94 protein-coding genes and 1 pseudogene (2 of these 95 running past the window's edge) are annotated in these 115343 nt (G+C 38.3%); 50 read left to right on the forward strand and 45 right to left on the reverse strand.

Annotated features, from left to right (window positions below; translation table 11 throughout):
• Positions 1-314, reverse strand: partial view of a TetR/AcrR family transcriptional regulator gene (locus GAB14E_RS21240; protein ID WP_033080363.1) — the 5' portion only. It extends 256 nt beyond the left edge of the window; the window shows 314 of its 570 coding nt (coding positions 1-314); the start codon lies at positions 312-314; its stop codon lies beyond the left edge, outside the window.
• Between the two features lie 129 nt (positions 315-443).
• Here GAB14E_RS21240 and GAB14E_RS21235 point away from each other — a divergent pair, with 129 nt between their 5' ends.
• Entirely contained in the window at positions 444-1100 is a 657-nt protein-coding gene (locus GAB14E_RS21235) for a glutathione S-transferase family protein (protein ID WP_033080364.1), read from the forward strand.
• A gap of 63 nt (positions 1101-1163) precedes the next feature.
• Here the strand turns inward: GAB14E_RS21235 and hemB are convergent, their stop codons facing one another.
• From hemB to ftsY, 12 genes are all read right to left on the reverse strand, one after another.
• Positions 1164-2210: a porphobilinogen synthase gene (gene hemB, locus GAB14E_RS21230; RefSeq protein WP_033080365.1), complete on the reverse strand. Its 1047-nt coding sequence runs from the start codon at positions 2208-2210 to the stop codon at positions 1164-1166.
• Between the two features lie 14 nt (positions 2211-2224).
• A complete protein-coding gene (locus tag GAB14E_RS21225; RefSeq protein WP_231561956.1) occupies positions 2225-3106 on the reverse strand; it encodes a GGDEF domain-containing protein in 882 nt (293 codons plus the stop codon).
• Positions 3107-3934, reverse strand: a complete 828-nt coding sequence (locus GAB14E_RS21220) for a TatD family hydrolase (RefSeq protein ID WP_231561957.1) — start codon at positions 3932-3934, stop codon at positions 3107-3109.
• A gap of 12 nt (positions 3935-3946) precedes the next feature.
• Positions 3947-4441: a hypothetical protein gene (locus tag GAB14E_RS21215; RefSeq protein ID WP_033080367.1), complete on the reverse strand. Its 495-nt coding sequence runs from the start codon at positions 4439-4441 to the stop codon at positions 3947-3949.
• On the reverse strand, positions 4441-5202 hold the full coding sequence (gene tatC / locus GAB14E_RS21210; RefSeq protein WP_033080368.1) for a twin-arginine translocase subunit TatC: 762 nt from the start codon (positions 5200-5202) through the stop codon (positions 4441-4443). The genes GAB14E_RS21215 and tatC overlap by 1 nt, the downstream gene beginning before the upstream one ends.
• The gene (gene tatB / locus GAB14E_RS24375; RefSeq protein WP_081967661.1) at positions 5199-5699 is read right to left on the reverse strand and encodes a Sec-independent protein translocase protein TatB; all 501 of its coding nucleotides are present in this window, start codon (positions 5697-5699) and stop codon (positions 5199-5201) included. The genes tatC and tatB overlap by 4 nt, the downstream gene beginning before the upstream one ends.
• 3 nt (positions 5700-5702) lie before the next feature.
• On the reverse strand, positions 5703-5972 hold the full coding sequence (tatA, locus tag GAB14E_RS21205; protein ID WP_033080369.1) for a twin-arginine translocase TatA/TatE family subunit: 270 nt from the start codon (positions 5970-5972) through the stop codon (positions 5703-5705).
• 269 nt (positions 5973-6241) lie between these two features.
• Entirely contained in the window at positions 6242-8701 is a 2460-nt protein-coding gene (locus GAB14E_RS21200) for a TonB-dependent receptor plug domain-containing protein (protein WP_033080370.1), read from the reverse strand.
• A 327-nt stretch (positions 8702-9028) separates the two neighbouring features.
• Positions 9029-9886, reverse strand: coding sequence for an RNA polymerase sigma factor RpoH (rpoH, locus tag GAB14E_RS21195; RefSeq protein WP_033080371.1), 858 nt, complete (start codon positions 9884-9886; stop codon positions 9029-9031).
• Between the two features lie 234 nt (positions 9887-10120).
• Positions 10121-11095 (reverse strand): permease-like cell division protein FtsX, encoded by a 975-nt coding sequence (gene ftsX / locus GAB14E_RS21190; protein WP_033080372.1) that lies wholly within the window; start codon positions 11093-11095, stop codon positions 10121-10123.
• On the reverse strand, positions 11088-11786 hold the full coding sequence (gene ftsE / locus GAB14E_RS21185; RefSeq protein ID WP_033080373.1) for a cell division ATP-binding protein FtsE: 699 nt from the start codon (positions 11784-11786) through the stop codon (positions 11088-11090). The genes ftsX and ftsE overlap by 8 nt, the downstream gene beginning before the upstream one ends.
• A 60-nt stretch (positions 11787-11846) precedes the next feature.
• The gene (ftsY, locus tag GAB14E_RS21180) at positions 11847-13283 is read right to left on the reverse strand and encodes a signal recognition particle-docking protein FtsY (RefSeq protein WP_414734047.1); all 1437 of its coding nucleotides are present in this window, start codon (positions 13281-13283) and stop codon (positions 11847-11849) included.
• Between the two features lie 137 nt (positions 13284-13420).
• On the opposite strand from ftsY, the gene rsmD reads away from it, so the two are divergent.
• Positions 13421-14059 (forward strand): 16S rRNA (guanine(966)-N(2))-methyltransferase RsmD, encoded by a 639-nt coding sequence (gene rsmD / locus GAB14E_RS21175; RefSeq protein ID WP_052093380.1) that lies wholly within the window; start codon positions 13421-13423, stop codon positions 14057-14059.
• Between the two features lie 28 nt (positions 14060-14087).
• A complete protein-coding gene (locus tag GAB14E_RS21170; protein ID WP_033080375.1) occupies positions 14088-14648 on the forward strand; it encodes a methylated-DNA--[protein]-cysteine S-methyltransferase in 561 nt (186 codons plus the stop codon).
• Between the two features lie 332 nt (positions 14649-14980).
• Here the strand turns inward: GAB14E_RS21170 and GAB14E_RS21165 are convergent, their stop codons facing one another.
• The 4 genes from GAB14E_RS21165 to GAB14E_RS21150 all read right to left on the reverse strand — a co-directional run bounded on the left by GAB14E_RS21165 (position 14981) and on the right by GAB14E_RS21150 (position 19848).
• Complete coding sequence (locus GAB14E_RS21165) at positions 14981-16573, reverse strand: serine hydrolase (protein WP_033080376.1); 1593 nt, start codon at positions 16571-16573, stop codon at positions 14981-14983.
• A 91-nt stretch (positions 16574-16664) separates the two neighbouring features.
• Positions 16665-17321, reverse strand: coding sequence for a YjaG family protein (locus GAB14E_RS21160; protein ID WP_033080377.1), 657 nt, complete (start codon positions 17319-17321; stop codon positions 16665-16667).
• A 107-nt stretch (positions 17322-17428) separates the two neighbouring features.
• Positions 17429-18934 carry a coiled-coil domain-containing protein gene (locus GAB14E_RS21155; protein WP_156115636.1) on the reverse strand — a complete coding sequence of 502 codons (1506 nt, stop codon included), beginning with the start codon at positions 18932-18934 and terminating at the stop codon, positions 17429-17431.
• Positions 18935-19068: 134 nt separating this feature from the next.
• A complete protein-coding gene (locus GAB14E_RS21150; RefSeq protein WP_033080379.1) occupies positions 19069-19848 on the reverse strand; it encodes a SapC family protein in 780 nt (259 codons plus the stop codon).
• Positions 19849-20095: 247 nt separating this feature from the next.
• Between GAB14E_RS21150 and GAB14E_RS21145 the strand changes: the two genes are divergently transcribed.
• From GAB14E_RS21145 to GAB14E_RS21135, 3 genes are all read left to right on the forward strand, one after another.
• On the forward strand, positions 20096-20338 hold the full coding sequence (locus tag GAB14E_RS21145; RefSeq protein ID WP_231561958.1) for a hypothetical protein: 243 nt from the start codon (positions 20096-20098) through the stop codon (positions 20336-20338).
• Positions 20339-20592: 254 nt separating this feature from the next.
• Complete coding sequence (locus GAB14E_RS21140; RefSeq protein WP_033080380.1) at positions 20593-21489, forward strand: LysR family transcriptional regulator; 897 nt, start codon at positions 20593-20595, stop codon at positions 21487-21489.
• A 127-nt stretch (positions 21490-21616) separates the two neighbouring features.
• A complete protein-coding gene (locus GAB14E_RS21135; protein WP_033080381.1) occupies positions 21617-23044 on the forward strand; it encodes an aspartate ammonia-lyase in 1428 nt (475 codons plus the stop codon).
• Between the two features lie 39 nt (positions 23045-23083).
• Here the strand turns inward: GAB14E_RS21135 and GAB14E_RS0122410 are convergent, their stop codons facing one another.
• On the reverse strand, positions 23084-23452 hold the full coding sequence (locus GAB14E_RS0122410; protein WP_197061132.1) for a type 1 glutamine amidotransferase family protein: 369 nt from the start codon (positions 23450-23452) through the stop codon (positions 23084-23086).
• A gap of 145 nt (positions 23453-23597) precedes the next feature.
• Positions 23598-24365, reverse strand: coding sequence for an SDR family NAD(P)-dependent oxidoreductase (locus GAB14E_RS21130; protein WP_033080382.1), 768 nt, complete (start codon positions 24363-24365; stop codon positions 23598-23600).
• Between the two features lie 307 nt (positions 24366-24672).
• Between GAB14E_RS21130 and GAB14E_RS21125 the strand changes: the two genes are divergently transcribed.
• From GAB14E_RS21125 to GAB14E_RS21055, 15 genes are all read left to right on the forward strand, one after another.
• On the forward strand, positions 24673-25212 hold the full coding sequence (locus GAB14E_RS21125) for a TetR/AcrR family transcriptional regulator (RefSeq protein WP_033080383.1): 540 nt from the start codon (positions 24673-24675) through the stop codon (positions 25210-25212).
• Positions 25213-25506: 294 nt separating this feature from the next.
• On the forward strand, positions 25507-26256 hold the full coding sequence (locus GAB14E_RS21120; RefSeq protein ID WP_033080384.1) for a CPBP family glutamic-type intramembrane protease: 750 nt from the start codon (positions 25507-25509) through the stop codon (positions 26254-26256).
• A 521-nt stretch (positions 26257-26777) separates the two neighbouring features.
• Positions 26778-29933, forward strand: coding sequence for a glycosyl hydrolase family 18 protein (locus GAB14E_RS21115; protein ID WP_033080385.1), 3156 nt, complete (start codon positions 26778-26780; stop codon positions 29931-29933).
• An 88-nt stretch (positions 29934-30021) separates the two neighbouring features.
• The gene (locus GAB14E_RS21110; RefSeq protein WP_033080386.1) at positions 30022-31614 is read left to right on the forward strand and encodes a lytic polysaccharide monooxygenase; all 1593 of its coding nucleotides are present in this window, start codon (positions 30022-30024) and stop codon (positions 31612-31614) included.
• A gap of 91 nt (positions 31615-31705) precedes the next feature.
• Entirely contained in the window at positions 31706-34324 is a 2619-nt protein-coding gene (locus tag GAB14E_RS21105) for a glycosyl hydrolase family 18 protein (protein WP_033080387.1), read from the forward strand.
• A gap of 418 nt (positions 34325-34742) precedes the next feature.
• Entirely contained in the window at positions 34743-35453 is a 711-nt protein-coding gene (locus GAB14E_RS21100; protein ID WP_033080388.1) for a 4'-phosphopantetheinyl transferase family protein, read from the forward strand.
• Positions 35454-35615: 162 nt separating this feature from the next.
• Entirely contained in the window at positions 35616-37256 is a 1641-nt protein-coding gene (locus tag GAB14E_RS21095) for a cyclic peptide export ABC transporter (protein WP_033080389.1), read from the forward strand.
• Between the two features lie 87 nt (positions 37257-37343).
• Complete coding sequence (locus tag GAB14E_RS21090) at positions 37344-37865, forward strand: sigma-70 family RNA polymerase sigma factor (RefSeq protein WP_197061133.1); 522 nt, start codon at positions 37344-37346, stop codon at positions 37863-37865.
• 136 nt (positions 37866-38001) lie between these two features.
• Positions 38002-38205 carry a hypothetical protein gene (locus GAB14E_RS21085; protein WP_033080391.1) on the forward strand — a complete coding sequence of 68 codons (204 nt, stop codon included), beginning with the start codon at positions 38002-38004 and terminating at the stop codon, positions 38203-38205.
• A 365-nt stretch (positions 38206-38570) separates the two neighbouring features.
• Positions 38571-38810 (forward strand): MbtH family protein, encoded by a 240-nt coding sequence (locus GAB14E_RS21080; protein WP_033080392.1) that lies wholly within the window; start codon positions 38571-38573, stop codon positions 38808-38810.
• 2 nt (positions 38811-38812) lie between these two features.
• On the forward strand, positions 38813-39586 hold the full coding sequence (locus tag GAB14E_RS21075) for a thioesterase II family protein (RefSeq protein ID WP_197061134.1): 774 nt from the start codon (positions 38813-38815) through the stop codon (positions 39584-39586).
• Positions 39587-39632: 46 nt separating this feature from the next.
• Positions 39633-44948, forward strand: coding sequence for a non-ribosomal peptide synthetase (locus tag GAB14E_RS21070; protein WP_052093386.1), 5316 nt, complete (start codon positions 39633-39635; stop codon positions 44946-44948).
• A gap of 1 nt (position 44949) precedes the next feature.
• The gene (locus GAB14E_RS21065; protein WP_033080393.1) at positions 44950-49437 is read left to right on the forward strand and encodes a type I polyketide synthase; all 4488 of its coding nucleotides are present in this window, start codon (positions 44950-44952) and stop codon (positions 49435-49437) included.
• A gap of 1 nt (position 49438) precedes the next feature.
• Complete coding sequence (locus GAB14E_RS21060) at positions 49439-52759, forward strand: non-ribosomal peptide synthetase (RefSeq protein WP_033080394.1); 3321 nt, start codon at positions 49439-49441, stop codon at positions 52757-52759.
• Entirely contained in the window at positions 52756-60066 is a 7311-nt protein-coding gene (locus GAB14E_RS21055) for a non-ribosomal peptide synthetase (RefSeq protein WP_033080395.1), read from the forward strand. Before GAB14E_RS21060 ends, GAB14E_RS21055 begins: the two co-directional genes overlap by 4 nt.
• Positions 60067-60222: 156 nt before the next feature.
• Here GAB14E_RS21055 and GAB14E_RS21050 read toward each other — a convergent pair whose 3' ends face one another.
• The 3 genes from GAB14E_RS21050 to GAB14E_RS25225 form a co-directional block, all read right to left on the reverse strand.
• Positions 60223-62394: a TonB-dependent siderophore receptor gene (locus tag GAB14E_RS21050; RefSeq protein ID WP_033080396.1), complete on the reverse strand. Its 2172-nt coding sequence runs from the start codon at positions 62392-62394 to the stop codon at positions 60223-60225.
• A gap of 97 nt (positions 62395-62491) precedes the next feature.
• Positions 62492-63805, reverse strand: a complete 1314-nt coding sequence (locus tag GAB14E_RS21045) for a lysine N(6)-hydroxylase/L-ornithine N(5)-oxygenase family protein (protein WP_033080397.1) — start codon at positions 63803-63805, stop codon at positions 62492-62494.
• A gap of 162 nt (positions 63806-63967) precedes the next feature.
• Entirely contained in the window at positions 63968-64222 is a 255-nt protein-coding gene (locus tag GAB14E_RS25225; RefSeq protein WP_081967663.1) for a hypothetical protein, read from the reverse strand.
• Positions 64223-64363: 141 nt separating this feature from the next.
• On the opposite strand from GAB14E_RS25225, the gene GAB14E_RS21040 reads away from it, so the two are divergent.
• Positions 64364-65203 carry a formyl transferase gene (locus GAB14E_RS21040; protein WP_033080398.1) on the forward strand — a complete coding sequence of 280 codons (840 nt, stop codon included), beginning with the start codon at positions 64364-64366 and terminating at the stop codon, positions 65201-65203.
• Positions 65204-65244: 41 nt separating this feature from the next.
• Here GAB14E_RS21040 and GAB14E_RS21035 read toward each other — a convergent pair whose 3' ends face one another.
• Genes GAB14E_RS21035 through GAB14E_RS23820 form a run of 3 tightly spaced genes read right to left on the reverse strand, consistent with a single transcriptional unit; the run spans position 65245 to position 67123 of the window.
• The gene (locus GAB14E_RS21035; protein WP_052093388.1) at positions 65245-65655 is read right to left on the reverse strand and encodes an ExbD/TolR family protein; all 411 of its coding nucleotides are present in this window, start codon (positions 65653-65655) and stop codon (positions 65245-65247) included.
• Entirely contained in the window at positions 65655-66404 is a 750-nt protein-coding gene (locus tag GAB14E_RS21030; protein WP_052093389.1) for a MotA/TolQ/ExbB proton channel family protein, read from the reverse strand. Before GAB14E_RS21030 ends, GAB14E_RS21035 begins: the two co-directional genes overlap by 1 nt.
• A gap of 20 nt (positions 66405-66424) precedes the next feature.
• Entirely contained in the window at positions 66425-67123 is a 699-nt protein-coding gene (locus GAB14E_RS23820; RefSeq protein ID WP_197061135.1) for an energy transducer TonB, read from the reverse strand.
• Positions 67124-67462: 339 nt separating this feature from the next.
• Between GAB14E_RS23820 and dapE the strand changes: the two genes are divergently transcribed.
• Positions 67463-68743 carry a succinyl-diaminopimelate desuccinylase gene (dapE, locus tag GAB14E_RS21025; RefSeq protein ID WP_052093391.1) on the forward strand — a complete coding sequence of 427 codons (1281 nt, stop codon included), beginning with the start codon at positions 67463-67465 and terminating at the stop codon, positions 68741-68743.
• 228 nt (positions 68744-68971) lie between these two features.
• Positions 68972-70249, forward strand: coding sequence for a leucine-rich repeat-containing protein kinase family protein (locus GAB14E_RS21020; RefSeq protein ID WP_033080399.1), 1278 nt, complete (start codon positions 68972-68974; stop codon positions 70247-70249).
• Positions 70250-70477: 228 nt separating this feature from the next.
• On the opposite strand, the gene GAB14E_RS21015 is transcribed toward GAB14E_RS21020, so the two are convergent.
• The 6 genes from GAB14E_RS21015 to GAB14E_RS20990 all read right to left on the reverse strand — a co-directional run bounded on the left by GAB14E_RS21015 (position 70478) and on the right by GAB14E_RS20990 (position 76030).
• Positions 70478-72481 (reverse strand): methyl-accepting chemotaxis protein, encoded by a 2004-nt coding sequence (locus tag GAB14E_RS21015; protein WP_033080400.1) that lies wholly within the window; start codon positions 72479-72481, stop codon positions 70478-70480.
• Positions 72482-72683: 202 nt separating this feature from the next.
• Positions 72684-73844 (reverse strand): FAD-dependent monooxygenase, encoded by a 1161-nt coding sequence (locus tag GAB14E_RS21010; protein WP_033080401.1) that lies wholly within the window; start codon positions 73842-73844, stop codon positions 72684-72686.
• A gap of 74 nt (positions 73845-73918) precedes the next feature.
• On the reverse strand, positions 73919-74326 hold the full coding sequence (locus tag GAB14E_RS21005) for a MarR family winged helix-turn-helix transcriptional regulator (RefSeq protein WP_197061136.1): 408 nt from the start codon (positions 74324-74326) through the stop codon (positions 73919-73921).
• A gap of 202 nt (positions 74327-74528) precedes the next feature.
• Positions 74529-74747 carry a tautomerase family protein gene (locus GAB14E_RS21000; RefSeq protein WP_033080402.1) on the reverse strand — a complete coding sequence of 73 codons (219 nt, stop codon included), beginning with the start codon at positions 74745-74747 and terminating at the stop codon, positions 74529-74531.
• A 268-nt stretch (positions 74748-75015) separates the two neighbouring features.
• Positions 75016-75408, reverse strand: a complete 393-nt coding sequence (locus GAB14E_RS20995; RefSeq protein WP_033080403.1) for a nuclear transport factor 2 family protein — start codon at positions 75406-75408, stop codon at positions 75016-75018.
• A gap of 13 nt (positions 75409-75421) precedes the next feature.
• Positions 75422-76030, reverse strand: a complete 609-nt coding sequence (locus GAB14E_RS20990) for a glutathione S-transferase family protein (protein WP_033080404.1) — start codon at positions 76028-76030, stop codon at positions 75422-75424.
• A gap of 221 nt (positions 76031-76251) precedes the next feature.
• Here GAB14E_RS20990 and GAB14E_RS20985 point away from each other — a divergent pair, with 221 nt between their 5' ends.
• The gene (locus GAB14E_RS20985) at positions 76252-77139 is read left to right on the forward strand and encodes a LysR family transcriptional regulator (protein WP_033080405.1); all 888 of its coding nucleotides are present in this window, start codon (positions 76252-76254) and stop codon (positions 77137-77139) included.
• A gap of 25 nt (positions 77140-77164) precedes the next feature.
• Here GAB14E_RS20985 and GAB14E_RS20980 read toward each other — a convergent pair whose 3' ends face one another.
• Positions 77165-78049 (reverse strand): alpha/beta fold hydrolase, encoded by an 885-nt coding sequence (locus GAB14E_RS20980; protein WP_033080406.1) that lies wholly within the window; start codon positions 78047-78049, stop codon positions 77165-77167.
• A gap of 350 nt (positions 78050-78399) precedes the next feature.
• On the opposite strand from GAB14E_RS20980, the gene GAB14E_RS20975 reads away from it, so the two are divergent.
• A complete protein-coding gene (locus tag GAB14E_RS20975) occupies positions 78400-79635 on the forward strand; it encodes a hypothetical protein (RefSeq protein ID WP_033080407.1) in 1236 nt (411 codons plus the stop codon).
• A gap of 106 nt (positions 79636-79741) precedes the next feature.
• Here the strand turns inward: GAB14E_RS20975 and GAB14E_RS20970 are convergent, their stop codons facing one another.
• Positions 79742-83146 carry a PKD domain-containing protein gene (locus GAB14E_RS20970; protein ID WP_033080408.1) on the reverse strand — a complete coding sequence of 1135 codons (3405 nt, stop codon included), beginning with the start codon at positions 83144-83146 and terminating at the stop codon, positions 79742-79744.
• 608 nt (positions 83147-83754) lie between these two features.
• Here GAB14E_RS20970 and GAB14E_RS20965 point away from each other — a divergent pair.
• From GAB14E_RS20965 to GAB14E_RS24385, 5 genes are read left to right on the forward strand one after another with little or no spacing between them, the layout of a single operon-like run.
• Positions 83755-84315 carry a hypothetical protein gene (locus GAB14E_RS20965; RefSeq protein ID WP_033080573.1) on the forward strand — a complete coding sequence of 187 codons (561 nt, stop codon included), beginning with the start codon at positions 83755-83757 and terminating at the stop codon, positions 84313-84315.
• A complete protein-coding gene (locus tag GAB14E_RS20960) occupies positions 84316-85425 on the forward strand; it encodes a beta-ketoacyl-ACP synthase III (protein ID WP_033080409.1) in 1110 nt (369 codons plus the stop codon).
• Positions 85426-85430: 5 nt separating this feature from the next.
• On the forward strand, positions 85431-86114 hold the full coding sequence (locus GAB14E_RS20955) for a hypothetical protein (protein WP_033080410.1): 684 nt from the start codon (positions 85431-85433) through the stop codon (positions 86112-86114).
• Complete coding sequence (locus tag GAB14E_RS20950; protein ID WP_033080411.1) at positions 86107-86949, forward strand: DUF6999 family protein; 843 nt, start codon at positions 86107-86109, stop codon at positions 86947-86949. Before GAB14E_RS20955 ends, GAB14E_RS20950 begins: the two co-directional genes overlap by 8 nt.
• Complete coding sequence (locus GAB14E_RS24385) at positions 86933-87595, forward strand: START domain-containing protein (protein WP_081967666.1); 663 nt, start codon at positions 86933-86935, stop codon at positions 87593-87595. The genes GAB14E_RS20950 and GAB14E_RS24385 overlap by 17 nt, the downstream gene beginning before the upstream one ends.
• A 225-nt stretch (positions 87596-87820) precedes the next feature.
• On the opposite strand, the gene GAB14E_RS0122425 is transcribed toward GAB14E_RS24385, so the two are convergent.
• Positions 87821-88756, reverse strand: a complete 936-nt coding sequence (locus GAB14E_RS0122425) for a hypothetical protein (RefSeq protein ID WP_052093394.1) — start codon at positions 88754-88756, stop codon at positions 87821-87823.
• A 418-nt stretch (positions 88757-89174) separates the two neighbouring features.
• On the opposite strand from GAB14E_RS0122425, the gene GAB14E_RS23830 reads away from it, so the two are divergent.
• Positions 89175-91457, forward strand: a complete 2283-nt coding sequence (locus tag GAB14E_RS23830; RefSeq protein ID WP_052093395.1) for a GEVED domain-containing protein — start codon at positions 89175-89177, stop codon at positions 91455-91457.
• A gap of 759 nt (positions 91458-92216) precedes the next feature.
• Here GAB14E_RS23830 and GAB14E_RS25045 read toward each other — a convergent pair.
• The 4 genes from GAB14E_RS25045 to tnpB all read right to left on the reverse strand — a co-directional run bounded on the left by GAB14E_RS25045 (position 92217) and on the right by tnpB (position 92986).
• Complete coding sequence (locus tag GAB14E_RS25045) at positions 92217-92336, reverse strand: IS66 family transposase (protein ID WP_197061138.1); 120 nt, start codon at positions 92334-92336, stop codon at positions 92217-92219.
• Positions 92326-92475, reverse strand: coding sequence for an IS66 family transposase (locus GAB14E_RS25050; protein ID WP_081967668.1), 150 nt, complete (start codon positions 92473-92475; stop codon positions 92326-92328). The genes GAB14E_RS25045 and GAB14E_RS25050 overlap by 11 nt, the downstream gene beginning before the upstream one ends.
• 83 nt (positions 92476-92558) lie before the next feature.
• Entirely contained in the window at positions 92559-92687 is a 129-nt protein-coding gene (locus GAB14E_RS25435) for a hypothetical protein (protein ID WP_269429088.1), read from the reverse strand.
• Positions 92684-92986 (reverse strand): IS66 family insertion sequence element accessory protein TnpB, encoded by a 303-nt coding sequence (gene tnpB, locus GAB14E_RS25640; protein ID WP_081967669.1) that lies wholly within the window; start codon positions 92984-92986, stop codon positions 92684-92686. Before tnpB ends, GAB14E_RS25435 begins: the two co-directional genes overlap by 4 nt.
• Before the next feature lie 358 nt (positions 92987-93344).
• Between tnpB and GAB14E_RS20945 the strand changes: the two genes are divergently transcribed.
• The 7 genes from GAB14E_RS20945 to GAB14E_RS20920 all read left to right on the forward strand — a co-directional run bounded on the left by GAB14E_RS20945 (position 93345) and on the right by GAB14E_RS20920 (position 99393).
• A complete protein-coding gene (locus GAB14E_RS20945) occupies positions 93345-94193 on the forward strand; it encodes an SDR family NAD(P)-dependent oxidoreductase (RefSeq protein ID WP_052093396.1) in 849 nt (282 codons plus the stop codon).
• Between the two features lie 8 nt (positions 94194-94201).
• A complete protein-coding gene (locus GAB14E_RS20940; RefSeq protein ID WP_052093397.1) occupies positions 94202-94543 on the forward strand; it encodes a putative quinol monooxygenase in 342 nt (113 codons plus the stop codon).
• A complete protein-coding gene (locus GAB14E_RS20935; protein WP_033080412.1) occupies positions 94533-94940 on the forward strand; it encodes an ester cyclase in 408 nt (135 codons plus the stop codon). Before GAB14E_RS20940 ends, GAB14E_RS20935 begins: the two co-directional genes overlap by 11 nt.
• Complete coding sequence (locus GAB14E_RS23835; RefSeq protein ID WP_052093398.1) at positions 94937-95620, forward strand: cupin domain-containing protein; 684 nt, start codon at positions 94937-94939, stop codon at positions 95618-95620. Before GAB14E_RS20935 ends, GAB14E_RS23835 begins: the two co-directional genes overlap by 4 nt.
• 115 nt (positions 95621-95735) lie before the next feature.
• Positions 95736-97040 carry a 3-dehydroquinate synthase II domain-containing protein gene (locus GAB14E_RS20930; protein ID WP_081967670.1) on the forward strand — a complete coding sequence of 435 codons (1305 nt, stop codon included), beginning with the start codon at positions 95736-95738 and terminating at the stop codon, positions 97038-97040.
• 21 nt (positions 97041-97061) lie between these two features.
• Positions 97062-97895 carry a class I fructose-bisphosphate aldolase gene (locus GAB14E_RS20925; protein ID WP_052093399.1) on the forward strand — a complete coding sequence of 278 codons (834 nt, stop codon included), beginning with the start codon at positions 97062-97064 and terminating at the stop codon, positions 97893-97895.
• Positions 97896-98067: 172 nt separating this feature from the next.
• Entirely contained in the window at positions 98068-99393 is a 1326-nt protein-coding gene (locus GAB14E_RS20920) for an amino acid kinase family protein (RefSeq protein WP_033080582.1), read from the forward strand.
• A gap of 64 nt (positions 99394-99457) precedes the next feature.
• Here GAB14E_RS20920 and GAB14E_RS20915 read toward each other — a convergent pair whose 3' ends face one another.
• Entirely contained in the window at positions 99458-100360 is a 903-nt protein-coding gene (locus tag GAB14E_RS20915; RefSeq protein WP_033080413.1) for a LysR family transcriptional regulator, read from the reverse strand.
• Between the two features lie 140 nt (positions 100361-100500).
• Here GAB14E_RS20915 and GAB14E_RS20910 point away from each other — a divergent pair, with 140 nt between their 5' ends.
• The 5 genes from GAB14E_RS20910 to ribA all read left to right on the forward strand — a co-directional run bounded on the left by GAB14E_RS20910 (position 100501) and on the right by ribA (position 105416).
• Positions 100501-101109, forward strand: coding sequence for an FMN-dependent NADH-azoreductase (locus tag GAB14E_RS20910; protein ID WP_033080414.1), 609 nt, complete (start codon positions 100501-100503; stop codon positions 101107-101109).
• Positions 101110-101292: 183 nt separating this feature from the next.
• The gene (locus GAB14E_RS20905) at positions 101293-102531 is read left to right on the forward strand and encodes an FAD-dependent monooxygenase (protein WP_033080415.1); all 1239 of its coding nucleotides are present in this window, start codon (positions 101293-101295) and stop codon (positions 102529-102531) included.
• Positions 102532-102660: 129 nt separating this feature from the next.
• Positions 102661-103383: a pirin family protein gene (locus GAB14E_RS20900; protein WP_033080416.1), complete on the forward strand. Its 723-nt coding sequence runs from the start codon at positions 102661-102663 to the stop codon at positions 103381-103383.
• A gap of 90 nt (positions 103384-103473) precedes the next feature.
• The gene (locus GAB14E_RS20895; protein WP_052093400.1) at positions 103474-104397 is read left to right on the forward strand and encodes a glutathione S-transferase family protein; all 924 of its coding nucleotides are present in this window, start codon (positions 103474-103476) and stop codon (positions 104395-104397) included.
• A 341-nt stretch (positions 104398-104738) separates the two neighbouring features.
• The gene (gene ribA / locus GAB14E_RS0122440) at positions 104739-105416 is read left to right on the forward strand and encodes a GTP cyclohydrolase II (protein WP_081967681.1); all 678 of its coding nucleotides are present in this window, start codon (positions 104739-104741) and stop codon (positions 105414-105416) included.
• 611 nt (positions 105417-106027) lie between these two features.
• Here ribA and GAB14E_RS20890 read toward each other — a convergent pair.
• On the reverse strand, positions 106028-107212 hold the full coding sequence (locus GAB14E_RS20890) for a BaiN/RdsA family NAD(P)/FAD-dependent oxidoreductase (RefSeq protein ID WP_033080417.1): 1185 nt from the start codon (positions 107210-107212) through the stop codon (positions 106028-106030).
• 328 nt (positions 107213-107540) lie between these two features.
• Here GAB14E_RS20890 and GAB14E_RS20885 point away from each other — a divergent pair, with 328 nt between their 5' ends.
• On the forward strand, positions 107541-109070 hold the full coding sequence (locus tag GAB14E_RS20885) for a hypothetical protein (protein WP_033080418.1): 1530 nt from the start codon (positions 107541-107543) through the stop codon (positions 109068-109070).
• 5 nt (positions 109071-109075) lie between these two features.
• Complete coding sequence (locus GAB14E_RS20880) at positions 109076-109405, forward strand: winged helix-turn-helix domain-containing protein (protein ID WP_052093401.1); 330 nt, start codon at positions 109076-109078, stop codon at positions 109403-109405.
• Positions 109406-109518: 113 nt separating this feature from the next.
• Here the strand turns inward: GAB14E_RS20880 and ftnA are convergent, their stop codons facing one another.
• Both ftnA and GAB14E_RS20870 read right to left on the reverse strand, forming a co-directional pair.
• Positions 109519-110046 carry a non-heme ferritin gene (gene ftnA, locus GAB14E_RS20875; RefSeq protein ID WP_033080419.1) on the reverse strand — a complete coding sequence of 176 codons (528 nt, stop codon included), beginning with the start codon at positions 110044-110046 and terminating at the stop codon, positions 109519-109521.
• A gap of 246 nt (positions 110047-110292) precedes the next feature.
• Positions 110293-110538: pseudogene (locus GAB14E_RS20870) on the reverse strand (redoxin family protein); the annotation flags it as partial.
• A gap of 92 nt (positions 110539-110630) precedes the next feature.
• Between GAB14E_RS20870 and GAB14E_RS20865 the strand changes: the two are divergent.
• Positions 110631-112304 (forward strand): recombinase family protein, encoded by a 1674-nt coding sequence (locus tag GAB14E_RS20865; protein ID WP_033080420.1) that lies wholly within the window; start codon positions 110631-110633, stop codon positions 112302-112304.
• A 42-nt stretch (positions 112305-112346) separates the two neighbouring features.
• Here the strand turns inward: GAB14E_RS20865 and GAB14E_RS20860 are convergent, their stop codons facing one another.
• From GAB14E_RS20860 to GAB14E_RS20855, 3 genes are all read right to left on the reverse strand, one after another.
• Positions 112347-112562, reverse strand: coding sequence for a hypothetical protein (locus tag GAB14E_RS20860; RefSeq protein ID WP_033080421.1), 216 nt, complete (start codon positions 112560-112562; stop codon positions 112347-112349).
• 340 nt (positions 112563-112902) lie between these two features.
• Complete coding sequence (locus GAB14E_RS23840; RefSeq protein ID WP_052093402.1) at positions 112903-113637, reverse strand: hypothetical protein; 735 nt, start codon at positions 113635-113637, stop codon at positions 112903-112905.
• Between the two features lie 90 nt (positions 113638-113727).
• Positions 113728-114288: a recombinase family protein gene (locus GAB14E_RS20855; RefSeq protein WP_033080422.1), complete on the reverse strand. Its 561-nt coding sequence runs from the start codon at positions 114286-114288 to the stop codon at positions 113728-113730.
• A 534-nt stretch (positions 114289-114822) separates the two neighbouring features.
• Here GAB14E_RS20855 and GAB14E_RS20850 point away from each other — a divergent pair.
• The 3 genes in view from GAB14E_RS20850 to GAB14E_RS20845 are tightly spaced (each overlapping or abutting the next) and all read left to right on the forward strand, a layout consistent with a single transcriptional unit that may run on beyond the window.
• Positions 114823-115011, forward strand: coding sequence for a hypothetical protein (locus GAB14E_RS20850; protein WP_033080423.1), 189 nt, complete (start codon positions 114823-114825; stop codon positions 115009-115011).
• Positions 115004-115159, forward strand: coding sequence for a hypothetical protein (locus GAB14E_RS24680; RefSeq protein ID WP_156115637.1), 156 nt, complete (start codon positions 115004-115006; stop codon positions 115157-115159). The genes GAB14E_RS20850 and GAB14E_RS24680 overlap by 8 nt, the downstream gene beginning before the upstream one ends.
• On the forward strand, positions 115143-115343 hold the start of the coding sequence (locus tag GAB14E_RS20845; protein WP_033080424.1) for a hypothetical protein. The gene runs 732 nt beyond the window's last position; only the first 201 of its 933 coding nucleotides appear in the window; it begins with the start codon at positions 115143-115145; the stop codon falls past the right edge of the window. Before GAB14E_RS24680 ends, GAB14E_RS20845 begins: the two co-directional genes overlap by 17 nt.

Consider the following 115343-nt stretch of genomic DNA (forward strand, 5'->3'; position numbering starts at 1 on the left):
GCTAACGGACATGGCTGCTTATAGTTATTATCCCTATGCTCACTACTCAAATAATATCGAGCAAAGTTGTTCATATCTTGCGGGAAATTTACTGGCTTTCGCTGATAAGCCACCTTTGCTGCTTTAGTGATTGCTTGTGCGTATAAGTCACTTTTAGAACTAAAGTGGCTATAAAATGCGCCTCTAGTAAGTTCAGCATTTTTCATCACTTGATCTATCGATATTTTTTCAAAACCATGATGAGTAAAAAGCATCGCCGCACTTTCTAATATTCTATCTTTTGACTGCTCTTTATGAGTTTCTTGCCAGGCCATTGAAAAAATTCACTATGTCATTTAATAATCAACATAGTATTTCATATTTTTAAAATATGTTCTTGAACATATTTTAATTATGGTTAGATTAATAGCCTAACAAGTAGTTTTATAAACAAGGAAAATTTTATGATAGCTAACCCTGTACACATTTACGGCCCAAGTTTTTCAAATTTTGTTCGTACAGTCATGCTCATATGCGAAGAAAAACAACTTACTTACACAGTTGGCTTTGAGGTGGCAGGCCATGAAATTCCCTTTAAGGGCGAAAAGCACCTCAACTGGCACCCCTTTGGTAAAGTTCCGGTATTACTTGTTACTCAGCAAGCAGCAGAGTTAGCGATTCCCGAAACTGCCAGCATTTGTCGTTATCTTGATGGAAATAACGACTTACAGCCTAGTAATAACTTAGAATATGTTCTACACGATGCACTGTGTGCATTAATATCAATCGATATTGATAAAGTGCTGGTACGTGAGTATCTGCTGGAATTTGCTTTTCCCAAAGGCAAAGATAATAGTGTTCGTTTTGATGTAGTTAAAAGTGTTCAAGCTAAAGTTGCTACAACATTAGCTATTATTGAAAAGAAGTTAGCTGAAAAAAATGCCTTAACCTGCAAGCAATTTACCATTGCTGATGCGTTATTAGCACCTATGTTGCACTATATTTCTTGCTTACCTGCTGGTTATAACTTACTAACAGATTATCCTAAGATAGAAAAATATTTAGCTGATTTGATGACAAGATCATCATGCAAAAAAGTTCTAACTAGCAATAGGTTATAATCATTTCGACAAATAAAAAATGCGACCTAAGTCGCATTTTATTTTTAGCTAATAACAAGAAACTTATGCGTCTTCTTTCAGCCAACGAGCAACTTGTTTGGCAAAATAAGTTAAAATACCATCAGCTCCTGCGCGTTTAAATGCTAATAAACCTTCCATCACACAAGGTTTCTCCGCTAACCAACCATTTTGTATTGCGGCCATATGCATGGCATATTCACCACTGACTTGATAGGCATAAGTTGGTACTTGGAAGGTATCTTTTACTCGGCGCACTATATCTAAATAAGGCATACCGGGTTTTACCATGACCATATCAGCACCTTCGGCAATGTCTTGAGCCACTTCGTGTAATGCCTCGTTGCTATTAGCAGGGTCCATTTGATATGTATGTTTATTGCCACCTTTAATATTACTGGCTGAGCCAACAGCATCACGAAATGGTCCGTAATAATTAGAAGCATACTTTGCTGAGTAAGCTAGAATTTTAGTATTAACAAAACCATTTTCTTCTAATACTTGCCTGATTGCGCCGACACGACCATCCATCATGTCTGAGGGTGCGACAATATCAGCTCCCGCTTGTGCGTGTGATAAAGCTTGCTTAGTCAAAATATCTTTAGTGACATCATTTAACACGTAACCCGTTGTACCTGCTTTATTGTCATCTCTTTCGCTTAAAATACCATCTTGGCCATGTGTAGTGAAAGGGTCAAGAGCAACATCTGTAATTACCGCTAACTGCGGGAAATTAGCTTTAAGGGCTCGTACTGCGCGTTGAGCCAAGCCGTCTGGGTTATAGGCTTCTTCAGCCATGAGTGATTTTTTATCACTTGGAGTTACTGGGAAAAGTGCAATAGCAGGAATACCTAAATCAACCAACTCTTGCGCTTCTTCTAATAAAAGATCAATACTTTTACGCTCAACCCCCGGCATAGAAGTTATAGCTTCGCGCTGATTCTCACCTTCAAGTACAAAAACAGGGTAGATAAGATCATTAACCGTTAACTGTGATTCGGCCATTAAACGACGAGTATGATCATCAACGCGCATACGGCGCATGCGACGAGCAGGATATTGGCCAAAAGCCGAATTACCACTGTAAGACATAAGCATTCCTAAAATTATTCTGTTAATATATATTGTTGTGTTTGGTTTCTACCATGGTGTTTAGCCTGGTATAGCGCTTTGTCAGCACCAGAGAAAATTTGCTCAGGACCGATATCGGCCTCTTGTTGGTAGGTACAAATACCACAACTAATGGTTAGCGCTATTTCGATTTCTTGAAAGCTGAAAGCTTGCTCAGTAATTTGCAAACGTAACTGCTCAGCGACCAATAGTGCCCCTTCAACATCAGTATTTGGTAAGATTAAGCAAAACTCTTCACCACCATAACGAAATGCTTTATCGGCGCTACGCTTTAAACTTTGTTTCATAAATTTAGCCAACCAAATAAGGCATTGATCCCCCGCGAGATGGCCATAGTTATCATTCACTGATTTAAAGTGGTCAATATCGATAACCACTAAACTTAATGGAGTAAGGTTGCGACGACTACGGCGGTACTCGGCTAATATTTTTTGATCGTAAAATCGGCGATTATGCAGCCCGGTGAGTTCATCCAGGACATTCTTTCGTTCGAGCTCTTGATTAGCACTCTCTAACTCTTGCAAAGCAATATTTAATTCAAGTGTGCGCTCTTGCACTCGCTCTTCTAACAAGTCTTGACTATCTTGCTGCTCTTTAGCCAAGGTCTGCATTGCTTGCTCAGCCACTGTACTGTTGTTTTGTGCCAATTTGAGCCGTAATGACATTTGCTGATATTTATTTCGGCCATGGCGAGTTAAAAATAAAGCAACTAAAGAAGCCACTATGATACCTAAGAAAAAACCCATGCCAATGCATAAGTGCTCAGTATCCTCTGCTGTCATCGCCCTACTCACAGGAGGATATAACATCAATAAAGATGCATAACCTGTGGCTTTAGAGATAACATATTGTTTCATTTAAGGTAATTCTTTTTTTGTTGTAAAATCGAACAATTTTTCGCTATTAAGGCTAGTTTGCCAAGCAATCACGTCTTGGTCAAGACCTGTAATACTGGCAATTTCTTTCACAATAAAAGGTAAATAACTTGGTTCGTTACGGCTACTCTTAGGTTTTGGACGAATCGTCCTAGGCGTTAAATAAGGTGCATCAGTTTCAATCAATAAACGATTTAAAGGAATTAAACTGACGATATCACGAAGGGTTTGACCACGGCGCTCATCACAAAGCCAACCAGTGATACCAATATACATATCAGCCGCTAAACACTGTTTTAGTTCATCTTTTGTACCGGTAAAACAGTGAGCAATCATTGCTGGAATTTTATCGATTTGAGGAAATAATATATCAAACCAAGGCTCAAAAGCATCTCTTTGATGTAAGAACAATGGCATATTCAGCTCTGCAGCTAAGTTAACTTGCTCGCTAAACACCTTTCTTTGTTGGGCTGGAGCTGAGAAATTTCGATTAAAATCCAAACCACACTCACCAATAGCTTTAACTTGGGACTGCCTGGCCAGTTGTTTGAGTTGCTCTATATAGTCAATTGATACATGGTCAGCATCATGAGGGTGCACACCTGCCGTACTATATAAAAAATTAGGAAAATCTGTTTGGTATTGTTGACACAGCCTTAACGCTTTCTGGCTTTCTTCAACATTAGTACCAGTGATCAATAAACCACTCAGTGCTGCTGATTTTGCACGAATAATAACGTCTTCTCGATCCTTATCGAAACGTTTATTGGTTAAGTTAACACCAATATCTATCAAAGTACCTTTCTTCAATTCAGCCTCGCTCTATTTAAGCCTTTTTACTTTAATACGCTTATTAGTATTTTCTTTTTGCATATACACTGAGCCAAGCGCGCCTTTAGTTAAGATAACGCGGTTTCCTTGCTTTAATTTGATTCTACTGGCATCTTGTTGCTGCCATCTTTGACCATTTTCAAAGGTTATTTTCCATTGACCACGCACTGATTTTGTTAATTTACTGATAACGAGGGTAATGCTGTTTATTTCTTTGGCGAGATCCTCTTTACTCTTTTGCACATGATCTTTAGCAAAGTCATCAATCTGCTCTTCAGTTAATGATGATGGTGCATCCGCAATATTTTCTGTTACGCCTCGACTATCAGTAAGTTTATCAAAACAATTCAACCTAGCCTGACTATCACTTATTTTACTACAAGTTTGCACTTTACTAACCAGCTCGCTTTCTTCAGCAACCACTGGTTGAACCAATAATATTGTACTAACTGCAACGCAAGTTGTTAATTTTTTAATAAATTTCATTACTTATTCTTCTCTACTTTAATAGTTTCGTCTTCATCTTCTTTATGGTAAAAAGAAGCAATAATAATACCCAGCTCAAACAATAACAGCATTGGCACAGCAAGCATTGTTTGTGAAATAATATCGGGTGGTGTTAATAACATACCAACAATAAAAGCCCCGACCACAACATACGCGCGCTTTTCTCTTAAGCTATCAGGTGTCGTCATGCCCGTCCAACACATTAATATAATCGCAATAGGGATCTCAAACGCAGCGCCAAATGCAAAAAACAGCTTTAAAATGAAATCAAGATAACTGCTAATATCTGTCGCAATAACAACACCTTCTGGAGCTACCGAAGTAAAGAAAGCAAAAATCACAGGAAAAACTAAAAAATACGCAAAAGCAATACCACTATAAAACAATATTGTTGAGCCAAACATTAACGGAACAATTAAACGTTTTTCATTTTGGTATAATCCTGGCGCAACAAATGACCAGATTTGGTACAAAACAAATGGCATGGCGATAAATAGTGACAAGACTAAGGTTAGCTTAAAGGGAGCAAAAAATGGTGAGGCAACATCAGTTGCTATCATTTGCGAACCTTCCGGCATAGTAGCTAACAAAGGTTGAGCAACAAACTGGTATATATCTTGGGCAAAGTATACAAAGCAACAAAAGACAATTAACACCCCTAAAACAGAGCGTAATAAACGGTCTCGTAGCTCTAATAGGTGATCAAATAAACTAGCACTAGATGTGGGATTCGTATTCATAGTTGGGGTTTATCACTTGCTGCGTTTTCTGCCTTTACTGCTTGCTTAACTGATAGTTTAGCTGACTGTTCAGTTGAACTGGTTGTTTGTACATCCGCTGTTTCAATATTCGTTACATTATGGTCTTCATCTTCAAGGGCCTTACTATTAACTGATGAAGCTAATGAGGAAGAAATCATTGAATCTAAAGGCTGAGTATTCACTTTTTTAAAGGGTTCAGTGACTGAAGCCGCAGCCTCTTGCAGGGTTTTTAATGATTCAGCAACTTCTGGACTCAAGTTTTGTAAATTAGCTTGCTCAGCTTTCTTTAAGTTGGCATGCAATTCATGAACTCGTAACTCTTCGGTAAGCTCTGCCTTAACAGTATCACTAAACTTACGTGCACCGGTCATCCAACCACGAACCGTGCGTATAGCTACAGGTAATCGCTCAGGACCCAAAATAACTAAGCCCATAATTGCAATAAGGATTAATTCCCAAAAGCCAACATCAAACATAAATTAGGCCTGATCGGTTTCTTTAGTCTTACTGGTAGATTTACTGGTTTCTTCAGTTACAGTACTAGAGTTATCAGCTAAGCTTTCTGAAGTTTTTTCAGCACTGGTCTTTTCTACATTAGATTTTTGCTCTTTGTCATCACCAATAGCACTTTTGAAACCTTTAACCGCTGAGCCTAAATCACCACCTAAGTTACGTAGTTTTTTAGTACCAAACAATAACACTACAATCACGGCAATAATTACTAACTGCCAAATTCCGATTCCGCCCATAATGATTAACTCCTGATATTTAATGCTAACACGACTAAACAATACGCTAGCTCATGCTTTTGTGTAAACATTATATACCTAATTAATACTGGGAAACGAGTAAAAGCGATAAATGAATGAGTAAATGATGAGCTAAAACAACATTTATTTTGTGGGTAAGTAATTTTCACTAAAATGAGGGGATCAAAAAAGGCGACTATAAAGCCGCCTTGAATTTGAGTTACTGTGTATTGACTAGCGATGCTAGCAATACCGGTAATTATTTCATATTAGAATTTATATGAGGTATTAACAAAGAAAGTACGACCAACAACATCGTAGATGTTTGGTACTGTATTCATGTCATTCCCATCTGGCACTTCTTCAGGTTCAGTATCAAATAAGTTTTTGATACCACCCGTTACTTGCCATGCATCATTGATGTGGTAAGCCGTAGAAATATTGTGATAAATCACATTATCAGTAGTGTAACCATCACCTTCCATACCTTGAATGTAGTTTGCTGTGTAAAGCAAGCTCAAGTCTTCAGTAAGTTCAGTATTAATAGTTAAGTTAGACTTTAATTGTGAATAACCACCCATGTTGCCATCGATAGTACCTTCGTAGCTAATATCGTTTTCTTCAAACTCAATTAAATAAGTGGTATCAAGTGTTACTTTAAAGATGCTTGCCGAGTAGCTAACATTCCAGTCAACACCAGAAGTGTTCTGTTGGCCAATGTTAGTAAGGCTAGACGTCATGTTCGATAAGTCACCATCAGGCGTGATCTTAATAGTCTCACAAGCAGCAAGATCATCTTTGAAACACTTATTCATCTCATCTTGTACGTTAACACGACTAATAGCATTAGTAATATCAAATGACCAGTAATCAACGGTAGTTGAAAGGCCTTCCATTACTTCCCATACCACACCAGCAGTAAATGATTCACTTTCTTCTGGTTGTAAATCTGGATCACCTACGTAGTTTACTTTGATTTGAGCATCTTGTTCTCTTTCCCACGGGTCACTTAAGTAATCGAAAGAACCTGAGTTACCACTGTATAATTCACTTACACTTGGCGCTCTAAAACCTGTTGCTGCAACCGCTCTAAACATTAAACCATCAGTAATGGTATAAGTAGCACCTAACTTCCAAGTAGCTGCTCCACCAAAAGTAGAGTAATTATCGTAACGAGTTGCCGCTTCTACGGTAAATGAATCTGTTACTGGTACTGATACTTCACCATAAATAGATTGTACTGAATAGTTACCTTCAGTTGGGTCTTGTTGTGCAGCTGTGCTTTCACCGGCTTGGGTGATAAGATCTGGTGTGTAGTAGCCACTTTCAAAACGGCTTTCAACACCAATAGCATAACCAATATCAGACTCACTGATACCACTATACCCTGCAGCTAAAGTAAATTGCTCATTACCACCTTCATTTTGTTCGGTGTACATGATGCCTTCACTCGCTAAAAAGTCAGTATTCATCGGATCGCCGCTGAACCAATCATCTTGATGATCGTAGATACTTTGTTCCATATTTCCGGCATGAATCGAGTTACCAACACTGTCTTTTGAGTCATTACGGCCATAAGTCGCTGACATATCCCACTGAGAGTCATTACTTAGATAGCCAGTTAGACCAACAGAAGCACGATAAGTATCAGTTTCTTGCCCATAAATGCGTGGGCCAGCATCAGTCATTCGACGTCTATAATTTAACGTATCAATTGGGTTGCCGTCTTCATCAACCTTATCAAACTGGTCATTATATTTGTCATCAAGCTGACTTCTGTCTAAGTCGATGTTTGCTGGCTGTGGCGCCATTTGTTGATTAGACTCACGACGCGTGTACATAAGATCAATACTTAACTCAGTATCATCAGCAATCTCACTGTTAAAACTAGAAAATAGACTTAATAACTCATTCGGTGTTTGGGCGTAACTATCATCGGTATAATCATAAGTTTCATCATTTTTGACAAAATTCCCATTTTCATCAAGAACCTTGCCACCTAACGTTCCGCCAGGAATAAATGATGATTCACCTGGTGGTACAAAATCACGATCCGATTGAATGATCTCGCCACGATTTGAGTATTGAGCGCCTAAAACTAAGTTACCACCGGCTACTTCACTACCGTGTAAAATGCTGAAACCACCACTTTCGCCATCACCTTTGTCGGTAATACTGCCATCGGCAGTTACTTCAGTTCCTTCAAAGTCTTTTTTGGTGATGATGTTAACTACACCAGCAATAGCATCTGAACCATAAACTGCAGAAGCTCCATCTTTCAAGATTTCAATAGTTTGAATCATTGACACAGGAATAGTGTTTAAATCTACTGAAGAGTCTGCACCAGTACCTGATGCAACCATACGGCGACCATTCATTAGCACTAAAGTACGCTGGGTTCCCATACCACGTAAGTTAACTGTTGCTGAGCCACCTGAGCCATTGTTAGAAGTAGAACCTAAGCTCATACCTGCTGCAGCGGGTTGCATTGATAATATTTCTTGTACTGAGGTGTAACCACTCTTAGCAATAAAATCTGCTGAAATAACAGTTACTGGGCTAGCTGTTTCAATATCTGTTCTGTTAATGCGAGAACCGGTTACGGCAATACGTTCAACTTCTTCTGCGCCTTCTTGGGCAATTGCTTGTACTGTAGTCATTGATGTTGCGGCTAGGGCAATCATTACTGCGCGAGTAACTACATTCTTTCTGGCTGTTCTTAGGCTCATTACTTCTACCTTTTTATCGTTAGTTTATTTGTAACTGATGTATATCAATTGACATTTATACTGCGCGATTTATTTGAAGAAGTTCGTTCTAAAGTGTTGTAATTTAGTTAAGTTTGATACAAAGATGTGTCTTTGTGCGGCAATAGTGTTATCACCTGTGACCGACATGGTCGTTTTTTAACTAGCTACTAGCTCAATTGACAATTATTAGCGTTCAGCTGCTTATTTTTTTGTAAGTATCTATGTGATTAAATCAAGTTAAGTAAAGTTGCAGGCATAAAAAAACCGACAGAAGTCGGTTTTTTAAAAATATTTTTTTAACTAAGGTTAATCAAATATCATAGTATTTTTTAGCTTAAACAGGGCATTTTTTTCTAGCTGCCTAACTCGCTCAGCTGAAATTTGGTACTTATTGGCAAGTTCCTGTAAGGTTGTTTTATCTTCGGTTAACCAACGAGTTTTTATAATATCTTGACTGCGCTCATCAAGAGTTACCAATGCTGTTGATAGTTTATGATTAGCATGGTTATCCCAATTATCATTTTCAACTTCAACCGCTAAATCTGATTGCTTGTCTTCAAGATATTGTGCAGGTGAAAAACTACCAGCACCAATATTATCATCATCGTCTTTTGATAATTCAAATGCTTGGTCATGGCTGCTCATACGAGACTCCATTTCCATAACATCTTTAGTTGTTACACCTAGGCTTTCTGCTACGGTATTAACTTCTTCAGTACTGAACCAGCCTAAACGTTTTTTATTTTTACGAAGATTAAAAAATAATTTACGTTGCGCTTTAGTCGTGGCAACTTTTACAATGCGCCAGTTTTTAAGGACAAACTCATGAATTTCAGCTTTGATCCAATGCACAGCAAAAGAAACTAAACGTACACCCACTTCCGGGTTAAAACGTTTAACAGCCTTCATTAAACCGACATTACCTTCTTGCACCAAATCAGCATGAGGTAAACCATAACCTGAATAACCTTTAGCTACATGAATAACAAAACGTAAGTGCGACATAATAAGCTCTTGTGCCGCTTGTAAATCATTGTCGTTATAAAGGCGAGTAGCCAGATCATGCTCTTTTTCAGCCGTTAGCATTGGAATGTTATACGCGGATTGCATATATGCTTCGATACTACCGCTTTTGGGTAAGGTAAGTTGCATTGTTTGACTCATAAAAATATCTCCATTCTCTTCTTTAATTCGCCCGCGATAATAACATAAATAGACACTCTTTGCGATAGCGAGGATATGAACATAGCCTAATAGAAAGGGCAACACAAGATGATCTTTCAAATTGTGTATTAATTAAATGTGACAGTTTATGTATAGCGCTATTTTTCAGTATTAACGAGCTAAATAAACAACCGAATAAACAAGGAGATAAGTTATCAGTCTGGTCTTTAGTTGCTAATCAGCATTAGGCTCTATTGCTTTAATATGTTGGCTTACCGAGATATAACTCCCCACTAAAGCAAGTAGAATAGCAAAGGCAATGAGCATTAATGCTTCACTGCCGGCTAAGCCTTGCAATTGGAAGTTACTTTGGTAGAGCTCAGTTAAATCACTTATCGCGTAACCTAAGTACCAGGCAAGTAATGTCACCGCGATACAAGAAAGTATGCCACCAAAAACACCATACCAAATACCTGAATATAAAAAAGGGCGTTGAATAAAACTGTCTGTTGCGCCAACCAACTTCATAATTGCGATGGCATCTTTTTCATTTAATATCGCTAACCGAATGGTATTGCCAACAATAAGCACGACAGATAAACACAATAATAGCGCCACACCGAGAACAATATCTTCAATTAAACGCGCCATGGCTTCTAATCGAGTAAGCCACTCTAAATCAAGTTTTCCTTGTTCAACTTCACGTTCTTTACTTAACTTTGCTAATAGAGCATTCGCCGCTTGTGCTTGGCTAGCTCTTTGAGTTGGGGTTACCAGTAATGTTGCTGGCAATGGGTTTTTATCTAGGTATTCAAGTGACTGGCCAAAGCCCGATAATATTTTAAATTCTTTTAATGCTTGCTTGGCTGAGATATAGCGAACTTCTGCAACATCATTATAAAGGCTGATACGCTTTACTAGGTTTTGAGCACTCTTTTCACTGGTCGATAGTCTTAGAAATAGAGTGATTTGTGAAGCACTATCCCATTGTTCACTCACTTCTTCAGCATTTTTAACAAAAAGATGTAAGGTTGCTGGTAAAGCCAAGCTAATACCTAAAACAAAAATAGTCATCACGGTAGTAAAAGGTGTACGCCACAAATTACCTAAACTACCCACCGCTTGCTGCACATGTCGTATCGGTAAAGTTAAAATACGCGTGACTAAACTTGAGCGCGCTTTTAAGCCACTACTATGAATATCACTCATCAGTTGCCCCCTGTGCTTGCAGACCATCGACAATACCATCATTAATCATAGTACCCTCTTTGAGAGTCAGGGTACGGTATTTCATGCGCGCAATTAAACCTAAATCATGGGTAGCAATTAATACGGTAACACCGGCGGCATTAAATTCTTCAAATAAACGAATAATATCTAAGGATAACTTAGGATCTAAGTTACCTGTAGGCTCATCGGCAAGTAGAATTGGCGGTTTGTTAACAATAGCGCGAGCAATGCCGACTCGCTGTTGTTCACCACCAGAAAGCATATGCGGGTAACATTTTAACTTAGCACTTAAGTGCACTTTATCTAACGCCGTGGCTACACGTTTTTTGATCTCTTTATGACTGACACCTTCAATAATTAAAGGTAACGCGACATTATCAAAAACGGTTCGGTCTTTAAGTAAGTTATGGCTTTGGAAAATCATACCTATACCCCGACGAACATAAGGTACTTGCTTGTATTGAATATCAGAAAGTTCGGTATGATTTACTTGTATGCTGCCTGAGCTGGGTTTTTCCATTAAAGAGATTAATTTTAACAAGGTACTTTTACCTGCACCTGAATGGCCCGTTAAAAATGCCATTTCACCGCTTTCTAGACTAAAACTCACTTGTTTTAATGCCAGAAAACCGCCTGGGTAGGTTTTATTTACCTTATTGAAATTAATCATATTATTTTTATATTTTGCCGTTGTTATTCATCTAACTTAGCACATTTACCTAATTTAATGCTAATTGCTAAATATAGCTTCAATAAAATCATCACCATCAAATGGCCTTAAATCGTCTATGCCTTCACCAACACCTAAATATCTAATAGGTATGGTGTGTTTATCTGCAATGGCAAAAACAACACCACCTTTAGCGGTACCATCTAACTTAGTGATGGTTAAGCCCGTTAGTCCGACAGCTTCATCAAACAACTTAGTTTGGCTTAACGCATTTTGGCCAGTACCCGCATCAAGGGTTAGCATTACTTCATGGGGAGCATTTACATCGAGCTTTTTCATTACCCGCACGACTTTTTTCAACTCTTCCATTAAATGGGCTTTATTTTGTAGACGTCCTGCGGTATCAGCAATAATAACATCAACATTACGTGCTTTGGCTGCACTAATGGCATCAAAAATAACCGAGGCACTATCGGCACCGGTATGCTGCGCAATAACTGGAATGTTATTACGCTCACCCCAAACTTGTAATTGCTCAACAGCGGCGGCTCTAAAAGTATCACCCGCTGCTAGTATCACTGATTTACCCTGTGCTTGAAATTGCTTAGCTAATTTACCTATAGTAGTGGTTTTACCCACGCCGTTTACACCAACCATCAGCATCACAAAAGGACCTTCGCCTTCAGGGATAACCAGTGGTTGACTAACGCCTTCAATAATTTTCTTTAACTCGGCTTTAAGTAAGTCATATAAAGCGGAGGCATCTTTTAACTGTTTACGACTAGCACTTTTTGTTAATGAATCGATAATTTTCATGGTGGTTTCAACACCGACATCTGCTAGCAGTAAATGGGTTTCTAACTCTTCAAACAAATCATCGTCTATTTGTTTACCGCGAAACAAATCAACTAAACCGCCACCTAAGTTTTGTCTAGTTTTGCTGAGACCTTGTTTTAGTCGGGCAAAGAAACCCAACTTGCCTTCGTCTTTTACCTCAACCACTGCGCTTTGTTCGCTGACTTCTGCTTCAGCTACATTTGGTTCAGCCGCAAGCGACTCAAATTCTAGAGGCTCTTCTGCTACAGGTTCAGCTATGACTTCTGGCGCTAACTCAACCTTTTCAACTTTAATAGCTTCATCTTGTTCTGCAGCTTCCATTTCAGCTAATAAATTCGCTTCTGGACTTTGTTCAAGCTCACTACTAGTTGCAACTTCAGTTGATAACTCAGCAGTAGGTGTAATTTCTTCTGCTACAGGTTCAACTCTTGGCTCAACAATCTCATCGGAGGCATCTTCAGTTTCATTAACAACAGGCTTCTCAACTTGCTGCTCTGACACTGGTTCTGATGTTGACTGCTCAACTTGAATTACCGATTCAGCAGTAATCTGCTCTTGCTCATCTATTGAAAGGGTCTCTTGATCACTTTTTTCAACGCTTGGTTGTTCTGCTTTTTTGCCAAAACCTAACCAAGACAGCATACCTTTTTTCTTCGACACGTTTTGCTACCTAAATATATTACAGTATAAATTTATTTGGAAAAATACTAAGCAAATTAATTTGCCACTTGGTATAAGAGCCAAACAAGGATAAAATTGGCGCTATATTAGCACTTATTAGCAAAATTGTCAGTGATATGAAACAAGCAAAACAGCAAACAAATAAAAAGCCATTTATAGGAAGAGGTCAAGGGAAAAGCACTGGCCAAATTCGTATTATTTCCGGTAAACATAAAGGCCGTAAATTACCCGTATTAATGGCTGAGGGTTTAAGGCCAACCACCGATAGGGTTAAAGAAACCGTTTTTAACTGGCTTATGCCATACATTAACCAAGCAAATTGCTTAGACTGCTTTGCTGGCTCAGGTAGCTTAGGCTTTGAAGCATTCTCACGTGGGGCAGCTCAAGTAACCTTAGTGGAACTAAATAGAGCAGCAGCGAAACAGTTACAAGCAAATAAAGAACTGCTGAATGCTGATAATGTCACGGTTATTCACAATGATGCGCTTTCATTCCTTAAAGAAGGCTTCCCAAAGCAAGATTCTGCAGAAAATGTCCATAGTCCTTTAGATTTAATATTCCTCGACCCTCCTTTTAGAAAGCAACTGGTAGAGCAAGCAGCACAATTATTAAATGACTATGGCTTAGCTGAAGATGCACTCATTTATGTTGAAATGGAAGCGGAAAGCACACAAGTGATCCCGATGAATTGGCAATTACTAAAAGAAAAAGTCACTGGTCAGGTGATCTATCAGCTTTACCAATATCAAAGTTAATTAGCCGTTTATCGACAGGGTCATTACTATGTTTATCGACTATCTCGATACCCCGTTGGGGTTATTTGAATTTATGGCAACTGAGCAAGGTATTTGCCAAGCAATTTTTTGTGGCGAAAAGCTTAATGATGAGCTTTTTGGCAATGAGAAACCTGAAAGCAAAACTAATGCTATTACCAAGCTCTGCAAACAACAACTAACTGAGTATTTCTCGGGTAGTCGTCAGATTTTTACCGTGCCATTAGATCCACAAGGCACACCTTTTCAACATTCTGTATGGCACTGCCTTAGTCAAATCCCCTTTGGTGAGCTCAAATCATATGGCGACATAGCTAAAATACTTAACAAACCCAAGGCTGCTCAGGCTGTTGGTGGCGCTAATGGCAGAAATCCTATTACCTTAATTGTACCTTGTCATCGCGTTATTGGTGGTGATGGTTCATTAACTGGTTACGCTGGAGGTATCGAAAGAAAATTATGGTTGTTAAATCATGAAGGGGCCAAGATAAAGCTATCTGATGAATACACCCAGCTAGATATCAAAAATGTCATACATCAACGACAAGCGAAAACAAAATTTCTACGTTAATACTCGCTACTTATCGACATAATCTCAACATTGAAAACAAAAAAGGAGTACATCACAGTACTCCTTTTTTATTGATTGGCTGAATACTCAGCTATTTAACCTGAACTCTGGATAAGCAGTATTTGCTCAATATTCCCCTTCATCCAATTCTCAGCGTTAAAACGTCGATAAATAACCCGTTATTCATAAACGTTTTGCCTTGATAATCGGATAAATTAAAGCATTGATAGAGTATATTGCTATTTAATTCAGCACTTTAAATTTTTAATTACCATAAGTTGTTTTTTTTACTTAAACATCAAGTACTCATTATCCAGAGTTCAGGTTATTTATTACTTTGGCACTAACTTTAAGTCATGAAAATCAAAACTAAAATCAGTTGCCCGGGATACTGCTTTCATAGTGACGTAGTTAATACCACCGTCTTCGTTTAAATTAAAGTTAACAAAAGCATCCGCTTCGAGCGTTCTATCATGCCAACGAACAATAAAAGTATTATGTTGGTAGTGCTCGAGTGTACCTTTTAATGCAGCAGTGTTGGCAAATTGCATATGCAGCTTATTATTTTTAAAACTGATGTCTATTTCGCCATACCAATTATCAACATAGGTGTCGGCGTAATCACGTAATGCTAACGAATGTGCTGAGTTTTTCTGTACCGAGTCAGCCATTTTAGCTAAGCGTTTTTGTTCTTTAGCTTTACTTTTTTGCTGCTTTTTGTGATAAAAATCGACCCAGTCCTTTTCAGGCAACTCAAGATATTCATTTAGAATTTGTAGATAAATAGCATTAAATGCATAACCTGATTGCTGATTGGTTAAAATCACCATAGCGAGATCGACTTCTGGCACTAATACCACTTTTGAGACCATACCGAGAATACCACCGCTATGATGAATTAACTTCACCCCATGATAATCTTTCATAAACCAGCCTAGACCATAAGCAGCAAAGTGCGTTTTATCTTGCCGAGTCGCTTTATCCGAAACAGACAATAAAGTACGCGGTTGCCACATTGCTCTACTTTGCTTAGCTGAAAACAACCGAGGTGCCTTGTCATCGGCACTATCTTCATCAAGTATGTCACCATATGCACCTTTGTTAAGCTGAGCCAATAACCAAAAGCTCATATCATTAACACTAGAAGCAACAGAACCCGCTGATGAAAATTTCTCTAAGAAATCCCCACCCACTACGTTTAATTTTCCATCAAGTGGTACATGTGCTCTAGCGACATTTATATTTTTCTTGTCAATCAATGAAAAAGTAGCTCGAGTATTATTCATACCTAAAGGGCTAAAAATACGCTGTTGAATAACTTCAGTCCAAGGTTGGCCAGTAATACGAGTAATCACTTCACCAGCAATAATATACATTAAGTTATCGTAAGCAAATTCACTACGAAAACTAGATACTTCGGGTAAATTCCTTAAACCTTTAAGAATATCAGCATTTGTTAAACTCGTGTGCGGCCAAATCATCAAATCTCCGGCCCCCAGACCTAAACCTGAATTATGAGCCAATAAATCAATAATAGTGAACTCACGGGTGACGTAGGCATCGGGCATTTGAAATTCAGGTATAATATCAATAACTTTAGTCTGCCAAGTTAATTTACCTTCATCAACCAAGTTAGCTAATAAAGCTGCGGTCATGGCCTTAGTATTAGAAGCAATGCCAAACAAGGTATCTGTAGTGACTTTCGCTGGTTTTCCCTGTTCAATAATACCAAAACCTTTACTCATCACCACCTTGTTATCTTTGACAATGGCTATAGCAACACCAGGCACTTGAAAGGTATTCATCGCCTTGGCAATGGCTTGTTCAATATTAGCATTTTTTTCAGTAATGCTATTCGCGTGTGCTGGTGCAACAAATGACACAAGCAAGATCATTGCAGACACTGTATAACTAAATAACTTCATATTAGCTTCCTGTATTAAGGTTGTTAATTTTATTTGAGGCTTTATTTGATAGTTTGACTTGGCATAGCTTTGACTTTGCCACAGTTAACCATTAAGCGATCTCTATGCCTAAATTAGATAAACCTTCAGATAAGCTCATCTGCTTAGCTAACTTACAAGTACGTTTATCGGCGGCGGCAAATTTTAGAAAATCGAACAACTCATTTTGGGTGTCGTTTTCCCATTGCATGAGTGGATGTTCACTCATTTGTTCAGTAGTGATAACAAGCGTTTCTAATGCCGCGACGTCATCAGGTTCAACAACATCTTCGGCTTCTTGAAGTAACAGCAACTCAACATAATAACTGACACTATTATGAGATAGACGACTGATACTTTGAATATCGTCAATATCAATTTCTGCTGCTTTTTGTTTCTTCGATGGCTTAACTTGCATTAATTGCCATAAAGCCGAAAAAGCCATACAGGCATCAAGTGCAGGAAAGACACCAAAAGAGTCAAACGCTTCAGGATCAGGAGTTTCAGCTTCTAATTTGAGTAATTGGGCATCACTATTAATTTTTACCGTATTACTGTTATCAAGCCATTGCCAAATAATGTCGAGTTGATTACGTAATACTTTAGCATTACCAAAATCAGCGGCTTCACTAAACATCTGATAATTAGGTAACATACGCTCAAGAAGCGCTGCAGAAAAAGCAATTTGATGCCAATGACTTAACTTGGCAAAAGGAAGGTGGATAGCCACTTAGATAAATACTCAGTTGCGATAATTAACTGGATTATACCCAAGCTTACTCAAAATGCGAATAAGCTTGGTTGTATGGCTATTTACTTGTATAGATATCAGGACAATTAGTTAGCTAATTGCTTTTGAGCATATTCAAATTTCAAACGATATTCAGTCAACTTGTGCTCTAACTCATTAATTTGCTCAGTAAATTTAGTTTCTTGCTCACTATTATTACCAATGAGAACATGATTTTCATCACGTAAAAACTTAATAGTTTCTCTCACTTTACTATTTTCAATTTCTTGTTTTTCACGATTACTATTAAAACGTTGCAGGACGTTTTCTTGTCCGTCTTGAGCAACTTTAACTTGCTCATTTAACACAGCGACTTCTTGCTGATACAGTTTTATATCATTTTGCTCTGTTTCAACTTGCTTAGTAAGTTTTTCTTTGTTTTTCTCTAATTCAATAATTGTTTGCTGTGCTGTCACTTGTAACTGCTTGGCTTGCGCATTTTCCTCATTGATTACCTTGAACTCATCAAGCCGAGCTTGTTTTTCACTCGCGGCTTGCTCATCAAGTTTGCCAAGCATCGCTAAATGCTCTTGATTTTTTTGCTCTGTTTGCTCTGCTAACTTAACAACTTCTGCCTGATGCTCTTGGCTTTTTTGCTCAGCTGCATCAGCTAATTTCTCAATTTGTGCCTGATGCTCTTGGTTTATCTGCTCAGCTTGCTCTGCTAACTTAGCAATTTCTGCTTGATGGTCTTGGCTTGCTTGTACTGCTTGTTTTGTTTTATCTTGTTCAGTATCAATCGTTTTTTGCGAGCCACTTAATTGCTGTTGCAATTCAGCTTTACTGTCTTGTTCTTGTTTAATCTGCTCTGTTAGTAAATTTATTTTTTGCTGTAAAACTGCAGTAGCTTTGTCACTACTTTGCAATGCTTCTGCTTTAGCATGGCTGATTTCATTCTTAGCATGTTGCAGCTTTTCAGCAAAAGCATCAATTTCTTGCTGGGCCGAGGCTGTTACTTCTTTTTTAGCTTCATTAAGTGAATCGATTTGCTGAGCGCTAGCAGACTCCGCTTGCTCTTTAGATAAGGTTAACTGGTTAGTTAAGTTATGTTCTTGCTCTGTTAACACCATAATACGGCCATTTAAGCCATCGATCTCATGGGTTTTATCATTGAGCTTTTGTTCTGTTTCGAGTAATTTTTCTTCTAATTTATTATCACTACTCTGCTTTTCGTCATGCTGCAATGTTTTCTGCTGCTTTAAGCTTGATACTTGTTTCTCTAAGGCTTCAATAGTTTCAGTATAATTAATGGTATTTTGAGTAAGTTCTACTTGAAAGTTTTGCTTATTAAGCTCGACATCTGCTTTCTTGTCAGCAATGGTTTGCTTTAATTGGCTCACTTCATTAGCTAAACTTTGCTCTTTTTCAGAGGCATTTTCACTTTGTTGTCCAGAATTTTGGCTAATTTGAGCGTTAACAGCAGCAGTTATCAAACTAGTTAATTTATCTTCAACTTGAATGTAAACATCACTTGCTAAGCTTTGTATCTGTTCTTCAATGTCCTTAGAAAGTTTACTCTTATCGACCATATTATTCTCGTTATTATAAATCACTACAGCCTGTAAATTACCACAGGTGTACCAACACAGGAATATCAAAAGTAACTTTTTTTAACTAAATGTAACAAAAAAGAGGCCTAAGCCTCTTTTATTTCAACAATTTCAGGCTATTCGGCCAAAAGATTATTTTAGCTCTCAGCAACTTCTGCTGGTGCTTCTTGCTTGTTTAGTGGTGCAATTTGAACACCAGCAATTTGATTGTTCCCAGTATCGTTACGAAGTTGCACTAAACGATTAAGCTGACCTAGAGAACCTAACATGGCATAAATTGGTACAAATAGACCACGTTTGTGGAAATCTAAGACTTTATCATCAGCTAACAGTTTAACTTTGTCTTCATTAACAGTAAAAAGGCCTGTAAGCTTTTTCTTTTCGCCATTAGCTAAGTTAATATCTAACTCTAGCTCATGAAGTAAGTCATTTTCTTCTAATTCTTTAATAAAGTTCTCAGTCATTTTTTCACTTTCATATAAACGACCAAGAGATTTTTGTACGTTAACTAACAATTCAGATTCTTTACCTTCTGCGTCAAAAAACGGCACTTCTTTATCTACACCTACCAGTTCGCTTTCAATATCAACACAAGCTGTTAAGGTATTTTCTTTCTCTGGATCAATACCTAAAGCAAAAGGTGCCATGCCAGCACTTTGAGGTAAAGACAAACCAGTCCATTTTTTATCTTTATAGAATAAATTCTCACCTGATTCTAGACCTAACATAGCAACACTACGGTAGCGTGGAGAGTCTGGATTTTTAACTAAAACCACAGGAAAGCTAGCTGATGCTTGAGCAAATTCAGTTGCTGTTACTGAAACAATATGTTGATTGGCGATATGGGTAAGTTCGCGCTTGCTAGCAAGTTTAAGGTGTTCGTGCTGTTCTTTTCTGATTGGTTCAAATTTAGCCATGATTTTATCTCTTGTAAATGCTTCTAATGAGCAGGTTCTTTTTATAATATTGTAATTGAACTTTATGTAATACCAGCTCGGTATGACAAGCATGAAATTACTGCGTTGTTATAAGTTATGGAGACACTTAATTAGCTTTCAATGCTAAACTTAATATTATTTGCTAAATTATCTAAAAAATAGAATTATGCTTCGTAAGACGTTTACTTTTTTCATTTTGCTATTGCTCTCTATAAGTGTATTAGCTATGCCTAGAATCACCGTAAAACATCAACGTAATATCAACGGTTTTGCAGAAGTACAAGTCAGTAATGCCACCATGAAGAATTTAATTTGTCATGTTGCCATCGATGGACATAAGATTCTATTTCGACTCAAAGCAATTGAGGCGTCGAAGTGGTACACAGCCACCGACATCCGCTTTAACCATACCCACTTTAGTGTTTGGTGTGATTATTTAAAACTACACCCTCAGTATCAAAAACCTTAATACGTTCACTTTTAAGTAATGATTACCAATCCGCATAAGAAAATTAACACTTAGCGATAATTTAAAGGCAAGAATCATTTATTAGTCTTTTTTACCTATTCACCTTATGTAGTGCATGATAAAAATAGTATTTATTACGATAAATTAGCTATTATGACTTTTGGAAATACTAGCTTTAACTTTCTATTTGAAGTTACTTAAAAACCTAATCGCTAATGATAATGCAAGTAGAAAGCCCAAATGAATAATAAAACATGAATATAGACACTAAGTGGCTTAAAGATTTTGTCGTTTTAGCGCAAACCCGTAATTTTTCCAAAGCATCGGACTTAAGGCATGTCAGCCAACCCGCTTTTAGCCGTAGAATTAAAGCGCTGGAAAGTAAGCTTAATTGTAAGCTGGTTAATCGTTTACATCAGCCACTACAACTAACCGTATCTGGTGAAATTTTTTTAAATCGCGCCGAAAACTTACTTACCGAGCTCGACTTACTCAGTGAAGAATTACAACAACAAACCTTGCGCACGCCATTAGTATTTTCAGCAACACATACATTATCTATTGGTGTTTTTCCTTCCATTGTTGAACACATTAATAAATTGCCCTTTACCGTAGATACTCAGCTTAAAATTGCTGATGCTGACGACTGCACCAACTTGCTAAAACAAAAGCATTGCGACTATTTACTCGCCTTTAGTGATCCCTTACTTGATGCCTTTCACAACGATTCTATTTTATTGGCTAATGTGAAATTATTACCCGTTTGTAAGGCAAACGAACAAGGTGAGCCTATCTATCAATTATCGCAGCCAAAAAGTAGCGTCCCCTACTTAGCTTATCAAGAGAATATTTATCTCGATCGAGTTGTTAGCAGCTTACTTAAAAATAAAAGGCAGCAAGTCAATTTTAACAAAATGCTGATGTCGCCTATGGCAGATAGTTTAAAAATGATGGCCTTAAAAGGTTTGGGGGTTGCTTGGATCCCTGAATTTAGTTTAGCGACCGAATTGGCTACTCAGCAATTAGTCATTGCTGGGGGCAAACAATGGCAGCCAGAATTATCATTAAGGTTATATCGCGCTAAAAAAATGCATAACCAGCATTCTTTTCAAGAAAAAATCTGGCAACATTTTCAGGAGCTAAACTTATAATCACCTATAAATAAAAGCCTAACAAAACCTTATGCACAACTTGCATAACTAGTCATTCAAATAGGCATTGGTAATTACCCTTAGCAATTATTACCTTAGCGCCATTACTCACTTACCCGTAAAAACAATGTCAACCAGTATCACAGCACTCAACAAAAACAACACTTATCGGTTAGAAATAGACCTACTCGGCACCATGGAAATTCAAAAAGATTGCTACCATGGTATTCAAACCCAGCGCGCAGTAAATAACTTTAAACTATCGGGAAAAAAGTTAACTGACTACCCAGAATTAATTAATGCTTTGGCGTATGTAAAATCGGCTTGTGCCACTGCCAACTTACAACAAAAGTCTTTAGACACAGTCAAAGCCAGTGCCATCATTAAAGCAGCAGAATATGTGCATACAGGGCAGTTTAACAAAAGCTTCGCTATCGATATGATCCAAGGTGGTGCGGGTACTTCAAGCAATATGAATATCAACGAAGTATTAGCAAATATTGGCCTAGAATTGCTTGGCCATGAAAAGGGCCAGTACCAATATTTACATCCCAATACCGATGTAAACATGTCGCAATCAACCAATGATGTTTATCCAAGCTCAGTGCGCTTGGCAGTATTGCTTAAGCAAGCATCATTATTAACCGCTGTTGAACAACTCGTGGCAAGTTTTACTCAAAAGTCGAAACAGTTTTCTGGCATTTTAAAATTAGCAAGAACTCAGCTACAAGATGCTGTGCCTATGACGCTAGGACAAGAATTTAAAAGTTTTGCCTCAACCTTACGAGAAGACATCAAGTTAATTAAAAACACCAGTAAATTATTAACTGAAATTAACTTAGGTGGTACGGCGGTAGGTACAGGCATTAACACTCAAAAAGGTTATGGCAGCATAGCTATTGAGAAGTTATCAGAGCTAACCAGCATTAAATTTACTGAAGCAGAAGATTTAATTGAAGCCAGTTCTGATATGGGCGCTTTTGTTATTTATTCAGCGACGTTAAAACGCTTAGCCTTAAAATTATCTAAAATTGCTAATGATCTTCGATTATTAAGCATGGGACCAAGAGCAGGGTTAAGCGAAATTAGTTTACCTGCTCGCCAACCGGGCAGCTCAATAATGCCAGGAAAAATTAATCCAGTAATCCCTGAAGCGGTTAGCCAATGTGCCTATCAAGTAGTGGGTAACGATATGGCGATAACCATGGCTGCTGAAGCAGGACAATTACAATTAAATGCCATGGAGCCTTTAATTGCGGTGAATTTACTTGATTCACAAAATCTATTAACTAATGCTGTTAATATGTTTAACTTTTTATGTATCAGCGGCATTGAGGCCAATGAAAGTCGCTGTAAAGAGCTTCTCGATAATAGCTTAGGCTTAGCCACGGCACTTAATCCTTATTTAGGTTATGAAACCTCAACTAAGATCGCCAAAGAAGCACTTAATAGTGGTGCGTCAATCATCACTTTAATTAAAGAACAAAATTTATTAACCGATGAGCAACTAGCTGATATATTACAAGCCGAAAAAATGACGCAACCTAGCGCTTAAAAACATGCCTTAAGCAGAAGCTATCGGTCGTTCTTTAGGTCAACCGATAGCTAAAAGCTGAAATAAGATTTGATTGCTTTTATTCAATAATAAGTAGCTCGCGCCATTGTCTTTAAGCATGTCTTTCAGTGAAAATAAAAGATGACGAGAAAGGTCAAGTTCATCATCTTCTGAGTTCATAAAACCAGTTACGGTTAATCCTTTTACTAAGGATTCACCATTAAGTTTCTTCGCATCACGAAGGATAGCTGGAGCATGACATACCATTGCAATTTGCTTACCCGCATTGTAGAAATCTTCTATCATTTTAATGGTATGTGAATCACTCGCTAATTCCCATTGCACTCTCAGGTGACATAACGATAAGCACTCTTTTAGCTCCATCAGCATTAGCATAAGCATTAGCATAAGCATTTGTTGCTAAAGTGAATACACTTATGATGACCAAGAAAAGACTTAATGATGTTTTGACTAAATATTTCATAATTTTATTCCTAATGTTAAGTTAAAGGTGGCTTTATTGTTAACGCCACCCGTTAGATTCGCTCGCAAATTAGTTGAGACCAGCCATAACTCCACCATCAACATCAAGTACAGTGCCAGTGATCCAACTTGCCTTTTCTGATAATAAAAACTCAATAGAATCGGCAACATCTGGTGGTGAGCCAATACGACCGACAGGATGTAAATCGGTAAAACCTTGTAGTGCACCTGCAATTTCGTCTTTAGGAATGAAAGATTTATAAATGTCAGACAGCACTACGGCTGGTGCTACGGCATTGGCTCTAATACCAAATTCCCCTAGTTCAATAGCCAAGTTTTTAGTTAATGCATGAAGCGCCGCTTTTTGCATTGAATACGCTGATGATGGCGTCGCTTTTACCGCTTGATGAGCCCACATCGAACCTATATTTACAATTGAACCACTTGTGTGTATTTGCATGTTCTTGGCAACGGCTTGAGTAATGAAGAAAAACGATTTGTTGATGTCCATTTGAGCGTTATAGTCTTGCTCAGAGTGTTCAACAAAGCTTATTGGTTTAAAGAAACCAGCCGCATTAACCAAATATTTAATATGTCGTGATTCGGATTCTATTTGACTAATAAAACGCTTAACCTGAGCAGAATCATACAAATCTACCTGGGCCGTTTCGACGATCCCACCCGTTTCCAACTCTAATTCTTTTTTTGCCGCGGCTAAGTTAGCTGGGTCATGAGACAAAATCATTACGGTTGTGCCTTGATTAAGTAGGCGTTTTGCCGTTTCTTTACCCATACCAGATGAGCCACCAACAATTAACGCTATAGATGTGTTTGACATTTTCATTCTCCAATAAGTAAATTAAATCAACCTACCTAGTGATAGGTAGTGGACTCATAATAAAGACCAACACAAACCCTTGTCAAGAACTATCTACTGATAGGTAGCTTAACTTTGTAATATCAATACTGAATTGGTCAAAATAATTTGCAGTAAACGTAACTTTAATAGGCTATCCAGGGACTATTTTTTAATTTAAACAAATATTAAATAATTTAAATTTCCGAATATCGCTAGAGGTCATTGTTAAATGTTGTCAATACTTACCTACTGATAGATAATAAAGGTAATATTAGGAGTATTGATTATGTCTAAAAAAGAAGAATTATTAAAAGCAGCAGAACTAAAGGTACGTTCGGGTGGGTATAATAATTTTAGTTTTCGTGAGCTGGCGACTGAAGTGGGCATTAAAAGTGCAAGCGTTCATTATCATTTTCCGACTAAGAGCGATCTCGGTGCCGCTCTTGCTCATCAATACACTGAAGAATTCTTGAAAGCATTAGGAGATCCTGATGAATTGTACGCCGCTGGTAAAAATCCAATCGATGTCTACATCAATCTATTTCGAAAGGCCTTGGTGAAGGACAAGAAAATGTGCTTGTGTGGACTATTAGGGGCAGAATCTGACAGTTTACCTGATAAAGTGCTCATTGAAACTAAGCTTTTTTTTGAACGTAATATAGCTTGGTTAACACAAGCTCATACTGTTATTGCACCCGATAATAAAGAGGCAGCTAAGAGAAATGCGATTAAAACTATTGCAATATTAGAAGGCGTTATGTTGATCAGTAAAACACTGGACGATAATCAGATTTTTGAAGAAGCTATATTAGGTTTAGGTAATTAATCGACTATAGAACTACGCCAAATTTGTAGCTTAAGCTGAAAATATTTCAAAACAATAATGATAAAAAACGGACTATTCTGGTCGGTTTTTCGACTAGGAAAATGCTTTTTCGTGGTAGAACAGCTCAGCTAGACGACAGTGAACTGTCATATTTTTCATGAAATTAATACTGGATATTGTTGCTAGTTTCTATCTTTATTTAACTTATATCCCAACGACGGCTACTAGATAGCACTCTCATGTTATGCTCAAGTAAATAAAAATAAGCAACTTATATAGAGCCGTCCATATTACATGGTTGATTTACTAATCCCTGTCAGTGCTTATATCACCATTATTGCTGTGCTGTGTTTTGCTTTATCACACCTAAAGCTGATTAAAATTAAACTTAACTGGTCGCTAGCAAGTATAGCCTTATTTATAGGTTATTGGTTCGCACCCAGTATTAACGCCGATCTTCTTCCCCTAGACCGCTTATTTTCCAGCCTAGCTTGGCCTTGGGCTGATAAACTTTCCATGATTTTATTCAGTCTATTTGTCTTATTGCTATTATCGCTACTTAAGAAAAACTTTATGCTAGCCGATGCTGGTTTTACTTTTAAGCAAGCACCACACTCAGTAATTCCTGCCATAAAGATGCTCTTGCTACTGTTAGCATGTAGATTTGTCTTTTCTAGCTTATTTGGCGGTGACGATGGTTCAACCGATCCTGAGGAGCTTTTCTTTTTAGCGATCATGCTTGGACTAGATAAAGAACTGCTTTATCGAGGAGTATTACTCTATGTAATGTCTCAAGCTATTAGCTCTGCTAATTACCTTATTTACGGAGCAAAAATTAATATTGCTGGAGTTTTATTGGTGCTACTTTTTGCTTTGGTTAATGGCTTAATTTGGCAAAATTCATATTGGAATATTTTTTATATCAGTATCATATTTTCAAGTGTTTATGGCTTGGCGTTACTATGGTTACGAGAAAAAACAGATAGTTTACTGTTACCCATAATTGCGCATAACTCCACAGTATTTTTAGGTCAGTTACTTTAACTAACTTTCTATCTGTAGAGTTAACTCCGCCAGTATAAATTCAACTTACACTGCAGTAATATTCTTTACAAAAGTACACTTTAATAACTTACTCATTTAATGTTAATCAAACAACAATTAGTGTAAAAGCTCCAATAAATATCCACTAAACGTTTAATTTTATTCAAATTTTCAAGCCATTCAGACAAAACACAAACCTTTACATATATCAATTAAATATATCTTATAGCAAATAGGGTGATAGGTGTTTTTTCAACCGCAGAGCCTTATTCAGCAACAGGCTGTAAAAAATTAACAAAGCATTAACACCGCAGACAAAGTCTAAATTTGGTTGAAATCTTATCTATTTACTGTCGCTAACAGAAATAATTTAAATCATTGATTTTAAAGGTTAAATAACGGCTAAATATTGAGCGGTTTATTTTTGTATGCAAATGACGACAGATTGACCTTTGTTTTTTATGTGTTAGCTTTAAAAGGCGTAACCACTGCAATGTTAAAAAAATGTAAAAGGAATTAATATGAAAAATGTAATACTAATAAAAAATGCCTTCAAATTAGGGGCAATATCTGTAGCTTTACTCAGTAACACTGTTTACGCGACTACATACGACTGTACTGATTTACCTCAATGGCAAACAGGTCAAGTATCTGTTGCCGGTCAAATGGTTCAAACAGCTGAACAAGCCTTTAAATCGAACTGGTGGAACAAAACCAACCCAGTTACTCATTCAGGCCAATGGCAAGAATGGCAAAACCTCGGCACCTGTGATGATAGCATCACGGATAACATTCCACCTACGGTGGCTATCATCTCACCTGCAAAAAATAGTTCTTTCACTGAAAATGACAGCGTTGTCTTTTCTGTAGGTGCTGCCGATGAAGATGGTAGCGTGGAAAAAGTTGAGCTGTATTTAGATGATGTAAAGTTAACTATGTTAACCAACTCACCCTATGAAATCACTTGGTCTGCAGCCTTAGGAAACCATAAGGTAAAAGCCATAGCTTTTGATGATAAAGGCGCACAAACAAGCAGTGAAAGTATTACCTTAACCGTAACTGCAAAAGATACACCACCAGTAAATAAAGCGCCCACAGCAATACTTATGGCGAGCTTACCTAGCAAAATTATAATTGGTGATGCAATTACCTTTGAATATTCAGGTACTGATATCGATGGGCAAGTCACAAAATTATCATTACTTGAAAATGATGTGGTAATACATACTATTAATGCTACTTCTGGCAGTTTTGTCTGGACAGCAACAACTTTAGGCCAGCAAGCTTTTACGGTTGAAGCAACCGATGACAAAGGTGCAACATCTTTAAGTAATGCAATTAACTTTGCCGTAGTTACTGACGGACAAACGGGTAACGATGCTGATGCTTGTCGACCTGAAGGTTTATACCAAACACCAGGCGTAAACACACCATACTGTACGATTTACGATCAAGATGGTCGTGAGTTGATGGGCGCAGATCACCCGCGTCGTGTTATTGGTTATTTCACCAGTTGGCGTAACGGAGCAAACGAGCAGCCAAGTTATTTAGTTAATGATATTCCCTGGGACAAGGTCACCCATATCAACTACGCTTTTGCTCATGTAGACACTAATCATAAAGTATCAATTGGCGATCCTAATTCACCAAACAACCCTGCTACCAATATGGAATGGCCAGGTATCGTAGGTGCTGAACTTGATCCTAGCTTGCCATACAAGGGTCACTTCAATCTGCTTAATAAATATAAAAAATTGCACCCTAAGGTGAAAACATTGGTTTCTGTGGGTGGTTGGGCAGAAACAGGTGGTCACTTTGATGACACCGGCCGAGTCGCTGATGGTGGTTTTTACACTCTAACCACTAATGCTGATGGCAGTGTAAATCAAGCAGGTATTTCGGCGTTCAGCGCCAGCGCAGTTGAGTTTATTGAAAAATACGGTTTTGATGGTATTGATATAGATTACGAGTATCCGTCATCAATGGCTGACTCTGGTCATCCAGACGATTTTGTTTTTTCAAATGCTCGTCGAGCACACCTCAATGCTTCCTATCAAGTATTAATGAAATCACTACGTGAAAGCCTTGATATAGCAGGAGAGATTGCAGGTAAACATTATTTACTTACTATCGCATCACCCTCTTCAGGTTACTTATTACGTGGTATGGAAACCTTCCAAGCTACACAATATCTTGATTACGTAAATATCATGTCTTACGACTTGCACGGTGCATGGAATTCACACGTAGGTCACAATGCCTCGCTCTTTGATACCGGTTTAGATTCTGAGCTGGCTGCATGGGACGTTTATGGCACCAAAGAGTTTGAAGGCATTGGTTATTTAAATACCGACTGGGCGGTTAAGTATTTCCGCGGAGGATTATCAGCTGGTCGTATCAATATTGGCATTCCTTATTACACTCGTGGTTTTAAAGATGTTACTGGTGGCACTAATGGTTTATGGGGCCAAGCGGCTCTCCCTGATCAAGAAAATTGTCCAAAAGGTACTGGTAAAGGCGATAAAAACAACTGTGGTAATGGCGCTATCGGTATAGATAACCTTTGGCATGATACTGAGAATGATCGCGAAGTCCCTGCTGGCTCAAATCCACTATGGCATGTCAAAAACTTAGAAAAAGGCATTATTGGTAGTTACTCAGCTGCTTACGGCCTTGATCCGGTAAATGATGCTAGTGATAAATTAACGGGCACTTATACCCGTCATTATGACAGCGCTGCCATTGCACCTTGGTTATGGAATGACAGTAAAAAAGTCTTTATCTCTACCGAAGATGAAGAGTCGATGGCAACTAAGGTTGATTACGTGATTAATAACGGCTTAGGCGGTGTAATGTTCTGGGAACTTGCTGGTGATTTTGCTTATGACGCAGTCAAAGGTGAGTATTTTATGGGCTCAACCATGACCTCTATTGCTTATGATAAATTTAATCAAAGTGGTACTTCATATGGTATTGATAAAGGTAACAAGACTTTTGTTAAGCCTGCAGAAATGGTTGATGTTAGCTTTATCGCTAAAGACTTCCCAGCGGGAGATGATAACTACCCTATCAGTCCAACTTTTGCCTTTACTAACAACTCAGCCATTGATTTTTCAGGCGCTAAAATATCATTTGATGTACCGGTATCAACCTCAGCAATATTCAAGTCGAACTGGAATGCGACCAAGAAACTCAAAATGGCTATAGATCACAACGCCTCAAATAGCGCCGGCAATAATATTGGTGGTTTTGAAAATGATTTCCATCGTTTTTCAATCACCTTAACCAATGAATGGGGCGGCGTAACAGAGTCATTTAATCCAGGTCAAACGGTGAATGCTCAAGTGATGTATTACATGCCAATTAGTGGTCCGGTTAACTTCACTATTGAGAAAGACGGAAAAGTATTTGCCTTCAAAGCTGAATACCCAAATTTACCGGAAGCAACTTCTGGTGGTGGCGGTGATGGCGGCGGCGGAAACGACACAACATGTGACGGTATTGATGTTGCTACCTTATCTGTTTATCCAGAGTTCCCTCAAAAAGATTGGCAAGGTAATTCTAGCCATGCAAATCAAGGCGATATGGTTGTGCACAATAATGCTGTTTTCAAAGCTAAGTGGTGGAGCAACTCAGAGCCTGGCGGTAGCGACTGGGATAGTGTCTGTAATTTATAACGCCTGATAAATCTTTTATAAACTAAACCGTTAATTTAACAAAATAAGCAGCGATAAATACTTCGGTATTTATCGCTAGGAGAAAGCTATGTCTAAAAATCATCTAAAAGTTACTTCAATCGCTATGGGTTTAGCACTAACCAGTGTTTTATCTACCATCAGTACGCAAGTTTCTGCCCATGGCTATATGTTCAGTCCAATGGCTCGCCAAGCAATTTGTGAACTACAGCAAGGTTATTGGTGGCCGGAAGATGGTTCAAATATCCCCAATGCCGCATGTCGTGCCGCATACTTAAGCTCTGGTCACTTTCAATTTGTACAACTGCATGAATTTGCAATAAACACCCGCGACTTTACTAATTTAGTTGCCGTAAAAGCCAATATACCCGACGGCACTTTGTGTGCAGGTGGTGATGACAAGAAAAAAGGTATGAACCTGCCCTCACCTCACTGGCAGCGTAGTGAAGTAGTCCCTAATACTAATGGTGACATCAATATAAAATTTCTGGCGACCACACCACATAATCCAAGCTTTTGGCAGTTTTATTTAAGTAATGCAAGTTATGACGGCGACACGATGCCATTGACTTGGTCAGATATTACTTTGGTGCAGTCACACGCAAATATCGATTTTATCAAAGATGCTGATGACAGACGCTTTTATCAAATGGAAGTCAACATTCCTGCGGATAGAGTGGGCGACGCTATTTTATATAGCCGTTGGCAGCGTGATGACGTGGCAGGAGAAGGGTTTTATAACTGTAGTGATATTTCCATAGTACGAGATAACGTTCAGCCTGACACCTGGTTTGACGCTGGCTTCTTCTTAAAACAGGGGCAAACAGCAAACGTTGGAGAAACCGTTAGTTTGCGGTTATTCGATGCTACAGGCCAGGAGTTAATAAACCAACAGCTCGCGATAACTGAGTTAAATCAAGCAACTTGGCCAAGTGATTTTGCGCAATCGTTAAATCTAGGTTACAGCCACCTACTCAATATTGGCGTAGAAAATTCCCAGGGTGATATCACTTTTGATTCAACAAACCTACTCAGTAATGTCACCTATGTCGCCGATAAAGAGTATACGTTTGTGCTTTCTGTCCAAGCAGTACCAGTAAATACTGCGCCGATAGTCCATGATATCGACAATATTGTTATCACCGAATCTGCTACTGAATCTATTCATGTGCATGCCTTTGATGATGAGCAAACTAATTTATCCTTCACTTGGCAAATACCCAATGAGATCTCTTACACAGGAGATGATGCCAATATCACGATTACCGCTCCTATGGTTGAAGCAGATACTGACTTCAACCTTAGTGTTGCTGTGTCAGACGGTATGTTAACTACCAGCAAGAGCTTTACTGTCACGGTGAAAAATAGTGTGGTAGACCCTACCGTCCCATTATGGAACAGCACTACCGCTTATTCGGCTAACGATAAAGTTAGCTATGAAAACAAGGTTTATTCAGCCAAATGGTGGAACAAAAACCAAGCGCCGGATAACAGTAATGCTTGGCAACTCGAATCCCCTAACGATGGCGGCACGGCAATTTGGCATGCTCAGAATGAGTATTCTCAAGGCGCAGTTGTAAGTTATCAACAAGTTAATTATCAAGCTAAATGGTGGACTAAAGGTGAACAACCTGATGTCAGTAATGTTTGGCAAAAACTTTAAAGCGTTAAGAGAACCAAAAATAAGAATACTTACACAACAATGCTGAACATGCCATTGGTATCAAACAGCAATATTATAATAAGAGGACATTATGAACAAAAAACTACTCACCATGTGCGCAATAAGTGCTGCACTATCATCACAACACGCTGCTGCAGCACCTGCTGCACCCAGCATTGATTGGACTCCGCAAAACTACTCTTTTGTAGAAGTAAATCTAGAAGGCCAAGGCTCTTATAAAGATATAGTTAAAGCCAAAGAGCAAGTTAATATCTCTATTAAATGGAACTCTTGGAGCGGCTCTGGTGGCGATAATTACAAAGTATATTTCGATAATACTATGGTAAATGCAGGCACTTTTGGTGCTGGTACCAAAAGCGGCGTAATTAACTTTCCTTATGATCAATCTGGTCGTCATCAAATGACTATCGAATTGTGTGAAGGCACTGTATGTGCAACCAGCGCACAAAAAGAAATAGTCATTGCTGATACCGATGGTGGTCATTTAGCGCCACTTGCAATGAATATAGATCCAAATAATGGCACTTATCCAACACAAATTGATAATGTGGTGGGTGCTTATTTTGTTGAATGGGGCATTTACGGCCGTGGCTACGATGTCAGCCAAATACCAGCCGATAACTTAACCCATTTATTATACGGTTTCATTCCAATTTGTGGCGCTAATGAGTCACTTAAAGAGATTGAGAATGGCAATAGCTGGCGTGCGTTAGAAAAAGCCTGTGCTGGCTCAGCCGATTATGAAGTCGTTATTCATGATCCGTGGGCAGCAGTCCAAAAAGCCTTGCCGGGGATTGATTCAAACGATCCTATACGTGGTACTTACGCGCAGTTAATGGCGTTAAAACAACGTAACCCTGATTTAAAAATATTACCTTCTGTTGGTGGCTGGACTTTATCAGACCCTTTCTACGGTTTTACTCAAAAAGCTAATCGTGATGTCTTTGTCGCTTCCATGAAGAAATTCTTAAAAACATGGAAATTCTACGACGGCGTTGATATTGACTGGGAATTTCCAGGAGGCAGTGGCGCTTCACCAACATTAGGTGACCCAATTAACGATGGCCCAGCTTATGTTGCTTTAATGCAAGAGTTGCGCACTATGTTAAATGAGCTAGAAGCAGAAACAGGCCGTGAATATCAGCTTACTTCAGCTATTGGCTCAGGTTATGACAAAATTGAAGATGTAGATTATGCTGCAGCGGCACAATTTATGGACTACATTTTCGCCATGACTTATGACTTCTTTGGTGGTTGGAACAACGTTACTGGTCATCAAACTGGTTTAAATTGTGGTAGCCATATAAGTGTTGATGAATGTAATGGCACTGGCTTAGATGATAACGGTGAACCACGTAAAGGTCCTGCTTATACCATCACTAATGCGATAGATTTATTATTAGCTCAAGGCGTAGCTGCTAAAAAGATTGTTGTTGGTACAGCAATGTATGGTCGTGGTTGGGAAGGTGTTTCACCAGATAATACCACTATTTTAGACAATCCAATGACAGCTGATGGTACCGGTAAATTGACTGGTTCTACTGCCCAAGGAGTTTGGGAAGCAGGTATTATTGATTACAAAGGCCTTGATCAACATATGGTTGGCGCTGCTGGTACTGGTGTTAATGGTTTTGAAGTTGGCTATGATGAAATGGCTGATGCTGCTTATGTTTGGAATAAACAATCAGGCACATTAGTAACTTACGATAGCCCTCGCTCTGTTATGGCTAAAGGCCAATATGTTAAAGCCAGTGGTTTAGGTGGTTTATTTGCTTGGGAAATTGATGCTGATAATGGTGATATCCTTAATGCAATGCACGAAGGTTTAGGTGGTAGTGTTGGTCCAATTAACAAAAAACCTGTTATCTCTTTAGCAAATAATTTTTCTGTCGATTCCGCACAAATGATCACTATATCGGCAAGCGCTACGGATGCTGATAATGATGCACTAACCTATAGCTGGACCATTGATAGTGCCTTAACAACGGGCGTAACTAATGCCGCTGCTGTTGATATTACCGCAAGTACCGTGACAATAAATACGAACTATGTATTAACGCTAACCGTATCAGACGGTAAAGCAAGTGTTAGTAAATCTACAACATTAACTGTCGTTGCGCCAAGTACGGGTAATACCGCTCCTGTTGTTAACGTTATTAGTGATGTAACGGTAGAAGAAGCAATGCAAGTGAACATCGCAGTTTCTGCAAGCGATGTTGATAACGACGCACTAACTTACACTTGGCAAGTACCTGCAGGTTTAACCATTACAGGCTCAGGTGCCAATGTAAGCTTAACTGCTGGGGATGTTACTGCTGATACAAATTATACAGTGAGTGTAAATGTTAGTGATGGCTCTGCCGTTACCTCACAAAGCTTCACTGTAACAGTAACTAACAAAACTACTGGCGGAACGGGTACTTGGGACAGCAGCAAAATCTATAATACTGGCGATACTGTTGTTTATAACGAAGTAACTTACAAAGCCAATTGGTGGACTAAAGGTGAACAGCCAGATCAAAGTGGCGCATGGTCGGAAGTAATTCCTGATGATGGTCAAGTGAGGGCATGGCGTGCAGATTTAGTTTACAACGGCGGAGATAAAGTATCGCATAATAACGAAACTTATACCGCCAGTTGGTGGACTAAAGGTGAAGAACCTGGTGTTGCTGGTGTTTGGAAGAAATAACAATAACTTAAACATGAATTAAAATAAATTAAGTTAACTTCTTACACTTTTGCACCTAGTCTCAGCAATGATTCTAGGTGCTTTTTTATGAGTGTTTATCAAACAATAATGTGTTTAGCCTGTTTAGTTAATCTCTGAGACACAAGCTGTTTAATTGCTTCAATAATTGCGCATTAAATCGATAAAAAATATTGTTATTTACATCAGCTGACTGATAGCAGGTCCAAGTATTATCATTGCCGATAAAACACGTTCATGACACAACTCAGTTAGTATTGTATTAAGATGCAGTTGATGAGGTTTATTCAAATATTTATTAAGTGAACATACTCAAATATTTTAAATATTTTCAAGACCAAAGTGGAAAAGTCCATTTTGCGGTATAGTGGACTTTTAAGATTAAGATGTAGGCTGCAACATGTTAAGTTATTCAATTCCCTCTTATATTCAGAATATTTATGAAAAGAAAATCCCTGGATTCCCAGGTATTTGTTACCAGTGTGATTTTTGTACGAACGGCTACTCAGATTCAAATACAAAACATCTTCTTGATGAGAGCCTTCATGAATCACTCACTCACGCGGTGGCTAAACGTAAATCTGAATTTGTTGCTGGTAGATATTTAGCACGAAAAGCCTTAATAACATTAGGTTCTAGCAAAGCAACTGTGGGAGTTGGGGCAAATAGAGAACCAATATGGCCAGATTATTTTTTAGGTTCATTGAGCCACACTAGTGATTTTGCCATCTGTGCTGTGGCAAATAAAAAAGATGTAGATAGAATTGGTATAGATGCGGAAAATATTCTTAACCAAAAAGTAGCCAAAGATATTGTTAAAAATATACTTATCGAATCTGAATACAAACTTGTAGGCACATATAACAACCCCGATCCCGTCATGTTAACACTTATTTTTTCCGCTAAAGAAAGCCTTTTTAAAGCATTGTATCCGGAGGTGAAGCATTATTTTGATTTTGACACTGCGAAGATGAAAGAAATAAATTTTACAACCCGTCAATTTACACTTGAATTAGTCCAGATGCTAGGGCCTAACTTACCTATAGGTACTCGTTTTTATGGTACATTTGAGTTTAGTGCCGAAAGAGTATTTACAGTGATTACTTGTTGAAAATTAGTCAATACCATTTACCGAGAATATAACCTACTTTTAACCTTTCTCAACAGCCTAGTGCAATATCTAATATTAATTTTTAACTAAATTTATATAAACAACCTCTAATCTACTTCGTCTTATTACTATCAATAACATAGAATTTTAACAGGGGTAAGTGTGTTACGGTATTTAATTCACCAATCGCGCTGGTTATTAACGGCTGCCATATTAACAAGTGCAATTTGCGGAATTTGTGTAGTTTTATTACTCGCACAAATTAATCAGGTACTCAATGCAAGCTCAGTTCAAGCCAGTAATTATATTGTGCCATTTTCTGGTTTAGTGCTGGCTGTATTAGTGTTTCAGGTAATTTCATCCACTTTATTTGAGCGATTAAGTCAACAGGCACATGCAGTATTGCGTCGTCATATTTCAAAAAAAGTACTTCATGCTGATTATCGGTTATTAGAAGAAGTGGGTGGTGCTCGGGTACAATCAGCTTTATCAGAGCATTGTTTAAAAGTTGCAGAATTTTTTGTCCGTTTACCTGTGATAGTAGTAAATGGCATTATTGTGACTGGTTGTATGGTCTATATCGCTTGGTTATCGGGAGAAATATTTCTAATTGCGCTCTTGGTACTCGGCTTGGGATCTATGGGTTATCATCAGGTTCATTTAAAAGCGATAAAGTACCTAAATCGCGCGGCTCAAGAACAAGATAGTTTGTTTGGTCATTTTCGAGCCTTAGTTGATGGCGCTAAAGAATTACGTTTACATGCAAGCAAACGTCAACGTTTCGAGGAAAACGTGCTTGGTGAATCGATAGAGGAAGTTCGCAAGCAACGCACTGTCGGTATGTCGGTTTTTGTTATTTCTACCGCCTGGGGCAGCTTTTTAATTTATGCTTTTATTGGTTTAGTATTATTTGCATTGGTGAATGACTCGCCTGATCGGAATCAGCTCCTAACCAGTTTTGTGTTAGTTTTTATTTATATGATTGCGCCTTTGGAAAACCTGTTGAAAGCATTACCTGCAGCTAATATTGCAAAAGCAGCAGCGATAAGGATTGAAGCCGTAGTCGAAGATTTATCGAATGGATCAGATCCGACACTTACACCACTTAAATCACAAAAATTTCAACGTTTAGAGCTTAAGGCTGTCACTCATCAGTTTTATCATGAAGCATCAGATGATTTTTTTACTTTAGGCCCAGTTAACTTGAGCTTTCAACCTGGCGAGATTGTTTTCTTAGTTGGCGGTAATGGCAGTGGAAAAACAACTTTAGCAAAACTTTTAGTTGGATTATATCAAAGTAATAGTGGCGATATATTGTTAAATGGCCAAGCTGTCGGTACCGGAAACATTGATACTTACCGACAATGTTTTTCAGCCATTTTTTCTGACTTTTATTTATTTGAGCAATTGTTAGATATTCCTTCTGATGAGCTCGATATTACAGCTAATCAACTACTGACTAAATTACAGTTGAATCACAAAGTCCATGTCACTCAAGGCGCCTTCTCTACTCGGGCTTTATCACAGGGACAACGTAAGCGTTTGGCTATGGTGGTTGCCCATTTAGAGCAACGGCCATTTTTGGTCTTTGATGAGTGGGCTGCCGATCAGGATCCTATATTTAAAGATGTTTTTTATCGACAAATGCTGCCAGAGTTTAAAGCTCAGGGAAAAACAGTATTAGTGATTTCTCATGACGATAAGTATTTTGATTGTGCTGATCGATTATTAAGAATGGAGCATGGTCAATTATCAGAAAAAACGGTATCAGCTAAACAAAATAAAGTTAATGTTGTAGCATAAACCCAAGTCAAATGATAACAATTATCATTTGACTTTATACTTAGCAAGTGGGAACCTAGTCGCCTTTAGTATTTCGAAGGAATGGGAATGAAAGAATGTCTGGCCACGGTTGATCTTGCAGCAGTTTTTGTGGCTAATCGTCAGCAATTAAACGCAATAGCAAGAAAGATTGTTGGAATGGAACATATTGCAGAAGATGTTTTGCAAGACGCATATATTCGATTGGTAAAAGGGGCCTGTGCGCGAAAAGTAGATAAACCATTTAGCTACTGTTGCCAAGTTGTACGTAACATTGCTATCGACTATTGTCGTAAAAAGAAAGTTGAAGCAGGCTACCGTGAATTTAACAATCAGGAGGTGGCGATTACCTGTGCCTCTTCTGGTTTGAATATTGAAAACGGCATGGCTGAGTCTCAACTCTTAGATGCAGTTATCAAAGTGATTGCACACTTACCTGAACGGACAAGAAGAGTATTTGAGTTACACCGATTTGATGGTTTAACACAACGTCAAATTGCTGAACAACTAGGATGTTCGGCGGCATTAGTGAATATTATGATTAAAGAAGCAATGGCTACAATATCGAACTGTCGAACGCTTTATGAATGAACACTATGATGCCATTTTGAAGTATTGGTTTTAGGGATAAACAGATATTCCGGCGTGGCTATAGGATATTTTGTTTTACCTCGCGTTATGGTAGTCTGCCTAAAATCGATAATGATTGAAATAAGCAAGGGATGTTATGACAGCAGCTGATAAAGATAAAATATGGGAAACTGCATGGCAATGGGCTCAATACCCTGTTCATGATACACCTATTGAGCATCAAGACATACAGCGTCTTAATGCTTGGCTTAATGCAGACTTGTTACACCGGCAAGCTTACGATAAAGCGACTCACCTTTGGCTTATGACTGGATTTGCACCGCCTACTGCTACTATTTAGTATGAGCTCTATAAGATAAAAGTATCACAGTAACTTCCCCACATTTCTTTGTGATACTCTTCCTTATCCATTATTTCTTATCTCTACAGCCATTGAATATATGGTCGTTATTTAGTCCTATTTATCAAAGACTGCCAATACTTTCCCTTTAATCGGTTTTATTAATACCAGTTTACTTCTAGCCTTTTCGCGCTCGTTTCTAACCAATGTGCATAAATATCCGTATTACATTAAACAATTCTCATTTACTTTCGTCTGTTAAAGATAAATCCCACTTGTAAGGTAGCGCAGCATAGAGCTGTGTTATGACCTTGAATGTATCAGCAGAGATTAAGCTATCCCGGCTTATTTAATAAGGAGATATTATGTCAACAAGCTGTTTTGATCGCGAAGATCAAATATTTATTGTCTTAGTAAATCAAGAAAAACAATATTCTATTTGGCCACAATGGAAAGAAATTCCAGGTGGCTGGCAAGCAGTGCCAGAGGTGCAAGGCGATAAAGCGACAGTGCAAACATATATCAATAAACATTGGACCGATATGCGCCCTGAATCTTTACGACAATGGATGGCCGAACAAGCAGAAAAAGTGGAGCAGTTCTAATCGTGCTGGCCCAAGCATCAATTAATCTGCTGTGCTTACCCTGTGCAGGAGCAAGTGCTTCTATGTATCTACGTTGGAGTAGGTTTTTACCAAATTGGGTCAATATAGTACCTGTAGAGTTACCCGGTAGAGGCACACGTTTAAATGAGACGGCACTGGAAGATTTTGATGCTTTAGTTCAAAGCATACTTGATGATTATCAGGGCTATATGCAACAGCCATTTGCTATTTTTGGCCATAGCATGGGGGCCTTACTGGCTTATGGTATTTGCCAAGTACTGGCCGCAAAAAACAGTATATCTAAACAACTCGCTTTACCCCAAATATTGCTGTTATCTGCATGCCCATCACCTGATAAATTTGATCCAAGTCGCTTTCCTGATACTCATGACCGCGATGCTTTAATCGCTAATCTACGTCAACAGGGTGGGAGTGCCGAAGCCTTATTTGATTACCCTGAACTTTTAGACATGACCCTTAATATATTGGCTGCGGATTATCGATTGTTACAAGGGTTTCAGTATAAAAAAACTTCCCCTTTACCTCTTTTTATGCAAGTACTAAGCGGAAAAAGTGATGATATTAGTTTAGATAATCTTTCGACTTGGCAGCAACATAGCGCTAAAAAGATAATTTTTCATGAGTTTATTGGTGGACATTTTTATATTCAAGATCAGCAATCTCTTGTTTTAAAACGTATTACCCAAGCGTTACAGAATCACGTTCCCACTAATAACCACTGCTTACAAGGTCACTCCGAAATAGCCCTCACATAGAGCTTATGTGAAAGCCATAATGGGTCAACAATAGGTAGAATTTACAATGACAGAGACGTCTACACAGACAAGCTTACCTTTATCTAGTGCTCGAGCACTCAATATAGTGACTAGAGTACAACAGCTAGCCCTCCACCAACCTGAAGATATCGCTTTGGTCGTGGTGAGTGAACAGCAAGGACAATTAAGTGAACTTAGTTTAACTTATCAAGATCTCAATACCCGTAGTCGAAATCTGGCTGCTTATTTACAAGCTAATAGTCAGTTGGGCGATCGTGTTTTATTAATGTTCGATAATAATGAGCATTATGTCGTCAGTTTTTTAGCTTGTTTGTATGCTGGGTTAATTGCTGTGCCTCTATTTGTACCTGAGTCAGCCCGCTCGCAGCACTTAGCACGTGTCGTTGGTATTGGCGTTAATGCGCAGGCTAATTTGATACTAGCGAAAAGCGAAGATCATGGACTTGTTAATTTAGCGATGGAAAACATGGTTAAACAAGGCGCGCAGACTTGTCAATTGTTGAACATTGATACTAGAGATTTTGAGCAAAATGATGATTGGCAAAGTTATGCCCCAAAATCAGATGATATTGCATTTTTACAATATACCTCAGGTTCTACTGCTGATCCAAAAGGCGTTATGGTTAGTCATGGTAATTTAATGGCTAATGAGGTAGCGATTACAGAAGGTTTTAATAGCACACAGGGAGATGTCATTGTCTCTTGGTTACCGCTATATCATGACATGGGACTGATTGGCAGCTTATTGCAACCTTTATATTTAGGTGCAAAATGTGTATTGATGTCACCACGATTTTTTCTCGAAAAACCTATTCGTTGGCTAGCCGCTATTGCTCGACATCGGGCAACAGTAAGTGGTGGCCCAGATTTTAGTTACCGATTGTGTGTTGAGCGTATTAAAGCCAATGTATTGGCCGAATTAGATTTATCTTGTTGGCAAGTGGCTTTTAGCGGTGCTGAACCTGTTCGTCATGACACTTTAACTGCTTTTATTGATCATATGGCGACAACTGGTTTTAATAGCGCGGCCATAGTTCCCTGTTACGGCTTAGCGGAAGCTACATTATTTATAACCTGCGGTCAGCGTTTTTCAGGATTATTAGTTCAAGATTTTGACAATAAAGCCTTAGCAAAAGGGCAAGTAGAATTTGTTAAGCAAGGCGGCACTAAACAAGTGGCATGCGGTTATACGGTGAGCGCTCATGAGCTTAAAATTGTTGACCCAAACAGCCTCGACACGCTAAATAATGGTCAAGTCGGCGAAATATGGGCCAGTGGTCCAAGTATTGCACAAGGATATTGGCAAAATGCAAAAGCGACTGATGCGACTTTTGTTGAACAAGACAATAAACGCTGGTTACGTACTGGAGATTTAGGTGCTTCAGTTGCCCAACAGTTATATATCGTTGGTCGAGCCAAAGATCTCATTATCAACCGGGGCCGAAATTTATACCCACAAGACCTAGAGAAGTGCATTGAAAGTCAATTTGAATATGCTCGTAAAGGTCGAGTGGCAGCTTTTTCTGTCGAAGGTTTAGAGGGGGAAGGCATTGGTATTGCACTTGAACTTGCTCGGCGGGTACAAAAACAAATCAGCCCACAAGTAATTGTTGATCGCCTTGCTATCATTCTCTCCGAACTTTGTGGTGACACCGTCAGTGTTGTCATTATGATGCAACCCGGTTCTTTACCAAAAACGTCAAGTGGCAAACTGCAACGCAGGGCCTGTCATACCATTTGGCAAAACCAAGCAGAAGAAGCTTATGCCATTTATGCTCATGGAAAAATGCTGCGTGGTCAATCGTTGATAGCTGAACGTTCAACGTTAATATTGTCGAAAACAGAAGAAAAATTAGCTGATATATGGAGCAAACTCTTACCAAATAACAGTGGTTTTGGTAAAAGATCGCATTTTTTAGCCTGTGGTGGTAACTCGATAAAAGCAACACAACTATTGGGCAAAATACAGCAAGAGTGGCAGATAACAATACCCTTGCGACAATTGTTTGAGCTCCCTCTACTTACTGACCAAGCTATGACGATTGAGCAGGCTGTAAACAGTGAGCGAACTTTAGTAAAACAAGTATTGATCCCTCATAATAATTTTATCGCAGAGCAAGCGGTAGTTATGTCACATGCTCAAGCAAGGCAATGGTTCATTTGGCAAATAGATCCACAAAACAGTGCTTATAATATTGGTGCATGCCTAGACTTAAACAGTAAAGTAAGTGCTGAGCATTTACAAACAGCATTGAACTTGTTGGTGGTCAGGCACCCGGTATTACGCACCCGCTTTTCGGTCGATAATATTGGGCAGCCCATTCAAATATTACAGACTCAAGGGCAATGGCCATTAAAGGTTGTGGATTTAAGCTTCTTAGAGGGAGATTTACAACAAAAAGCATTAACGAGTCAAAGCAAAGATTTTAGTCAGCAATCATTTGATCTAAGTACGGGGCCGTTGGTACGTGCCGTTTTATTCAAGCTAGGTGACGCAGGTCAAAAACTAATGTTAGTGATGCACCATATTATTTCTGATGGTGCTTCGATGCAAATAATTTTCGACGAGCTTGCAAAACATTATCAAGCAGAGTACAGCGGCCAGCCAGTTATTTTACCAGAGCAGAAAATCACCTATGCAGACTATGCTGTATGGCAAAGAGAGTATTTAGCATCAGGTGAGACCGCACGACAATTGGCTTGGTGGACTAAACAGTTGGGTCAAGAGCAACCTATTTTGCAATTAACCACAGATTTCCCCAGAACGGCCAGCAATCAATATGAAGGGGCTCATCACCGTATAGAGTTACCGATGAATCTCGTTCAGCAATTACGTCAGCAAGGTGCAAATCAACAAGCCAGTTTATTTATGATCATGCTGGCAAATTTTAACGCTTTATTGTACCGCCATAGTGGTCAAACAGATCTTCGTGTTGGTATTCCCATAGCTAATCGCCATTGGCCACAAACAGAACCTTTATTAGGCTTTTTTGCCAATACGCAAGTGATCCCTAGCCAAGTTAACGGACAGATGTCATTAACTGATTTAGTAGAGCAAATAAAAAAAATCACTTTAGGTGCGCAAGAACATCAAGATCTACCCTTTGAATATTTAGTTGAAGCAATGCAAATAAAGCGTAGTGCCGATACGCATCCTTTGTTCCAGGTGATGTTTAGTCATTCTCAACACGATAGTAGTTGTTGGCACGACTTACTTGCATCTTCTTCTCAAAACACTTGGCAAACAATTGATGTTGCTGCGCAATTTGAGCTAACACTTGAAAGCTATGAGCTAGAAAATGATCAAATTGTTCTTGAATTTGTCTATGCTAAAACACTCTTTTCTCCCGAAACAATCGAGCGTATGGCCGGGCATTATGTAACGTTATTACAGGCTTTTGCCGAACTGCCAAATCAACACATAGAACAAGTTAAATTACTTGGCCATGATGAATATAGCCAATTAACTAAATGGGGTGCAGGAGCCATTTTTACGGGTAAAACTCCAACAGTACACGCGTTGTTTGAACAACAAGTAGAACAACAGCCGCAAGCAACGGCTTTAATCTTTGCTCAACAAACGATGACATATGCTGAGCTTAATCAAGCCGCCAACCGATTAGCCTATTATTTATTGCAACAAAACATTCAGCCAGAAGATCGGGTTGGTATGGCATTAGAACGTGGTTTCGAGATGATTGTTGCTTTACTTGCCATTTGGAAAGCAGGGGCGGCTTATGTACCGTTAGATCCCGCTTATCCAAAAGATCGTTTAACCTACATGATTGCCGATAGCGGTGTGCAATTTGTGCTGACTCAACAAGCATTACAGGTGAATTTACCCGATTCAAGTGTGCCGCTATTGAATGTTGAACAATTGAATTTAACGCAGCTGCCAAATCATAACCCCAACGTTCTATTACATGATCAACATTTGGCTTACGTGATTTATACCTCAGGTTCAACAGGTCGACCAAAAGGTGTTGCTGTTACACATGGACCATTGTCGATGCATATTCAAACTATTAGTGAGGTTTATGGCATTGATGAAAAGCACCGTGAACTGCAGTTTTTCTCGATTAATTTTGATGCTGCTGGTGAACAATGGATGACACCACTAGCTGCTGGCGGCTCTATTGTGTTGGCAAGAAAAGAGCAATTGGCTGTCGATAATGTTGCCAGTTTAATTACCCAGCACCAAGTAACATCGTTACATTTGCCACCAGCCTATTTACGCTTGTTAACACCATTATTAAACAGTTATCAGCAAATTCGCATTTGTATCGTTGGTGGTGAGGCATTTAATAGAGCTGATTACCACGATGCTCATCGTGCTTTTTCTGCTCCGCGTATAGTTAATGCTTATGGTCCAACAGAAACAATTATTACACCAACTGCTTGGCTTAGTTTAGCCGATACCAATACTAACGTTGAACAAGTACCGATTGGCCGACCGGTTGGTGATCGTCAAGTGCACGTACTTGATGGCGATTTGAATCCCGTTCCGCAAGGAGCTAGTGGTGAATTATATATTGGTGGACTAGGCATTGCTCGTGGCTATTTGGCTCGTCCTGATCTGACCGCCGATCGTTTTATTGCCGATTTATTTGCTAATAACGGCGGACGTTTGTATCGCACCGGCGATTTAGTGCGCTGGAATGTTCAAGGACAATTAGACTATCTAGGTCGAATTGACCACCAAGTGAAGATCCGTGGTCTACGCATTGAGCTTGGTGAAATAGAAACTCAACTCATGACGCAAGTTAACGTAAAAGAAGCGGTTGTATTAGCAAAAGAAAGTAGTACAGGACCACGTTTAGTCGCTTATGTGGGCGGTGACGATATTTCAGCACTCACCTTAAAACAAGCGTTATCACAGCATTTGCCCGATTATATGGTGCCAAGTGTCATTACCGTGCTTACGCAATTACCTGTGACTACTAATGGTAAAATAGATCGCCAGAATTTACCTGAGCCTCAATGGAACAGCAGCAATAATTACCAAGCACCAATCAGTACTATTGGTCAAAAAGTCACTAACATTTGGGCGCAGGTATTAGGCATTGAACGTGTTGGCATGAAGGATAATTTCTTTGATTTAGGTGGTCATTCGCTGTTACTCGGTCAAATGCAACAACAACTAGAAGCTGAATTTGAAGTCAAACTTACTATGCTGGATTTGTTTAATATGACCAGTGTCAGTGCGATGACAAACTATTTTGAACAACTGCAAAGCGGTCAGACGACATCGATTAACCGCGATATACAAAAGGCATCTCAACGCGGTAAGCGTCAACGCCAAACCTTCTTGAAAAAAACTCGGACAAGGGTGGAAAGCTAACATGAATACAGAAACTACAGAATTATCCTCAGAGACTGATATTGCCATTGTCGGCTTGTCGGGCCGTTTTCCTGGCGCTGAAAATGTTGATGTTTTTTGGCAGAATTTAAAAAATGGCGTCGAATCCATTGAGCAATATAATGAAGAAACCTTACGAGATATGGGCGTGTCGGAAGATAAAATTTCTGACCCAGATTTTGTAGCTTGTGGTGCTTTATTGCCTGATCAAGACAAATTTGATGCAGCTTTTTTTGGTTACTCGCCCCGTGAAGCCGAAGAGTTAGATCCACAACAACGTTTATTTTTAGAAACTGCTTGGCAAGCAATGGAAAGTGCTGGTTATCACGGTGATGCTTGTGATTTCCCCATTGGTGTATATGGCGGTTGTGGTGTAAATACTTATTTAATTACCAACCTTATGCAAAGTGGCCGTTTTAACGATCTAGGTAATATTTCATCACTACAAGCATTAATGAATGGTAATAACAAAGACGCTATGACCATGACTTTAGCTTATAAACTCAATTTAAAAGGCCCTGCTGTTACCATACAAACGGCTTGTTCAACGTCATTATCTGCGATTCATATGGCTTGTCGTAGTTTATTGAATCATGAGGCTGATATGACTCTTGCAGGCGGGGCTTGGTTAAACTTATTGCATGAAGGCGGTTATGTTTATCAACCTGGCGCTATCTTGTCGCCAGATGGTCATTGCCGTCCATTTGATGAGCAGGCTCAAGGCACTATCATCGGTTCAGGTTCAGGTGTGGTAGCATTAAAACGATTAGAAGATGCCATTGCTGACGGTGATACCGTTTATGCGGTAATCAAAGGTTCTGCGATGAACAATGATGGTAATACTAAAGCCGGTTACACAGCGCCAAGTGTTGATGGTCAAGCTGAAGTGATTGCTGCGGCGCAGGAAATGGCGGATACACCACCAGAAACTATCAGTTATATTGAAGCCCATGGTACGGGCACTGTATTAGGGGATCCTATTGAAATTGCTGCATTAACGCGAGCTTTTCGTTTAGGCACCGACAAAAATCAATATTGTGCTGTAGGTTCAGTAAAAAGTAATGTCGGTCATTTAGATGCTGCCGCAGGCGTAACCGGGCTGATAAAAACAGTATTATCGTTAAAAAATGGCATCATTCCAGCGAGCTTGCACTATAAAAAGGCTAACTCGGAGATAGATTTTGATAATAGTCCATTTTATGTTGCTAATAAGACTATGCCTTGGACTAATGAAAATGGGCCACGCCGTGCAGGTGTTAGTTCATTTGGTATTGGTGGTACTAACGTACATGTTATTTTAGAAGAAGCTCCCAAACAACCAAACATTGCACCTCAGCGTAACTGGCAGATATTGCCATTATCAGCAAAGACCTCAAGCGCATTAACTAATCAACAAGCTAACTTGGCTGAATGGTTAGAGAAAATGCCTGCTGAACAATGGCAAAATGCAGCTTATACCTTACAGGTTGGCCGTAAAGGTTTTAATCATCGTAGTTTTGTCGTTGCTCAAAACTCTAACCAGGCCAAAGGCGCATTAATCGCTGACGCTAGCCCATTACGTGTTCAGAGCCATTCGATGGTTGATAGTAATCGTCCTGTTGTTTTCATGTTCCCAGGTCAAGGCTCACAACATATCAATATGGCACAAAGCTTATACGGTAGTGAAGCGGTCTTTAAAGCTGAATTTGATCGTTGTCGCCAAGGTTTTCAACCGCACTTAGACCTTGATATTGCTGAACTTATTTTTGTTGATGATAATCAAGCGGAAAATGCCGCCGAACAGTTAAAACAAACTGCGCTCACTCAGCCAGTATTGTTTGCCGTTGAATATGCGCTCGCTAAACAATGGCAAGCGTGGGGGATAAAACCTAATGCGATGATCGGCCACAGCATTGGAGAATATGTCGCGGCTTGTTTAGCCGGTGTTTTTAGTTTTGCAGACACATTAAAAATCGTTGCCCAACGGGGCTTATTAATACAGGCTCAACCAAGTGGCAGCATGTTATCGGTTGCTTTATCAGAAAAAAAATTAGTCGCTTACCTACAATCTGGTTGTGAATTAGCTTCAGTAAATGGCCCCGAAAATTGTGTTATCTCTGGTACGGATTCAGCGATTTCCGCAGCAGAAGCCACGTTGACAGCCGCAGGAATTGCGGTACAGCGTTTACATGTATCTCATGCTTTTCATTCATCTTTAGTGGCCGAAGCGGGTAATGGTTTGGCCGCTTTAATTGCAGATTTACCACGGAAAACGCCGAATATACCATTTATTTCCAATGTTACTGGTACCTGGATTACGGATCAGCAAGCGACCGATCCTGAATATTGGTCAGCACATTTGACACAAACTGTGCGATTCCATCAAGGTTTACGTACCTTAGTTGCAACGCAAAACTTTGTTTTATTAGAAGTTGGACCAAATAATGTATTAAGTCAATTAGCAGGCCGGGATCCAAAAGTTAAAGAGCAGGCAAGCGTAGTAACATCACTACCGCATGTTCGTAAAAATACAGAAGAAGCTCAGCATGTTACTACTACTCTAGGTCGTTTATGGTTAGAAGGTGTCAATATTGATTGGACAAGTTTATATACTGAGGCACCTCGTCGTATTGCTTTACCAACCTATCCATTTGAGCGCAAACGCTTTTGGGTAGAGGCTCAGCCAGAAGCGTTCAACACTTTACAAAATAACAACCTCGGTATTGTTGCCAAGCCTCTAGAAAATTGGTTTTACATGCCATCGTTTAAACGTTGCCTCTCTAGCCCTATTGAAAATCCAAGTTTAGGCGGGACTTTATTGTTTATCGATGACCATGATATTAGTCAAACATTGATCAATAAACTGACTAACGATGCGGAATTTTTAGTTTGTCTGCGTTTGGGAGATGCTTTCAAGCAAACCTCAGAAAATGAATTTATTGTCCGTGCTACTGATGGCGAAGATTATCAGCAAGTATTAAGTACAGTGAATAAAACCCATGGTTCAGTTACTCAGATTTTTCATACTTGGAGTTTGTCAGTTTCAAATACAACAAGCTTCGAACAAACGCAAGAGCGAGGGCTATTAAGTGTATTAACCTTAGTACAAGCGCTAGAAACTATTCAAATAGGAAAAAATGTTCAGTTATCTTTGATAACAAAAGGGATGTTGGATGTGTCAGGTCATGATGATGTACTCCCCCAACAAACCACTTTACTAGGTGCCTGTAAGGTTATTCCACAAGAGTTTCCAAATATTCATTGTCGTTTAATTGATTTTGGTACTCATTTTAATGCCACTTGGTTAGATTGGTTAGTGACAGACATCGCTGCAGACGATGACTTAGTATTGGCTTATCGCCATCATAATCGTTGGCAGTTAACTTATGAAGCTTTAGCAAAACCAGTACAAGATAAAGCCGTATATCGGCAAAAAGGGGTTTATCTGATCACTGGAGGCTTAGGTGGTATAGGTTCAGTTGTTGCTGAACATTTAGCAACTACAGTGCAAGCAAAATTAGTACTCTTAGGACGTAATAGCCCTAATGAAAAACAACAAACCTGGCTAACAAAGCTCGAAGGACTGGGAGCTGAAGTGATGTTCTGCCAAGCAGATGTCGCTAATAAAAATCAAATCCAACAAATTATTAGCGAAGCACTGGCAAGGTTTGGTGAAATAAATGGTGTTATTCATGCCGCTGGTAATGGTGCTACCAATTTGATCAGCGCTACAGATCGCAACTTTGTTGATGACATGTTTGCAGCTAAAGTAAGCGGTACTCAATTGTTACTGGAGTCATTGGCAAACCAACAACTTGATTTTATCGTTTTATGTTCTTCGTTAGCAAGTATTGCGGGTGGTTTAGCAAAAGGCGCTTATGCTGCAGCAAATGCCTACCTTGATGGTATTGCACAGCGCTATGCGCAGCAGAATAATTTTCCTGTTATTGCCGTCAATTGGGATAGTTGGCGTGAAGTCGGTATGGCAGCCAATATGGAAATGCCTGATAACGTTGGTATCACTCCAACCCAAGGGCTTGAAGTAATGCAACGTATTCTTTCTGCTCCGGTGGTACCGCAAATACTAATTTCTACTGTTGATTTGCACACCCGAATACAAGCAACCAAAGGCAATATACTGGTGGCTGATTTAGCGATGCCAATTGCAGAACCACGTTCAGAGGAATATGCACGACCAGATATTTCCACTCCTTACATTGCCCCAGAAGATGAATTGCAACAAGGTATCGCCGAAGTTTGGACTGGTATGTTAGGTATTAAAGAAGTAGGCATTCATGACAACTTATTCGAATTAGGCGGTGATTCGTTAATGGGTGTACAAATGTTATCAAAAGTACGTAGCTTATATGAGGTAGATCTACCGCCAGCGTCCTTTTTTAAAGAGCCAACCGTATTAGGTTTAGCGCAATTAGTAACAACGTTGTTAATTCAGCAATTAGAGCAAGAAGTGAATACACAGGAGCTGGCTTAATATGTCGAACAATGAATTGTTAGCCGCTCGCAAGGGCAACTTGTCGCTGACCGAAAAAAAAGCCTTGTTAGGTAGGCTTAAAAGTAAATCAACTAACGCCATATCAGCGCCAGTAATAACCCGTTTAGGGCGTACTCATGCGCCCTTATCTGCGGCCCAACAACGACTATGGTTTGAGTGGTTGTTAAATCCTGAAAATACTGCTTACCATTTGGGCGGGGGTATTGTGTTAAAAGGTGAATTGGAAGGGAATGCTTTAGCGCAAAGTTTACAACATTTAGTACAACGACACCAAGCGCTGCGAAGCCAATTTGTTGAAGCTGAAAATTGCTTTCCAGAACAGCGCATACTACCTGATATGCTCATACCTCTAGAGAAAATAACGCAAGATGAGTTAATTAATACAACAAAATATAAAGGACTCAACCAAGCACAATTGCAACAAAGATTGTTAGCTGATTTTTCGCAAACGGGTTTTGATCTACGCAACGGACCTTTATTACGTGTGCAATGGATCTCGTTTAATGAGCATGAACATTTATTATTAGTTGTTATGCATCATATCATCAGTGATGCCTGGTCTAAAAACCTCATTATTCAAGACTTTGTTGGGTTTTATCAATTATTAATCAAGGGTGAAATACCACAGCATAAAGAGCATGCTTTACAATATACCGACTTTGCGCAATGGCAAACTGACTGGTTACAATCAGCAGCAAAAGAGGTGCAGCAACAATGGAAATTTTGGCAACAAGAATTAACGGGACAATTACCGTTTATAAACTTAGGAAAAACACTCACAAATGGTACTAAACCAGCGAAGGGTGCTATTTTATTAGATAACTTACCTACCACTTTTGCTACCAAGATAAAGCAATTAGCCCGTAGTCAAGGTCTGACAATTTTTACAGTATTATTAACCGCTTATCAGGCACTATTACATCGTATCACTGGCTTGGAAGCTTTGCTGACAGCTATTCCTGTCGCAAATAGAAATCATTATGGTACACATGATGTCGTCGGTTTTTTTGTCAATGTCCAGTTACTGCATTTGGAAGTATCTGGGGCGGATACCCTAGCAAAATTATTACAACGTTGTAGTGATAAAACATTAGCGATACAGGCTAATCAAGATATTCCTATTGATGCACTAATGAAGCGCTTTCAAGAAAATTTTCAAAGCAGCGCAGGTTATCAAGTGATGTTTAATCACCTCAAAGAAAATAATGAACAGCTACAGCAATTATCTGGGCTAGCACTCACTGAATATATAACGTTAACTCAAGGTGTAATGTGTGATTTAGCGTTAGATACCACTGAATTAGACAATGGCGCGATAAAATTGCAATGGAGTTATGACGAAAACCGCTTAACGCAAGAGCAGGTGGCGCGTTTTAATCAACAGTATCAAGCCGTATTGCTACAGCTTGTAACACAAGCTGAAACGCCTATTCGCGCTATACCCTTGTTAACGGTTAATGAGCAGCAACAGTTATTGAACTGGGGACAAGGGGCTAATAGTGAACAGCCAATATTGTTGCACCAATGTTTTAGCCAGCAAGCGCTAAAAACACCAATGGCAAAAGCATTGAAAATAGCAGATCAGAGCTTGAATTATCAGCAATTAAACGCACAAGTTAATCGTTTAGCTCATTATTTATTAGCGCAAGGTATTGGCCTCGAAAGCCGGGTAGCGATCATGCTTGAACGTAGTTTTGATATGGTTATTGCTATGCTAGCAACATTGAAGGTAGGAGCTGCCTACGTACCATTTGACCCCACTTACCCGAAGCAGCGATTGGACTTTATGTGGCAGCATAGCGATTGTGAACTTTTATGCAGTCATCAAACATTAGTTAATCACATACCTAGCAGTGCTCAGGCAAAGACTATTTACTTAGAAGCGCTCGATACTCATTTATACAGCAGTGATGAGCCAGCAGTGACCGTACGGCCAGATAATTTGGCTTACATTATTTATACCTCAGGTTCAACTGGCCAACCTAAAGGTGTTGCCTGTAATCATTTAGGAGTAGCTAACCGTATAGCTTGGAGCCAAGCTAATTATCCAATTTCATCAGAAGATCGTATATTACAAAAAACATCATTTGGTTTTGATGTTTCTATTTGGGAATTTTTCTGGCCATTAATACAAGGCGCTGAGCTAATTTTAGCAGCACCAGAGCAGCATAAAGATCCTCAACAAATTCAGGCCTTAATTGAACAGGAGCAAATAACGGTTGTACATTTTGTACCTTCAATGCTGCAAGCTTTTTTATTGTCTGCTGACGTGGCGAGTTGTACCAGTTTACGTGATATTTTTACCAGTGGTGAAGCCTTAGCCAAAGAAACTCAAAACCAATTGCTGGCTACATTACCTCAGGTTGGTTTACGAAATTTATATGGACCCACTGAAGCCGCCATTGATGTGACTTACTGGAATTGTCAACCAGACAGCGACAGACAAGTTCCCATTGGCGCGCCTATTGCTGGAGTTCAGGCGTATGTTGTTGATGGCGACCTCAATTTAGTTGCGCCAGGAAGATCAGGCGAATTGTTGCTAGGTGGCCACTGTTTAGCACGAGGTTATTTAGGACGCGCCGATCTAACTGCCGAGCGTTTTATCGCCAGTCCATTTACCCATTCGGGGCAGCGTTTATATCGAACCGGTGATCTAGTTTCTTGGACTGAAGATGGCCAAATTGACTACCTTGGACGTATAGATCAACAAATTAAAATTCGCGGTTTTCGTATTGAACTGGGTGAGATTGAAGTGCAATTATTAGCGCAAACTAATGTTCAAGAAGCTGCGGTTTTAGCTAAAGCTGCTGTTGGCGGTGATAAATTGGTTGCTTATGTGGTTGGTGAAAATGTCGATGAACAAATATTACAACAAACATTAGCTGCAGTATTACCTGATTATATGCTACCTAGTTTAATTATAACCTTACCGGCAATGCCGTTAACGACTAATGGTAAATTGGACCGGAAAGCTTTACCAGCACCACAATGGCATTCAGCGGTTAATTTTATTGCGCCAGAAGGTGAAATAGAAAACCAGCTAGCTGATATTTGGCAACAGGTACTGCAAGTAGATCAAATTGGTCGTGGCGATAATTTCTTTTCACTAGGCGGTCATTCTTTATTAGCAGTCACTGCATTAAGCCAAATACAACAACAATGGTTAGTAGAATTGACCATTCGTGATTTATTTCAAAAACAAACTCTACAGGCGTTAGCTCAATTTATTGGTGAACAAATAAGCCCAAATAATGAGGAGTCCTTGTTGGATCTTGAAGATTTTATGGAGACTTTGGTATGAGCCAACAAGTAATTCAACGTATTGCTGAAAAGTTTCATCAACTGCCATCCTCGAAACAACAGCTGGTTTATCAAAAAATTCGCCAAGATGGTTTATCTGTTCGTCAGTTTCCCGTCTTAGCCAATAGTGCAAAAATAGCCAATTATCGAGCGTTATCTTATGCACAACAACGACAATGGTTTTTATGGCATTTAGATCCTGATAGCTCGGCTTATCATATTTCTGGCGGTTTACTATTGGAAGGTCAATTGGATACCCTTGCATTACAGCAAGTATTTAACACGTTAATCGACCGTCATGAAACATTGCGTACCTATTTTGAACAGGATGATGACGGCCAAATACAGCAAGTTGTACGTCAGCAAATGCCGTTCAAAGTACAACATGTAGATTTACAAAATTCGAATGAGAAACAACAAGATAAAGCGCTCTCAACACTTACAAAAACGCCATTCGATTTATGGCAAGGGCCTCTGATTCGAGTGGGTTTATTACAATTAGCAAAACAGAAATATCAGCTAATTTTAGTCTTACACCATATTATTACTGATGGTGTTTCTTTACAAATACTAGTTGATGAATTTGTTACTTGTTATAAAGCAATACTGGCTGGCGAAAGCAACAATTTATCTGAATTACCTATTCAATACCTAGATTATGCTTTATGGCAACATCATTGGTTAAGTGCTGGAGAGCAAGCACGTCAGTTAAGTTATTGGTGTCAACAGTTAGGCGATGACCATCCTGTTTTACGTTTACAAAATGAACCACTAAAACCTAATTCACAACCTTCAATGGCAGCCTATTATCATTGGTCATTACCGGATGAATTAAGTCAACAAATAGGGTTATTTGCCCAACAGCAACAAGCATCTCATTTTATGGTGCTATTAGCAGCATTTCAGGTGTTATTACATCGTCATTCGGGTTTACAGGATATTCGTGTCGGCACGCCCGTTGCTAATAGAACCCGTTCAGAATTGGCTGACGTGGTGGGATTATTTGTTAATACTCAGATATTGCGCACTCAGTTTGACAGTCATATGTCATTAGGTGATGTTTTAGCGCAAGTGAAGGCGGCAGCATTAGGGGCACAAGAGCATCAAGATTTGCCTTTTGAGCAACTAGTTGAAGCTTTGCAACCTGATCGTAGCGTTTATAATCATCCTTTATTCCAAGTGATGCTAAATTACCAATATAGTGATCGTTCGCAGTTAACGGTTTTACCTAATTTAACCGTCACAGAACAAGATACAGGGGCACAAAACGCACAATTTGAATTGATATTAGATGTTCAGGAGAGCACTGCTGGTGAATATCAGTTAACGTTTACTTACGCCCAAGAGGCTCTAGATGACGTTTATGTCAAACGTATAGCGGCTCACTTGCAGTTAGTTTTGCAGACAATGGTAGAAAATTCTGATGCAATCATTGACGATATCGCCTTGCTTGATCAAGAAGAATTGGCTCAATTACGAACTTGGGGAGTGAATACTGAACAGGAAGATATCACGCCTGTCCATATAAAATTTGAACAACAGACCTTATTACAACCTAGCTCAGTTGCAGTGGTTTTTGCTGATCAACACTTAAGTTATGAGCAGTTAAATCAACAAGCCAATCAGTTAGCGCATTATTTGTTTGCACAAGGCATTAATACCGAAAGTAGAATAGGTGTAGCGCTGGAACGGAGCCTGGAAACTGCAGTGGTTTTATTAGCAATATTAAAAGCAGGCGCGCTATTTGTTCCGCTGGACACTAATTACCCAGCAGAACGTTTAAATTTTATTATAGAAAATAGTGATCTAAGCTTATTGATCAGTCATGTTCAAGCAAGAGCTAGTTTGCCTGAATCATCAATACCGATATTGTGGCTTGATGATTGTGAACTCAGCCATCATGCAACGCAAAACCTTAATTTAAGTTGCCACCCAGAACAACTAGCTTATGTTATTTACACCTCAGGCTCTACGGGCCGTCCTAAAGGCGCTGCTATTAGCCACCAAGCGTTAAGTAATTGTATGGCGTGGATGCAGCGACAATATCAACCAACGCGTGAAGATGCGGTATTACACAAAGCCGCATTTGGCTTTGATGTTTCTTGTTGGGAGTTGTTTTTTCCATTAAGTGAAGGCATTAAGTTGGTGATTGCCAAGCCTGATGATCACAGAGATCCCGAGCTGATTATTCAGTTAATGCAACAAGAACAAGTGACAATAACTAATTTTCCTCCTGCTATGCAACAAGCATTTTTGGAGCAAGCAAATATAGCTAAAGGTCGAGGTTTACGACAAATCATGTGTGGTGGCGAAGCTGTACCCGCAGAGTTAAAGCAGCAAACTTATTCATTATTACCCAAGGTAACAATGAATAACTTATATGGCCCTACAGAAACAACCATTCATGTTACCCATTGGCCTTGTGCAAATGATGAAAGGACCTTGTTACCTATTGGTCAACCTATTTCTGCAACCCGAACATATGTGCTTGATGTGGGATTAAATCCAGTACCACAAGGAGTTTCGGGTGAACTTTATATTGCTGGCTTAGCTTTGGCACGCGGTTATTTAGCTCGGCCTGATTTAACCGCAGATCGTTTTGTTGCAGATTCTTTAGCCGCTGATGGCAGTCGAATGTATCGTACGGGTGATCTAGTACGTTGGAATACAGAAGGATTATTAGAGTATTTAGGTCGAATTGATGATCAAGTACAAATTCGCGGTTTCCGTATTGAATTAGGTGAAATAGAAGCACAACTACACCGTTTAGATAATGTTCAAGAAGCAGTAGTAATGTCTAAAATGTCACCCGTAGGTGAGCAGTTAGTTGCTTATCTCGTTGGCAATATTATCGATACAGATACACTTGCCCTGCAATTAGCTAAAACATTACCTGATTACATGGTGCCCAGTGTTTTTAACGTGTTAACTGCAATGCCACTTAGCCCAAATGGTAAAGTTAACCGCAAGGTGTTACCTGAGCCGCAATGGCAACAACAAGAAGCGTATGTAGCACCGCAAGGGGAAGTTGAACTTAAACTTGCCCTTTGGTGGCGTGAAATGTTGAACGTGGCACAAGTTGGTCGTAACGATAACTTCTTTTCATTAGGCGGGCATTCGTTATTAGCTATTCAATTATTAGATAAAATTCGTCAAGCCGGTTGGCAAGTTCAAGTTAAAACATTGTTTAGCCAGCCAGTGCTAAAAAATTTCGCAACTGTTATTCAATGTACACCAGATGATAATAAATGGAATGTTCCCGCTAATGGGATTCCTGATAACTGTACAAAAATAACTCCGGAAATGTTGCCTTTGGTTACTTTAACTTCGGCGAATATTGACCTATTATGCGAAAAAACACCTGATGGTGTTAACAATATTCAAGATGTTTATCCGTTAACACCATTACAAGAAGGTATTTTATTTCATCACCTGTTGCAGCAAAAAGGTGACGCTTATATTACCAAGAATTTGATGCGTTTTACCGACAGGAATACATTAGAGTGCTTTATTGCTGATTTAAATAAGGTTATTGCCCGTCACGATATTCTTCGTACGGCAGTGCTTTGGCAAGGTTTGCCAGAGCCATTACAAATTGTGCAACGCCAAGCTAGTTTAGTCTTAAATTGGCAGCAATATCCTCTTCACAGTAAACATGAAAACCCTGGCGCTTGGTTAACCGCTTTTGTTAGCCCTGATCAATATCGAATTGATATTCAGCAAGCTCCCTTATTACGTGCTATTGCCATACAGGAGCCAGGACAAAAAAGTTGCTGGTTGCAGTTACCAAGTCATCATTTGATCATGGATCACACCAGCTTGGAGATTCTAGTCACTGAAATCCAGCAGATCCAAGCAGGTCAGCTAGCCAATTTGCCAACACCTGTGCCATTTCGTAACTTTGTTGCTATTGCCCAACAAGGAAGAACAGCAGCAGAGCATCAAAACTTTTTTAGTGAATTACTCGCCGATGTTACTGTGCCAACGGCGCCATTTAACTTGTTAAATATTCAAGGTAATGGCGCTAATATCGATAAAGCGGAGTGGTCATTGCCCGCGGATATCACAACGCAGATCCGTCAATTAGCGATTGACCATGAAGTCAGTGCCGCTGCTATTTTTCACTTGGCCTGGGCATTAGTATTAAGCAAATTAACAGGCAACGAAAATCCGGTTTTTGGCACTGTTTTATTTGGCCGGATGCATGCGGGCGAAAATTCACAACACGCTGTTGGTATGTTTATTAATACTTTACCAATACGTTTTCGTTTAGCCGATATCGACTTAACAACGGGTTTAATACAAGCCCATCAGGTTTTAACTGGCTTGTTAGATCATGACACAGCGAGTTTGACTTTGGCTCAAGGTTGTAGCGGAGTAGCGAAAGGCACACCTTTATTTTCTACCTTGTTTAATTATCGTTATTCTCCTCCTATCCCAGAAGAGCAACAAAGAGTATGGCCTGGTGTAGAGGTATTTGGCAGTGAAGAGCAAACAAATTACCCTATAGGCATGTCGATAGACGATCAAGGTACAGGCTTTAATTTAGTTGCACAATCCGTAGCGGGTATTTCGCCCACACAATTATGCACTTACCTTCACCAAGCATTATGCTCGTTACTCAACACTGCCACTGACAATCAAGTTAAGCGCTTATCTGATGTCAATATATTAAGTGATGAACAATGGAAAACTCAACAAAGTTGGAGCCTGAATAAGCAAACAGAAAAACACACGCCTGTGCATGTGCAATTCGCTGTTCATGCTCAAGCACAGCCCGCAGCGGAAGCATTATCATTTGCTGGCAAGACTATGACCTATCAGGCGTTAAATCAACAAGCGAACCGTTTAGCTCATTACTTAATCGCACAAGGAATCGGCGCTGAAAGCCGAGTGGCTGTTGTTATGGCACGTAGCCATGAAATGATCATTAGTTTATTGGCGATCATGAAAACTGGAGCCTTGTATGTGCCGCTTGATATTGATTATCCAGCAGATCGTTTGGCATATATTGTGGAAAATAGTCAAGTAAATTTACTATTGAGTCATCAAACAGCGATAGGAAAAGTACCTGAAACAACAGTACCCTGCGATATTTGGGAAAAGCTGAATTTGCTTGATTACCCAAATACAGACCCAGCTTTGAACTACCATCCAGAGCAATTAGCTTATGCTATTTACACTTCAGGCTCTACGGGACGCCCTAAAGGTGCAGCTATTAGCCATCGTTCTTTAGCTAACTGTATGGCATGGATGCAAAAGCGTTACAAGTTGACTAGAGAAGACGTGGTATTACATAAAGCCCCGTTCGGTTTTGATGTTTCATGTTGGGAGATTTTTTGGCCGTTGAGTGAAGGTATTAAATTAGTTGTCGCTCAGCCTGGCGATCATAAAGATCCAGATCGCTTGATCAGCTTAATTCAGCAAGAAGCCATTACAACTTTAAATTTTGTACCGGCAATGCAACAGGCTTTCTTAGATCAGGTCGACATCAGACAAAGAACAAGTTTAAAGCATATTATGGTTGGCGGGGAAGCAATGCCACCTGAATTAAAAAGGCGTACTTTTGAATTATTACCTGATGCAACCATGTATAATTTATATGGTCCGACAGAAGCAACAATACATGTAACCCATTGGACCTGTGAAAATGATGAGCGCACTCTGGTACCCATAGGTGCGCCAATTTCTGATACGAGTACTTATGTCTTGGACGAATACCTCAACTTAGTACCACCTGGCATAAGTGGTGAATTATACTTAGGTGGTGTTGGCTTAGCGCGCGGTTATTTGCAAAGACCAGATTTAACTGCTGATCGCTTTGTTGCCAATCCATTTGATAAAAATGGTAGCCGTTTATATCGTACTGGTGACTTAGTACGTTGGAATAATGAAGGATTATTAGAATACTTAGGACGTTTAGACCATCAAATTAAAATTAGAGGTCTACGAGTCGAACTTGGTGAAATTGAAGCTCAATTATGTACTTTACCTGAGGTTCAAGAAGCGGTGGTTGTGGCAAAAACAAGCCCTAATGGTAATAAGTTAGCCGCTTTTGTCGTTGGTCAGGCATTAGATGTTGCTGCGCTGAAGGTAAAACTCAGCTTGATGTTACCTGACTATATGATACCAAGTGCTTTTATAGTGTTAGCAGATTTGCCATTGAGTGCCAATGGTAAGGTAGACCGCAAAGCGTTGCCCGCGATTGAATGGCAAGATGAAAGCTTGTTTTTTGCTCCGCAGGGTGGCACAGAAAAAGCGTTGGCTAACATCTGGAAACAAGTACTAGGCATTGATAAAATAAGCCGCAAGGCGAATTTTTTTGAAATAGGTGGTGATTCTATTTCCTGTTTAAAAGTGGTCAGTTTGGCACGAGAACAAAACTACGCGATAGCAGTAAAACAGGTTTTCGAGTATCCGGTCTTATATGAATTAGCGTCCCAACTGGCAGTAACTGATGAGTTCACAGTTAACAAGCTTGATAATGCCATCGTTCGTTTAAATCAGGAAAACACAATACAGCCACCCGTGTTTTGTTTACATGATGGCTTTGGAAAGGTATGGGATTATAGCGCGTTAGCCTTATCACTAAATGGCCAACGTACAGTGTATGGTTTACCCTTTAATCGCACACAGTTATCAGGCGATGCCGCTGATTTAATTGCTTTGGTGCAGCAGCATTTAACCAATATTCGTGCTATACAACCGACAGGCCCCTATTATTTATGTGGTTGGTCATTTGGTGCAACACTAGCGCATTGGTTAGCGGCAGAATTGCAACAGCAGGGGCAGGAAGTAGCCCAGGTGGTATTGCTTGACCCTTATGTCCCCCCTCAAGTTGGTGAAAATCACGATGCCAATTTACAAGTTCAGCTACACACTTTCTTTAGTTTGTTACTAGAAACAAGCAGTTTGCAGGTATTAGCTAATGATCCTATTTTAACTAAGCATATGTTGAAATTAAAATATTCAAGTGACATCACGCTAGGTATTGAGCAGTTAATGCAAATAGTAATCGCACATGCTTCTACGACTTTTATGCATGGTTATCAACATATTAATGCGGTCGAGTTATTCCAACTCTTTGCCGGTTTTCAGCCATTATTTCTAAGCGCAATAAACCTGAAAAAGCTGCCTAGAGTAGAGGCTCCAACACAAATATTCTGGACTGAAAAGCGACCACAAAGTCATCATGCGTGGTGGTATGAGTGGCTAGCCAATGAACAGTTAGAGAGCAAGATATTGCAGACCGATCACTTCAAAATTGTACGAGCACCAGAAGTTTTAGCTGAATTTATTAAGGAATAAAAAAAGACGAATATTTTGTTCAATAATAACTGAGCGAGAAATTGTTATTTAACGATTTCTCGTGTTGAAAAATGAAGGTCAACAGACCCTGATATTTTTATTGGCAATAAAAAAGGGCCTAATGATAGGCCCTTTTTAAACGGATATTAGCAATGCCTACCACTGATAAGTGGCGGTTAATGTTACTTTACGGCGACTACCATAACTACAATTCCTATCGTTACAGGTAGCGATGACTAACTTGTCAGTTAAATTACGAGCATTCAGTGCCAGTGCCCACTGGCCGAATTCATAGTTGAGCATAGCATCAAGCAAGGTATAACCCTCAACATCTATTGGTGCTTTTTCGCCAGTACCTTGATTACTGCCGGTATAACGAGCGCCACCACCTAGCGTTAAACCATTATCAAACTGATAATCTGCCCATAAGCTTAGCTGATGCTCGGAAACCGCTTTGTCTTGTTTACCAATATCATCAAGATTACCGCTACTGGTTACTTCAGCTTTTGGCAACCAGCTATAACTTGCCGTAAGATTCAAGCTTTCAATAGGTTTAACGATAGCTTCAAACTCAAAACCTTGCACATTGACTTCACCAGTTTGTTTAAATCCCGGAATATCGTCCCACACCCATTGAGTAAAGTCTTCCCGCGTAATATCAAATACAGCGGCACTATAGCTGGCAACGTGATCTTCTGGTTGATAACGAACACCGACTTCGTATTGACGCCCTTCTTCAGGTGAAAAAGGGCGTTGTGTTGATGGATCAACCGTGGTGGTTGGTGCGAAAGACTCCGAATAGCTGAAATAAGGGGCTAGACCATTATCAGCTAAATAAACTAAACCAAATTTACCAGTAAAGGCATCATCTGTTTGATCTGAAGCTTGTATACCGTCTGGAGTAAAAGTTTTCACTTCAGCACTATCGTAACGACCAGCAAGGTTTACTATCCAGCGTTTGGTTAATTTAATTTGATCTTGCAGGTAAAATCCCAGCTGAACAAGTTTAGTAACACCGGCAATGTTTGGTTCTGGTTGAACGACTGTAGCGCCGTAACTAGGATTGAATAAGTCTAAATCAGCGAGCTGTCCGCCATATTTGGCACTAACATTAATATCTGTTTTCTGGTAATCGATACCAAACAAAAGAGTGTGTTTAATCGTGCCTGTTTCAATCTTACCAATTACTCGAGTATCGAGGTTAGTGCTGTTAACTTTTTCCATACTAGAAAGTGGGGTGCGGGCTAGATAGCGAAAATTTTCAGGGGCATCAGCATCGATATCATTTTTTTGCGCCCATTTTCCCCAAATAACCCCATAATCTAAATCAGATTGAGAATATCGACCATGTTGTTGGACTTGCCATTGGTCATTTACCTGATATTCACCTTGATAACCGATCATCCATTGTTCTTGGTCATAGCGGTTAAAATCAGGCTCTCCAATCAAAGTAGAAACTGGTATTTTTCCATTAGGGTTTGATAACAAGGTGCCTTCTACAGGATATGAATGCCATGCTGAACCGGCATCAATATTTAAATATTGGCCATAAACAGTAAGCTTGCCTGCATCGTTTGGTTGCCAAGTAAAGGAGGGAGCTACATACTGCCGGTCATTTTTTAAAGATTCTGTCGATAGTTCTGCGTCTTTTATTAGCCCAGTCAGACGATACAAATATTCACTTTTATCATCTATTGGACCGGATAGATCAAAAGCTAATTGCTTATGTTGATCGTTGCCCAGCTGCAGTTGAATTTCATTTTGAGTATATGATGTTGGCATTTTACTCACTAAATTAACGACTCCACCAGGACCATTTTGTCCATATAACACAGATGCTGGGCCGCGCATAACTTCTATCCGTTCAAGGCTATAGTTATCAACTTGCCATAGACCCCAATTACCACTATTACGCATTTGTAAGCCGTCAAGATAAAAACCAGGTGCATAAGCATCAAATCCACGAATGTATAACCAATCGTATTGCGGTAAATCACCCCATGGTGAGGTATTTACACCTGCAGTATAAGCTAACGCTTCAGTCACTCGAGTGGCCCCAATAGCTTCAATACGGTCTGCGGTAACAATAGCTATAGACTGAGGGATTTCAATAAGCGGTGTATCTGTTTTCGTTCCGGTAGCACTGCGACGGGCAAGGTATCCTTCGACAGGACCTTTGCCCGTTTCCTGATCCGCATCAGCATTTACTGCTACCCCAGGGAGTTGCTTTGGAGACTCGCTGGCGTTAGTTGCTGCAATGAACATCAAAGAAGCCGCAATCGGGGTTATGGTCCACAGCTTAAAGGGGACAACAAGGTTATGTTTCATGTCTACTTAAGATCCTTAGTAAAATAAATAGTAGTTTTTATATGAAAAAATTCCGACGCCCCTTGTATAAGAAGCATCGGAATTTTTATCGAATTAATTACGTTACTTTTTCAATTTTTTTTGAGTTCTCAGAATTGATCGAGTAATTGATATTTGATTTATTTAGTCGCTGGCCTATTTCTTGACTACGAACCGCTAAAAGAGAAAGTAAGGTATCGCTCAATCCATGACTTTGCTCACAAGCACCCTGTAAAACAATTTTAGGTTGAAAATTGTCATTCGTCTTAATGCAATAGTCTCTATCGACTTCAAAATCACCTAAATATGATGCTAAAGGCCTTAATAGCTTTTTGTAGTGATCACGTTCATAGCCCGTAGCTAAAACAACCGCATCATAGGTACGGATATATTGCTCGCCAGTCCTTCGGTTTTTTACTTTCAAATGAACGCCTTGCTGATCTGAGACAACAGTTTCAATATCAGTGCTTGGTACGAAATTATGACGTTCATCTTTACGAACCTTTTGCTGGTAAAAGACATCGTAAATTTCTTCAATCAAAGGAAGATCAGGACAAGCATAATTAGTTTGACGATATTCACGTACTAAACTTTCTCGTTCGGCTTTGTTTTTTGAGAACACATAATCAGTAAATTCAGCATTAAAAATTTCATTTACAAATGGGCTATCATCAGAAGGTTTTATTGAATTAGCTCGCATAATAAAGTCAACTTCATATCCCTCTGGCCGGCCATGTAAATTTCTAAAAATCTCAGCAGCACTTTGCCCTGCACCAATGACGGCAATTTTTTTCGCTTCACGGTTAAGTTCAATCTTTTGTAAATATTGATTCGAATGAAAAACTCGACTTTCACCTGCAAGGTGGCGAAACTGCTCAGGAATATAAGCACTCCCCCCCACGCTCATCACTAGATTATTGGCTTCCCGTTGGAAAGTTTGCCCAGAAGCATCACGCGAGAACACCCGTAAAGCCACCACTTGTTGGTTTGCGATAATAGGTTGTACATCAAATATTTCTTCTCCATAACGGGTTTGTTGGTCAAAGTGAGAAGCTGCCCATGTTAAATAGTCATTAAATTCATGACGGCTGGGGTAAAAAGTTTGCAAATTAATAAAATCAGCTAACCGATTGTGCTGATGTAAATAGTTAATAAAGGTGAAATCACTTTTGGGGTTATGCAATGTTGCCAAATCTTTCATAAACGATATTTGCATATGGGTATTGTCCATCATCATATGCTTATGCCAAGAAAACTCGGGTTGTTTCTCGATAAATAATGCGCTATTACCTAGCTTATCCATGCCCCCTTCTTTAAGCGCAATGGCTAAAGCAATATTGGATGGACCAAAACCAACACCAATGAATGAATGTCGGGGAGTAGTTTTTTGCATGATTTTTTCCTCACAATTACGGCGAGTAAGTAATTGATGTAGGGGTTAACCTCTGGACTTACTCACTCAGGATATTTATCTTGTTAACCCTAATAGACGAATCTAAATAAGATTTGTTTACCTTATTTATTGATTAATGAAATGAGTTTTTTTTGAACAGTATTAATTAAGGGCTGTTGATCTTTCGAGATTACTTTTGCAGCGAATTGTTGGGGGCTTATACAAGACTGAGGCTTTGTCATGTGGTTGTTCAGGACAATATGCTCCTGCATTGTCTAACAAGCTACATCCGTGTAGCGTCACATAAAAAGACGATAACGCAGTAAAAATGCCCAACAAACGCTGTCCGAAGGATTCGGCTAAAAACGTTTTATTCTTTGTTAAGTCGTATTTGCTTAGAATGACTAGGCTACACACTACTCGCCGCGACTAAAACGCTTTACTCCCTTTAAGGAAACCGAATGAAATTCAACCCTGAAAGATCAATAGTCCCTAAACATAAAAGAATAAATTACGTCTCTACTAACACGTAAATTAATGATAATAATGAGTAGGGAAATGGTTAAAAAGAAACTAGTTTATGTTTGGTCGTTACGAAATGCGGCGGCTGATCAAGCAGGGCAAATGATCGATTACAAAGGCGAGCAACGCTACATGAAGTCGGTATTGGAATATTTAGTTATGCAGCTAAACAACACAGATTTAGGAGATTTGTATACGTTGGAAGCGGTGATTTTTGACGATGATCTCAGCTTAACGGCAGACGCCAATAAATTAAAGGATTATGGTATTAATCGTCAACAAGCAAAAAAAGAAAGCTGGCTGTATCCCGAACGCTTAGAAGTACAGGGGCGTTTGCTTGATGATTTGTTAATTAACGTGCCTTCCACATATCGTCAATGGCCAATAGGCCATGCTGAAAGGGCGGCAGGTAAAGATAGGTTTGAACAAAAATTACAAACTCAATTTGACCACTTGCAAGCCGATGTTGTGATGCTTGATGGTCTACTGGTGATATTAAATAATCTTGCAGATGAAGCTAATCCGTACTTTAACAAAATTGCTAATATTCACCCAGGTATTACTTGTGCTGAATCGCCCTTTCAACGCCGTGGTGCGATGGCGACATTAGATGCTTTATATGGTGCTAAAGGACAACGAGTTACTAATTGGCAGACAATGGCAACAGAGCCTGCTGAGATCAAAAGAAAAACAGGAGCCTCGTTTCACTTTATTGACAAGGGTATTGATTCAGGTCCCGTTATTATCGATGTTTTAAATACAGAGATTACTGCTGAAGATACCATTTTAGAATTACGTTGGAATAATTTTCATTCGAGCTTATTTCCAGCCATGCGCGAGGGATTATCGGTACTAGCACAAAAAGAAAATAAATAATGGAAGCAAAATGGCGTTTTAAAAAACGCCATTTTAAGTTATTAAAGCACTGTTGTTACAAAACCTAACGATTCGACACCTGATTTTTGTGCTAATGCCATCACTTTTACCACGTGCTCATAAGGTACTTCAGCGTCACCTTGTAGTTGAATTTTCGGTTGCGGATCTTGTAATACTATATCAGCGAAAATGTTCGTCAATTCTTCCCTTGAAACTATTTGTTGCTGCCAAAGTAATTGTCCTTGCTTGGTGATAACTAAACTTAAACTTGTCGGAGAACTGGGTGTTGTTTTATCTGCTACTTTTGGCAATTCAACTGCTACTGTTTGTGTTAATACGGGGACAGTAATAATAAAAATAATTAATAATACGAGCATGACATCAACTAAAGGTGTCATGTTTATTTCTGACATCATTTCTTGCTCGTCATCAAACTCTCCACCAAACATCATTATCGACTCACCTCATTGGTATTTAAGACTGTGGATTCTGATTTTTTTACCTGTTTTTTCCCATTCGTTTTTGTTGGCGCAGAGCCGATAACCATAAAAGCATGTAACTCATGTGCAAAATGATTGAGTCTGTTGATGACCCGTTTATTACCTCGTGTGAGTGCGTTATAGCCAAGTACCGCAGGAATAGCGACAGCAAGACCAAAAGCGGTCATGATCAACGCTTCACCTACAGGGCCAGCAACTTTATCAATACCGGCTTGGCCTGATGCGCCAATGGCAACTAAAGCATGATAAATCCCCCAAACAGTACCTAATAATCCTATAAAAGGTGCCGTCGAGCCAACTGATGCCAGTATGGCTAAACCTTGTTGTAAATTAGTTTTACTATCTTCAATTGATGTACGTAAACAGGTAGTAATCCATTCCGACAAGGGCAGACTACCGTGCAAATCTGCTTTATATTGCGCGTGATGCTTTTTCGCATCTAAACCTTCATTAACTAACTTACTAAATGGGGTTTGTACTGTGCCCGTCGCATACAAAAGTTTCAAACCACTGTTGATGTCTTGACTATGCCAGAACTCCATTGAGCCTTTTAAAGGGCGATTAAGTAAATATAGCTTACGTGCTTTTAATAAAATGACACACCAAGAAGCAATAGACATCATTAATAATGAGATAGCAACCGCTTTGATCACAGCATCACTTTGTGACCACATGGCAGCAATTCCGTAAGAGTTTTCCATAGTATTTCCTATTAAATGGGTTATGTTTTTGAGTGATTCAATGAAAAATGCACGGGCTGTATATACCAATATTCAATTGATTTACCGTTTTGTTGAGCGGGTTGATAACGCCAATATTTCACTGTTGCTTTTGCAGTTTGATCTAAGCGTGTGAAGCCACTTGATGCTTTCAGACGCATTTCACCTACTGAACCATTTGGTAAGATAAGAATTTCTAGCAACACCGTACCTTCTTCATGTAATCGACGAGACAAGCGAGGATAAATTGGGTTCGGGTTACTAAGTGCGTTGGCGTCGTTCAAATGGGGAAGTACGAGGGTACTAACCCCTTTATCATCCTGAGCAACAGGCTGTGGCTCGACGGTTGACTGTGTTGCCACTACTGACTGTGGCTCTAAGATTGACTGAGTTGCTGCTACTGGCGGTGGCTCTACTATTGATTGAGTTGCTGCTACTGGCGGTGGCTCTACTATTGACTGAGTTGCTGCTACTGGCGGTGGCTCTACTATTGACTGAGTTGCTGCTACTGGCTTAATTTTTTCTATAAGTGGTAGCGTTTTATTTTCTTCAACTTTTTTTGATGAAGTAATCAGATTGCCTCGAAGGCTAGGTTGATAAATTTGTTGATTGGCTTTAATTGAGCCTTGGTTAAAACTAAAAAGTATCACCCCATGAAAGAATGCTACGAGAAAGCAAATGAATAAATTAGTTCTAGACACAGTTGAAAATTCACTAAGTTGTAGAGTAATTTGTATTGGGAATAGGTACATTTATACCACACAAATACAAATATGAATGATTATCATAATCATTATATTTTGTTAATACAAGCTATCCAATTATTTTGAAGATTAAATAAGGAATATAAGATCTGTATAGTGAAAATTGTTTATTTAAATGAGCTGATTTATTAAATTAATTTGCATTCAATTCGTCTAGGACTATATGTGAAAAATATTAGCGATACATAACATAACGATCCTCAAGCACCTTAGGGGTTGAAATACTAAAGTCGCGTATAGCTAAATTTATATTAGCAATTTGAAAGAGTGATAAAAGTGATCGATAACAGCCATGTTAAACATATTGAAATAGAACAACTAGCTATTTATTTAGCAAAAAAGCTAGTCAGTTACCCATCTATTACGCCAGATGATGCTGGTAGTTTTGATTTTTTATACAACTATTTAACTTCTTTAGGTTTTAATTGCCGAGAAGTCACTCAACAAGGTGTAAGAAATTTAATTGCCACGCAATACTTTGGGGAAGGTGAAACGTTTGCTTTTGCTGGCCACCTTGATGTTGTTCCGACAGGTCCAGAGCACTTATGGCGATGCTCGCCTTTTTCTGGCGAAATTATAGATGAATGTCTTTATGGTCGGGGGATTGCTGATATGAAAGGAGCAATAGCTTGTTTCATCGCTGCCATTGAAAGTTTATTAACTCGTTGTTCACGTGGCACATTAATGTTGCTGATCACCTGTGATGAAGAGGGTGAAGCTGAGTATGGTACGGCATCGCTCATGCAATATTTACGCAGTAAGGAGCCTGAAAAAATCCCTGATTATTGCTTAGTAGGAGAACCTTCTTGTAAAACAACGTTAGGCGATACAATAAAAATTGGTCGACGGGGAGCGCTTTCAGGTCATATTCGAGTGCTCGGCCGTCAGGGTCATGTGGCTTACCCTGACAACTGTGAAAATGCAGCACATTATGCTGTTACCATTGCTGATAAATTACTTACTATAAATTGGGATAAAGGTACGAAACAAATGCCAGGTACTAGCTTGCAAATTACTCAATTAAGCAGTGGTGAATTTGTTGATAATATTGTGCCCGGAATAACAGATATTCATTTTAATATTCGTTACAGCAGCTTATACAGTGAGCAACATTTAAAAACGATTATCGATGAGACATTACAACTACCGCATATAAATATAGAAATAGATTGGCAAAGACCGTGTGAACCATATTTTAATTCAGCTACTGATTTTGTTGGCATTGTTAGTCGTGCGATATTAAAGACTGTTGGTATTATACCAATGCTTACCACAGATGGTGGCACGTCAGATGGTCGTTTCATTGCCTCTGATAAAACTCAAGTAATTGAATTTGGTGTGAAAAATGAAACGATACATCAAGTAAATGAACATGTCCCCCTAACTGACTTGTATAATTTGACACAGATATACCAAGTAACCATTGCTGCTTTTTGTTGCCAAGACAGTAATCACACCTCAACAATTAATAAAAAAAATATCAGCCGAAACTTACAGGACATAGAAAATGCATCTCAACAACTTGATGAAGTTTTAGAATGTATTGAATACTCCTGATTAAATAATATCGCCTAAGGGGGCAATAAGAATCAGTTTAAACGGATAATAAAAAGATTCATATGCCTATATAAATCCGTTGTAAAGAAGTAACTACAGAAATTACCTGCCAGTACTTAACTATCAAGGGTAAGAGAATAATAGAAGAAAGCGCATTTATAGACTGAAATCCTCGAGTAATTTAAGTACACTAACGCCGTTTTTCATCACATCAACGGACAATTAAATTTGCATACTCTAGCTCAGCTTCAATCTGGCGAACTTCGCGGTATTAGTCAGTTAAAACTATCTGAAAATTTAACTGAATTTCCACTAGAAATTTTAACTTTAGCTGACACGCTAGAAGTACTAGATTTATCTCATAATGCTTTATCTTCATTACCTGAAGAATTAGCGCAGCTGAGTAAACTTAAGATAATTTTTGCGTCACAAAATAACTTTGCACAATTGCCTGAAGTCTTAGGGAAAATGCCTAAGTTAGAAATGGTTGGCTTTAAATCAAACCAAATAAAAAAAGTTGCTGAACAGTCACTTCCAATACGATTACGTTGGTTAATTTTAACGGATAATCAAATTGAAACTTTGCCAGACTCATTAGGTGAACGACCTAGGCTACAAAAGCTAGCCCTAGCGGGTAACCAATTAAGCGAATTACCGCACACATTAGCTCGAGCACATAACTTGGAATTGATACGGATTTCAGCAAATAACTTAACAGAGTGTCCTGAGCAGCTATTAAACTTGCCAAAATTAGCTTGGCTGGCCTTTGCTGGCAACCCCTTTTCTAAAGTGAAAGTGGATACTGAAAACAAGGTCAAGTCTGTACCTGAACTATCTTCTACAGATTACACCTTAGAAAATGTCCTTGGCCAAGGCGCCTCTGGTGTTATTTATAAAGCGCATTGGCACAGTAAAACTAGAGCTGAACAGTCACAATTTCCAGATAACATAGCAGTAAAAGTATTCAAAGGAGAAGTGACCAGTGATGGTTATCCAGAAGATGAGTTACAAGCCTGTTTACAAGTAGGTAACCACCCAAATTTAGTCCAATCTTTAGCGCAAGTGAAAGAAGAGTTAAACCCCGGAGGTAAGTACCTGGCGCTGATCATGAATTTGATCCCTGAAACTTACAAAAACCTTGGTCTGCCGCCTTGTTTTAAAAGCTGTACCCGCGATACTTTCCCACAAGGTTTTACCTTACCAATCTCTCTTATCTCTAAAATAGTTCATCAAATGCAAGATGTATTTAGCCACATGCATAATAGTCGAGTCTGTCACGGTGACTTATACGCCCATAACACCTTATTTGATGCCCAAGGCAATATCATTTTTGGCGATTTTGGCGCTGCCACTAGCTATCAAATGTTAACGCCGGCACAGCAAGAAAAAGTGCAGACCATTGAACAAAGAGCACTAAATCATTTTATTGATGATTTATTGAGTGTTTGTGATCAGCAAGATAGAAGCAGTGAAGGGTTTAAGCTGTTGAAAAAGATAAGCAATTAGTAGCGAAAGCATTGTCACTGCCAGTGCAGACTGTACTTTCGCCAGACACTAATTAACTTTATACTTTTTAAGATAGATTATTCAAACGCGCTAATTATAGCGGCGTTAACCGTTTGGTATTACTTGTGAGAATAGATAAAACTAAACTAATAACAAAGAAAAAGCGTGCAGAGTAAGCTCTACACGCTTTTTTATTTCAGTTAAAATAACTCAATAAAATTTAAGTGATTACACTTTGAATTGATTAACTACAGTGGTCAGATTTTCAGAGTAAGTTTGCAGACCTTGCAAGCCATCACTCATTTCTGCTGCCCCTTGCACAGTATCTTCAGTCAAAGCTCTGACATTTTCGATATTTTTTGAGACCTCTTCAGCAACAGTTGATTGCTGGGTAACCGATTGTGCAATTTCTTGGGTTTGGTGCTGAATATTAGTAATAACACTGGTGATTTCAGTTAACACCCCTTGCACTTGTTCAGTAAGTTCTACACTAGACTGAGCTTCTGTTCGGCTACTTTCCATCACGGTTACTGCTTTTGATGCTGTGGTTTGCAGTTTATCAATGATTTTTTCGATACTCGCTGTTGATTCTTGTGTACGCGAGGCTAATGTTCTTACCTCGTCAGCTACAACAGCAAAACCTCGCCCTTGCTCACCAGCTCGTGCCGCTTCAATCGCCGCGTTTAATGCTAATAAATTAGTTTGCTCAGCAATGCCGCGAATCACATTCAAAACTTCACCAATACTCTGGCTATCTTCCTTGAGTTTATTAACAACAATTGCTGCTGCACTAACATTTTCAGCAAGCTGAGTGATACCCGTAGTAGCTTGATTAACCACAGATGCACCTTGAGCAACTTGAGTCTCGGCATTAGTGGCCAGCTCTTGTGATAGGTTAGCATTATAAGAAATTTCACTACTGTTTTGCGCTAATTCATTAGCCGAAGTAGCAACCATATCAATTTCCTGCTTTTGCTGCTCAATAATGTCGATAGTTTGCCTACTGATAGTTGAGGCAATATTGGTTGATTGCTCCACTTCTGCCGTGATCACTACGGTTTCTTTCACTAAGCCCTGAATTTTATCGATAAAAGTATTGAATTCTTTTACTAATTGGCCAATTTCATCATTTTTAAGCGGCTCAATACGCTTAGTCAAATCACCATCACCTTCTGCGATATCATGCATGGTTTGTTGTAACCGGGTAATACGTTTGGTCAGTGGTAAAATCATCACATAAACCACTAAGGCTATTAAACCGATAATGATAAAAACAATAAAGCTTGATGACCAAAACGCTTGAGTAACGGGCTCAGAAATAAGTTTTTCTGGCACCATAAAGCCTAACTTCCAATTCATTTTAGGTAAATCACTGCTTACCTGATTAAAGACGACTTTAAATTGTTCACCTTGCCATTCAACACTGCCGATACCTGAAGCACTCGTTAACGCCAGACTCTGTAGCTGAGTAAAACCAGATGCATCAGAAAACTTAGCATCTATATCTTGCATTAAATCACCCGGCGAAAAGCTAGCATTAAAACCAGGAAAAAATACCAACTTACCGGTATCTGTCATTAAAAATGCTTCACCTTCACCTTGGTATTTAATTTTAGAAAGCAGATCCTTACCTATGGTAGAGATCAAAATATCAATGCCACCAATACCAAGTAGTTTGCCGTTAGGTAGGTAATAAGGACCTGTTACTGTCGCTGAAATAGAACCATCATTATTATCAACAGCAGGGTCAGTCACATACATTTGTCCCTGATTTAGACCTGTTGTCCACCAAGGGCGCTGATTAGTGTAATAATCTGCATCAGTATAACGACCATTTAAGTCAAAATATTCATGGGTATTTTCACTACCAAAAAACACGCTTTTAATGGCGGAATCTTTGCTTGAGAAAAAATTAAAATATTCGGTCACTTGTTGATACTGTTTATCGTTATCAATATCCGAAAGCCTTTTGCTATAGCTAGAAAACCAGTCGATAACTTGTGGGCTAGCAAAAACACTGTGCACTATTTGCCCTTTCGCTTCAAAAAAACCACGTACTTCTGCCGATTGCAATTTCACGATATCTTCAATTGATCTGGTGATTTGTGTTCGGGTGTTGTCACTGACATTAGAAAGAACGAAGAATGAAGTGATGATAAGTAAAAGCGCAACTGCGCCTGAGATGCCAGCAACTAACTGACGCATAATAGAACCATTTATAAAATTAAACATGAATTTCCTACTGCTTGATTGGTGTGAAACAAGTTTTAGCTTTCATTATTTGCAATCAAAACGTAAATTTTGATAATACAAAAACTTTATCATGGCTCGAATGAAATGGCTATCCACCATAAAAATGTAATAATATTGAATATAGATATGTTAAAACTGTGTTATAAAAATCGGACTAATTAAGTGATCCATTTGTTATTACTTAGAGCAAACCACTGCCCCAGATTTTTGCCATTCCCATAACTAAATTTTGATAATTGTTAGCTTTAGCGTCTAAGTTTCTTTGCTGACAAAATTCAGCATCTCTATTAAAAATAGCAGCCGCTAACTGTCGTCCTCCCATGGTTATGCCAGTAGTTTTATCCAGTCTTAGTTGAGTGAAATGGTCAAATGCCAGTGAAATATTCTCTGCATGTGCTTTTAAGCTATTAGCTAAGTGCCAAGCATCTTCCAGTGCCTGACAAGCTCCCTGCCCAGAAGTTGGTAATGCTGCGTGTGCCGCATCACCAATTAATAATGCATTATTTTTATGCCAATTTTTAATGGGATTATGATCATGAATATAGAGTTTATTAATAGAAGAAATTGGCGTGTTATTAATAATGTTGGCAATAGGAGTTGGCCAATGATTGAAAATGGCAGTTAATTCGTCTTTATAGTTTGTTGAATTTCTGTCACCAATCTTTTCTTCGACAATACCTCCAGCCCAATAGGCTTTATGACTTGAAACGGGTACTATGCCAAAACGCTCTCCTACCCCCCAGTAATCGGCAACTGAAATATCGTTAAATATTTTATCACTACTTTCAAAAACACCAATCCAATTAATAAAACCTTGATAAACTGGTAGGTTATCAGCATTAACATAGTTGCGTGTAATTGAATTCATACGTCCGTCTGCGCCAATAACAATATCAGGCTGAATACTTTTTCCATTATCAAAACTAACAGTTACTCGACCGGTATCACTGTCTGATAAAGCAATAACCTTATGCTGATAATGAATGTTGATATGCAATTCAAGCAGACGCTGCGTGAGTATCTGCATTAGATCTTTACGAATAATTGAATAGCTAACATACCCCATCAACTCATTAAGTTTATTAATATCAAGCGAACCAAGCTGCTGCCCATCTTGGTTGAAGCGATTCATATTATTCAATCTGCCAGAAACTTGCATTACCGCAGTTAACACACCAAACTGCTCTAAAACAAACGAAGCGTTAGGCCAACAAACAATCCCTGCACCAATACCTAATACTGTTGAGTGCCTTTCATAAACCTCCACGTCGAAGCCGGCTAACTTTAGAGCAATGGCCGAACTTAGCCCGCCAATACCAGCACCTAATATGGCTATTTTCATTATTTACTCCTTTCGAAACACTCAGAAAAACAAACCATGAAGTTAGAATCCATGGACTATATATGGATAAATATTTATGACCTGATCTTGCTAATCAATTTAGCTAATAGTTCAAGCTCATCATCCTGTAACTTACCCACAGCGGACAGCCCTTGATCCATTAATTTTTTCCCCGCACACATTGATTCAATCCCCAACTTGGTAATCTTAATGTGCACTAAACGTTGGTCTTCTTGGTTTCTTACCTTGATGATCAACTGCTTACCCATCAGTTTGTTTAATAACCGAGAAACATTAGACATTGGGTCAAACATTTGGGCTTTGATTTCATTTACTGTCGCTTGTTTATTTTCAGATAACGCTACAATAGATAGCACCTTTAATTGTTGTGCCGTTAAATCTAAGGGCTCTAACTGACGAGACACTTCGCTATTTAGCCATTGGGCAGTTTTTAAAAATGAAATCGCTATATTTGTATGCATGTCAACCTCTGGGCAGCATTTGTTAAAACTTGACACAAAACTATAGTCCATGGACTATTATGTCAAGGTATTAGTATTGCGCTTTCTCTACATATTAAAATATGTACTTAAAATTGGAGCTAACAGGATGATAATTCAGTGAGCAGCCAGTACCTTAAAACCTACACTGTTAGTAATCTCATCTTTGATTAGTTCAGCATAATTATTTCGTTCCGGAATTTAATGCTTGGTTACGCAACTCGGTAACTTGGTCAAAGCCAATGCCCCAGTTGTCGGTATTCACTTCATCAATAACGACAAATGTTGTGGCTGGATTTTTATCTAACACATCAACCATTAGCTGAGTACAGCCTTTGATAATGGCTTGTTTTTGTTCTTTGCTTACACCTTCGTCGGTAATTTTTACATTAATATACGGCATGATTTTTCCTTTGTGTGTTTCTCATTAATGACTTAACAGTGAGTTGTGATTCATTCATCTAAGTAATCTGACAAGATTGCTTCGAAATACTGCACCTAATTTGAACCATAAACTAGATTGTTCCATTTAAAATAAATGCTGGAATACTATTAATGTTAAATGTCTTATAGCGGGCAACTTTCTGCTCTAATTCTTGTTATAACCAACGGGGCACCCAGAACAAACAATGTCGTGCACCATTTTAATTTGTTATGCGGGAATGCTGTCATTATGATTGAGCCTTAATGTTGGTATACATTTTACTGACTATGCGCCACTGCCCCTGCTCTTTAAGCAGTCCGAGAAAGTCGATATAGTTAAAATCAAACAAAGGACAGTGAATTTTCGCCATTGCTTGGTCTTGAACGAGATCAATGGCTAATATTTTAAAGTCGAATGGCTTGTTCAGTTGTGCCGGTATAGGCCGACTGGCAACATCGGTTAACCACTGGCTTAATGAACGTCGGCTACCTGGTGCCTTTAACCAGGCATCCTCGTGAAATAGTGATTCTAGTTTAGCCACATCGCCATGATGCAGACCATCAAAATAACCGTTTAAGATGGCGGTAATATCCGCAAAGTCGTTACTATCATGGTTAAGTTCTCTTTGAAAATTTTCCATATTTTACTCCGCTTTATTTAACTGAAGCTGTCTGTTCGGCTTGTACTGTTTTGATATAGCTCGGCATGGCTTGCACGGCATTGAGCATTTTAGACGTTTTTTCACCTATGATAATATCTACCGAAAAATATCTCCCCCAACGAGAATAAACAGTCAGCATAATGTCTGCTGCTGAGGGACTATCCCCACCTAGGAAGCTTTTGTCAGCTAATTTATTTTCTATAACCTGCCATAACTGATTAATACTTTCGGCGGCAGTATTTAAAATTTCTTGCTGCACTTTTTCATCACTAATATGTTGTGTTAAGAAAAATAATCTCCCGTAGGCAGGGTGCATAGTGGCATTTGCAAACATAATGTTTTCAATTGCCTGTTGGCGAGAATTTTCATTTTCAGGAAACAATGGACTTTTATGTTTGTTAAGCAAATGCAACATAATCGCCGCACCTTCTACGAAGGTATTATCACCGTCAACCAATGTGGGCACCGCGCCAACTGGGTTGATTGTTTTGAAGTCATCAAGTTGGTGTACATCAATAATATTTACTTCTTGAGCCAATTCACGCAAAACAATTTGAGTGGCTGCAGAACAAGCGCCTGGTGAATAATAAAGTTTATACACGGTATTCTCCTAAAAGATGAAGTTTGTTTAATTGGTTAGTTCACACATTCGATGCCAATGTCTGCCTCAATGCGATGAAAGAAGTTTACTCTCAGTTTTTGTTTTCATATATACCAACAATGTGCATATACTGTCCTCAAATTGAGAACAATAACTTCAATGTAATTTCATAAAACACAGATAAAACTGTGCTATAACAATGTCATTAAGAGGACAAACAAGTGGATAAACTACGAGCAATTAAGTTATTTGTGCGCTTAGCCGATTTAGGCAGTTTTACTCGAGTAGCTGAGCAGGTGAATTCATCAAAATCTATGGTTAGCAAAGAGATAGGCCGACTGGAAACTGATTTGGGTGCACGATTATTGCATCGCTCGACCCGCAACGTACAACTAACTCATGTCGGTGAGGGCTATTTACAGCGAGCACGAGAAATACTGGAAAAACTAGATGACGCCGATAGTTTTGTTCAAGATTTACAACAAAACCTGCGTGGTAAACTTAAAATCAACGCGCCCATGGCACTAGGCATTACCGACCTGTCACATTTGTTTGCTGACTTTATGCAGGCCAACCCTGAAATTGAGCTCGATATTCATTTAGGTGATGAAAGTGTTGATTTGGTAGAGCAAGGTTTTGATTTAGGTTTTCGTGCCTCAAGTAAACCGATAGACTCAAATTATGTTGGCAGACCACTAACCCATTTTACTTATAAAGTGTGTGCATCACCAAGCTACCTAGCCCAGCATGCAACCATTACCCAGCCTCAAGACCTTAAAGACCATAATTGTTTCATCTATAGCTACTTTCAAGGGAAAAATGTTTGGCCAATTGAAGATGGCATTACTGTAAAAGGCAACTTACGTGTTAATAATACTATGTTTATGATGGAGTCAATTAAGCAAGGATTAGGACTTGCTTTTATCCCTGACTTTGTTTGCCAGCAAGCTATTAATAGTGGTGAAGTAGTTGAAGTATTAGCCGAGGCTAACAAGCCATTATTAACTCTTTATGCTTTATACCCAGTGCGACATTTTGTGCCAGAAAAATTATTACTGTGCATTGAATATTTAGAACAATGGTTTGCTGATAAAAATAAGACTAGATGAATTTAACCTTCATCATTGTCAAAGATTAATGCGTTTTTAGCCACTCAGCCAGCAGCGGAAAATGATCGGTAACTGCCTGTGGATGAGTCAAAATATTAATATGATCGTAATCTATGGCATTACCATTTTTCTTTGAAAGTAAATTAAACTTGGCTTGATGATTATATGACTCGGCAATAAAAGCTTTTACATCTTGCTCATGCCCTAAAACTTTATCTTTTACTCCAGTAAAGTGCCAAGACGGTGGCCACAAAATATTTTCAGCCGCTTTACTGTAATCAAAGCCATCATGAGGATCTATCCAAGCCCCCTTCTTAACCCAAGCAACACTTTGTTTCAGAGATTTTTTTGTTTCATTATCGGCGCCTACCCCATACTTTTTTGCGTCTAAAAAGCCTTTTTTATTGGCTAACTTTATCGCAACGTTGTTCCAAAACATATTCACTTTGAGAAACTTTTCTAGACTTTTTACAGTTACCGATCTTTTTGTACCAAAACAGGTTTTAGTTAACACTTGTGATAAACGCTCCGGATAACGCGCTAAACAACTCGCCATTAATACACCTCCCCATGAATGAGAAACAACATGCATGGCTTTATTGGTATGTTTGGTTATGTAATCTAGAAACATTGGAATATCTTGGGTAATAGCTTCAAATTGACCAAAGTCAGAATTAGCACTTATTATTGGTGTACTTTGCCCGCGGCCACGAAGATCAGCAACATATACATCAAAGCCCTGTTCAGCTAAGTAGCAGGCTAAGCCTTTACCTTTTTTAGTATAAAAAATATGGCCATTTTCCATAACTCCATGAATCATTAATACAGGCGTGCCAGCTGAACTTTTGGAAATATGACGAAGGTGTAACCGGTAATCTTCACCTTGAATATATAACGACTGTTGCTTCATTGCTTAACCTTACTCTCTATAATAAATTACCGAAACAAAAGGTCCGACCACTAGGCTTTAGCATACAGTTAAATAAAATATCATCAAGGAGCATCATACTTTTTTAACTAGACTTTCTTTTTCGCTGCCATGTCATCACAACAGCTGATATGGCTAATGTAAAAATTAAGATCAGAGTAAGTTTTTCAATTGACTATGGCTCATTCATCATCAGTAGAAGACTTTTGATTTGACAATAAAGGTGCAGCTTATTATTCCCTAAGCTTTTTTTATTAAATTGAACTAGCTAAATTAAATAACTATAATGCCCCGCTTTACAGCATTCATATCAATATAACTTAGGAATTTTCATGAATTTACAGGGAGCCAGCGCTTGGCACTTTATAATATTAACTACATTTTTAACCTTATTGTCTGCCTGTGGTGGCGGGTCAACTGACGAAGCCCCTTTGGAGATACCAAAGATTACTTATCAAGCTCTGCCAACCTTCATCTCGGTTAATGAAGGAGAGACAGTTCGTTTAACTTTAAATTTAGTTGGCGAAGGGGTCGATCAGCTAAAGTTTAACTGGCAAGTAAGCCAGGGCATTACTTTTACTGGTCAAGGTACTGACAGTATTAACTTTACTGCACCTAATGTAGATCAATTAAGTACAATTAGCATTCAGGTAGAACTTGATGATTCAAGCAAAGTCATTGGTTTTTCTGACCAGAGAACATCTGTAATAGTGGCCAATATTGAATCCCTTAACGAGAACAACGGCAATATGCCACAATCAGGTTTGCCTAAGGTTGATAGCTTAAATTTTGACGGACTTACTTCAAGCAGCACCTGGTTTAACGAACAAGTAAGCTTTACCAGTACAATCAACAGTAATGGTAATACCATAACTGTTGAAACCCGACGATTGAACCTTACATACATTGAAGCCATAAATGTTTCCACCGAGACGATTACTCTGTCAGAGTGTGGTCTAACGGATACCTACGATATTAATATCAATGAATTTGCAGCGGATGTTCAGTGTGAGACCAGCAGCTCATTAAATATTAGCCAAAATGATAACGAATTTAGATTGGAACGCATGTGTGGCGATAAAGTCGTAATGACAAGCGCTTACACTAAGAAAAGTGATAACAGGTCAGTATCAAATGGTGAGCTAAACATTAATTTTTCATCTTACGAAAATCTTGCTAACACAACTCAAGTATGCGGAATTGTGGTTACCTCTGAAGTCAAATCATATGATTCTAACGACATTCTTTCGGAAACGGCCAAAGCTTCGATTCTGCGTTTGTTTACAGAATATCAGGGCAATCCATTTGAACTACAGTTTCTATTAGATAAGCACCCAACAAATTTATTTGCATTTTTAACTACAGGCTTCATGACTGACAACTTTGCTAAAATATACAGCAATGTCTTACCAGAAATTAGTAACTTGCCTGAGAGCGATTCTGGTACTATAAATTTTGATTTTTACAATGATAATAAAAATATAAAATCCGATTTTGATTTTTCTTTGTCTTCAACCGACGGTCATCAAGAGTCTATTGAAGGCAGCTTTACTTTACTGTTTGAATAAATAACTAAGACAAAAATTAGGCAAAGAAAAAGGGCAGGATAAATTATTTAAATTTACCCTGCCCTTTGCTATTTTTCTTTATACTTTAGTGCTTAATGCTATGAGTCTACTGACAACTTGCGCTATCAAACTCTACTAAAATAGTTGCATCACTAGCGCCACCAGTCACTTTTAAGTATGACCAATAGTTGTTTCCTGCAGCTAAAGACATACAAGTTGTGGTAGAGCCATTACCTAATGATTGACCGTCAAAACTGCTATCACTTGGCCAGCCACCATTTTTATAAATAATGTCTACATTTCCTTGACCATGACCTGTAGTAATAGACACAGTTTGATGAGCTGAAACATCACCTAAACTAAGCCAAACAGCGCTACTAGTACCTAAACATTCAGCCTGTCCTGCAGTTAAACTACCACCAGTAATGGCGGCTTTAGTTAAACAAGCATTTTCGATACTTGGAACATTTGCTTCAATAGTCACACTTGCTGTATCAGTATGAGCTGCACCGTCGTTATCAGTTACCGTTAATGAAGCAGTATAGTTGCCCACTGCTGGGTATGCATATACTGGATTCGCATCAGTGCTTTGTGCACCGTTACCAAATTCCCAAAAGTAACTAACAATATTACCATCAGTATCTTTAGAGCCTAAGCTGTCAAAAGTTATTGCATTACCAATTTGGGTAACATATGCGCCATTTGCTTGAGCAACGGGTGCCACATTGCCACTATCAACAATAGTCACCATGTAATCTTCAGCTTCACCATCGCCAATAGAACCACAAGCGCTAGTCGGTGCACTGCCATATTTCATCACTACACGCATACGAGTTGTTAGACCAACTAATGCATTATCAATAGCTAAATCACCAACTACAGTGCCTTTGCCAGACAAACCACTAAGTAGTTTTTCTGATGCTTCAAAAGTACCGCTGTTATTCGTATCAAGCCAAATAGCCCAATGTTCTGAATAATTACCACCAGCCGTTAAGCTAACAGCATTATTACCTACAGTTAATGGCATATTAATGCTGGTAAAATCAGCATAACCTTCTTTAGCGCTGTTATTCGACACTCCGCCAGCCGTAACGCCCGAAATCCATTCATAACCGGTATTCCCCGTTACTGCACAATAATCAACAAGAACCGACTTAATAACTGCCGTTGTTGAAACTGTACTTGAGGCATTATCGTTATCAGTTACGGTTAATTCAACCGGGTATGTACTCGCCGTTTGATAGGTATGATTAGGGTTAGCTAAAGTACTAGTACTACCGTCACCAAAGCTCCAATAATAACTTGTTATTGACCCGTCATTATCGATAGAGCCAGCACTTGAAAAGGCAATACTGGTATTAACAAACTCATCAAATGGTCCGTTCATTTGCGCTATCGGTGCTTCATTAGTTGCACTAATATTAACAATACTTGAATCTGATGATTGATTATTATCATTGTCAGTTACGGTTAATGTTGCACTGTAAGTACCATTGCTAGCATAAGCGTAGCTCGGGTTTGCTTGAGTACTTGTACCACCATCACCGAAGTCCCAGCTATACGCAATAATACTGCCATTTGCATCAACTGAACCAGCACTACTAAAGCTAATTACTTCGTTTATAACGCCGTTGTAAGCACCGTTAGCTTCTGCTGTAGGTAAACCAGTTGAAGTATCGATATTACGCTCATAGTACAATCTAAACGTTGCACCACTGTAATCTAAAAACGGGTCAATAAGAACATTAACAGTACCGCCGCCAGCACCTAAGTCACAATACTCACTTAAACGTGGTGCACTAAAAGGCTTACAATCTGCAACAGCCGTTGTAGGTACAGAATTCACACTGACGTACATATCTGGATCGCCTTGATAGCCACCTGCTATCACTGCGACTACACGGTTAGCATCAGCTGGTACTTCAAATTGATAACTTTTAAATGCATCACCCTTGATTGCTGATAAATTGGTTTCTTCTGCTAAGAAAACTCGCTCACAACCAATACATAAACTTGGATCATCAACCGATAATATTTCCAATGTCGCATTAGAATAATCAGTAAATGCATCTACTGTAACAAAATATGGCTGAGTTGATGATGGCGAGGATATAGCAACTAACTCTGGCGTACCTGCAGATTTAAATGAAATATAATCAGCTATCCAAGTATCACCATTTTTTGAAGGTGCCACGCCTTTACTTACGTACATATCAGGATCTTGATTATAACCCTTCAAATAAATAGCAGCAGCTTCGGTGCCTTGAGGTAAATTCACTTCAAACGTTGTTGTATCACCCTTTAACGCCGAAAGATTAGTAAATTCGTTAAGTAAAACGCCTGTAGGCGCCACATCTAAACCAGTGCCATCCCAATTGTGTGGAGTATTACTAGTATACTGATCTAGACCAACCGCAATCAGGTTGCTGTTACTCCATAACGTTGAACGAGCACCACCGTGTAATGCCGCTGTCATTCTGCTAACTTGGCCTTGGGTATACATGGCATAGTTATCAGAGTAATGCATAAAGTTTTCAGTGTTAGTACTTTCACCTACACAATTCGGTGCATTATTCTGTAAAATGCTACTACTCATTTGTGGCGTATCACAGTTATTATCACCGGTTAACTCACAAAAAGCTTCTTGATGTACAGAACACACATCACCATCAAAGGTATGAGGTAGATTCAACCAATGGCCAAATTCATGGGTTAATACTGAGCGGAAGTTTTCGCCAGTATTTGTACCAAGAAAGTTACCATTATAAACCACACGAGATAAGCCGGCTTCTGACATACTCATTTGTGGATACCAAGCCACACCAGAGCTACTGGTTGTACCGTCATTATATAAATCATTCATGAGATATATATTCATGTACTTAAAGTTGTCCCAAGAATCCGCAGCAATTTCAGCGTCGAACTTGGCTCCATCACCGTAACCAGCTTTAGCTGGATAACGCACAATACCGTTAGTTACATTCCCTTGAGGATCTTTTTTCGCTAAAACAAACTCAATATTTAAGTTATCTCTAAGTGCGGCGAATTCTGCTGCGATAGGGCCATCTTGAGTATTGGTGCCTAAAAAATCTTCATTGGTTTTATTAAGCCCATCAATAATTTTACTTTCTGTTAAACAATAAGCGCTTGCATCAGTACAGTTATATTGATCGCCATAAACATGCACAACTACAGGGATATAATAACGACCATCTACGCCATTACCATTCACGGCTAACGCTTGTGCTTGCGGCTGTGATGACATCTTAAGCATTGAGCTAGTGAGTGATTTTTTTAATTTCAACTGTGATTGTAGTTGATTTTCTTGTTGTATAGCTTGCCAGTCTTGTTTGTTTTTATCGGTACCACACACTTGGCTTTCGCTAAGTTGAGAGTTTGCCGAGATATTATTATTGATTGTTGACGTTGGTAATTGACCAGCTAATGCGGCCGTACTTGACGCTGTTAACATTAAGGCCATTAACGAATGGGCTTTATATTGCAAGGACATGGAATTCTCCTGTACATGTTTTAAAAAACATAGTTTGGGGGTAACTAAATAACGGCTGATGAATAAACACAACACCATTACTAATCACACTATTTATTATTTTATTTATTTTTAGTATTTTATGATTTTTATACCGACAGTTAACAAGTTGTAAAGACAACGTTATTAAATCGATCAAAAAACCACCTAAGGAAATATACTATAAATACTACATACTGTATACAATATATAACAATACAATTATTAGGTATTAGGTGGTTTAAATTTAATTTTATTATTCAATGCTTTAGTGATTTTGTTGAAGTTAAAGATAAATGCTAGTCATCTGTGATTGAAATAACCTTATTAGAATAGAATACAGACTTGAGTTTAAGTTTTGAGTGATGGATAACTACAGATTTGAACAGCGTAAGTACCTGTTATTCTATGCTATATATCGTCACTTTGATCAATACAAACTATTGCTTTAACAGCAATGAAATAGCTTAACCAATACACCTATAATTAATAAAAATAAACACCTCTATTTCTGAAACTTATAAATACCTGTATGTTTATTAAGGAATTTAGTACCATTTATCCAATTAAAAATAATGGTTTAAATGGAAATGGATACTTCTACCCTTCTCGTAAGCGCAATGCTTTACGTCTTTTTACCTCTTTGGGGAATCGCCGGCTTTGTTGATTGGTGCTGCCATCGAGCAACGAAAATTGAAATAACCTCAGGCATTAAAGAATCACTAATGCATTCTTTAATGGGCATTCAAATGGGGCTGCCCATTCTTTTATGTTTACTGTTTAAAGTAAATGTACTTATATTACTCATCTGCATATTCACCTGGGTTTGTCATGAAATTGTTGCGCACTGTGACGTTCGCTATGCAGCGCCAAGACGTGTGATTTCAATTTGGGAGATGCATGCACATACCTATTTAGGCTCATTACCTTTTTACATGTTGATCTCTATTTTTATGATTAACTGGGATCAGTTCTTGTTATTAATAACATTCAATTGGGCTGATAATATGTCGTTAGCTTTAATCGAAGTGCCGCATGGTTCCAGTAGCTATTTACCAATTTATATAGCGTTTATGTGTATTCTTTGCGTATTTCCATATATAGAAGAAAATTTAAGATGTCTGAAAGTATTTTATAAAAAAGGAATTTAAGTGGCTGTTTATATCAATAGTACAGGGCGATACCTACCGGGAAAAGCCATCGACAATGAAGAAATTGAAAATGTTCTTGGTCTAATTAACGGTAAAAAAAGTAGATTAAAAAATAAAATATTAAACTCAAATGGTATTACCAAACGCCATTACGCGATTAATGATAAACAACAAACAAATATATCGAATGGTGAAATGGCTGCCCTTGCGGGTAAAAGCTGCATAGAAAGTAGCTTTATTGCAGCATCTAAAATACAAATGTTAAGTTGCGCGACAAGCCAAGGAGATCTCGTTCTCCCAGGGTTTGGTAGTATGGTTCAGGCAGAACTTAATTTATCTGAAGTTGAATTACATACCAGCCATGGCATTTGCTCAAGCAGTATGATGGCGTTAAAAGCAGCTTATACCAATATTAAATGTGATGAAGCCGATAACGCTTTGGTAATCGCAAGTGAATTAACTTCTCGATTATTTAAAAGGAGCCGTTACGAGCAAGTAACTAATAAAGCTGTAGACTTCAATGCTGAGTTTCTACGCTGGATGTTATCAGATGGCGCAGGGGCATTATTACTTGAAAATCAAATAAGACCAACAGGTACCAGCATCAGAATAGATTGGATAAAAAGTTTTTCACACGCTGATGTTTACCCTGTTTGTATGTCCGTTGGTATAGCAAAAGATAATGAACATAAATCTTGGCAAGATTACGAAACGTATAGTGAAGCAGAAAAAGCAGGTGCATTAATGCTTCGCCAAGATGTTCGGTTATTAGAAAATATCGTTTCAATTGGCGTTCAAGGTTTCTTGAAATTAATCACTCAAGGAAAAGTAGAGATTAATAAAATTGATCATGTTTTATGTCATTTTTCGTCTAAATATTTTAAAAGTAAAATTTTCGACATGCTTGAAACTGCAGGTGCGAGTATTCCTGAAAGCAAGTGGTATACAAACTTATATGAAAGAGGCAATACAGGCTGCGCTTCAATATTCATTATGTTGGATGAATTTATTAAAACTAAGAAATTAAAAGCCGGTGAAACAATATTTTGTATGGTACCTGAAAGTGGCCGATTTAATTGTGCGTATATGCACTTAACAGTGATGGAGTAGCTTTCATGGAACAAATGGTATTAACAAAATTGGGGCAAAACTGTTTACAAGCATTATTAAAAACATGGCTAGATTTTGATTTATCAATCACTAAAGTGCCCATTGTGAAAAGGTTAGAACAAGGTCGCTTAAGCATCGAAGATTACCAGCAGCTGTTGTTGAATTTAAGACAACAAGTTATTGAAGGCTCTCGCTGGATAAGTAGATGTGCATCTAGTTTTGATCGTGATTATTCAGACGTCAGATCAATTGTTATTCACCATGCTCATGAAGAACATAAAGATTACTTAATGCTTGAAGCAGATTACATTGCTACTGGCGGCAAACAAGAAACAATAACAGCCTTCAAAAAAAATACAGGCTCTGAAGCATTACATGGTTTTTTAATGTATCGAGCAAGCCAGCCTAATCCTATCGATTTAATAGGCGCTATGTGGATAATTGAGGGCCTTGGCAATAAAATGGCATGTAAGTGGTCAAAGTACATAAATGAACAATTCAGTTTTGACACTGAAATAACATCGTTCATGGATTATCACGGTGAAAATGATGAAAACCACCTACTTGAATTGTACAAATTAATTGACCGCGTTGCGACTTGCCAAAAAAATATAGATGGCATTATTAGAACAGCTAAAGTGGTTGCAAAACTATACCAGCTACAACTAGAAGAGATAGATAATGTCTAAACATAGCTCATATCTACAAGCCATTAGTCAAGATGATTCCCTCCCCATTGAAAGTGCAGCAGTGAAACTATGGTTGCAAGATTTAGACAATGGATTTAGATGGGTACTTAGGCCTATTTTACAGCTTTTTTTCTCTGTTCTACTTCATATCGTTTGGTTTATTAAACGATTACCCTTCCCACAATTCAGCGCTCATGACTTTTTACAAAAAACAATTTGTTGGTTCTGTAAAATCTTTGTATCGCCTGAAGCAAATCTTTTAATATTGAGACATTTTGCCACTGAATCTAACATTCTTAACTTTTTATCTGAAAACTCCGGTCATCAACACCGAGTAAATTTATATCCTAAAACAATAAATGATATGTTAAAAAGTACCTTTGTTAATCACGACCAAGAACTGTTTGATTGTTTTATCAAGTTGGGGAGTTGTCAGGATTTAAATAGCCAACCGCTACAAACAATTAAAAAATGGGATAGCTGGCAACCAATCGATATGAGTGAGTTTTCCATCGATAAAAAATGTACTCAAATCTTAGATTTTGAAACATCACATGCTTTGTTTATGTGCTTATTTTGCTTGTTACTAAAAAAAGATGAATACCGAGATGCTATTAATGGTTTTAATTTAGATCAGTCTATCGCAATACGCATTGGAAAAATTATCGGCGAACCCTGTTTAACTGAATACGCTTATAATAAATACCCTCAATATTTAGTTGGCCCATGGAATTTAGGACAACGATTTTTAATGCATGGTTTTTTTACCGAGCATTTATATGCCCGACTAGAAGAAATCAGAAAATCCGAAATTAAAAATGAGCATCAAGCATAGTAGTGTTACTCATTATCAGATGAAATTACTTAAATTCACAAGCTGGTTTATTACCTTTTTTATTTTAATTTCAGTGATTAATCCATGTTATTCATCTTCAGAGTCTACGTGGAAATTACGTCACTCAGAAAAGAGCATAAACATATATACCCGAAAAATTGCCAACTCTAAATATCTAGAAATTAAAGCAAAAGTCAGACTCAATACGCCATTTGTTCATCTACTAGCTAAATTTAGCGATGATGAAAAATGTTGGACGTGGATAAAGAAATGCCTGAGTGTGAAATTACTTAAACATATATCAGATGATGAAAAAATTTACTACTCAGTTTTAACTATGCCCTGGCCTTTGTCTGAAAGAGATTTTGTATTTCACTCAGTTAGAAAAGTAGAAATACAAAAAGGTTTGGCGACACTTGAATTGAGTCCTTTAAGCGATATTTATAAAGCAACAAAATACGTTAGAGCCAGTTCAACAATAACTTACCGTCTAACATCGCTGTCGACTTCTTCAAGCTCTCTCTCTATTATTATGCATACTGAATTGGGAGGAACAACGCCTGCATCATTAATTAACTCGTTACTAGTTAATGATTTATTAAATGATATTAAAGAGTTAACTAGATTATTTAAAAATAATCTCTAGTGATTTGTTAATTAAAACTTGCCTATAACAGCCTGTCCGTAATAGCCCAAGAGGTGATTATTTTTTAAGAGGGGTGACTTCTTATTTCTTTGCTGGTCATTACGCAAGACCAGACATTTTCCCTTAACTTTAAACAAAAGGCGTAAACCTCTTATGGAGATTATCGATGAAGAGGTTTAGCCAGTATTAAGCCTTAATAGTTAGATAAATTAAGGTCTAGGGTTGTTAAATGCCTTGGCAATCATTCCCCAGTACAGAGTCAGCACTAAATGGCCTTGAAGACTCAGGGTCTAACGAAATGATTACACCATCTATTGGCTGTTTGAATACTTCAACACGCCATAAATTACTTAAGCTTGGTAAAGGATTACTCTTACTTCCTGGGGCATTAAAACGGCAGTAATGAGTATCACCATGTACCAAGAGCACTGGTTTAGCAAAATCTTTTACTTCTTGTTCGAATAATGCTTTAAATTCAGTAAATCCATCACTACTACCACGGTTTGGCCACATATTTGCCTGCATACTCAAAACAACACCCACATTGTTATTTGCTTTAGCTTGAGCAAATGTTTCGCTTAGCCATTTTCTATTCGCGTAGTTTCGGCTACGAAACTCGCCCCCATCAATGGATTTTGCATTATTACTGCCTGGCATATGCACAGTTGCAAAAACAAAATTATTCTCTGTCCAACGAGCATTTTCAATATAACGTGTCATCCCTCTTTCATCAGCTTGTGTCGCGAGTGGGATGGTATTTTGTCCAAGACTTTGTTTCGGGCTTTCAAAATACAGCCCTCGAATAAAATCTAGTCGCTCTAAAGGATCAAATCCTGACCGTGAACAGTCAGTCCACTCATTATCCCCTGGTGTATAGATAACAGGGTGGTGACTTTGTTGAAATAAGTCGTAGGCAACCGTTAATGTAGAATCATTACAAGGAGAAGATGAGCCCGATTTAATATCTCCTACATGTATTGAAAATTCGATATTTAAGGTATCCATGGCATCAATTAAATTATCAACATCGTCCACATCAACAGAGTGGTTATAGGGAGTATCTCCCCAGACAACAAACTTTGTAACTTCCGCCTGTATTGGCGAAATTATCAACGTACTGCAAGTAAGTAATATTGGTGTGATCTTTTTAGCAAAATTCATTATAACGTCCTAAATCATTCATCTTAAAAAACGAATAATAGTAAAACGCTACCGCTTTAGATAGAGGTTGAAAGGGTCATGAAATATAGAAAATCAGTGACATTATTTTATATTATAAGTTGTGATTTATGAGCGCCATAGATTTAAGTAACATTTTGTTAACATTATTAATGTAATAGGCGCTTTGGTGAATGTTGCATATTAAATATTAAGAACTGACCTCAATAAATACCCGTATTAAAACGAGTAACGACATGATACTACGTGATAAGAAATGATTAAAAATTACACGTTCATAGTTTGGTTATTCCCCCATCTAAAGTATAAATACCTCCGTGATTACCTACTACCTATTGTATGTACTCACTTCCTAATAACTAAAAAAATAATAAATAATTACAAAATGGAGGAAACAACTATGCCTATAACAGAGAGCAAAAAACCACAGGTTAAACGTAAAAAATTAACAATAAACAAGGTAACATTGGCCGTCGCCACATGTCTTTCGGTTTTTCAAATGCAAACCGCCTTGGCTGCTTGTTCAATAAATCCCAATAACAGTGAAGAACATATACAAAGTATTCATTTAAATGGTACTTCATTATCCAATGGTGACATCATAAAAAACGGCGATGTATTAACACTCACTCCCGGATATTATGATACCGCCTATAAAGATTATTGGAGTATATGGATCGACTTAAATGCAGATGGTGACTTTTCAGACAGTAATGAACAGGTATTTACTTCAAGCAGCGCTAGTAACACATCCGTTTCTGCAACATTAAATATCCCTGGCAATGCAACCATCAATAATGGAGAACTTCGTGTTTTATTACATGCTGGTGATGTAAGCGATAATTCTTGCGGCTATGACTATTACGGTGACAGCCAAGACTTTAGTATCAACATCGATGCTAGCGATAATGGCGGCGGCTCTGGTGGAGATTATGCCCTGAGTGAAACACCTCGTGGCGGAAATGACGAACACATTTTCGCCGTTGAAATTGGTAATAACAGTCATACTTCTGGCAATAACGATGGTTATGCTGACTTTACCAATAACAAAACCTTTAACATTAGTGATGGCGACAGTATTTCCCTGATCCCAACCACCAGCTGGGGTACCAACTGGGCCATTTGGATTGATAGTGATAACAGTGGTAATTTTGATAGTAATGAAGAAGTGTTTACAGGCAGTGGCAATCGTGATGCTGTGGTAGAGGGCACGTTAAACCTTGCCAATATTAGTGAAGGTACTGCGCGAATGCGAATTGCCATGAATGGTGATGGTACAGCAAATGCTGATGGTTTTACCTACGGTGAAATTGAAGATTACACCGTAACTATAGGTGAGACAAACGCAGACCTTAGTAAACTTAAAAATGGTATAGCTCAAATAATTTCAGGCGGTGATGTTTATAAAACATTTGAAGTTCCTGGCGATGCCACAAGTGTACAAATAGCTATATCACCAACATCCAGCAGCCAAGGTGATGTCGATTTATATGTTAAGTTTGGCAGTATTCCTACCGAAGAGAGTTATGACTGTCGCCCTTACAAACCCGGAAATAATGAAACGTGTGACTTATCAGCCAAAGAAGGTACTTATTATATTTGGGCAAAACCATTTTCTGAGTTTGCCGATGTATCTTTACAAGCCTCATATAGCGATGAACCTGTTCCTGAGAATCGCTGGGAGGAGGATTATGCCAATGTTCTTTTCTACCGTTTTGAGTTTAAAGATACCCCTTTTGATAAAACGGAGAGTGAGCTGAAACAAACCTTCGATGAAGTTACAGAGTACTTTAATGGTGAATCTTACGGTAAATTTGATGTAACCTTTACCTTGCATCCAACGATTATTTATATCGATGAAAATAAGTCCGTATATGATAATGATCATGATGCTTGGGAAGAGTTATGGCATGCAAAATTGTTAGAGCTGGGAGTAGACGTTTACAACCCTGGTAAGGGTAATATTGCGGCAGTCACGGCGCCTGCTATTGATAATCGTAATTCTCTTGGTGGCCCAGGTCACTTAGAATTAAATGAATATAACTCTGGAATAATTGCCCATGAGATGGGTCATGCTATGGGTTTTCATCATGCACAAGGTATTGATGGTGGAGATACTGTTTTTGGTCAAGGTGATTATGAAACGGAACGAGGCGAATTTGAATACGGTAATGTCTTTGGCTTAATGGGCACTCAAGCATGGACTTCTGGCGCCATGAACCTTATCTACAAGAATGCTTTTACCGCTTGGGATATTAAAGCGAACGTGCCGTTAATTACCACTTCGGGAACATATCGTATTTATGCCTTTGACCAAGGTGAAATTGGTGAAAACTTAGGCCTTAGAATTCAGTCAGGCAATGGTGAGTATACTTACTGGTTAGAATACCGCACTAAGGGAGACTATTTAAACAAAGAAGGTTTCTTACTGAATATTGAAGGTTATTGGCCAGACGATCATAATAAAACAGACTATTGGAATACAACGTCCTACCTGTTGGATATGACACCTAACTCACTTGCAGAGGATGACTATTGGGCCGATGATTGGACAGATGCTCATTTAGTAATAGGCAAAAGCTATACCGATGAATGGAACGGATTTACTGTTACCACCATGGGCATAGGTGGTGAAATTGGTACCGCCGAAGCATGGATAGAAATAGCGGTAGAAATGCATTAAACATTCGTTATAAATACACATGAAATAATAACGAAAAAAGCCCTGAATAAATTAATATTTAGGGCTTTATTTAGTTAATTAATTAATTAATTAATTAATTAACTAGTCATTTAACAAGGTGATACATAATAAAGCAACTCAGACCGAAGACTATTTTTATATACTTATTAGAATGTTACCTATTTTCATACAAAACATTGTCTTCCTTTTAATTGCATCAATACATTTATGCAGTGACCATAAAGTTTGTCCGTAAGAAGAAATATTTCCCTTAAAGTTTGTCCATAACGATTTAGTTAGTCGTTGTATAACAGCCATTCCTAAAATCATCTCGATAAGGTATTTAGTTTTTGAGCTTCCTCCATCCCATGATTCCCATTAAAAGATTTATGTTTTCTTGGGTCTGAAGTTGTTTAGTGTCTATTCTAAGTTTACGAACGAATACCTTTAAAATGGCATACGTTTTTTTATATATTTCATAATAATTACCTTTAAATTAAGAAGGCAATATGCACTTCCCTAAAATTTTAGTTGTAATACGCACGTATAACAAGCGCACCACAAAATAAATGGACTAAAGAAAGACCGTCATAAAATCCCTGTGAGTGTACACCTTGCAGTTGTTCTACGTACAGTCATACTCATTCGCACTGAGTAACACCATGAACATTATCAGTTTAAACACAAGCACTTACAATTATTATAAGTAAGCACCCCATGTGAATTCATAAAATATTTACTGATAACTACATGTAGTTATCAGTAAATAACGCCTGGCATGTGCCCAACAACCAAATGCGTTAAGTCATTGGTTTTAGCAACCGCGGCGTAAACAGCATAACCATCTGTCATTAACGTACCGCTAAAGTCACCTAACATAAGTTCGGCCACGCTGGTGGGCAGGAACAAGCGCTGTACTTTCTTCAGCGTCATCACTTAGTATTTCTGCTTCGTCGAATAAACCTAGTTGCCCTGGTGACCATTTTTCACTCGAAGCACCAAAGCGCTGTTGAGTCATGTAACGAATGTTCTTCTAGCGTGGCTATTTCATCTGATTTTCTGGTCAGTTCAGCGCCTTTTTTGGGGAGTATCGTCAAACGATTATTGATTAATCTGTAGTGTTTTTTCATTATCATCAAGCACACTTCTCTGTTCAGGCAACAGAGCTTCAAGCACTAAAATACGCTGAATTAATTGCTCGTTACTGAGCGTAAATGGATAATTTTTCATGGCGATATATAACAAAAACGCCTAAATATCCGAGTCGAACTCGATGTTTTATGGGGATTTATCGCACTAATATCAACGCCTCTCAGCAAGTAATGTAACTGCTCTCCATCAATGTTACGTAGCCAAATCATGTTTTTAGGCCACTTGAACTTATCTTTTTCAAGGCGTTTGTACCACAAACAAAAATCCGTTTTATCCCAGTAAAGTAGCTTCAATTTATTGCGTTGTTTCGAGCAGAAAACAATGGGGCCTCGATGTAAATAAACGTTAGAAAACGGTGATGCTTCCGTTGTGGTGATTGATGTTTTAGATGTGACGGCTGCTTTATTTTTGTAAAAGTTAGAAGTTGATAGGCCTTGCTCAAAGCAAAATTGTTTTACTGATAAATGGCTTTAATTTTGGGTTTTAAAAAATATAAGCCATTGTTGTGGTGTTCGTCGCATGATGATCTTCTTAAATAATTAAAGTGATCATAAGTGAATGTTATTGATGGGGTCATAATGCGGTGTCTAAGGTGCTTACATTATATCTACCTAGATATAATCATGCTTTTAATTTTTATTTGTGGGTACAAATAAAATAGATTTAATTTTTAGATAGTTAACATTAAAAAATTAACCTTTAAGAAAATTTTTTAATAGGTACTGTATATCAGGAATGAACATAAGCAGTATTGATGACAGAAAAGAGTTTTTCAGCAATATCATTATAACAGGCTTTTATGTAAAAGCTTTTAAAGGAGTACACGTTATTAAATTATTAGAAAATAAAAACATATTGATCACAGGAGCTGGGGCTGGAATAGGACGTGCAGCTGCATTATTGTTTTCAAAAGAAGGCGCCAATGTCGCATTATTTAGCCGAACAAAGGAGACTGTTGAACAAACAGCTGATTTGATCCGAACTATTGGCGGTAAGGTTATTGTGATTATTGGTGATGTGGCCAATGCAGCTGACGTAAAACTCGCTGTAGACTCAGTAGTTGAAAGTTATGGGCAACTTGATTGTGCCTTTAACAATGCTGGTGTTGAAGGTCAATTTGCTCCATTAGCTGAATTAGATGAAGCGACATACGACAATACTATGGAAATAAACCTGAAAGGTGTTTGGTTATCAATGAAATATCAAATACCGGCATTACAGGCTGCTGGCGGTGGCACCATAGTTAATATGTCATCAGATATTTCAACGGGGGGCATACCAGGCACAAGTATCTATACCGCTAGCAAAGCTGGGGTTGATGCGCTAACTCGTTGTGGAGCGATGGATTATGCACAACAAAATATCCGCGTTAATGGTGTCGCACCGGGTAGTGTAGAAAATACCGCGATGACAAGTCGTTTGTGGAGTGAAGAACAGCAGCAAGCTAACCGTGATAATAGTCCAACAGGACGACTTTCTACTCCAGAAGATATATCTGAGGCTGTTGCATGGCTTTGTTCAGATAGAGCAAAGCATATCAATGGCCAAATTTTAAATATTGATGGCGGTTTTATCTGCCGATAGGAAGTAATATGAAACCTCTTACCATTTTAGTTACTAATTGGGTTAAGCCCGGTTGTGAAGATGCGTATCAGAAATTGCTGTCACCTGTATTAGACGCGATGCGCTTTGAGCCTACTTTTATTAATACAGTTCTTCATCAGGATATTGATGATCCAAGCCGTTTTATGCTTTATGAAACATGGACTGATCGTGATGACTTCTTCAATGTACAAAGATATAAATCTTATCGTACTGAATATGAGCGCGCTTTGCCTGATTTATTAAGAGCACCACGTGAAATAGCATCCTTTATCCCTATCCGCTCTGATTTTACCTTTATGCATAACTTAGGAGTGAATAATGATACTTGATAACAATATAAAGCTAATTAAACGTTATTATCATGAAGTATGGAATGAAGGGAATTTAGCTGTACTCGATGAGATAATGAGTCCTAAATACATTAATCATACTCCAGGGATGCCTAATCCACTCCCTGGACCTGAAGGCTTTAAACCCATTGTTATTGCAATGAGAACCGGCTTACCTGATCTTAGGTTTGAAATTAATGACATGGTTGTCACGGAAGATAAAGTCGCCATAAGATGCACTATGTACGGCACCCATCTTGGTGAGCTCTTTGGTGTTGCTGCAACCGGTAAAACAGTTGAAATTAATCAAATGCAGGTCGAGTATATAAAAGCTGGAAAAATTGTTGAACATTGGCGTGTATCTGATGATCTTATGGCCCAATTGGATCATAAATGATGAATTCATTTCAAGTCAGTACCACAAAAATTATACAAGTAACCTTAATGATGATTATGTCTAAATCTGCGTTTAGCCATGATAATCACGGGAAAATAGCGCCAGGTCCAGGTCCAGTTACTTATACTCAAGCAGATGCTGTACAGGGGGAGCGAATCGAGCATGGTGAACGAGTAACTGCGATTGATGAGGCTAAAAAATTATTACATGCTCAGCATCACCCTTATACACCGTTAGCAACATTTTCTTTACCATCTAAATATGAGAAACCTACTATTTCATCAGTAGAAGATTATGCCGTGCCGCTCAATAATTTACCATTATTACACCCTGGACCCGGAGAGCATGTCCATGTTATGGAAGGGAAACGTTACGGGTATAACAATTTGAGTGTGGGTGTTACCAATACTCAACCTGGGGGTTCACCCCCAATGCATACCCATCCAGGAGAAGAGTCTCATGTACTACTTGATGGAACGATTAAATATGCTGTAGGTGAGGAAACTTTTGTTGTAAAAGCACCTTATATCATGCAAATACCTGCTATGGCGCCACATTCTTTTATTAATGTGGGTGATAAGGTTGCGCGACTTGTGGTTATTTTTCCAACCAATGTTTGGGAATACGATGTGCTTGATGTGTTCCCGTTTGAAAAAAAGAGTAAAAATACTAGTAAATAAGATGTAAATGAAGGCAAAACAACATGTAACAGATAACTGAAAATTAGTTATTTTTTACATTTTATATAATACAAAAAATATTATTTCAACTATTTATCATACAAAAGGATTTAACATGCAAACAATTGAAAGTGCGCCAGAAACAATCAAAAACACTACCAACGAAAAATTCGCGACTAAAGAAAATATTAGTAAACGTAAAGCGATTCGACTTGAAAATATTGACAAAAACATTGGCGATAAACGCGAAGGATTAGATGGACCTGTTATTTGGTTTGATACTGCCAAGCTGAAAAATGAATCACCAACGGATGATATCTACACTCGTATTGTAAACATGAAATATACGGGCTTAATTGTCTACTTAAACAAGAGTTTAGATGCCTTTTTAGAGGCTTCTCCTGCAAGAATGAAAATCATCCTTAAACTAAAAAATAAAAGTGATGTGAAGGCCTTTAATGAATCAAAATACGCCAAGCTATTTCTTGAAAATAAAGGTAACCGTTACGTTGTTAGTTATGTTGCAGCGAGTGTTGTTAGTGAATTCAAGAATGCAGGATACCAGACATGTTACGATTCTTATGTTGATGATAATGCCAGCTTACATAGTTCAATAAACGAAGGGTTAGGCTTTGATTTTATAACTATTTTATTTAAAGACCCTACGAATATTCCATTAGAGTTAGTGATTGCGTCACTACAAAATACCAAGACTATTCTGCTAAAAGAAATTAAAGATCCAAATGACTCTGACGACGCGATTGTTTGCTTGAACGTAATGGAATATGGCTCTGAGGGGGTTATTTTCTCTCCAAACGATCATGAAATATTAAGTGACTTTAGTAATAGACTTGATGCACGTGAACATAAGCCTTTGTCTTTACAGGTCGGAACTATTACAAAATCTGAACCTGTTGGTATGGGTTATAGAGCATGTATAGACACTGCTACTTTATTTGACGATGATGAAGGTATGATTGTTGGTTCAACTTCGCAAGGCGGGTTTTTATGTTGCCCAGAAGTATACTTCCTTCCGTATATGGAATTAAGACCATTTAGAATTAATGCGGGTGCGGTACATAGTTATGTCTACAACGTTGATAACTTAACTGATTATATGAGCGAACTGAAATCAGGTTCAACTGTAATGTTGGTTAACTCAAAAGGTCGTGTCAGAACCGTTCCGGTTGGACGAATGAAAATAGAACAACGACCATTAAGACTGATAGAAGCTGAATTTCCAAGCGGCGAAGTAATAAGTATCTTAATGCAAGATGATTGGCATGTTCGTATTTTCTCTGATGAAGCAAAACCTCTAAATATATCTGATTTAAAAGCCGGTGATAAAGTATTAGGCCACTTTACAGACGTTGGCAGGCATGTAGGTATAAAAATAGATGAAGATATTATTGAGAAATAATCATACTTTAAAGGATTGAATATGAGCTATATTGGACGAAAGTTACGCGAGCGCCGCTTGTTATTTCAAGGGTTAAATTCAGGGTTAATAGTGCCTATTGACCATGGTTTAACTATGGGGCCGATAAAAGGGATTAATAACTTTAATGATATTGAACGATGGATTAACAATGAAAATGTTAGTGCAATAATAGTTCATAAAGGCATGCTTGAATCATTAGTCGTAAATAATGTAATTAAGGGAAATGCCGGAGTTATTGTTCAATTAAATGGAATGCTAGCTATTTCAAAAACAGCAGATACCAAAGAACTCGTTACTAGTATTGAGGCGGCAATCAGATTGGGAGCTGATGCAGTTTCAATTCAAGTTAACTTTACTAATAATAACTTTGCTCATAACTTAGACACTATTGGAAAAGTTGTCGATGAAGCCCATAAGTATGGCTTGCCAGTATTAACTATGTTGTACGACAAAGTGGATTGTGTAGATAGTACTGAAAAAAATGAGCGAATGCTAAAACTAGCAAACGCCGCGGTCGAACTTGGTGTTGATGCAATAAAAATAGCTATTCCTGAAAATAAATCACACATTAATAGCTTAATGTTAAATGGCTTGATTAAAGTTTTTTTTGCTGGAGGTGATATTATTGATGATCAAGAATTCATCGACAATACTGAATTGGTTATGAAAGCTGGAGCGACAGGATTATGTGCAGGACGCAATATCTTTCAGCACAGTAATCCTAACTTAATCATTAATCAATTGGCAAAAAAAATTCGAACTCATTCAATTGAATGCTTAGTGGATAGATCCATAAACGATTTAAGTCATAACTATGAAAAAAGTTATGAGTAATAACATTATTCATATCACGCAGTACAGATAACACATATTTATGTGCCAAAAATAATAAAATACCCTAGCATAAGGCTCATTTTATCTAGGGTATTTTATTCATCATGTCTCAATATTGTAGTGGCTATTAATTATGTTTTTACTTATTTAGTAGATGAAATAGAGAATAAAAATGAACAGATCAGTACATAAATTTGGTGGATCTAGTTTAAGTACAGCCACACATTATCAGGCTGTAGCAAATATTATAACTTCTTATTGCCAATTTGGGGATATTATAGTTGTTTCTGCCGCAGGTAAAACAACAAATATGTTAGTTAAACTGTGGCAATATTATAAAGATGCTGATAATCAAGGAGTCATTAGCACCATAACGCAATTAAAAGACTTTCAAACAAAATTGATTGAAGAACTTTTGGAGGGTAAAGTAGAAAAGCCTGAAATACATACTATTAATGAGGACTTTAGTGTTATTTTGAAGCTAATAGCAGAAAAAAATTTAAAAGAGAAATGCTTATTAGCTTATGGCGAAGTGTGGTCAGCAAGGCTGCTATCACAATATTTAAATCATTTATCCTATCACGCTATAGCATTTGATGCCCGAGATCTCTTGTTAGTAAATGATGGCAAATTAGCACACCCAGAAAACAAAATTAACTTAAAAAAATTGAACGATTCACAACTTAATGTAGTGACTGGATTTATTGCCCAAGATACTGAAGGTTATACCACTACCCTTGGGCGGAATGGTAGTGATTATAGTGCGACTTTAATTGCCCGCTATTGTGATGCCAGTAGTGTCACAATATGGAAGGATACTAAAGGCATATACAGTGCGGATCCTCATGATGTTGAACACGCTCTTCAATATCTTAGTGTGTGTCGAGAACAAATAAGTTTACTCACTAAACTCGGTAGCCCTATCCTCCATACTAAAACCCTAGAAGCACTTGAAGGGACTGATATAAAAATAATTATGCGTAGTAGCTTTGAAAATGATGCTTGCTTCACTAAGATAGAGAGCCCAACAACTATTAATCAAAAGTGTTTTATAACTAGCCTACATAAACAAAGTTTAATTGAGATCAATCATCTGTCTGACACAGATGTCCTTAAATTAAAGCAGCTAACTCAATGTGATTTTCATACTTTTAAAATTAAGTACCCAAACGGTTTAGCTTATCAATTTTACCTGATAGTTCCAGTTAATTTAACTCACAGCGTACTCCATTACTTTTCTGGAAGAGCAAATTTACTTGCGTCTAGCCTCTTTGGGCTAGGTATCATAGGACCGAGGGGCAGGGTTTCAAGTTTAACTAAGCAAGCCGTGGTTTTATTGAAAAAAATTAATATCAATATACGATTTTCTAATTTTCAATATCAGGGTATTTATGGGGGATACGGCATGATTTTGAGCAACGAAGTCATGGCAGCGGAGACTCTTTCTAGGTTACATGATGCATTATTTCTTGAACATAAGGCCGTGATAACTAGTTAGAGCAAGGAATAAAATGTTAAGTACTACGCTAAAATTCACTTTAGCGTAGTACATCTTAAATATATTAAGACACTTGTTTTTTCTTTAAATATAGCGCGGTTAGTTCGATTAAGGTATCGACTAATTTATTGATGCCAGGACCAGTCTGTTCAGGATTTTTTAAAACTATGTAGCTTTGAACATAACGTGCTCCTCCATTTTTTAAAGAGATGGCCTTTAAAGAGCCATTTTCTATATGCTTATCAATTCGCGTCAGGGGTAACCAGGCAAAACCTAAACCTTGACTGACATGCTCGATCGCAATATGCATATGGTTCACAGACCAGCGTTTTTCAGCCCCTAACCAGCCCGCGTCTCTTCTTTCTCTACCGGAGTCCATGGTAACAATTTGTCTCTCTTTTATTAATTCATTTAGTAAAATACATTTGTCAGATTTATGTAATGAATGATTTGGATGGGCTACGGGTTGAAATTCAACATTAAGTAGAGGTTTACCTAAAAAACCAGGAGGGACATTATCCATAATAGCAATATCGACTGATCCATCTATGAGTAGATCTCTCGTACCGGATAATACCGTTTCACTGTATTCAATCCGAGTGCTGGGTGATATATCTGCTAGTCCAGTTAATGCTTCAGTTATAATGATAGTGGGAAATATCGCATCAACGACGATTTTTATTTTAGCCTCCCAGCCTTGTAATAAATTTGTGGCGGTTTGCTCTAATTCATTCGCTTCTTTCAAAAGTGTTTTTGAGCTACGAAATAATGCCGCCCCTTCCTCTGTTAACACCGCTTTTCTGCCCTTAATAACCAATACACGAACGCCTAACTGCTCTTGAAGCTTTTGTATACCATAAGTGATAGAGGATTGACTTTTAAATAATTTATTGGCTGCCTGAGCATAACTTCCTTCATTGATTACAGCGTGAAACATTTGCCATTGATCTAATGTTACTTTTGGCATATTTACTTTCCTTAATAAATAATACATCAAATTTACTGATTGTTATTATCAATAAAGATGACTTTTTTATGATTGTAACAAATGTAAACTGTTGTCATGAAGATTATTAACATTAAATTATTGTTACAAAGGAATATAAAATGAAAAAAGTACTAGTCATTAAAAGCTCTATTTTTTCTAATCAAGGTCAATCGTCTAAATTGGTAGATCATACTGTTAGTTCTTTAAAAAAGCGGTTTGGTGACATTGAACTGATAGAGCGAGACTTGTCTGTTATGCCTATTGAGCATTTAACAGCTCAAACAGTTACTGCGTTTATGGCTGAAGATAGTGCCGATTTGTCGATTGAGCAACAGCAAGAAGTAGAGTTATCAAATACGTTGATTAACGAACTTAAATCAGTTGATTATATTGTACTTGGGGTTCCTATGTACAATTTTACTATACCTTCAACACTCAAGTCTTGGATTGATTATGTATTGAGAGTGGGATTGACGTTCAATTATACAGACACTGGACCAGTTGGCATGGTGAATAATGTTAAACAGGTCACTATTGCGACAACGCGCGGCGGTCTTTACCAAGGGACACCAAAAGATACCCAAACAAATTACTTAATTGATACCTTGAATTTTATAGGTATCAACAACATAGATTTTGCTTACGCAGAAGAACTTGCCATGAAAGACGTGGATGAAATATTACGTCAATCCTTCAAGAGAATAGATAGCCTCATAGAGGTCGTTTAATGACCTGTAAATAACATTTGTGTAGCTTCGATAATCTCTGAAAAGTAAAACTCGATAGCAGTAATATCACAAAAAAGACCTGTAATGTTTAATTTATACTAACTTAGGCTGTTATATAGCAACCTAAGTTATATAGCAACTTACTGATTAATAAATAACTATAAAAGATATAAGTTGATTTACATGAAAATACTCATAATTGGAGCAGGCATAAGTGGCCTAACACTGGCACTGCGATTGCATAAAGTAGGTATCGATGTTGAAATATTTGAATCAGTAAAAAAGATTAAACCATTAGGCGCAGGCATTAACCTCTTACCACATGCTGTAAGAGAGTTAGCTGCAATAGATATTACGGATGATTTAATTAAGGGGGGAGTTGAAACGTCACATTACAATTTTTATACGCCGCAAGGGAGACAAATTCTATCTGATGTTAGAGGTCGCAATGCGGGTTATGATTGGCCTCAGCTGTCTATTCATCGTGGCTTAGTTCAGATGGTGTTACTTGACAAAGTAAAACAAGTGATTGGCGCGGATAAAATTCATTACTCACACCACCTAAAAAAATATGAACAAACTGCTTCTTTGGTAACAATACATTGTGGTGACAAAGATAGCGTAGATAACTTTAAATGTTATCAAGGTGATGCGATGATCGCCTGTGATGGAATTCATTCCGTTGTCCGAAAAAAAATGTATCCCCAAGGAGATGAATTAAAGTACTCGGGTATCACCATGTACCGTGGAATGACATATATGAAGCCATATCTCGATGGTAAAACCATGCTTTCATTCGGGCACTGGGATCTCAAATTAATCGTATACCCTATTGATACTAAATCAGAAAAACCTCTTGTTAACTGGGTTGCAGAAGTTCGTGGCAAGAAGATGATTGATAAGGCTGACTGGAACAAAGAGGCTAAGGCAGAAGACTTCATAGATGATTACAGTGATTGGGATATAGATTTCCTTGACCATAATGCGCTTTTTAAAAATGCTGAAAAAATCATGGAATTCCCAATGGTTGACCGTGATGCTCTACCTAGTTGGAGTGATAACCGTATTACCTTATTAGGAGATGCCGCGCATCCAATGTACCCCATTGGATCAAATGGGGCCTGCCAAGCCATTTTAGATGTAACTGCCATTGTTAAACATTTAGATATAAACAGAGATAATATTGCCAAAGCTTTTAAAGATTATGAGCAAGAAAGAATTCAGCCTACCTCGGCTGTTGTTGCTAGTAATCGTAATTTAGGGCCTGAATATATTTTAGAAATGGTTCGTCAAAAATGTGGAACAGATAATGACAATAAATGCACATGTGGGGATAAAGCACCGCAAGGGTATTGCATTAGTCAGGATGAACTTCGAGACTCCTTTGAATCGTATAAGGTGGTTTCTGGTTTTACAAAATAAAATGGACGACATTATAGGTCATAATGCGATTGATTTTAGTTACTTGTTGTATGCTACCAGAGAGCTTAGGGGTAGCTAACTAAATTTAATCTTTACAAATCTAGTTAGTTTCGAATCAATAAGGTCCATATGATTACACATTATCCATATAAAAAATTAGGCTCAGCTAATCATGGCTGGTTGAAGTCAAACCATCATTTTAGTTTCTCTAATTACTATAATCCACGACGTATGGGGTTTGGCGCCTTACGAGTTATTAATGATGATATCATTAAGCCAGGTAGTGGCTTTGGTGCCCATCCCCACAGTAATATGGAGATTATTACATACATACGTTCGGGTGAAATAACTCATCAGGACAGTGAGGGAAACAAAGGTGTTGTTAAAGCGGGCGAAATCCAGGTTATGAGCGCTGGAAGTGGTATTGTCCACTCTGAATATAATCACAGCCATGTCCCCCTCACTCTTTATCAGATATGGATAGAAACGAGTATTCCTGAGATAAAACCCCGTTGGGAAAGTAAAAAGTTCCCAACTAAAGCAGTTGATAATAAGTTGTTCTTACTTGTTTCAGGTTTTCCTGATGATAGAAAACACGCTGCATTTATTAATCAGGGGGTTAGAATTTTTGGTGGTCATTTACTTAAAGGAACTGATATTGAGCATGTAATAACTAATCAGGCTTACATTTTGGCATCAAATGGAGAATTTGAAATTAAATCGATGACTCCAAAACATAGCATTGTTATGGCTAAAGGTGATGGCGCAGAAGTGGTTAAAAGCGGGGTTATCACGTTAACAGCATTATCAGATTGTGAGATTGTATTAATAGATGTGCCAAAAAACTTTTGATCACACACACTAAGCCATTGATTAGTCTAACATAGTTAAAAGTATGATTTAGGTTAAATACTTATTTTACAGGATTAAATGCATTAAAAAATGAATAAAGCTAAAAGTGAACAAGGGGACTTTCGTCGTGATGTCAGTGTATTTAGAAACTGGATTACAGCAGACGGTTCAGCTGGACCCACCGGAGTATCTGGATTTAAGGCCGAAAAATATAGATATCATCTTTATGTTTCACTGGCTTGTCCTTGGGCACACAGAACATTAATTTTTAGGGTATTAAAACAACTTGAAGATTATATTGATATCACAGTTGTCGACTATTTGCTGCTAAAAAAAGGCTGGCAAATGACTGACTCACTTTATGGCTTTAACTATTTGAGTGAGTTATATTCTAAATCAGACTCTAATTATCAAGGACGCTATACGGTACCAATACTTTGGGATAAACAGACGCAGAAAATCGTCAGTAATGAGTCAGCAGATATTATTCGAATGTTTAACACCGCCTTTAATCAACTGACTAATAATCTAGATGATTATTACCCTAAGCATTTACAATGTGAAATAAATAAAATCAATACTAGGGTATACAAAGACATTAACGATGGTGTTTATCGTTCAGGGTTTGCAACCACACAAAAAGCGTATGAAAGTGCCACTCTATATTTATTTGATGCTCTCAGTTGGGTTGAAACTATTTTATCTGAACGTAGGTATCTAACAGGAAACACGATAACCGAAGCTGACTGGCGTTTATTTGCGACCTTAATCCGATTTGATGCGGTTTATCATTATCATTTTAAATGTAATAAACAAAAATTAGCAGATTATCCGGCCATCATTGATTACGTACGCGAGCTTTACCAAGTTAAAGGTGTTGCGGAAACTGTCGATATGAAACATATAAAAAACCATTACTATATGAGCCATTTAGATATAAATCCAACGGGCATAGTACCTCTTGGGCCTGAACTAAATTTTATGCAGCCATATGGTCGAACATTAACAATGTAAGTGGTACTCGTCACCCAATACATTAATTGATGATCTGGACGAGTAATAAAAAGTAGGAATGCTCAGTCTTGCTTATAACCTACCCTATAGATTATACGGGCAATAATTGAATAAATTTTGTGTCATTCTTGATAAACGATAAAATTTAAAGTTAAATACTTATGGCTAGGCATCTATTTGATGACACTTGTTGCCATGATATCACTGAGGTGCTTGGTCAGCCATTTCATTTATGTAACCTGAACTTTAGTTAGTTTTAGCTGTTGAAATTCGTCGAGGTGTAATCAGTTAAGGGTGAGATGGACTTGGAAGGCCACTTATTTAACCCCGCAGGAGCCAAAATGGCAAAAGTTCGTAATAAAGTAATGATTCCCATTGGCAAAAATGATCTTCATCAAGCTGAATTTGTAAGCTTTACAGATTTAAAAGATGATAAAGAGCATGTTGCACTGTTATTTAATAATGTCCTCGATAAGCATGAAGTACCTTTAGTTAGAGTACACTCTGAGTGCTTAACAGGTGATATATTTCATTCAGCGCGTTGTGATTGTGGTAAACAATTGGATGAAGCTGTTGAAACAATGGCTAAAACTGGTGGTATTATTCTGTACTTACGTCAAGAAGGTCGTGGTATTGGTTTATACAATAAACTTGATGCATATCGTCTACAAAACTCTGGTATGGACACATTTGAAGCTAATAAAGCATTAGGCTTTGCTCATGATTTACGTGATTTTACCGTTGCAACTCAAATACTTACAACTCTTGGTATTAAAGAAATTGACTTACTGACAAATAACCCCGAAAAAGTAGCTTCGTTAACTCAGGCCGGAATTATAGTGAGGCAAGCAGTAGCAACAGGTATTTTCTCTAATAAGCACAATAATGACTATTTAGCCGCTAAAGTTTCTGTAGCCAAACATACCATTGCGCTAGAGGGTGACAGTGTTGGTGACGGCAAAGAGAATAAGAAAACTACAAAGGTTATCGATGATAAATCAAAAAAGTTGGCGAGTTAAATCTCGCTATTTTTCACTCTAAGCACCTACCTATAAGCTCTTTAACTTATCTATTAAGTACAAAGGGTTAGTGTTTATCAAAATGGAAGGCGAAGTAAGTTATTGTAATTGAGAACAAAAGATCTATACCAAAAGCGTTTTCTAAAGGAGAAAAGATCACTCAATTCACAGGAACTAATGAAGGTAATAAAGGCTTCTTTCCAACATAGCTTTTTGGAGTTATATGAATTAGTAAAACAATTACTAATTCATAACTGAAAATCATTATTGATATACATGTAATAAAAAGTCCTATTTTGACATGTAGTTACATCCGTACAAAGTGAAATTGAGATAACATAATATTCAACACATTCAAAAACCTTTATTCTTCAAGTCAACTGCACCACGTCACAACATCAACTGTAAAATTAGAAGTAAATAGAAAAATTGACGAGTCAATAAAAGAAGCCGTTGATGCTTTAACCAAATTTCAAAGAACTGCTCAAATCCTTAATTCTCTACACTCTGCGGACTTGCAACCATTATTCAAAAAAATAGAAGAGAATGATGTCAATGTTATTGCAAAACAAAGGTTCAATAAATATTTAGTTTAATGCAATTCTGACAAATTAAACCGCCTGTCCACATGCATAACCGCTGGCCCAACAAAACTGAAAGTTGTACCCTCCCAACCAACCAGTGACATCAATAACTTCACCAATAAAGAACAGTCCAGGCTGTTTCTTGCTTTCAAAAGATTTGCTGGATAACTCATCAGTATCTACGCCACCTAAAGTCACTTCTGCAGTACGATAACCCTCAGTACCGTTTGGTTTGATCTGCCAAGCATGTAAGTATTCACTTAACTGCTTTATCTCTAAGTGATTGAGTTGTTTTATTGGTTTATCAACGATGACACCATCTTTGACTAATACCTCAACAAAGCGTTTAGGTAATAAAGTCGCCATCAGATTTTTAACCGACTTTTGCCCTTGTTCACTTTGCCACTGAGTTAGGGTTTCATTAAGATTTACTTCCGGCAACAAGTTGATAGTTACCGACTGGCCTGCGCGCCAAAAAGATGATATTTGTAATATCGCTGGCCCAGATAAACCACGGTGAGTAAATAAAATATTTTCTTTAAAACACGTGCCGTCTTCGCTGGTTACTTCAGCCAACAGGCTGATACCTGATAAACCATCGAAACGTTGTTTGTCGTGATCATGTAAAGTAAAAGGTACTAGTGCGGCTAAGGTCTCTAGTACATTTAAATCAAATTGTTCGGCAATTTTATAACCAATAGGTGTTGCGCCTAATTTAGGCATAGTTAAACCGCCTGAAGCGACCACTAGCGATTTACATTGGTAACTTTTATCGGTAGTAGTAACTAGGTAACCCTGGCTATTTTGAGTAACCGACAATACCTCAGTGCGCAAATTGACTTGTACTCCAGCCCATTCACATTCGGTCATCAAAATATCAACCAGATCTTGAGCACTATCATCACAAAATAATTGGCCAAGGGTTTTATGGTGGTATTGCAAACCATGCCTGTCGACTAAATCAATAAAGTCTTGCGCGCCATAACGGCTTAGCGCTGATTTTACAAAATGTGGATTTTGACAAAGGTAATTTTCAGGACTTGCACCTTCATTGGTGAAATTGGCACGGCCACCACCGCTGATTAATACTTTTCGTGCCGGCTTTTTCCCCATATCAACCACAACAACACTTTTACCGCGATAGCCTGCTTGTGCAGCGCACATTAAACCCGCCGCGCCGGCACCAATTATTAATACATCTGTTGTGATCACTGTTACACCTTAAGAAGAAAACCCGAAAATTTCGCCGTTATTATAATCTGTATGCAAATAGGTCGTATACAAAAACTTACCTTACCGTTTTTGCTGTGGTTATTTTAATCTGTTTATTTACGGAAGACACCTCTTACACATTTGCTCACCTTCGTTGAATTAGCCACAAAAAAACACAGGTAAATTACTCTATTGTGCAAGAAAATCTCACGCAAAATAAAGAAATGCAAAGATTGTGTAAAGATAGGAACTCTTACTCAAAGTGTCTATCTATTGCTGCATAACATTCGCCAACAAATTGTTGCAACTTTACCTTACGGAAAAACAAATGACGACACTTCAAATTTTACAAACATTAAAAAGCTGCCTAGCTGCCAGCATATTATTATTTATTTTGCTCGGTTGTAATTCTAGTGACGATGGTAGCGGTTCAGGTTACGTTAAACTTTATAACTTATCTAAAGACTCCCCGAGTATTTATTTAACAGTAGATGAAAATCTTACTGAAGATAACGATGATGATGACCATTTTGAGCAAACATACTCAGGCATTGCTTATGGTAATGCCAATAGTAATATCAGCTTAACTAGCAAAAACTACTATTACTATCAGCTTGCTTGGCAAGATGACGACAGCTTAGCGACTGATGATCTGGCTGTCATTTATGAAGATACTCTCGCCTTGGCTGAAGATACTATTCATATGATTGTGCTTAGCGATAGTATTTTATCGCCACAAGTTACTGTGCACAGTTTCCCGGTAATTGATGATGAAGATGATACTAGTAACGACCTTTTTAATATCAGAGTATTAAATATGCATGAAAATCAACAAGCCGTAGACTTTTATCTGTCTAAAGAAAATGAAAGCTTTAATGAAGCGATTTTAGTTGGCCAATTTGAATATCAGCAATTGTCAGACAATCAAAAGCTTGACCAAGATGATTATATTTTTTATATCACTATTGCCGGTAGTAATGAGGTGTTATTTAGATCAAACAGTATTCCTTTTGCCTATAGTTCACAAAATATTATGGTAGTAAAAGAGAATACCGGTGCGGGCTCCTCACCTTATGTGTTAGATAAAATGTCTGACTCAACAGTAATTGAATATGTAGACGCTGAAGCTGAAGCACAATTTAGGGCTTATAATGCGGTAGCTAATCATGAGCAATTAAATAACTACCAAGAAGCCTTCGCTTTGCACATTAACGGCGTTGGTGAAAGCCCTGCCATCACCTTTTTACCCTATGGAGAAATTAGTAACTCGCTAATATTGGCCAGTGGTGACTACAGCCTTGATCTCACCAATACTGAGGATAATACCGCACTATTAAGTAACCATTTATTATCTTTAGTTGAAAATACCAACAAAACCCTATTTTTCTATGCCGAGCAAGAATATGTCGATAGCGATAACGACGGTAATATTGATGAAAATGGTGATGGTATCATTGATGAAATTGACGTTAATTTATTTTCCTTGATGGTTGAAAATAGCTTACTGACCAGCATTTACGAGCATGAAATTGAAATAGTTAATTTAATTCAATCTGATGATTTTATTCAAGTAAAAGTGTATTTCGTTAGGCAAGACGAAACCATTAATTCTGCTATGTATTACAGTGACATTAGTTACAAAAACACCAGTTCACTGTTGTTAAAAAATAATAGCTATCAAGTTTTTGTCGTCGCTCAAGATAATGGCAGCTCGATCATATTAAACACCTTTGAATTAGTCCTTGATGAGCAATCAAGTGAACAATTCTTAGTACTCGAAAGCAGTAATACTTCAGCTACTGGCTATAAAACAACAATGTTTAACCAAACACCTCAGCAAGAAGAAGTATCCGAGTAAACAGTATGAGCACTCAAACAAGCCACTTACCCTTAGACAAATTATTAGTCACACAAGTAGAGTTAAATTTTTTAACTCGATCTGTACTATTTTTAGGGCAGCCCGTGGTCACAACAGGGTTAGAATTTAACCTACTGACTGTTCTAATGAATGATGCCGGCTCGTTAATTTCAAGAAAAGATATTGCCGAACGAATTTTTCAGCGTCAGCTTGCCAGTTGCGATAAAAGCATTAACAGTCATATGGCAAACTTAAGAAAGAAGTTACTGGTGATATCAAAACGTTCGGTTATTCAAACAGTGAAGGGGCGAGGTTATATATTTTTAAAGTATTAACTGACCGAGTGAATTAAATTGCTAAGCTGCAAGCAAAAAAACGCTCAAAGGTGTAAGACACTTTTGAGCGTTTTTTAGATCCGTAGCTGTTGCTAAGCGCTATAATTCAGCGCTTATGCGTTAGCTTCCGTCATTATGCTAGTACTGCCATTTTTGGCAAGTTCAGCTAAATCTTTGTCAACGAAGAATAACGCATGACCATCGTTACCTACTAGTTTGATTTTATCTAAAATACCTTTGAATAAAGTCTCTTCTTCATGTTGCTCAGCCACATACCACTGTAAGAAGTTAAAAGTCGAATAGTCTTGATTAGTGAAGGCTTCATGAGCAAGTGAGTTGATACGCTCAGTGATTAAACATTCATGATCATAAGTCATTTCAAACAACTGACCTAAAGTTTCAAACTGGTGTGGCGGCGCATCAATAGCGCCAATAATAGGTAAAGCACCCGTTTCACTTACGTAAGTAAATAAACGATTCATGTGCTGAATTTCTTCATTGGCATGTTTACGTAAAAATTCTGCCGCGCCAGCAAAACCCTTTTCTTCACACCAAGCACTCATTTGTAAATACAGGTTTGAAGAGTAAAACTCTAAATTAAGTTGTAGGTTTAATTTCTTTACCATTTCAGCTTTTAACATAATTTTGCCTTGAAGATTCTAATTGGGTGAATTCTGCCCTTTTATCCGTGTCGATTCAAGCAATAATTTGTATACTTTAAACTTTACATGTATAAAAACGCCTTATTAACCAACTAGTTAATAAGGTTAATCATTCTTAGTTGTATTCTTGTGTTGATTGCTTTTAGTATCAGTTTGATTAAACACTGATAGCTAATTAACATTCAAATTCAGCATTGTTAAGCAAAACTATAGCGGATAAATAAACTACAGCTGCCCAATAATAACTTCAGCTTTACTGACCTCAAACGATTTTGCTTGTTCTACATTTAAGCTAGTCACTTCACCATTATCAATAATCATAGCGTAACGCTGTGAGCGCACGCCACCAAAACCAGCTGTGTCCATGCTTAAACCTAATGCTTTTGTGTAACTACCATCACCATCAGCTAACATCATAATATTTTCAGCGTTTTGCGACTCACCCCAAGCATTCATGACAATGGCATCGTCCTTACAACTCATAACATCTCACTACATCACACTACAACACTGAGTTGGTACTGGGCTTACACTACAGCCATCAATCACACAGGTATTACATTATGTTCACAGCATACGCTTACAATCGAGTATCAACCTCTATCCAAGACAGTGACGGTAAGAGTGGCTTAATACGCCAGCTCAAAGCTATTAATGATTTCTTAGGCTCACACAATGACTATACGCTATCAGATAAAGTCTACACAGATAAAGCCTCAGGTTATCACGGTATGAATATAAAAGATGATGCTGGACTAGGTAGCTTCTTAGCAGATTGTGAAAGTGGCTTGGTAAAAGCTGGTGATATGCTTTGTGTACATGCTATAGACAGGCTTAGTCGGTTACCACCAGATGATGCTAGAGCCTTATTTCAACGTATATTAGGTTATGGCGTTAAAGTTGCCATTGTTAGATGGGGCATTATCATCGATAAGACTGCCAACAAACTAGACCTAGCTGGTGACTTACTTCTTACGGTTGGTTTTCATTTAGCTTATATGGAATCTGAGCAGAAAAGTAAGTTAATCTCGTTTGCCAAACAAGCTAATGTAGCTAAAGCTCGTGATACTGGAAAGATTTTGTTTAGTGGTAAAAGTGTTCCAAGATGGTTGAGCTTGAATGCTGATAAAACCGAGTTCTCCATTAAGCCAGTTGAGTCTGCTTTGATTGAAAGAATCTTCAATATGAAGCTTAGCGGTATGGGTAGCAATAAGATAATGACAAAATTACATGATGAGAATAATCTTTCGTTTGGTGGGCTTGCTTTACGTAACGACTCTATCACTAGGTTGTTGAAGAATCGTAGACTTATAGGTGAGTGGCAACCACAAAACCGAGCTGTTATTGATGGTAAACGTGTTGAAACCGATAATGGTGAGCCAATACAGAATTACTTTCCTATGGTAATCAGTGAAAAGCTATTCAATGCTGTTCAAGCTTCATTTGACCAATCTGCTAGAGGTAAAGCTTCTCGCCAGTTTAACAATGTATTTGCATCGTTGATGAAGTGCAGTAAATGTGGTCATGCTGTTACTCGTAAGCATAGTTACCTGAAAAAGAAAGTCTACCGTACCTACTACTCATGTACTGGTAATACACATCGAAAGTGTTGTGATAGGAAAAGTCAGCACATGCAACCGATACAGGATGCAATTATTCAGGCTTTAACCGTACTTGATTACTCACAACTGAGTATTGAAGATACTGGCAACAGTAACGCTGTAGAACGCGCATCTGTTGAATACAAAATAAATGAGCTAACCAAGTCTATTAGTAACTATGAAACTGCTATTGGTAGCATTGAGAATCCTGATGATATTGGTGGTTTACTCCAACTCAGGAATGATAAACGTCAAGAGCTGTCAGAAGCTAATACAGAGCTTACCAAGTTGAATAACGCTATCACTGGCAGTAGCGTTGATGTATTGAAAGAAGTTGGTTCTATCGACTTAGGCTGTGAAGAATCACGTATCAAGTTAAATCATTTATTCAAACAGCACTTACAGAAAATTGTTCTATATAAAACAGGGATTATATCTATCTACTTTAAAGTTAGTTACAAAGAGATAAAGCGTATCACTGTTCTACCGAATCCAGTTGAACCAAGTAACCCAACAATAACTTATGTCAATGAAGAAATTCTTAATGCTATCAGAGAATCTTTACCTAATACTAAAGAGGGTTTACTTGATTTTCTTGATAAGTTACAAAGTAGAAATCTAGAAAAACTTAAATAAATAATAGGGGCTTCATGCCCCTTCGGTGATTACATCGTGTGATTAATCATTGATGTTATCAGGTTTATTGGTGTTTGGTTTGTTCCTAGCATACTCCACACCATTACGTTTGTAGACAGCTGTGTCTGGGTGCATATCCTTCTTCACCTCCTTAATAAACTTAGCCCTACTAACTACCCCACGACCTTTGATAGTGTAACCATCATTACCACCACCATCTCCGCCACCATTACCATTTATACTTGAACCCTTAGCCATATTATCTACCTCAGTAAGTTATTGTTATGCGTCCAGTTTCGATTCCGTTAACGCAAGAACATTATAACATCGACAGAGTAAAAAATGAACGATTTTATACTGTATAAACACTGTATACACCACCTACAAGAGCATATATAATACGTGCTCCCGAATTAGGCTTCCCCTAAAGTTTAGAGCTGGTTTGTCGCTGGCGCGGAAGATAACTACAGGAAAGATAATAGGAGCTGTTAAGACAGGTGTTAGGTAGGCGATAATCAATCTTTTGAGTTTTTCGTTAGGATTCGGAGATAACACTAATCACTATAAGCCAGCTATGAGCCAGCTATGAGCCAACACATTAGAGATGGTCACTATACCAATAACCCATACTAGAAAAATAGATTCTAGCAAGTGATATCAGGCTCTCTTCAGACAAGGCAGGAGTTGATGACCTGAAACAAACAAAGCCACTTGCAGCCCTTCCTTCAATAACTTTAAAGTCAGGGAGGTAAATCCAGCCTTTAACCTCGGTTGATGATATAAGACTATCCTCAAGACAGCCGCCAATCCCTATCTCCCAACCGTCTTTAATCTTATACCCAATACTTATACCATTAGATGCATCATCATCATAATCATCTCCCTGCTCAAAAAATACATTATCGTTTTTCATAACAAGCAAGCTATCTGTACTCTTTAAAAAGTACCATGCGATATCAATATAATAATTGCATTTTTCAGTTGCAGGCGGGGTGACATCCCCATGCTCCAGAATATTCCTTAAATCAAATAGAGCTTTGAGAAATGCAGGTCTAACCAACCCGTAATCTTGAAACTTTTCTAGTTGTTGCTTTTTCTTTCTGAGGTTAGGAAGCTCATTTATGCTGTACTCTTTTGATATAGCTTTTAATCGACTATTTATGGCTCTTTTCAGCGAGGTTATACAATCAACTTTGTCAAACTCAGTCGGATTGTTATTAAGCCTTTCTTTGGCATGACGCCATATATCATGACTTCTTTTTAACTTTTCAAAGTCAACACCAGTTGAATCATAACCACTATCCCAGCTTAAAAATTCGTTACTGATATACATATAAAGACCAAATATAATTCATTAAAAACAAAGAATAACACAATTATGAACTCTAACTAATAGGATTAAATCACTTGACCCATACTTGAGTTATTTAGCTTTCATACGGTAATACTGCGCTTTTGATAAACCTGCTGTCTTAAGCGCATCAGTCACTGATAAGCCATTACTAGCTATTAGCTCATTTATTTTGTTGAACTTATCAACTGTTACTTGTGATGTTTGCTTGCCTTTAAATTTACCTTCTTCTTGAGCACGAGCTATACCAATCTTTTGTTTCTCTAACATCTCAGTACGTTGCATCTCAGCAATACTAGCCATAGTGGTTAATACCATCTTACCTGTAGAGCTAGTGATGTCTACGCCACCTAGGGTATGGATAATTACCTTAACGCCCTGCTCTTGTAACTTCTCTACCAGTGTTAATACATCAACAGTGTTACGTCCTAAACGAGATACATCATAAGCAATTACAGTATCATTCTTTCTAACTTTACCAAGTAGCTCTTGTAATGCAGGTCTATCCAAATCTTTACCAGAGAATTTATCCTCAAACACTTGGTCGTGGTCAGCGTACTCTTTAACTAATACCTGTGTTTGTTGTTCAACGTTCTGTTCTAGTGTGCTAACTCGTGAGTAGATAAATTTCATTCTGGCCTGTCTTGTCTCTTTTAAGTGGGTCTAAGTATACTAGTCTCTTTTAGGTTGGTCAACGACTATATGAGACTAATTACTACCAAGTATTGATTGTCTCTTTCAGGGGTGCTTATAAGAGACTGTTATTTGATACGGGTAGTTTCTCACAGACTGCTCAAGCTCGGAGTAGATATCTCAAGAGTTAATGTACTGAACTGTAATACATAAGCAGTAAGTGGTAATAGTTAGAATCACATTGTCACTACCACACATTGAAGTGCAATACTAATAACTAAATGATATATATCTTGATATTTATGCCATATTGTGGTATAATGTCGGTCTTATTAAATAGAGTTATATCTGGTGATTTTACCAGTGTAACTACCAAGCCTGTAGATGTTCACCACACGTGAGCTATGGAACTACAGCATTAACTTAAACCGTTAACAGTAGTCAGATTTACTCTTAGGAGATGTCGATTAGCTGAACGGTTTTATTGTGCCTGTCGTTTAGCTGGCGCAGTTACCAACTAGGAGAATTATTGTAATGAGTATCGAGAAAGAAATGGCTGTAGCTATGGCGCAGCGTGGCGTTAGTAAAGTTAACATCGCCAGAGTTATCGGAAAGAGCAGGCAAGCTATCACAGCATGGGTTAAAGACATTGATGTGGACTTAAACCTAATCAAGACTATGGCACTACAAGCGGTAGCAGTAGAGGGTAGCACCAATGACTAACGAACAAACATACCTATACGGCAAAGCCAATGCCAAACAGTTAGCAAGAGAGGCAGGCGTTAGTGTTGATGTGTTTCTACGGCTATTAGAGCTATCAATGCTAGAGGAAATACATAGTCGAGGTGCTAGCAATGGCAGCAAAACGTAAGCGGTGCAGTAAGTGCACTGTACGTTATTACCCTAAACCATACCAACGTGTTTGCAATAAATGCCAGTGTTATAGATTTTGGTTAACCAGTATTGGTATCAGGTTGACAGGGCATTTAAAACGTATCCGTTACCGTGGGCAGTTAGAGCAGACCAACATCATAGAAGCTATTGAGTTACTTAGA

Origin of the sequence: Colwellia psychrerythraea (assembly GCF_000764185.1) — a bacterium.
GTDB lineage: Bacteria > Pseudomonadota > Gammaproteobacteria > Enterobacterales > Alteromonadaceae > Colwellia > Colwellia psychrerythraea_B.

Coding starts and splice junctions, on each gene's coding strand:
- GAB14E_RS20965 (WP_033080573.1), top strand. CDS start 83,755: ATGGATACTTCTACCCTTCTCGTAAGCGCAATGCTTTACGTCTTTTTA.
- rsmD (WP_052093380.1), top strand. CDS start 13,421: ATGAAACAAGCAAAACAGCAAACAAATAAAAAGCCATTTATAGGAAGA.
- GAB14E_RS20970 (WP_033080408.1), bottom strand. CDS start 83,146: ATGTCCTTGCAATATAAAGCCCATTCGTTAATGGCCTTAATGTTAACA.
- GAB14E_RS21150 (WP_033080379.1), bottom strand. CDS start 19,848: ATGGCTAAATTTGAACCAATCAGAAAAGAACAGCACGAACACCTTAAA.
- GAB14E_RS21140 (WP_033080380.1), top strand. CDS start 20,593: ATGAATATAGACACTAAGTGGCTTAAAGATTTTGTCGTTTTAGCGCAA.
- rpoH (WP_033080371.1), bottom strand. CDS start 9,886: ATGAGTCAAACAATGCAACTTACCTTACCCAAAAGCGGTAGTATCGAA.
- GAB14E_RS21045 (WP_033080397.1), bottom strand. CDS start 63,805: ATGCAAAAAACTACTCCCCGACATTCATTCATTGGTGTTGGTTTTGGT.
- GAB14E_RS21030 (WP_052093389.1), bottom strand. CDS start 66,404: ATGGAAAACTCTTACGGAATTGCTGCCATGTGGTCACAAAGTGATGCT.
- GAB14E_RS20915 (WP_033080413.1), bottom strand. CDS start 100,360: ATGCCAAAAGTAACATTAGATCAATGGCAAATGTTTCACGCTGTAATC.
- GAB14E_RS21000 (WP_033080402.1), bottom strand. CDS start 74,747: ATGCCGTATATTAATGTAAAAATTACCGACGAAGGTGTAAGCAAAGAA.
- GAB14E_RS21065 (WP_033080393.1), top strand. CDS start 44,950: ATGAATACAGAAACTACAGAATTATCCTCAGAGACTGATATTGCCATT.
- ftsE (WP_033080373.1), bottom strand. CDS start 11,786: ATGATTAATTTCAATAAGGTAAATAAAACCTACCCAGGCGGTTTTCTG.
- GAB14E_RS20920 (WP_033080582.1), top strand. CDS start 98,068: ATGAACAGATCAGTACATAAATTTGGTGGATCTAGTTTAAGTACAGCC.
- GAB14E_RS20925 (WP_052093399.1), top strand. CDS start 97,062: ATGAGCTATATTGGACGAAAGTTACGCGAGCGCCGCTTGTTATTTCAA.
- GAB14E_RS21060 (WP_033080394.1), top strand. CDS start 49,439: ATGTCGAACAATGAATTGTTAGCCGCTCGCAAGGGCAACTTGTCGCTG.
- tatA (WP_033080369.1), bottom strand. CDS start 5,972: ATGGGCGGAATCGGAATTTGGCAGTTAGTAATTATTGCCGTGATTGTA.
- GAB14E_RS20935 (WP_033080412.1), top strand. CDS start 94,533: ATGATACTTGATAACAATATAAAGCTAATTAAACGTTATTATCATGAA.
- GAB14E_RS20950 (WP_033080411.1), top strand. CDS start 86,107: ATGTCTAAACATAGCTCATATCTACAAGCCATTAGTCAAGATGATTCC.
- hemB (WP_033080365.1), bottom strand. CDS start 2,210: ATGTCTTACAGTGGTAATTCGGCTTTTGGCCAATATCCTGCTCGTCGC.
- GAB14E_RS21120 (WP_033080384.1), top strand. CDS start 25,507: ATGGTTGATTTACTAATCCCTGTCAGTGCTTATATCACCATTATTGCT.
- GAB14E_RS21125 (WP_033080383.1), top strand. CDS start 24,673: ATGTCTAAAAAAGAAGAATTATTAAAAGCAGCAGAACTAAAGGTACGT.
- GAB14E_RS23835 (WP_052093398.1), top strand. CDS start 94,937: ATGATGAATTCATTTCAAGTCAGTACCACAAAAATTATACAAGTAACC.
- GAB14E_RS21080 (WP_033080392.1), top strand. CDS start 38,571: ATGTCAACAAGCTGTTTTGATCGCGAAGATCAAATATTTATTGTCTTA.
- GAB14E_RS21165 (WP_033080376.1), bottom strand. CDS start 16,573: ATGAAGTTATTTAGTTATACAGTGTCTGCAATGATCTTGCTTGTGTCA.
- GAB14E_RS20930 (WP_081967670.1), top strand. CDS start 95,736: ATGCAAACAATTGAAAGTGCGCCAGAAACAATCAAAAACACTACCAAC.
- GAB14E_RS25435 (WP_269429088.1), bottom strand. CDS start 92,687: ATGAAAAATTATCCATTTACGCTCAGTAACGAGCAATTAATTCAGCGT.
- GAB14E_RS20865 (WP_033080420.1), top strand. CDS start 110,631: ATGTTCACAGCATACGCTTACAATCGAGTATCAACCTCTATCCAAGAC.
- GAB14E_RS20905 (WP_033080415.1), top strand. CDS start 101,293: ATGAAAATACTCATAATTGGAGCAGGCATAAGTGGCCTAACACTGGCA.
- GAB14E_RS21070 (WP_052093386.1), top strand. CDS start 39,633: ATGACAGAGACGTCTACACAGACAAGCTTACCTTTATCTAGTGCTCGA.
- GAB14E_RS21115 (WP_033080385.1), top strand. CDS start 26,778: ATGAAAAATGTAATACTAATAAAAAATGCCTTCAAATTAGGGGCAATA.
- GAB14E_RS20900 (WP_033080416.1), top strand. CDS start 102,661: ATGATTACACATTATCCATATAAAAAATTAGGCTCAGCTAATCATGGC.
- GAB14E_RS20860 (WP_033080421.1), bottom strand. CDS start 112,562: ATGGCTAAGGGTTCAAGTATAAATGGTAATGGTGGCGGAGATGGTGGT.
- GAB14E_RS21085 (WP_033080391.1), top strand. CDS start 38,002: ATGACAGCAGCTGATAAAGATAAAATATGGGAAACTGCATGGCAATGG.
- GAB14E_RS21135 (WP_033080381.1), top strand. CDS start 21,617: ATGTCAACCAGTATCACAGCACTCAACAAAAACAACACTTATCGGTTA.
- GAB14E_RS21235 (WP_033080364.1), top strand. CDS start 444: ATGATAGCTAACCCTGTACACATTTACGGCCCAAGTTTTTCAAATTTT.
- GAB14E_RS20910 (WP_033080414.1), top strand. CDS start 100,501: ATGAAAAAAGTACTAGTCATTAAAAGCTCTATTTTTTCTAATCAAGGT.
- GAB14E_RS20945 (WP_052093396.1), top strand. CDS start 93,345: ATGAACATAAGCAGTATTGATGACAGAAAAGAGTTTTTCAGCAATATC.
- GAB14E_RS21110 (WP_033080386.1), top strand. CDS start 30,022: ATGTCTAAAAATCATCTAAAAGTTACTTCAATCGCTATGGGTTTAGCA.
- GAB14E_RS21035 (WP_052093388.1), bottom strand. CDS start 65,655: ATGATGTTTGGTGGAGAGTTTGATGACGAGCAAGAAATGATGTCAGAA.
- GAB14E_RS21130 (WP_033080382.1), bottom strand. CDS start 24,365: ATGTCAAACACATCTATAGCGTTAATTGTTGGTGGCTCATCTGGTATG.
- GAB14E_RS23840 (WP_052093402.1), bottom strand. CDS start 113,637: ATGTATATCAGTAACGAATTTTTAAGCTGGGATAGTGGTTATGATTCA.
- GAB14E_RS23830 (WP_052093395.1), top strand. CDS start 89,175: ATGCCTATAACAGAGAGCAAAAAACCACAGGTTAAACGTAAAAAATTA.
- GAB14E_RS21105 (WP_033080387.1), top strand. CDS start 31,706: ATGAACAAAAAACTACTCACCATGTGCGCAATAAGTGCTGCACTATCA.
- GAB14E_RS20855 (WP_033080422.1), bottom strand. CDS start 114,288: ATGAAATTTATCTACTCACGAGTTAGCACACTAGAACAGAACGTTGAA.
- GAB14E_RS21215 (WP_033080367.1), bottom strand. CDS start 4,441: ATGAAATTTATTAAAAAATTAACAACTTGCGTTGCAGTTAGTACAATA.
- GAB14E_RS21015 (WP_033080400.1), bottom strand. CDS start 72,481: ATGTTTAATTTTATAAATGGTTCTATTATGCGTCAGTTAGTTGCTGGC.
- ftsX (WP_033080372.1), bottom strand. CDS start 11,095: ATGAGTGATATTCATAGTAGTGGCTTAAAAGCGCGCTCAAGTTTAGTC.
- GAB14E_RS20995 (WP_033080403.1), bottom strand. CDS start 75,408: ATGGAAAATTTTCAAAGAGAACTTAACCATGATAGTAACGACTTTGCG.
- GAB14E_RS0122410 (WP_197061132.1), bottom strand. CDS start 23,452: ATGCTAATGCTTATGCTAATGCTGATGGAGCTAAAAGAGTGCTTATCG.
- ftnA (WP_033080419.1), bottom strand. CDS start 110,046: ATGTTAAAAGCTGAAATGGTAAAGAAATTAAACCTACAACTTAATTTA.
- GAB14E_RS21170 (WP_033080375.1), top strand. CDS start 14,088: ATGTTTATCGACTATCTCGATACCCCGTTGGGGTTATTTGAATTTATG.
- GAB14E_RS24680 (WP_156115637.1), top strand. CDS start 115,004: ATGACTAACGAACAAACATACCTATACGGCAAAGCCAATGCCAAACAG.
- GAB14E_RS21145 (WP_231561958.1), top strand. CDS start 20,096: ATGCCTAGAATCACCGTAAAACATCAACGTAATATCAACGGTTTTGCA.
- GAB14E_RS21040 (WP_033080398.1), top strand. CDS start 64,364: ATGGTTAAAAAGAAACTAGTTTATGTTTGGTCGTTACGAAATGCGGCG.
- GAB14E_RS25050 (WP_081967668.1), bottom strand. CDS start 92,475: ATGACTCAACAGCGCTTTGGTGCTTCGAGTGAAAAATGGTCACCAGGG.
- GAB14E_RS20885 (WP_033080418.1), top strand. CDS start 107,541: ATGACGACACTTCAAATTTTACAAACATTAAAAAGCTGCCTAGCTGCC.
- GAB14E_RS0122425 (WP_052093394.1), bottom strand. CDS start 88,756: ATGAATTTTGCTAAAAAGATCACACCAATATTACTTACTTGCAGTACG.
- GAB14E_RS21005 (WP_197061136.1), bottom strand. CDS start 74,326: ATGCATACAAATATAGCGATTTCATTTTTAAAAACTGCCCAATGGCTA.
- GAB14E_RS21100 (WP_033080388.1), top strand. CDS start 34,743: ATGTTAAGTTATTCAATTCCCTCTTATATTCAGAATATTTATGAAAAG.
- GAB14E_RS20940 (WP_052093397.1), top strand. CDS start 94,202: ATGAAACCTCTTACCATTTTAGTTACTAATTGGGTTAAGCCCGGTTGT.
- GAB14E_RS20850 (WP_033080423.1), top strand. CDS start 114,823: ATGAGTATCGAGAAAGAAATGGCTGTAGCTATGGCGCAGCGTGGCGTT.
- GAB14E_RS21225 (WP_231561956.1), bottom strand. CDS start 3,106: ATGAAACAATATGTTATCTCTAAAGCCACAGGTTATGCATCTTTATTG.
- tatC (WP_033080368.1), bottom strand. CDS start 5,202: ATGAATACGAATCCCACATCTAGTGCTAGTTTATTTGATCACCTATTA.
- GAB14E_RS21055 (WP_033080395.1), top strand. CDS start 52,756: ATGAGCCAACAAGTAATTCAACGTATTGCTGAAAAGTTTCATCAACTG.
- ribA (WP_081967681.1), top strand. CDS start 104,739: ATGGCAAAAGTTCGTAATAAAGTAATGATTCCCATTGGCAAAAATGAT.
- GAB14E_RS25045 (WP_197061138.1), bottom strand. CDS start 92,336: ATGTTAGGTGACTTTAGCGGTACGTTAATGACAGATGGTTATGCTGTT.
- GAB14E_RS21050 (WP_033080396.1), bottom strand. CDS start 62,394: ATGAAACATAACCTTGTTGTCCCCTTTAAGCTGTGGACCATAACCCCG.
- GAB14E_RS20955 (WP_033080410.1), top strand. CDS start 85,431: ATGGAACAAATGGTATTAACAAAATTGGGGCAAAACTGTTTACAAGCA.
- tatB (WP_081967661.1), bottom strand. CDS start 5,699: ATGTTTGATGTTGGCTTTTGGGAATTAATCCTTATTGCAATTATGGGC.
- GAB14E_RS21010 (WP_033080401.1), bottom strand. CDS start 73,844: ATGAAAATAGCCATATTAGGTGCTGGTATTGGCGGGCTAAGTTCGGCC.
- GAB14E_RS24385 (WP_081967666.1), top strand. CDS start 86,933: ATGAGCATCAAGCATAGTAGTGTTACTCATTATCAGATGAAATTACTT.
- GAB14E_RS20975 (WP_033080407.1), top strand. CDS start 78,400: ATGAATTTACAGGGAGCCAGCGCTTGGCACTTTATAATATTAACTACA.
- GAB14E_RS21200 (WP_033080370.1), bottom strand. CDS start 8,701: ATGAGCCTAAGAACAGCCAGAAAGAATGTAGTTACTCGCGCAGTAATG.
- GAB14E_RS20980 (WP_033080406.1), bottom strand. CDS start 78,049: ATGAAGCAACAGTCGTTATATATTCAAGGTGAAGATTACCGGTTACAC.
- GAB14E_RS20880 (WP_052093401.1), top strand. CDS start 109,076: ATGAGCACTCAAACAAGCCACTTACCCTTAGACAAATTATTAGTCACA.
- GAB14E_RS20895 (WP_052093400.1), top strand. CDS start 103,474: ATGAATAAAGCTAAAAGTGAACAAGGGGACTTTCGTCGTGATGTCAGT.
- GAB14E_RS21090 (WP_197061133.1), top strand. CDS start 37,344: ATGAAAGAATGTCTGGCCACGGTTGATCTTGCAGCAGTTTTTGTGGCT.